Source organism: Streptomyces sp. NPDC001020 (assembly GCF_053599115.1).
The window spans coordinates 1-112,761 of record NZ_JBSFLQ010000014.1 but is presented as its reverse complement, the minus strand read 5'-3'; the positions used below and the strand labels follow the sequence as shown (position 1 = coordinate 112,761).

The 112,761-nt window shown below is 70.4% G+C and carries 105 protein-coding genes, 3 pseudogenes and 2 riboswitches (1 of these 110 only partly in view); of the genes and pseudogenes, 62 read left to right on the top strand and 46 right to left on the bottom strand.

What is annotated here, in order from left to right:
* Both ACWDEX_RS16060 and ACWDEX_RS16055 read left to right on the top strand, forming a co-directional pair.
* A protein-coding gene (locus tag ACWDEX_RS16060; protein ID WP_450463996.1) for an ATP-binding protein crosses the window boundary here: on the top strand, positions 1-767 show its 3' portion. Its footprint begins 526 nt before the window's first position; 767 of the gene's 1,293 nt are visible here — the last part of the coding sequence; its start codon lies off the left edge, out of view; its stop codon occupies positions 765-767.
* Entirely contained in the window at positions 764-1,495 is a 732-nt protein-coding gene (locus ACWDEX_RS16055; RefSeq protein ID WP_450463995.1) for a LuxR C-terminal-related transcriptional regulator, read from the top strand. Before ACWDEX_RS16060 ends, ACWDEX_RS16055 begins: the two co-directional genes overlap by 4 nt.
* A 32-nt stretch (positions 1,496-1,527) precedes the next feature.
* On the opposite strand, the gene ACWDEX_RS16050 is transcribed toward ACWDEX_RS16055, so the two are convergent.
* Entirely contained in the window at positions 1,528-1,965 is a 438-nt protein-coding gene (locus tag ACWDEX_RS16050) for an ATP-binding protein (RefSeq protein WP_450463994.1), read from the bottom strand.
* Positions 1,966-2,095: 130 nt separating this feature from the next.
* Here ACWDEX_RS16050 and ACWDEX_RS16045 point away from each other — a divergent pair, with 130 nt between their 5' ends.
* Positions 2,096-2,779, top strand: coding sequence for a helix-turn-helix domain-containing protein (locus tag ACWDEX_RS16045; protein WP_450463992.1), 684 nt, complete (start codon positions 2,096-2,098; stop codon positions 2,777-2,779).
* 135 nt (positions 2,780-2,914) lie between these two features.
* The gene (locus ACWDEX_RS16040; protein ID WP_450463991.1) at positions 2,915-3,157 is read left to right on the top strand and encodes a DUF397 domain-containing protein; all 243 of its coding nucleotides are present in this window, start codon (positions 2,915-2,917) and stop codon (positions 3,155-3,157) included.
* Positions 3,158-3,302: 145 nt separating this feature from the next.
* Here the strand turns inward: ACWDEX_RS16040 and ACWDEX_RS16035 are convergent, their stop codons facing one another.
* A complete protein-coding gene (locus tag ACWDEX_RS16035; protein ID WP_450463990.1) occupies positions 3,303-4,367 on the bottom strand; it encodes an NlpC/P60 family protein in 1,065 nt (354 codons plus the stop codon).
* Between the two features lie 431 nt (positions 4,368-4,798).
* Here ACWDEX_RS16035 and ACWDEX_RS16030 point away from each other — a divergent pair, with 431 nt between their 5' ends.
* Positions 4,799-5,152 (top strand): hypothetical protein, encoded by a 354-nt coding sequence (locus tag ACWDEX_RS16030; RefSeq protein WP_450463989.1) that lies wholly within the window; start codon positions 4,799-4,801, stop codon positions 5,150-5,152.
* Here ACWDEX_RS16030 and ACWDEX_RS16025 read toward each other — a convergent pair.
* Positions 5,130-6,104: a tellurite resistance/C4-dicarboxylate transporter family protein gene (locus tag ACWDEX_RS16025; RefSeq protein ID WP_450463988.1), complete on the bottom strand. Its 975-nt coding sequence runs from the start codon at positions 6,102-6,104 to the stop codon at positions 5,130-5,132. The genes ACWDEX_RS16030 and ACWDEX_RS16025 overlap by 23 nt on opposite strands.
* Positions 6,105-6,217: 113 nt before the next feature.
* Entirely contained in the window at positions 6,218-7,435 is a 1,218-nt protein-coding gene (locus ACWDEX_RS16020; RefSeq protein ID WP_450463987.1) for an NlpC/P60 family protein, read from the bottom strand.
* 9 nt (positions 7,436-7,444) lie between these two features.
* A riboswitch (cyclic di-AMP (ydaO/yuaA leader) is annotated at positions 7,445-7,611 on the bottom strand.
* Between the two features lie 420 nt (positions 7,612-8,031).
* On the opposite strand from ACWDEX_RS16020, the gene pcrA reads away from it, so the two are divergent.
* Positions 8,032-10,584 (top strand): DNA helicase PcrA, encoded by a 2,553-nt coding sequence (gene pcrA, locus ACWDEX_RS16015; RefSeq protein ID WP_450463986.1) that lies wholly within the window; start codon positions 8,032-8,034, stop codon positions 10,582-10,584.
* Positions 10,585-10,634: 50 nt separating this feature from the next.
* On the opposite strand, the gene ACWDEX_RS16010 is transcribed toward pcrA, so the two are convergent.
* Complete coding sequence (locus ACWDEX_RS16010) at positions 10,635-12,191, bottom strand: M23 family metallopeptidase (RefSeq protein ID WP_450463985.1); 1,557 nt, start codon at positions 12,189-12,191, stop codon at positions 10,635-10,637.
* A gap of 244 nt (positions 12,192-12,435) precedes the next feature.
* Entirely contained in the window at positions 12,436-13,296 is an 861-nt protein-coding gene (locus ACWDEX_RS16005; protein ID WP_450463984.1) for an esterase/lipase family protein, read from the bottom strand.
* A gap of 579 nt (positions 13,297-13,875) precedes the next feature.
* On the opposite strand from ACWDEX_RS16005, the gene ACWDEX_RS16000 reads away from it, so the two are divergent.
* Entirely contained in the window at positions 13,876-14,292 is a 417-nt protein-coding gene (locus ACWDEX_RS16000; RefSeq protein WP_450463983.1) for a cobalamin B12-binding domain-containing protein, read from the top strand.
* A 32-nt stretch (positions 14,293-14,324) separates the two neighbouring features.
* On the opposite strand, the gene ACWDEX_RS15995 is transcribed toward ACWDEX_RS16000, so the two are convergent.
* Positions 14,325-15,989 (bottom strand): DUF5691 domain-containing protein, encoded by a 1,665-nt coding sequence (locus ACWDEX_RS15995; RefSeq protein WP_450463982.1) that lies wholly within the window; start codon positions 15,987-15,989, stop codon positions 14,325-14,327.
* A 44-nt stretch (positions 15,990-16,033) separates the two neighbouring features.
* Positions 16,034-17,386, bottom strand: coding sequence for an SWIM zinc finger family protein (locus ACWDEX_RS15990; RefSeq protein ID WP_450463981.1), 1,353 nt, complete (start codon positions 17,384-17,386; stop codon positions 16,034-16,036).
* Positions 17,387-17,540: 154 nt separating this feature from the next.
* Here ACWDEX_RS15990 and ACWDEX_RS15985 point away from each other — a divergent pair, with 154 nt between their 5' ends.
* The 5 genes from ACWDEX_RS15985 (at position 17,541) to sucD (ending at position 25,146) form a co-directional block, all read left to right on the top strand.
* Entirely contained in the window at positions 17,541-18,755 is a 1,215-nt protein-coding gene (locus ACWDEX_RS15985; protein WP_450463980.1) for an ATP-binding protein, read from the top strand.
* A gap of 126 nt (positions 18,756-18,881) precedes the next feature.
* Entirely contained in the window at positions 18,882-21,284 is a 2,403-nt protein-coding gene (locus ACWDEX_RS15980) for a DUF5682 family protein (RefSeq protein ID WP_450463978.1), read from the top strand.
* Positions 21,281-22,480: a VWA domain-containing protein gene (locus ACWDEX_RS15975; protein WP_450463977.1), complete on the top strand. Its 1,200-nt coding sequence runs from the start codon at positions 21,281-21,283 to the stop codon at positions 22,478-22,480. Before ACWDEX_RS15980 ends, ACWDEX_RS15975 begins: the two co-directional genes overlap by 4 nt.
* A 579-nt stretch (positions 22,481-23,059) precedes the next feature.
* The gene (sucC, locus tag ACWDEX_RS15970; RefSeq protein ID WP_450463976.1) at positions 23,060-24,241 is read left to right on the top strand and encodes an ADP-forming succinate--CoA ligase subunit beta; all 1,182 of its coding nucleotides are present in this window, start codon (positions 23,060-23,062) and stop codon (positions 24,239-24,241) included.
* Positions 24,242-24,261: 20 nt separating this feature from the next.
* Positions 24,262-25,146, top strand: a complete 885-nt coding sequence (gene sucD, locus ACWDEX_RS15965) for a succinate--CoA ligase subunit alpha (RefSeq protein WP_450463975.1) — start codon at positions 24,262-24,264, stop codon at positions 25,144-25,146.
* A 91-nt stretch (positions 25,147-25,237) separates the two neighbouring features.
* On the opposite strand, the gene ACWDEX_RS15960 is transcribed toward sucD, so the two are convergent.
* On the bottom strand, positions 25,238-26,065 hold the full coding sequence (locus tag ACWDEX_RS15960) for an RNA polymerase subunit sigma-70 (RefSeq protein ID WP_450463973.1): 828 nt from the start codon (positions 26,063-26,065) through the stop codon (positions 25,238-25,240).
* Positions 26,066-26,161: 96 nt separating this feature from the next.
* Between ACWDEX_RS15960 and ACWDEX_RS15955 the strand changes: the two genes are divergently transcribed.
* A complete protein-coding gene (locus ACWDEX_RS15955; RefSeq protein WP_450463972.1) occupies positions 26,162-27,796 on the top strand; it encodes a cell division protein PerM in 1,635 nt (544 codons plus the stop codon).
* A gap of 117 nt (positions 27,797-27,913) precedes the next feature.
* Here ACWDEX_RS15955 and ACWDEX_RS15950 read toward each other — a convergent pair whose 3' ends face one another.
* On the bottom strand, positions 27,914-28,726 hold the full coding sequence (locus ACWDEX_RS15950) for a hypothetical protein (RefSeq protein ID WP_450463970.1): 813 nt from the start codon (positions 28,724-28,726) through the stop codon (positions 27,914-27,916).
* Between the two features lie 338 nt (positions 28,727-29,064).
* On the opposite strand from ACWDEX_RS15950, the gene purN reads away from it, so the two are divergent.
* On the top strand, positions 29,065-29,715 hold the full coding sequence (gene purN / locus ACWDEX_RS15945) for a phosphoribosylglycinamide formyltransferase (RefSeq protein ID WP_450463969.1): 651 nt from the start codon (positions 29,065-29,067) through the stop codon (positions 29,713-29,715).
* Positions 29,712-31,322, top strand: coding sequence for a bifunctional phosphoribosylaminoimidazolecarboxamide formyltransferase/IMP cyclohydrolase (purH, locus tag ACWDEX_RS15940; RefSeq protein WP_450463968.1), 1,611 nt, complete (start codon positions 29,712-29,714; stop codon positions 31,320-31,322). The genes purN and purH overlap by 4 nt, the downstream gene beginning before the upstream one ends.
* 76 nt (positions 31,323-31,398) lie before the next feature.
* Here the strand turns inward: purH and ACWDEX_RS15935 are convergent, their stop codons facing one another.
* A complete protein-coding gene (locus ACWDEX_RS15935; protein WP_450463966.1) occupies positions 31,399-31,995 on the bottom strand; it encodes a hypothetical protein in 597 nt (198 codons plus the stop codon).
* Between the two features lie 278 nt (positions 31,996-32,273).
* Here ACWDEX_RS15935 and ACWDEX_RS15930 point away from each other — a divergent pair, with 278 nt between their 5' ends.
* From ACWDEX_RS15930 to ACWDEX_RS15915, 4 genes are all read left to right on the top strand, one after another.
* Positions 32,274-33,128, top strand: a complete 855-nt coding sequence (locus ACWDEX_RS15930; RefSeq protein WP_450463965.1) for a bifunctional methylenetetrahydrofolate dehydrogenase/methenyltetrahydrofolate cyclohydrolase — start codon at positions 32,274-32,276, stop codon at positions 33,126-33,128.
* Positions 33,129-33,144: 16 nt separating this feature from the next.
* On the top strand, positions 33,145-33,618 hold the full coding sequence (locus tag ACWDEX_RS15925; protein WP_450464059.1) for a DUF3017 domain-containing protein: 474 nt from the start codon (positions 33,145-33,147) through the stop codon (positions 33,616-33,618).
* 765 nt (positions 33,619-34,383) lie between these two features.
* Entirely contained in the window at positions 34,384-35,535 is a 1,152-nt protein-coding gene (locus ACWDEX_RS15920; RefSeq protein WP_450463964.1) for a DUF2690 domain-containing protein, read from the top strand.
* A gap of 419 nt (positions 35,536-35,954) precedes the next feature.
* Positions 35,955-36,944: a malate dehydrogenase gene (locus ACWDEX_RS15915; protein ID WP_450463962.1), complete on the top strand. Its 990-nt coding sequence runs from the start codon at positions 35,955-35,957 to the stop codon at positions 36,942-36,944.
* A gap of 88 nt (positions 36,945-37,032) precedes the next feature.
* Here ACWDEX_RS15915 and ACWDEX_RS15910 read toward each other — a convergent pair whose 3' ends face one another.
* Complete coding sequence (locus ACWDEX_RS15910; protein WP_450463960.1) at positions 37,033-37,932, bottom strand: GNAT family N-acetyltransferase; 900 nt, start codon at positions 37,930-37,932, stop codon at positions 37,033-37,035.
* Positions 37,933-38,008: 76 nt separating this feature from the next.
* Positions 38,009-38,779: a hypothetical protein gene (locus ACWDEX_RS15905; RefSeq protein ID WP_450463959.1), complete on the bottom strand. Its 771-nt coding sequence runs from the start codon at positions 38,777-38,779 to the stop codon at positions 38,009-38,011.
* Positions 38,780-38,974: 195 nt separating this feature from the next.
* On the opposite strand from ACWDEX_RS15905, the gene ACWDEX_RS15900 reads away from it, so the two are divergent.
* The 7 genes and pseudogenes from ACWDEX_RS15900 (at position 38,975) to ACWDEX_RS15870 (ending at position 47,039) form a co-directional block, all read left to right on the top strand.
* Positions 38,975-40,495, top strand: coding sequence for an aldehyde dehydrogenase family protein (locus ACWDEX_RS15900; RefSeq protein ID WP_450463957.1), 1,521 nt, complete (start codon positions 38,975-38,977; stop codon positions 40,493-40,495).
* Between the two features lie 61 nt (positions 40,496-40,556).
* The gene (locus tag ACWDEX_RS15895) at positions 40,557-42,086 is read left to right on the top strand and encodes a GMC family oxidoreductase (protein ID WP_450463956.1); all 1,530 of its coding nucleotides are present in this window, start codon (positions 40,557-40,559) and stop codon (positions 42,084-42,086) included.
* Positions 42,086-43,165 (top strand): quaternary amine ABC transporter ATP-binding protein, encoded by a 1,080-nt coding sequence (locus ACWDEX_RS15890; protein WP_450463954.1) that lies wholly within the window; start codon positions 42,086-42,088, stop codon positions 43,163-43,165. The genes ACWDEX_RS15895 and ACWDEX_RS15890 overlap by 1 nt, the downstream gene beginning before the upstream one ends.
* Entirely contained in the window at positions 43,165-45,108 is a 1,944-nt protein-coding gene (locus ACWDEX_RS15885; protein WP_450463953.1) for an ABC transporter permease, read from the top strand. Before ACWDEX_RS15890 ends, ACWDEX_RS15885 begins: the two co-directional genes overlap by 1 nt.
* 1 nt (position 45,109) lies before the next feature.
* A complete protein-coding gene (locus tag ACWDEX_RS15880) occupies positions 45,110-46,084 on the top strand; it encodes an ABC transporter substrate-binding protein (RefSeq protein ID WP_450463952.1) in 975 nt (324 codons plus the stop codon).
* A gap of 47 nt (positions 46,085-46,131) precedes the next feature.
* Positions 46,132-46,260 (top strand): annotated as a pseudogene (locus ACWDEX_RS15875) (GNAT family N-acetyltransferase); the annotation flags it as partial.
* 269 nt (positions 46,261-46,529) lie between these two features.
* Positions 46,530-47,039, top strand: coding sequence for a DUF1062 domain-containing protein (locus tag ACWDEX_RS15870; RefSeq protein ID WP_450463951.1), 510 nt, complete (start codon positions 46,530-46,532; stop codon positions 47,037-47,039).
* A 98-nt stretch (positions 47,040-47,137) separates the two neighbouring features.
* On the opposite strand, the gene ACWDEX_RS15865 is transcribed toward ACWDEX_RS15870, so the two are convergent.
* Both ACWDEX_RS15865 and ACWDEX_RS15860 read right to left on the bottom strand, forming a co-directional pair.
* Complete coding sequence (locus ACWDEX_RS15865) at positions 47,138-48,349, bottom strand: MFS transporter (RefSeq protein ID WP_450463950.1); 1,212 nt, start codon at positions 48,347-48,349, stop codon at positions 47,138-47,140.
* A 105-nt stretch (positions 48,350-48,454) separates the two neighbouring features.
* A complete protein-coding gene (locus ACWDEX_RS15860) occupies positions 48,455-48,907 on the bottom strand; it encodes a carboxymuconolactone decarboxylase family protein (RefSeq protein WP_450463948.1) in 453 nt (150 codons plus the stop codon).
* A 46-nt stretch (positions 48,908-48,953) separates the two neighbouring features.
* Between ACWDEX_RS15860 and pdxR (ACWDEX_RS15855) the strand changes: the two genes are divergently transcribed.
* The gene (gene pdxR, locus ACWDEX_RS15855) at positions 48,954-50,462 is read left to right on the top strand and encodes a MocR-like pyridoxine biosynthesis transcription factor PdxR (RefSeq protein ID WP_450463947.1); all 1,509 of its coding nucleotides are present in this window, start codon (positions 48,954-48,956) and stop codon (positions 50,460-50,462) included.
* A 95-nt stretch (positions 50,463-50,557) separates the two neighbouring features.
* On the opposite strand, the gene ACWDEX_RS15850 is transcribed toward pdxR (ACWDEX_RS15855), so the two are convergent.
* From ACWDEX_RS15850 to ACWDEX_RS15840, 3 genes are read right to left on the bottom strand one after another with little or no spacing between them, the layout of a single operon-like run.
* Positions 50,558-51,292 (bottom strand): isocitrate lyase/PEP mutase family protein, encoded by a 735-nt coding sequence (locus ACWDEX_RS15850; protein ID WP_450463945.1) that lies wholly within the window; start codon positions 51,290-51,292, stop codon positions 50,558-50,560.
* Positions 51,289-51,795, bottom strand: coding sequence for a carboxymuconolactone decarboxylase family protein (locus ACWDEX_RS15845; protein ID WP_450463943.1), 507 nt, complete (start codon positions 51,793-51,795; stop codon positions 51,289-51,291). Before ACWDEX_RS15845 ends, ACWDEX_RS15850 begins: the two co-directional genes overlap by 4 nt.
* Complete coding sequence (locus tag ACWDEX_RS15840; RefSeq protein ID WP_450463941.1) at positions 51,729-52,226, bottom strand: carboxymuconolactone decarboxylase family protein; 498 nt, start codon at positions 52,224-52,226, stop codon at positions 51,729-51,731. The genes ACWDEX_RS15845 and ACWDEX_RS15840 overlap by 67 nt, the downstream gene beginning before the upstream one ends.
* A 46-nt stretch (positions 52,227-52,272) precedes the next feature.
* Here ACWDEX_RS15840 and pdxR (ACWDEX_RS15835) point away from each other — a divergent pair, with 46 nt between their 5' ends.
* Positions 52,273-53,664 (top strand): MocR-like pyridoxine biosynthesis transcription factor PdxR, encoded by a 1,392-nt coding sequence (pdxR, locus tag ACWDEX_RS15835; RefSeq protein WP_450463939.1) that lies wholly within the window; start codon positions 52,273-52,275, stop codon positions 53,662-53,664.
* A gap of 16 nt (positions 53,665-53,680) precedes the next feature.
* Here pdxR (ACWDEX_RS15835) and ACWDEX_RS15830 read toward each other — a convergent pair whose 3' ends face one another.
* On the bottom strand, positions 53,681-54,577 hold the full coding sequence (locus tag ACWDEX_RS15830; RefSeq protein WP_450464058.1) for a hypothetical protein: 897 nt from the start codon (positions 54,575-54,577) through the stop codon (positions 53,681-53,683).
* 141 nt (positions 54,578-54,718) lie between these two features.
* On the opposite strand from ACWDEX_RS15830, the gene ACWDEX_RS15825 reads away from it, so the two are divergent.
* On the top strand, positions 54,719-55,069 hold the full coding sequence (locus ACWDEX_RS15825; RefSeq protein WP_450463937.1) for a hypothetical protein: 351 nt from the start codon (positions 54,719-54,721) through the stop codon (positions 55,067-55,069).
* A gap of 7 nt (positions 55,070-55,076) precedes the next feature.
* The gene (locus tag ACWDEX_RS15820; RefSeq protein ID WP_450463935.1) at positions 55,077-56,261 is read left to right on the top strand and encodes a glutathionylspermidine synthase family protein; all 1,185 of its coding nucleotides are present in this window, start codon (positions 55,077-55,079) and stop codon (positions 56,259-56,261) included.
* Positions 56,262-56,285: 24 nt separating this feature from the next.
* Here ACWDEX_RS15820 and rocD read toward each other — a convergent pair whose 3' ends face one another.
* Positions 56,286-57,491 carry an ornithine--oxo-acid transaminase gene (gene rocD / locus ACWDEX_RS15815; RefSeq protein WP_450463933.1) on the bottom strand — a complete coding sequence of 402 codons (1,206 nt, stop codon included), beginning with the start codon at positions 57,489-57,491 and terminating at the stop codon, positions 56,286-56,288.
* 125 nt (positions 57,492-57,616) lie between these two features.
* Positions 57,617-57,719: riboswitch (ZMP/ZTP riboswitch) on the top strand.
* A gap of 35 nt (positions 57,720-57,754) precedes the next feature.
* Between rocD and ACWDEX_RS15810 the strand changes: the two genes are divergently transcribed.
* Entirely contained in the window at positions 57,755-59,206 is a 1,452-nt protein-coding gene (locus ACWDEX_RS15810) for a glycine hydroxymethyltransferase (protein ID WP_450463932.1), read from the top strand.
* Between the two features lie 68 nt (positions 59,207-59,274).
* Here ACWDEX_RS15810 and ACWDEX_RS15805 read toward each other — a convergent pair whose 3' ends face one another.
* Positions 59,275-59,946, bottom strand: a complete 672-nt coding sequence (locus ACWDEX_RS15805; protein WP_450463931.1) for a hypothetical protein — start codon at positions 59,944-59,946, stop codon at positions 59,275-59,277.
* Between the two features lie 91 nt (positions 59,947-60,037).
* Between ACWDEX_RS15805 and trpS the strand changes: the two genes are divergently transcribed.
* The 3 genes and pseudogenes from trpS to ACWDEX_RS15790 all read left to right on the top strand — a co-directional run.
* Positions 60,038-61,051, top strand: a complete 1,014-nt coding sequence (trpS, locus tag ACWDEX_RS15800) for a tryptophan--tRNA ligase (RefSeq protein ID WP_450463930.1) — start codon at positions 60,038-60,040, stop codon at positions 61,049-61,051.
* A 117-nt stretch (positions 61,052-61,168) separates the two neighbouring features.
* Positions 61,169-61,750, top strand: a complete 582-nt coding sequence (locus ACWDEX_RS15795; RefSeq protein WP_450463929.1) for a 2'-5' RNA ligase family protein — start codon at positions 61,169-61,171, stop codon at positions 61,748-61,750.
* Positions 61,751-61,762: 12 nt separating this feature from the next.
* Positions 61,763-61,822 (top strand): annotated as a pseudogene (locus ACWDEX_RS15790) (hypothetical protein); the annotation flags it as partial.
* A 55-nt stretch (positions 61,823-61,877) separates the two neighbouring features.
* On the opposite strand, the pseudogene ACWDEX_RS15785 reads toward ACWDEX_RS15790, so the two are convergent.
* From ACWDEX_RS15785 to ACWDEX_RS15770, 4 genes and pseudogenes are all read right to left on the bottom strand, one after another.
* A pseudogene (locus tag ACWDEX_RS15785) lies at positions 61,878-62,072 on the bottom strand (transposase family protein); the annotation flags it as partial.
* A gap of 145 nt (positions 62,073-62,217) precedes the next feature.
* Positions 62,218-62,751 carry a VOC family protein gene (locus ACWDEX_RS15780; RefSeq protein ID WP_450463927.1) on the bottom strand — a complete coding sequence of 178 codons (534 nt, stop codon included), beginning with the start codon at positions 62,749-62,751 and terminating at the stop codon, positions 62,218-62,220.
* 532 nt (positions 62,752-63,283) lie between these two features.
* Positions 63,284-63,778: a DUF3237 domain-containing protein gene (locus tag ACWDEX_RS15775; protein WP_450463926.1), complete on the bottom strand. Its 495-nt coding sequence runs from the start codon at positions 63,776-63,778 to the stop codon at positions 63,284-63,286.
* Complete coding sequence (locus tag ACWDEX_RS15770; protein WP_450463925.1) at positions 63,775-64,254, bottom strand: ester cyclase; 480 nt, start codon at positions 64,252-64,254, stop codon at positions 63,775-63,777. The genes ACWDEX_RS15775 and ACWDEX_RS15770 overlap by 4 nt, the downstream gene beginning before the upstream one ends.
* A gap of 92 nt (positions 64,255-64,346) precedes the next feature.
* Here ACWDEX_RS15770 and ACWDEX_RS15765 point away from each other — a divergent pair, with 92 nt between their 5' ends.
* Positions 64,347-64,982 carry a TetR family transcriptional regulator C-terminal domain-containing protein gene (locus tag ACWDEX_RS15765; protein WP_450463923.1) on the top strand — a complete coding sequence of 212 codons (636 nt, stop codon included), beginning with the start codon at positions 64,347-64,349 and terminating at the stop codon, positions 64,980-64,982.
* A 192-nt stretch (positions 64,983-65,174) separates the two neighbouring features.
* On the opposite strand, the gene ACWDEX_RS15760 is transcribed toward ACWDEX_RS15765, so the two are convergent.
* Positions 65,175-65,939, bottom strand: a complete 765-nt coding sequence (locus ACWDEX_RS15760) for an SDR family NAD(P)-dependent oxidoreductase (RefSeq protein WP_450463922.1) — start codon at positions 65,937-65,939, stop codon at positions 65,175-65,177.
* Positions 65,940-66,055: 116 nt separating this feature from the next.
* Here ACWDEX_RS15760 and ACWDEX_RS15755 point away from each other — a divergent pair, with 116 nt between their 5' ends.
* Positions 66,056-66,967: a YihY/virulence factor BrkB family protein gene (locus tag ACWDEX_RS15755; RefSeq protein ID WP_450463921.1), complete on the top strand. Its 912-nt coding sequence runs from the start codon at positions 66,056-66,058 to the stop codon at positions 66,965-66,967.
* Here the strand turns inward: ACWDEX_RS15755 and ACWDEX_RS15750 are convergent.
* Positions 66,915-68,168 (bottom strand): D-alanyl-D-alanine carboxypeptidase family protein, encoded by a 1,254-nt coding sequence (locus ACWDEX_RS15750; protein ID WP_450463920.1) that lies wholly within the window; start codon positions 68,166-68,168, stop codon positions 66,915-66,917. The genes ACWDEX_RS15755 and ACWDEX_RS15750 overlap by 53 nt on opposite strands.
* 112 nt (positions 68,169-68,280) lie before the next feature.
* Positions 68,281-69,177, bottom strand: a complete 897-nt coding sequence (locus ACWDEX_RS15745) for a LysR family transcriptional regulator (RefSeq protein WP_450463919.1) — start codon at positions 69,175-69,177, stop codon at positions 68,281-68,283.
* Positions 69,178-69,257: 80 nt separating this feature from the next.
* On the opposite strand from ACWDEX_RS15745, the gene ACWDEX_RS15740 reads away from it, so the two are divergent.
* On the top strand, positions 69,258-70,268 hold the full coding sequence (locus ACWDEX_RS15740; RefSeq protein WP_450463918.1) for an EamA family transporter: 1,011 nt from the start codon (positions 69,258-69,260) through the stop codon (positions 70,266-70,268).
* A gap of 56 nt (positions 70,269-70,324) precedes the next feature.
* Entirely contained in the window at positions 70,325-71,005 is a 681-nt protein-coding gene (locus ACWDEX_RS15735; protein ID WP_450463917.1) for an NAD(P)-dependent oxidoreductase, read from the top strand.
* Positions 71,006-71,064: 59 nt separating this feature from the next.
* On the opposite strand, the gene ACWDEX_RS15730 is transcribed toward ACWDEX_RS15735, so the two are convergent.
* From ACWDEX_RS15730 to ACWDEX_RS15690, 9 genes are all read right to left on the bottom strand, one after another.
* Entirely contained in the window at positions 71,065-71,301 is a 237-nt protein-coding gene (locus ACWDEX_RS15730; RefSeq protein WP_450463916.1) for an SCO4848 family membrane protein, read from the bottom strand.
* A 130-nt stretch (positions 71,302-71,431) separates the two neighbouring features.
* Positions 71,432-72,190, bottom strand: coding sequence for a TetR family transcriptional regulator (locus ACWDEX_RS15725; protein ID WP_450463915.1), 759 nt, complete (start codon positions 72,188-72,190; stop codon positions 71,432-71,434).
* A gap of 11 nt (positions 72,191-72,201) precedes the next feature.
* Positions 72,202-72,687 (bottom strand): thiol-disulfide oxidoreductase DCC family protein, encoded by a 486-nt coding sequence (locus tag ACWDEX_RS15720; RefSeq protein WP_450463914.1) that lies wholly within the window; start codon positions 72,685-72,687, stop codon positions 72,202-72,204.
* Between the two features lie 3 nt (positions 72,688-72,690).
* Complete coding sequence (locus ACWDEX_RS15715; RefSeq protein ID WP_450463913.1) at positions 72,691-73,098, bottom strand: hypothetical protein; 408 nt, start codon at positions 73,096-73,098, stop codon at positions 72,691-72,693.
* Between the two features lie 163 nt (positions 73,099-73,261).
* Positions 73,262-74,023 carry a succinate dehydrogenase iron-sulfur subunit gene (locus ACWDEX_RS15710; RefSeq protein WP_450463912.1) on the bottom strand — a complete coding sequence of 254 codons (762 nt, stop codon included), beginning with the start codon at positions 74,021-74,023 and terminating at the stop codon, positions 73,262-73,264.
* Entirely contained in the window at positions 74,023-75,777 is a 1,755-nt protein-coding gene (gene sdhA, locus ACWDEX_RS15705) for a succinate dehydrogenase flavoprotein subunit (protein WP_450463911.1), read from the bottom strand. Before sdhA ends, ACWDEX_RS15710 begins: the two co-directional genes overlap by 1 nt.
* 19 nt (positions 75,778-75,796) lie before the next feature.
* Positions 75,797-76,279 (bottom strand): succinate dehydrogenase hydrophobic membrane anchor subunit, encoded by a 483-nt coding sequence (locus ACWDEX_RS15700; protein WP_450463909.1) that lies wholly within the window; start codon positions 76,277-76,279, stop codon positions 75,797-75,799.
* A 5-nt stretch (positions 76,280-76,284) separates the two neighbouring features.
* Positions 76,285-76,665: a succinate dehydrogenase, cytochrome b556 subunit gene (gene sdhC, locus ACWDEX_RS15695; RefSeq protein WP_079168317.1), complete on the bottom strand. Its 381-nt coding sequence runs from the start codon at positions 76,663-76,665 to the stop codon at positions 76,285-76,287.
* A 240-nt stretch (positions 76,666-76,905) separates the two neighbouring features.
* Positions 76,906-77,526, bottom strand: a complete 621-nt coding sequence (locus ACWDEX_RS15690) for a 2-oxo-4-hydroxy-4-carboxy-5-ureidoimidazoline decarboxylase (RefSeq protein WP_450463908.1) — start codon at positions 77,524-77,526, stop codon at positions 76,906-76,908.
* Between the two features lie 233 nt (positions 77,527-77,759).
* Between ACWDEX_RS15690 and ACWDEX_RS15685 the strand changes: the two genes are divergently transcribed.
* From ACWDEX_RS15685 to ACWDEX_RS15670, 4 genes are all read left to right on the top strand, one after another.
* On the top strand, positions 77,760-79,370 hold the full coding sequence (locus ACWDEX_RS15685) for a beta-N-acetylhexosaminidase (RefSeq protein ID WP_450463907.1): 1,611 nt from the start codon (positions 77,760-77,762) through the stop codon (positions 79,368-79,370).
* Positions 79,371-79,487: 117 nt separating this feature from the next.
* A complete protein-coding gene (locus ACWDEX_RS15680) occupies positions 79,488-80,006 on the top strand; it encodes a hypothetical protein (protein WP_450463906.1) in 519 nt (172 codons plus the stop codon).
* A gap of 452 nt (positions 80,007-80,458) precedes the next feature.
* Positions 80,459-81,133, top strand: a complete 675-nt coding sequence (locus ACWDEX_RS15675; protein WP_450464057.1) for an RNA polymerase sigma factor — start codon at positions 80,459-80,461, stop codon at positions 81,131-81,133.
* Positions 81,133-82,206, top strand: a complete 1,074-nt coding sequence (locus ACWDEX_RS15670) for a hypothetical protein (RefSeq protein ID WP_450463905.1) — start codon at positions 81,133-81,135, stop codon at positions 82,204-82,206. The genes ACWDEX_RS15675 and ACWDEX_RS15670 overlap by 1 nt, the downstream gene beginning before the upstream one ends.
* 244 nt (positions 82,207-82,450) lie before the next feature.
* Here the strand turns inward: ACWDEX_RS15670 and ACWDEX_RS15665 are convergent, their stop codons facing one another.
* Complete coding sequence (locus ACWDEX_RS15665) at positions 82,451-83,281, bottom strand: L,D-transpeptidase family protein (protein ID WP_450463904.1); 831 nt, start codon at positions 83,279-83,281, stop codon at positions 82,451-82,453.
* 272 nt (positions 83,282-83,553) lie between these two features.
* Here ACWDEX_RS15665 and ACWDEX_RS15660 point away from each other — a divergent pair, with 272 nt between their 5' ends.
* The 3 genes from ACWDEX_RS15660 to leuE all read left to right on the top strand — a co-directional run bounded on the left by ACWDEX_RS15660 (position 83,554) and on the right by leuE (position 86,523).
* Positions 83,554-85,134, top strand: a complete 1,581-nt coding sequence (locus ACWDEX_RS15660) for an acyl-CoA mutase large subunit family protein (protein ID WP_450463903.1) — start codon at positions 83,554-83,556, stop codon at positions 85,132-85,134.
* 102 nt (positions 85,135-85,236) lie between these two features.
* Positions 85,237-85,803: a Uma2 family endonuclease gene (locus tag ACWDEX_RS15655; RefSeq protein ID WP_450464056.1), complete on the top strand. Its 567-nt coding sequence runs from the start codon at positions 85,237-85,239 to the stop codon at positions 85,801-85,803.
* 63 nt (positions 85,804-85,866) lie between these two features.
* Positions 85,867-86,523: a leucine efflux protein LeuE gene (leuE, locus tag ACWDEX_RS15650; protein ID WP_450463901.1), complete on the top strand. Its 657-nt coding sequence runs from the start codon at positions 85,867-85,869 to the stop codon at positions 86,521-86,523.
* A 115-nt stretch (positions 86,524-86,638) separates the two neighbouring features.
* On the opposite strand, the gene ACWDEX_RS15645 is transcribed toward leuE, so the two are convergent.
* Both ACWDEX_RS15645 and ACWDEX_RS15640 read right to left on the bottom strand, forming a co-directional pair.
* Positions 86,639-87,970, bottom strand: coding sequence for an alpha-2,8-polysialyltransferase family protein (locus tag ACWDEX_RS15645; RefSeq protein ID WP_450463899.1), 1,332 nt, complete (start codon positions 87,968-87,970; stop codon positions 86,639-86,641).
* On the bottom strand, positions 87,970-88,956 hold the full coding sequence (locus tag ACWDEX_RS15640) for a glycosyltransferase family 2 protein (RefSeq protein ID WP_450463898.1): 987 nt from the start codon (positions 88,954-88,956) through the stop codon (positions 87,970-87,972). The genes ACWDEX_RS15645 and ACWDEX_RS15640 overlap by 1 nt, the downstream gene beginning before the upstream one ends.
* A 198-nt stretch (positions 88,957-89,154) precedes the next feature.
* Between ACWDEX_RS15640 and ACWDEX_RS15635 the strand changes: the two genes are divergently transcribed.
* From ACWDEX_RS15635 to ACWDEX_RS15575, 13 genes are all read left to right on the top strand, one after another.
* A complete protein-coding gene (locus ACWDEX_RS15635) occupies positions 89,155-90,513 on the top strand; it encodes a DUF6716 putative glycosyltransferase (protein WP_450463896.1) in 1,359 nt (452 codons plus the stop codon).
* 41 nt (positions 90,514-90,554) lie between these two features.
* On the top strand, positions 90,555-91,826 hold the full coding sequence (locus tag ACWDEX_RS15630; RefSeq protein WP_450463894.1) for a cytidylyltransferase domain-containing protein: 1,272 nt from the start codon (positions 90,555-90,557) through the stop codon (positions 91,824-91,826).
* Between the two features lie 14 nt (positions 91,827-91,840).
* The gene (locus ACWDEX_RS15625) at positions 91,841-92,767 is read left to right on the top strand and encodes an N-acetylneuraminate synthase family protein (protein ID WP_450463893.1); all 927 of its coding nucleotides are present in this window, start codon (positions 91,841-91,843) and stop codon (positions 92,765-92,767) included.
* A 48-nt stretch (positions 92,768-92,815) separates the two neighbouring features.
* The gene (locus tag ACWDEX_RS15620; RefSeq protein WP_450463891.1) at positions 92,816-93,958 is read left to right on the top strand and encodes a hypothetical protein; all 1,143 of its coding nucleotides are present in this window, start codon (positions 92,816-92,818) and stop codon (positions 93,956-93,958) included.
* Positions 93,959-94,090: 132 nt separating this feature from the next.
* Entirely contained in the window at positions 94,091-94,723 is a 633-nt protein-coding gene (locus ACWDEX_RS15615) for a Uma2 family endonuclease (protein ID WP_450464055.1), read from the top strand.
* Positions 94,724-94,860: 137 nt separating this feature from the next.
* A complete protein-coding gene (locus ACWDEX_RS15610) occupies positions 94,861-96,117 on the top strand; it encodes a M20 family metallopeptidase (protein WP_450464054.1) in 1,257 nt (418 codons plus the stop codon).
* Between the two features lie 145 nt (positions 96,118-96,262).
* Positions 96,263-97,324, top strand: coding sequence for a BMP family lipoprotein (locus ACWDEX_RS15605; protein ID WP_450463890.1), 1,062 nt, complete (start codon positions 96,263-96,265; stop codon positions 97,322-97,324).
* A 243-nt stretch (positions 97,325-97,567) separates the two neighbouring features.
* Positions 97,568-99,094, top strand: coding sequence for an ABC transporter ATP-binding protein (locus tag ACWDEX_RS15600; RefSeq protein ID WP_450464053.1), 1,527 nt, complete (start codon positions 97,568-97,570; stop codon positions 99,092-99,094).
* Positions 99,091-100,221, top strand: a complete 1,131-nt coding sequence (locus ACWDEX_RS15595; RefSeq protein WP_450463888.1) for an ABC transporter permease — start codon at positions 99,091-99,093, stop codon at positions 100,219-100,221. Before ACWDEX_RS15600 ends, ACWDEX_RS15595 begins: the two co-directional genes overlap by 4 nt.
* A complete protein-coding gene (locus tag ACWDEX_RS15590) occupies positions 100,218-101,510 on the top strand; it encodes an ABC transporter permease (protein WP_450463886.1) in 1,293 nt (430 codons plus the stop codon). Before ACWDEX_RS15595 ends, ACWDEX_RS15590 begins: the two co-directional genes overlap by 4 nt.
* Positions 101,507-101,914: a cytidine deaminase gene (locus ACWDEX_RS15585; RefSeq protein ID WP_450463884.1), complete on the top strand. Its 408-nt coding sequence runs from the start codon at positions 101,507-101,509 to the stop codon at positions 101,912-101,914. Before ACWDEX_RS15590 ends, ACWDEX_RS15585 begins: the two co-directional genes overlap by 4 nt.
* Before the next feature lie 149 nt (positions 101,915-102,063).
* Positions 102,064-103,341 (top strand): thymidine phosphorylase, encoded by a 1,278-nt coding sequence (locus ACWDEX_RS15580; protein WP_450463883.1) that lies wholly within the window; start codon positions 102,064-102,066, stop codon positions 103,339-103,341.
* 95 nt (positions 103,342-103,436) lie between these two features.
* Positions 103,437-104,021, top strand: coding sequence for a Uma2 family endonuclease (locus tag ACWDEX_RS15575; protein ID WP_450463882.1), 585 nt, complete (start codon positions 103,437-103,439; stop codon positions 104,019-104,021).
* A gap of 6 nt (positions 104,022-104,027) precedes the next feature.
* Here ACWDEX_RS15575 and ACWDEX_RS15570 read toward each other — a convergent pair whose 3' ends face one another.
* Positions 104,028-104,948 carry an AEC family transporter gene (locus tag ACWDEX_RS15570; protein ID WP_450463881.1) on the bottom strand — a complete coding sequence of 307 codons (921 nt, stop codon included), beginning with the start codon at positions 104,946-104,948 and terminating at the stop codon, positions 104,028-104,030.
* A gap of 181 nt (positions 104,949-105,129) precedes the next feature.
* Here ACWDEX_RS15570 and ACWDEX_RS15565 point away from each other — a divergent pair, with 181 nt between their 5' ends.
* Positions 105,130-105,483, top strand: coding sequence for an STAS domain-containing protein (locus ACWDEX_RS15565; protein WP_450463879.1), 354 nt, complete (start codon positions 105,130-105,132; stop codon positions 105,481-105,483).
* Here the strand turns inward: ACWDEX_RS15565 and ACWDEX_RS15560 are convergent.
* Together ACWDEX_RS15560 and ACWDEX_RS15555 are read right to left on the bottom strand one after the other, a co-directional pair.
* Complete coding sequence (locus tag ACWDEX_RS15560; RefSeq protein WP_450463877.1) at positions 105,367-106,383, bottom strand: sigma-70 family RNA polymerase sigma factor; 1,017 nt, start codon at positions 106,381-106,383, stop codon at positions 105,367-105,369. The two genes, ACWDEX_RS15565 and ACWDEX_RS15560, sit on opposite strands and share 117 nt — an antisense overlap.
* Before the next feature lie 121 nt (positions 106,384-106,504).
* Positions 106,505-107,776, bottom strand: coding sequence for an MFS transporter (locus tag ACWDEX_RS15555; RefSeq protein WP_450463876.1), 1,272 nt, complete (start codon positions 107,774-107,776; stop codon positions 106,505-106,507).
* Positions 107,777-107,838: 62 nt separating this feature from the next.
* Between ACWDEX_RS15555 and ACWDEX_RS15550 the strand changes: the two genes are divergently transcribed.
* Positions 107,839-108,792: a LysR substrate-binding domain-containing protein gene (locus ACWDEX_RS15550; protein ID WP_450463875.1), complete on the top strand. Its 954-nt coding sequence runs from the start codon at positions 107,839-107,841 to the stop codon at positions 108,790-108,792.
* A gap of 69 nt (positions 108,793-108,861) precedes the next feature.
* Here the strand turns inward: ACWDEX_RS15550 and ACWDEX_RS15545 are convergent, their stop codons facing one another.
* The gene (locus tag ACWDEX_RS15545; protein WP_450463874.1) at positions 108,862-109,623 is read right to left on the bottom strand and encodes an alpha/beta hydrolase; all 762 of its coding nucleotides are present in this window, start codon (positions 109,621-109,623) and stop codon (positions 108,862-108,864) included.
* A 262-nt stretch (positions 109,624-109,885) separates the two neighbouring features.
* Here ACWDEX_RS15545 and ACWDEX_RS15540 point away from each other — a divergent pair, with 262 nt between their 5' ends.
* Positions 109,886-111,040, top strand: coding sequence for an adenosine deaminase (locus tag ACWDEX_RS15540; RefSeq protein WP_450463873.1), 1,155 nt, complete (start codon positions 109,886-109,888; stop codon positions 111,038-111,040).
* Positions 111,041-111,170: 130 nt separating this feature from the next.
* On the top strand, positions 111,171-111,521 hold the full coding sequence (locus ACWDEX_RS15535) for an ATP-binding protein (protein WP_450463872.1): 351 nt from the start codon (positions 111,171-111,173) through the stop codon (positions 111,519-111,521).
* Between the two features lie 81 nt (positions 111,522-111,602).
* On the opposite strand, the gene ACWDEX_RS15530 is transcribed toward ACWDEX_RS15535, so the two are convergent.
* The gene (locus tag ACWDEX_RS15530) at positions 111,603-111,809 is read right to left on the bottom strand and encodes a PspC domain-containing protein (protein ID WP_450463871.1); all 207 of its coding nucleotides are present in this window, start codon (positions 111,807-111,809) and stop codon (positions 111,603-111,605) included.
* 164 nt (positions 111,810-111,973) lie between these two features.
* On the bottom strand, positions 111,974-112,525 hold the full coding sequence (locus ACWDEX_RS15525; protein WP_450463870.1) for a VanZ family protein: 552 nt from the start codon (positions 112,523-112,525) through the stop codon (positions 111,974-111,976).
* Positions 112,526-112,761 lie beyond the last annotated feature (236 nt).

Below are 112,761 nucleotides of genomic sequence, written 5' to 3'. Positions count from 1 at the left end.
CCGCCGGTGTGTTGCTGGTCACCGCGGGCGTCTCCGGCATATTCGTGCTGCAGGGCTCCGCTGCCCACCTCGGCTCGGTCCTGCAGGCGGCGCTCGCGGTCCTCGTCGGCATAGCGCTGCTCGCCGGACCGTATCTCGTCCGCATGTCCCAGGACCTTTCCGAGGAACGCCTGATGCGCATCCGCGCCCAGGAGCGCGCGGAGGTCGCCGCCCACGTCCACGACTCGGTCCTGCACACCCTGACCCTGATCCAACGCAACGCGGAGAACGTCGGCGAGGTACGCCGCCTCGCCCGCGCCCAGGAACGCGACCTGCGGGCCTGGCTCTACAAGCCGGAGGGCACCGGCAAGGACGAGGACGAGGAGCCCGACACCCTCGCGGAGGCGGTCCGGCACAGCGCGGCCGAGGTGGAGGACAAGCACGGCGTCCCCATCGAGGTCGTCGTCGTCGGCGACTGCCCCCTCGACGAGCGGATCGGCGCACAGATGCAGGCCGCGCGCGAAGCGATGGTGAACGCCGCCAAGTACGGTGGCGAGGGCGGCGCCGTCCAGGTCTTCGCCGAGGTCGAGGGCACGACGGTCTTCGTGTCCGTCCGTGACCGCGGTCCCGGCTTCGACCTCGACGCGATACCCGCCGACCGTATGGGTGTCAGAGAATCAATCATCGGCCGCATGGAGCGCAACGGCGGCACGGCACGGCTGCGCGCGGTCCCGGACGGGGGCACGGAGGTCGAGCTGGAGATGGAGAGGGTGGAGAAGACGACATGAACGACGGGAACGGGACGACCGGGCAGGCCGGTACCGAGGAGTCGGCGGCGGGCGGGAGTGCGGGCGGCCGGCATGTGCGGGTCGTGCTCGTCGACGACCACCGTATGTTCCGCACGGGCGTGCAGGCCGAGATCGGCCGTACCGAAGAGACCGGAGTGGAGGTCGTCGGCGAGGCCCCGGACGTCGACCAGGCGGTCTCGGTGATCACGGCGACGCGTCCCGAGGTGGTCCTCCTCGACGTTCATCTGCCGGGTGGCGGCGGGGTCGAAGTGCTCCGTCGTTGCGCCCCGTTGATGTCCGACGCCGAGCAGCCGGTCCGGTTCCTGGCGCTGTCCGTGTCGGACGCCGCGGAGGACGTGATCGGTGTGATCCGTGGCGGCGCTCGTGGCTACGTCACCAAGACGATCACCGGCTCGGACCTCGTCGACTCCATCTTCCGCGTACAGGAAGGCGACGCGGTGTTCTCGCCCCGCCTGGCCGGCTTCGTCCTCGACGCCTTCGCCTCGACGGACGCCCCGCCCGTCGACGAGGACCTCGACCGCCTCACCCAGCGCGAACGCGAAGTCCTGCGCCTGATCGCCCGCGGCTACGCGTACAAGGAGATCGCCAAGCAACTGTTCATCTCGGTGAAGACGGTCGAGTCCCATGTCTCGGCGGTCCTGCGCAAGCTCCAGCTGTCGAACCGTCACGAGCTGACGCGGTGGGCTACGGCGCGGCGGCTGGTGTGACGGTCCGGTAGGCGAGGGCACGCCCCACACAGCTACAGGTCAGGGGTCATCGCGAGTTCGAACCACACCTCCTTGCCGATGCCGCACTCCCTTCTCTCCGCGCCCCAGTCGTCCGCGAGTGCCACGACCAGCGCGAGGCCCCGGCCCGAGTCGTCGTCAGGGGAAGCCGTGCCCGGCGTGGGGAGTATGTCGCTCGCGTCGGTCACAGTCACGCGGACTCGGTTCTCTGTGACCACGCAGCGGGCCCAGATCTCGCGGCCGGCCGGGACCTTCGCATGGCGGTACGCGTTCGTCATCAGCTCGCTGAGGAGGAGTTCCGTCGTGTCCGTCACCTCCAGCGACAGCCCCCAGGACTCGGCCTGTTCACGGAACAGCACCCGTGCCCTGCCCACGCTTCGCGCATGACGCGGCAGACGCCACTCGATGTCCTTCGGGGCCGTCGTGGGCAGCGGGAGCCGCGGGGTCTGCATGCGCTGTTCATCCCTTGCGTCGATGTTTTGACGTTTGATGGGATTACGGTCCCGGGTCGCGCGTAGCCTCACGAGAATCGGCGCGGGTACAGCGGTGGCCGTACCCGCCCTGGACTCGGGGGAGGTGTGCGTGTCGACCGAGGTGAACTCGCAGCCGCCGACCGCCTGGCGGTACTGCGGCAGCCAGATCAAGATGTGGCGCGCGGAGGCCGGTGTCGGTCGCGATGCGCTGGCCAAGGAGGCCGGTTACGACTACGAGTACGTCAAGTCGATGGAGAACGGCCGCCGTCGGCCCACGTTGCGGCTGTTGCAGGTCGCGGATCAGGTGTGCGGGGCGGGTGGGAAGCTTGTTGCTGCGCAGGAGTATCTGAAGCCGGAGCCGTTCCCGGCGCGGTCTCAGGAGTTCATGGCTATCGAGGCTGAGGCCATCAGCTTCTTCTGCTACGAGCCGCTGCTCATTCCAGGCTTGTTGCAGACGGAGGACTACGCGCGGGCGTTGATCGGGGGAAGTTGTCCACCTCTGGACGATGAGACAGTTGCCGAGCGCGTGGCTGCCAGGCTTCGCCGTCAGGAAGCGTTGACCCGACGGATCAGTGTGCTGTACGGCTTCCTGATCTACGAAGCCGCACTGCGGACGGAAGTCGGCGGCAGCGACGTGATGAGGGCCCAACTCATGCGTCTCTTGGAAGTTGGTCAACTGCGTAACGTGTCAGTTCAGGTACTGCCCATCGGCCGATGCAACGGCGTTGCTCTCGCGGGGCCGATTGTTCTCCTGGAGTCCCCCCCCCGAGCACGATGTCCTCGCCTACATTGAGGCGCCAGAAGTGAGCGTGTTGCACGCCAGTCCCGACAAGGTGAGTGCACTGAACCAAAGGCATGCCATGATCCGCACGCACGCCCTCAGTATTGAGGAGTCAGCTGAGTTCATCAGAAGGGTGGCGGAGAAGTCGTGAGCGAGAGCCTGGTGTGGTTCAAGTCCAGCTATAGCGACGACCAGGGTGGCAACTGCCTCGAAGTCGCCCTCGACTGGCACAAGTCCAGCGACAGCGAAGGCAGTAACTGCCTCGAAGTCGCCCCCTGCCCCTACGCCATCCACATCCGAGACTCGAAGCTCGGCTCCCACAGCCCCCGGTTCGCGGTCGCCGGGGCTGCCTGGACGGCGTTCGTTGCGCACGCCCGGACCGACGCTTGAGCTTCGAGGGTCAAGTGCCGGGCACCAAGCCCCGTTCGTAAGGAATGGGCGGTGGGCCTGAACCCACCGCCCACAGGCGAGAACAACGTCCCGGCCGGGTGCTGCCGGATAGTCGCCCGGACACGTGCCGTTCCTCCGCAAGCCCCTATGCCACCCGCGTCGCCCCCGCGAACGGCATCGTGTCGATCGGCGCCAGCCGCACCGGTGCCGACGGGTTCGGTGCGTGGATCATCTGGCCGTTGCCCACATAGATCCCGACATGGCTGACGCCGGAGTAGAAGAACACCAGGTCACCGGGGCGGAGTTCGGAGCGCGAGACGCGGCGGCCCGCGTCGATCTGGGCGTATGTCGTGCGTGGCAGGGAGAGGCCCGCGGAGCGGTAGGCGGCCTGCATCAGGCCCGAGCAGTCGAAGGCGGTGGGGCCGGTGGCGCCCCAGACGTAGGGGCTGCCCAGCTTGCCGTAGGCGTACGCCACCGCCGCCGCAGCCCGCCCGTTGGGCGCCTCCGCGGCCGCCGCGGCCGACATCGGCACCACGTCCCGTGGCGCGGATCGCGCCGCCCGCCGCCCGGCGTCCCCGTCGGCCGTGAGCTGAGCTCGTTGTCCCGCCGTCAGCCGGGACAGCAGGCGCCGGGCCTCGCCCAGCTTCTCGTCGACCGTCCGCTTCTGCCGACGCAGCTCCGTCTGACGTGACGTCAGGGAGGCCAGCTGCACGCGCGCCGCCCCCCGTAGCCGCTCGATCTCCCGCAGTTGCTTGCGCACGTCCGCCACAGCCGTGGCCTGCCGGCCGTCGACCCGCTCGGCGAAGGCGGCGTCATCGAGGTAGCGCCCGGGGTTCGAGGAGAGCAGGAGCTGCACCGAGGGATCGACGCCCCCGTTGCGGTACTGCGCCGCCGCGGCGGACCCCAGTGCCTGTCGCGCCGAGTCGAGGCGGTCCGTCCTGCGCGCCGCCTCGTCCCGCAGCGCGTTCAGTCGGCCTCTCGCCTGGTCCGCCTTCTCCTTCGCCCCGTCGTACTTCTGGGTCGCGACCTCCGCCTCCCGGTACAACCTGTCGACCTTGGCCTTGACCTGTTCCGGCGACGGCTTCGGCTCGGCGTGCGCCGTCGCGTCGAAGCCGGTCGCGGACGCCGCTCCCGCGAGGGCGATCGTGACGGCGGTCCAGGCCGTGCTGCCGCCGAACGAACGCTGCCTGGGCTTGCGGTGCGCTGCCACGTGGACGTCATGTCCTTTCGTACGACCGCTCGGCCACGGGCGGTGTGACGCGTCCGGCGGCGGCCCGCAACAGGGGAACGGGCCGCCGCCGGACCTTCTCGGCGGTGGTGTCCGGCGGCCGCCCCTGGCCCGGGCGGCGATGGGGAGCCGGTCACCTGGTGGAGGACGCTAAGCCTCACCGTGACGGCTCTGTGACGTGATGTACGGAAGTGACGTAACCAGACTGCCGGTGACCGTATGTGACCGTGATTCCTGCACGGGAGCGCCGACTTCACGCTGCGCGATGACCGATGCGACGGTTCCCGGAGACGCGACGGTGACAGAGTGCTATGCGGCGCGTATATGCGCGGCAAGGGACCCGGTGCGGCGGCCGTCACACAGGGAGGGCCGGTGTCAGGGGGCACCAGCGCCTCTGACTAGGCTCCGGCACCATGGACGTACTCCTCCATCTCTTCGTCGGCCTGCACATCATCGGCATCGCCGCGCTCCTCGGCGGCTTCCTCACCCAGATGAAGGCGATGGGCCAGGGCACGGCCCGATTCGTGCCCGGAATGCTGCACGGCGCGCTGACCATGCTGGTCACGGGCATCGCCCTCGTCGGCCTCAACCAGGCGCAGGACTACTCGGTCAACACGGTCAAGATCGGTGTCAAACTGGCGCTCCTGATCGTGATCCTCGGCCTTGTCTACGTGAAGCGAGACGAGGAGAGGGTCGAGAAGCCGTTCTTCGGACTCGTGGGCGCGCTGACCGCCACGAACATCTTCATCGCGGTCCTGTGGACCTGATGCCTTTCCCGGCGGATCGAGCGGCTCCCGCGAGGACCGCGCACCAGGCGGCCACCGCGATCCACAGCAGCACCAGGCCGACGCCGCGCAGCCACGGCACCCCGAGGCTGGTAGCGGCCGACAGAGCCGCCACCGCTGTTATCCCCAGCGGGAAGACGGTCGCCCAGCGCCGTACGTCATAGCGGGGCCGTGGCCACAGCACCTCGGCCGCCACCAGGACGCAGTAGCCGGCGAACTCGAGCGCGAGGAGGCCGACGGTGACGGACCGCAGGACGCCGTCGGCGTCGCTGTTCCAGAGGTAGGGGCCGCTCTGCGCGGCGGCGATGAGCCTCGTCCCGGCCAGCGCGGAGATGGCGAGCGCACCGCTCAGGACCCAGTGGTCGCCCGCGCCGGTCGCCACCTGCCGAGGGTCGAAGCGCCACAGCCCGGCGAGGTAGAGCACCAGCCCGAGCCAGAAGAACACCAGCGCCATGTGCGCGAACCACGCCACACCCACGGCAGCGGTGAGTACCGCTCCGAGCACCGCGATCCCCTCCGTCGCCACGCACCCGAGGAACACCGACCCTGGCATACGGTGCCCCCAGTTCCGTACGACCGGGAGGATCAGGCCCAGCCAGAGCACGACGGCCAGCGCGAGGAGCGCCTCGGCGAGCCCCTGCCGCCCCAGCTGGGAGATCCGCGTGGCCAGTACGGTCGTGGCCGCTACCGCGGTGAGCGCGGCGGGGGAGCGCGCCTCGGCCAGCCACCGGTCGCGCTCCCGCAGCAGCCGCAGGACGAAGTCGGTCGCGAGTCCCAGCCAGGCGGCGCACGCCAGGACCAGGACGATACGGGAGAGGACCTCGAACCCGGCCAGGTGCAGCCCGACCGACACGATGCCGGTCGCCATCACGGCGGCTCCGGCGGCGGGCGGATGCTGTGCCCACCAGGCGCGGAGCGCGGAGGTGCCTGACATGTGCCTGATGCTAGGGACGCGTACACCGGTTATGCGTGGGCCACGCGCGCGTGGCGGCAGGAAACCACCCCGCGCACGCGTACCGCATGCGTACCGCACGCGAGCCCAGCGGCTCAGGCCGGCCGCACCACGCTGTGGATGGCCGAGGCGCCGTCGTAGTAGACCGACTCCTCCCGTACGTACGCCCCCGGCTTCGGGGCGTGGATCATCATGCCGTTGCCGATGTAGAGGCCGACGTGGCTGATGTCGTCGTAGAAGAAGATCAGGTCACCGGGCTGGGCGTTGGCCAGCGAGACCGTCGTACCTTGCTTCACCTGATCCCATGTCGTGCGGTCGAGCTTCACCCCGGCGGCCCTCCAGGAGGCCTGGGTCAGGCCGGAGCAGTCGTACGAGTCCGGCCCGGTCGCACCCCACACATACGGCTTCCCGATCTGCGCGCGGGCGAACGCGAGGGCGTTTGCGGCCTTCGTCGCGTAGGAGGAGCTTGTGGAGTCGGAGCTCGTGGAGCCGGAACCCGCGGAGGAGGAGTCCGAAGAGCCCGTCGTGGTGGACGAGGACGCCTCCTTCTGAGCTGCTTCCTTCTGCGCCGCCTCGTTGCGGGCTGCCTCCTTGCGGGCCGCCTCCTCCTTGGCCGCCTGCTGTCGGGCCAGTTCCTCCGCCTTGCGCCGGGCCTCTTCCTGCTTCTTCTTCTCGATCTCGGCGAGCCGCGCCTTCTCCTCCACGGTCAGCTTCGACAGCAGCTGCCGCGCGGTGGAGAGCTTCTTCTGGACGTCCGCCTTGGTCGTCCTGAGCGTCTTCTGCGTCTCGGTGAGCGTCTGCAGGCTCTTGGTGGCCTCCCGCCGCTTCTTCATCGTCGCGGCCTGCTCGGTGACGTACTGGTCGACCGCTTCCTTCTGGCGGCCGGTCAGCCGGCTCATCAGCTGGGTCTGGTCGAAGTAGTCCTGGGGCGAGTCGGCCAGCAGGAACGTGGCGGTGTCGGGGGCCGCGGTTCCGGTGCGGTACTGCGCCGCGGCGAACGACCCCAGCTCGTCGCGCGCGTCGTTGAGCTTCTGCGTGCGGCGGGCGACGTCGTCGAGGAGGGTGTCGGCGTGCTTGCGCTGCGTGACCGTCTTCTCCTTGGCCGCGTTGTACTTCTCGGTACCCGTCTCGGCCTGGCGGTAGAGGTCGTCGACCTGCTTCTGCACCTCCTCCAGACTCGGCTTGCGGTCGGGGGAGGGCGCTGCGTCGGCTGTCTGGGAGAGCAGGGCCACGGAGGCGACGGCGGCCGTCGCGATGGCGGGGGTACGTATGGCTGCGATGCCGGAGGGACGCGGCTTGCGGTGCGACGCCATGGGGAGGCGACTCCTTCCGTGCTCCGCCTACCGAGTTAGCTGTCGGGTTCGGGCGGGGGTCCGGAAGGTGTGCCCTACGGCCGCATCCCGTAAGACGGTTGGCCGATTCACCCCAAGGTCGGTTGGGTCCCCGGCTCCGGCAGCGCGGGGCGCACCGGACTCGGCGGAGGCCGCGCGGCCCGGCGACGTTCGCCGGTGGGGGTCCTGCGGCCCGCCCGGCACGCTAGCCAACTGGTGTGGCCCGTGTGAAGGTTGATGTTCGATATGCCCGATACATTTTCGTGACCTTGATCATGGGCTCCGCTGCCCATGGCCAATAAGAGGGCATTTGCTGAGACATGCCGCCTCTCTTCGGTCGGCTGAAGAGGCCTGGTCCACCCTGGTCCGGGAAGGGAGTCGCAGGATCTCCGGCCGAAGCGGACGGGGCGGCGTGCATCCAGTCCGCCGCATGCTGAAGGTGACCGTGCGATATCGGAACGTGAAGAGGTGCTCGGCGGCCGACTTCGGAAGATCACCGAGCCCGGGATCCGATTCCGCGGGCGGAGTTTTCGGGGTGGCAGTCGGTTGTCGGTGGGGCGGCCTAGACTCGGAGAGCGATGAGCAGCCTCTTTGACGACAGCTTCCTGGCGGACCTCAAGGCCACCCCGGCACCTGAGGAGGAGCCCCCGCCGCCCGAGGACGATCACGCTCCGGAGCAGATTCCGGAGGACCTGTTCGGCGGGAAGTTCGACATGCCGCCGGACCGATGGCGGTCCCCCCGCTCGAGCGGGGCCGAGAGCGGGGAGGCTTACTACCGCGACGGCGCGCCCCGCCCCGTCATCGACCCGGCAGCGCTGCTGGAGGGGTTGAACGAGAACCAGCGCGCGGCCGTGGTGCACGCCGGCTCCCCCCTGCTCATCGTGGCCGGCGCCGGCTCCGGCAAGACGCGCGTGCTCACGCACCGCATCGCCCATCTGCTGGCCGAGCGGGGTGTGCACCCCGGCCAGATCCTCGCGATCACGTTCACCAACAAGGCCGCGGGCGAGATGAAGGAGCGCGTCGAGCAGCTCGTCGGCCCGCGGGCGAACGCGATGTGGGTGATGACCTTCCACAGTGCGTGCGTGCGCATCCTGCGGCGCGAGTCGAAGAAGCTCGGCTTCACGTCCTCGTTCTCGATCTACGACGCGGCCGACAGCAAGCGTCTGATGGCGCTCGTCTGCCGCGATCTGGACCTCGACCCCAAGCGGTTCCCGCCCAAGTCCTTCAGTGCCAAGATCTCCAACCTGAAGAACGAGCTGATCGACGAGGAGGACTTCGCCGCCCAGGCCGCCGACGGCTTCGAGAAGACCCTCGCCCAGGCCTACGCGCTCTACCAGTCCCGGCTCCGTGAGGCGAACGCCCTCGACTTCGACGATCTGATCATGACGACGGTCAACCTGCTGCGTGCCTTCCCGGACGTCGCCGAGCACTACCGTCGCCGCTTCCGCCACGTGCTGGTCGACGAGTACCAGGACACCAACCACGCCCAGTACGCCCTCGTCCGCGAGCTGGTCGGCCCGGCGGTCGGTGACCGGCCCGAGGGTGCGCCGTCCGGCGAGCCGGACCTCGGGCCGGCCGAGCTGTGCGTCGTGGGCGACGCCGATCAGTCGATCTACGCCTTCCGTGGCGCGACCATCCGCAACATCCTCCAGTTCGAGGAGGACTACCCGGACGCCGCGACGATCCTCCTTGAGCAGAACTACCGCTCCACCCAGACGATCCTGAGCGCCGCCAACGCGGTCATCGAACGCAACGAGTCGCGTCGGCCCAAGAACCTGTGGACCAACGCGGGCGCGGGCGCACGGATCGCTGGCTATGTCGCCGACACCGAGCACGACGAGGCGCAGTTCGTCGCCGACGAGATCGACCGCCTCACCGACCGGGACGAGGCGAAGGCGGGCGACGTCGCCGTCTTCTACCGCACGAACGCCCAGTCCCGTGTCTTCGAAGAGGTCTTCATCCGTGTCGGCCTGCCCTACAAGGTCGTCGGCGGCGTCCGCTTCTACGAGCGCAAGGAGGTCCGGGACGTCCTGGCATACCTGCGGGTGCTGGCGAACCCGGAGGACTCCGTGCCCCTGCGGCGGATCCTGAACGTGCCGAAGCGGGGGATCGGTGAGCGTGCCGAAGCGATGATCGACGCCCTCGCACAGCGGGAGAAGATCAGCTTCGCGCAGGCGCTGGGGCGGGTCGACGAGGCGTACGGGATGGCGGCCCGCTCGACCAACGCGGTCAAGCGGTTCAACGTGCTGATGGACGATCTGCGGACGATCGTTGAGTCGGGCGCCGGACCGGCCACAATCCTGGAGGCGGTCCTCGAACGCACCGGGTACCTGGCCGAGTTGCAGGCCTCGACCGACCCCCAGGACGAGACCCGCATCGAGAACCTTCAGGAACTCGCCGCCGTGGCCCTGGAATTCGAGCAGGAGCGTGGGGAAGACGCGGTACCGTCAGAGGCTGCCGCCCCGGCGGGCACGCTGTCCGACTTCCTGGAGAAGGTCGCCCTGGTCGCCGACTCCGACCAGATTCCCGACGAGGAGGAGGGCAGCGGCGTCATCACACTGATGACCCTCCACACCGCCAAGGGCCTGGAGTTCCCGGTGGTCTTCCTCACCGGCATGGAGGACGGCGTCTTCCCGCACATGCGCGCGCTCGGCCAGACCAAGGAACTGGAGGAGGAGCGGCGCCTGGCCTACGTCGGCATCACACGCGCACGAGAGCGGCTGTACCTCACCCGGTCGGCCATGCGCAGCGCCTGGGGCCAGCCGTCGTACAACCCGCCCTCGCGCTTCCTGGAGGAGATCCCGGACCAGCATGTGGAGTGGAAGCGGACGGGTGCGTCCTCCGCTCCCATGTCCTCGGGGCCGCTCTCGGGTGTGGCGGCCTCGCTGTCGTCGTCCCGGTCGCGCTCCTCGGCCATGGGTGCGTCCGGTTTCGCCACGCGCCGGGGCGGTGCGACGGAGAAGCCGGTGGTCTCCCTGGCGGTCGGCGACCGCGTCACGCACGACCAGTTCGGCCTGGGCACGGTCGTCGGCGTGAAGGGCACGGGCGCCAACGCGGAGGCGACCATCGACTTCGGGGACACCAAGCCGAAGCGGCTGCTGCTGCGGTACGCACCGGTGCAGAAGCTGTAGCCCACACAGCGGGGCCCCCGTCCAACGGCGGGGGCCTACTGGGGAGTTGACTACGTCGGGTCCAGCCCGTGGCTGCGGAGCCAGGAGAGCGGGTCGACCGGGGCGCCCCCACCGGGCCGTACCTCGAAGTGCAGGTGGGGGCCGGTCGAGTTCCCCGAATCGCCGGAGCGCGCGATCGGGTCGCCGGCCTTCACGTACGTACCGGACGCGACCTGATAGCTGGAGAGGTGGCAGTACCACGTCTCCGTGCCGTCCTTCGCGGTCAGAATTATCATGTTCCCGTACGCGCTGTTCCACTGCGTACGGACGGTGCCATCGGTCGCGGCCAGCACCGTCGCGTACGTGACGGGGAAGTCGATGCCGGTGTGGACGGACATCCAGTTGATGCCCGCCTGGCCGAAGTAGGCGCTGAGACCGTGCCGCGCGACCGGAACCGCGAACTTCGGACGCAGCCGCTCCCTGAGCGCCGCCTCCGCCGCCGCCTTCTTCTGCTCGGCCACCTGCTGGGCCTTGAGGTCGATACGTTGCTGCGTCCGGCTCGCCCGGTCCATGAAGTCGTTCGCGCCCGCGGAGAGGCCGGCGAGCTGGGAGTCCAGCTTCTTGTTGGCGGTGGACGGCTTCACCGGAGCCGCCGTGGGCGCCTTGGCCGTCGTGTCCTTGCCGTCGTCCCCGCCCATGCCGACGGTCGCGGCGGCGATCCCGGCCACCCCCATGACGCACATCGACGGCACGGCGACCGTCAGCAGCGCCGAACGCTTGGCTGTCGGGCGGCGCCGGGACCGGTTCGCGGCCCGTGGGGAAGGAGCGATCTCCTCCTGGTCCTCGAGCAGCGGTGCGTCACCGGACTTCTCCGGCAGGTAATCCGAGTCGTCGTCGGCCTCGGACTCCTCGTACGGGAGTCGCTCGAAGTCGGCGGCCTGCTGGGCGAAGGACTCGGCCGTGTCAAAGGTGGCGGTCGCCTGGTGGGCGTAGGGCTCGGCCGGGTTGAACGCGGCGGTCGCCGTGGTCGGCCGGTCGTGCGTCTCATGCTCGGCGGTGCCACTGGAGTTCCACTGAGTGGCGTCGTACGTGCCCGTGTCGAAGGTCTGCGTGCCCCAATCCCACTGCTGGGTCCGGGCCGCCGACTGGCCGGCCTCGAGCCAGGCGTGTGCGTCCCACTGACCGGTGGCATCGGGGGCCGTGGCCTGCGCGGGGATACCCGCGAGCTGCTGATAACCGATCGCCCAGGCGGCCGTGTCGTAGGCGCCGGTGTCGAAAGCTGCATGGTGCTGGGCCGCGTACGGGTCCTGGGACGGCATCCGGTGCGTGCCGGTGTCGAGCGTTTGATGGCTGCCCGTGCCGAGCGTCGGGTGGCTGTCGGTGGACCACTGTGCGGTGTCGTACGCACCTGTCGAGCCGTCGCCCGGGAAGCCACCGAAGAGGGGGTCGGCCAAAAAGCCCGCGGTCACCTGGCTGTCGGTACCGAAAGCGGCCGTGGCGGGATCGGCGTACGGGGTGAACTCACCGTACTGGCCTCCCTGGTGGCCGTACGGCGCGTAGTACGCCGAGGCGGCATCGGAAGCCGGAGTCGGAGGAACAGCGGTCCCCGACGGGTGACGGTCGTTCACCAACTTCTCTTTCGCCTCGACAACAGGGGCTGGCAGAGCAGTGCGGCGACTGTACCCGGCGGTATGCGGGCGCGACAATCTTCGGCAGGTTTCACGCAATCGGGAAACGGGCATTCGGCCGTGTTTCGACGCGCCCCGGCATGACTTTGGCTCTGTGTTCGATGAGTGTTCGAGGATGTGTGAGTGCTCGGGGGCGGCCGAGGGCCCTGTCGAGGACTGCGTCGGACCGCTTGTGCCGCGGATGTCACGCAACCGTCAGTCCGCCGTTCCGGGCAGGAACGGGGGCTCCTGCCGCTTGGAGATCGAGCGCCTCCCGTATCCCGGCCGCGATCGCGGGGTGCACCGGCAGGGCGAGGTGGCCGATGCCGCTCACCCGAATGTTCTGTGCCAGCAGGTCGGGGTGGTCGACGCAGGCCGCCTCCAGCGGGTCCATCAGGGGGTCCAGATCACTCCAGAAGCTCACGAAGCGTGTACGGCAGCCCAGGGCGGGGCCGCGTAGTTCCTCGATCAGTCCGGAACCAGGTCGCATCTGGCGGACGATCGGGTGGGCGTTCGCGAGCGGGGCGACACGGGTGCCGCAGTGGGGGGTACCCAGCGTGACGAGCGTACGGATGCGGACGTCACCGCCGAGGCACTGTGTGTAGTAGCGCGCGATCAGTCCGCCCAGGCTGTGTCCGACGACGTCCACCTGTGACTGTCCAGTGCGCGCACAGATCTCCTCGATGTGCTGGCCCAGCAGTTGCGCCGCGGTGCGGATGTCGCATGTGAGCGGAGAGTAATTGAGCGACTCGATGTGCTGCCGCCCGTGCTGTGCGAGGTTGCGGCGCAGCAGGACGAAGACCGAGCGGTTGTCGATGAACCCGTGGACGAGGATGACCGGGGGTTTCGCCTCGACGGGCAGCGGCGCGGCGTCCGCCGGGGGAGTGGGCAGGGCGGAGTGGCGCTCGGCGGTGATCCCCGAAGGGTAGAGAAGCAGATGCCCGGCAAGAACCGCGATGTCCAGGGCGGTCGCCTTCAGGAGTGTTATGGAGAGTCCGGCCAGCCTGCTGGGGAACAGGCGCTGGCAGAGCGGAAGCAAGGGCTGCACTGGCCCGGTGACCTTCATGGCCGACCTCCCGTCGGCGCACTGGGGGCGTCCCTGTCCCCTGTGTGCCCTCATGGAAAGCCGTGGGGCTTGGCCTGCGGAGCGGATGCCTCGGATGCGGTGTGTGAGGCGCCGGTGACGCGATAGGGGCCATCTCGTCGGATTGACGTGACCCTGCTCGCGCTCTGACGCGGTTCCCGTCCTCCTCCTACGGGTCTGGCTCTCGCTTGCATGCCATCGCCGACGTGCCTCCACCGTCCCGGCGCCCCGCCGACGGGCTTTGGTGCGGCCGCCTTGCTGCGGCTCTCCGTGCGCACGATCCGCTCAGTCCGTGGCGCTCGAACCGCGGAGATCCACGGCCCGTGCGCCGCCGAAATGAAGGGACCTGCGCGGCGAACGTTGTCCCACTGTGTGATTTCCCCCTCGGTCGGCACCGTGAAACTGCCGGTTGCGGGATCCTGGCGATAACGTTCGTTCACTTCCCGGGTCGGTGCGGCGCGGGGCGCCCCCGTCCGCAGTCCGCGCGTCCGCCGGAGCGGTGGTATGGCGGCAGGGCGGTACGGCGGTACAGGGTGGAGTAGTCGCTTCATGGAGGCAGTGATGGGTGTGGCAGCCGGTCCGATCCGCGTGGTGGTGGCCAAGCCGGGGCTCGACGGCCACGATCGCGGGGCAAAGGTGATCGCGCGGGCGCTGCGTGACGCGGGTATGGAGGTCATCTACACGGGCCTCCACCAGACGCCCGAACAGATCGTCGACACGGCGATCCAGGAGGACGCCGACGCGATCGGGCTGTCGATCCTGTCCGGTGCGCACAACACGCTGTTCGCCGCGGTGATCGATCTGTTGAAGGACCGCGACGCGGAGGACATCCTCGTCTTCGGCGGCGGGATCATCCCCGAGGCGGACATTCCGCCGCTGAAGGAGAAGGGCGTCGCGGCGATCTTCACCCCCGGGGCGACGACCGCGTCGATCGTGGACTGGGTGCGGGCGAACGTGCGCCAGCCGGCCCAGGCGTAGCGCTCCGCTCGCCCAGCACCGCCACGAAGGCCTCACGCCACCGGAAGGGTGGGACGGGACCGTTCAGGCAGGGCGGGAGCTGGGGGTACGGCCCCCAGCTCCTCCCGCATCGCCGCGCGCAGGCGCAACGTCGTCGTGAGGCGTTGGAACGCCTCTGCCCAGTAGCTTCCGGCGCCCGGCGAGGTGTCCTCCGTCTCGTCGGGAATCGCCGTCAACGTGTCGAGGCGGGCCGACTCCACGGGGTCGAGGCAGCGCTCCGCCAAGCCCATCACCCCGCTGAAGCTCCAGGGGTAACTTCCCGCGTCACGAGCGATGTTGAGGGCATCCACGACCGCCCTGCCCAGTGCGGCGGCCCATGGTGTCGCGCATACCCCGAGGAGCTGGAACGCCTCCGACAGGCCGTGCGCGGCGATGAACCCCGCGACCCAGTCGGCCCGTTCCGCCGCGTCCAGCGTCGACAGCAGCTTGGCCCGCTCGGCCAGGGACACCGCCCCCGGACCTCCGGCTTCCGGTGCCGAGGGCGGTCCGAGCAGAGCCCGGGACCAGCCGGTGTCCCGCTGCCGCACCGCCGCCCGGCACCATGCCGCGTGCAGTTCGCCCCGCCAGTCGTCCGCTACTGGTAGCGCGACGATCTCCTCCGGCGTGCGCCCCCCGAGCCGTGCCGTCCACGAGCCGAGCGGCGCCGCCTCCACCAACTGGCCCAGCCACCAGGACCGTGCACCGCGTCCGGCGGGCGGCTTCGGCACCACACCGTCGCGCTCCATGGCCGCGTCGCACTGGTGCGGCGCCTCGACGACGATCGTCGGCTCCCCCTGGGTACGGTCGACCGCGACACAGGCCACCGCCCGCGCCGCCATCCGCCCGGCCAGAGCCGAATCCGGCAGCGACGAGAGCAACTCCGCCGCCGTCGCCCGCACATTACGGCTCCGGTCGGAGAGCGCCTGCTCCAGGAACGGCTCGTCCGCGGACCCCAGTCCCGTGCGGAGCGAGTCCAGGAACATCAGACGGTCCTCGGCCCGCTCCGTCGCCCAGGTGGTGGCCAGCAGTTCACGGGCGGCGGCAGGCTGCCGGGCGCGGAGCGAGGTGAGCAGGGCCACCCGTTCCGCGAACAGGCCTTCCTGCCACAGCCGCCGGATGCGGTCCGTCTCGTCCGGCGGCGGCTCGGATCCGCCGCCGGACGCGGAGCGCAGCGCGAAGCGCCAGTCCGGATTCAGCCGCGCCAGCCACAGGGCGCGCGGGCCGGCGAAGGCGAGCGCCGCGGGCCGCAGGTCCGTACGGCCGCGTGCCGCGTCCAAGAGCGCCGGCAGCGCTTCCGGAGGTGCGGCGAAGCCGCGCTCGTTGGCAAGGGACAGCCACTGGGGCAACAACTCCATGAGGTCGGGCGCCGTTCCCCGGCGCCCGCTGCCGCCGGTACCGGGACGGTTCGACAGCAGCATGGTCAGTCTGCGGGCCGCCGCGGGCGGCAGCGGCGGACGCGGATCCGTCGCCGCCGGCTCCAACAGGGCCCCCGCCGGTGCGGGGCGCAGCCCGGCTCTGCGGCGCACGGTTTCCACAGCGGCCAGGTCCAGCAGCGCCCTCGGCGCCTCGCGGCCGGGCGGCAGCCATGGCGGCGTACGCCGGTCCGTGCCCAGCAGCGCGACGGTCATGACCTCCTCCCAGGGTGCGGCGGAGGGGGTGTTCGGCGCAGTGGCACTCATGTCAGTCCCTTCCAGGTCGCTTCCGGGGTCGCTCGGATGTGTCGTCAGCACAACGGGACCGCCTCTCCCGTGTCCTGGGGCCAGGCCGTCAGCGGAGTGAAGCCCCGGTGGCCGCACTCGCCGAAGACCGTGACCGGGGCGCCGCCCGACAGGGCGACCAGGCGCCACAGGCCAGGCCGGGCGCCCGCCGAGGGGGTGAGCGGCAGGGCCATGTCGCCGTCCGCGTCCGCCAGTTGCCAGGAGTCCTCGACCGGCGTCGGTATGACCCGGCTCAACGTCACCGGGAACGAGTCCAGCCAGGGGTCGTCCCGTAGCGCCTCCCCGTAGCGCGCCGCCGCATGGTCCGTGCTCACGCCCGGCGGCCGCACCGGCGCCGGGCCCGGGGCCGTGAACCGCTCGCCCAGGGCGGCCCGCAGTTGCCCCGCCCCTGGATACGCCGACAGTTCCGCCTCGAAGCTCAGGCCCACCGGCAGGGTCAGCTCTGGTGCACGCCCTGCCGCGCCGTAGGAGAGGAGCAGCGCGGTGCGGTGGGACTCCGCCCCGTACAGCCAGATCCGGCGCGTGGTGAGTCGGCTGTCCGAGGTGTCGTACTGCGCCAGGACGAGCCAGCGGTCGCGGACGGGTGGGCCGTCCGGCGAGCCAGGCAGGCCGACCCGCGAGCGGACCGTCGCCGCCGTGCCGTCCGGCAGCCGCTCGCGGCGCAACCAACCCTGGTCCAGCAGGTGCAGCAGCGCGCACTCCTCCAGCAGCCGCACCGGCCAGCCGGGCCCCGACGACGGAATCGCCCCCAACTCCCGCACTCGCGCGGCCAGTCCCGGAGCCTGCGCGTCGACCATCCGGGCCGCCGTCTCCTCCCACAGCCCGTACCCCGCCTGCTCGGCCGTGGCCAGACCGCCGCGCAGCAGGTCGGTCAGCCGCTGTTCCAGCTCCGTCGCCCCCGCCGTGATCCGCTCGGCCCGCCGCTCCGCCCTGCGCCGGGCCGCCTCCGGATCAGCGGACGCGCCGGAGTTCGAGCCGTCCGCCGACCGCTTCTCCCGCGAGCGCTGCCTGCGTCCCTCGATCCACTGCTCCGCCCAGTCCGGCGCCTGCCCCCGCGACACCGTTTCGTCCCCGCCCGCCCAGAGCAGCAGCAGTCCCAGAGCGTGCTTGCACGGGAACTTGCGGCTTGGACAACTGCACTTGTACGCGGGCCCGGCCGCGTCCGCGAGGTCGACGACCGTCTGATACGGCTTGCTGCCACTGCCCTTGCACAGCCCCCACGCGGTCCCCTCGTCAGAACTGCCCGCCTCCGACCACGGTCCGGCCGCGCCGAGTTTGCTTCCCGCTTTGCGTGATGCGGCGTCAGGCGCCAGTGCCAGCACCTGATCCGCAGTCCAGCGCACCCCCTGCTGAGTCATGCCCTCGAAGGTAGGCGCCGGCACTGACAATCGACCGTCGTGGCCGTATTTGCGCAGGTCACAACGCATTGTCAGTGGTGTGGTGCACGGTTGTTGCAGATCCGAACCGGCCCAGCTGGAGGGGGAATCGGCCATGCGTGTGTCCGTTGATCCGATGTCCGTCGAACCGAGTCCGAGTCAGTCCGCGCTCGCGAACGAAGGGCTCGTTAACGAGGGCGGGGACGCCGCCCCGGACAGGCGGCTGTCCGTGCCCGTGCATACGCCCGTGGAAGACGGGGTGCAAGAGGCACCCGAGGCGCTGCGGCCGCACGCCGAGGACGCCTTCGCGGCCGAACTCGCCGCGCTCGCCGCACAGGACGACCGTCCCCGCCCGACCCGCTGGAAGATGTCGCCGTGGGCCGTGGCCACGTATCTGCTGGGCGGCACGCTGCCGGACGGCACCGTGATCACACCGAAGTACGTGGGCCCGCGCCGCATCGTCGAGGTCGCCGTCACCACGCTCGCCACCGACCGTGCCCTGCTCCTGCTCGGTGTGCCCGGCACGGCGAAGACCTGGGTGTCCGAGCACTTGGCGGCCGCCATTAGCGGTGACTCGACCCTGCTCGTGCAGGGCACGGCAGGCACACCGGAAGAGGCGATCCGCTACGGCTGGAACTACGCGCGGCTGCTCGCCCACGGCCCCAGTCGCGACGCGCTCGTGCCCAGCCCCGTCATGCGGGCCATGGCCGAGGGTATGACCGCCCGGGTCGAGGAGTTGACCCGCATCCCGGCCGACGTGCAGGACACGCTGATCACGATCCTGTCGGAGAAGACCCTGCCGATACCGGAGCTGGGGCAGGAGGTACAGGCCGTCCGTGGCTTCAACCTGATCGCGACGGCCAACGACCGCGACCGCGGGGTCAACGACCTGTCGAGCGCGCTGCGCCGCCGCTTCAACACGGTGGTGCTGCCGCTGCCGGAGAGCGCCGAGGCCGAGGTCGACATCGTCTCCCGCCGGGTCGACCAGATCGGCCGCTCGCTCGACCTGCCGGCCGCGCCCGACGGCATCGACGAGATCCGCCGGGTCGTCACCGTCTTCCGCGAGTTGCGAGGCGGCGTCACGGTCGACGGCCGTACGAAGCTGAAGTCGCCCAGCGGCACGCTGTCCACCGCGGAGGCGATCTCCGTCGTCACCAACGGACTCGCGCTGGCAGCCCACTTCGGCGACGGGGTGCTGCGTGCGAGCGACGTCGCCGCGGGCATCCTCGGTGCCGTCGTCCGCGATCCGGCGGCCGACCGTGTCGTCTGGCAGGAGTACCTGGAGGCGGTGGTCCGCGAGCGGGACGGATGGGCGGACTTCTATCGCGCGTGCCGGGAAGTGACCGCATGAACGACTCCGACCCCGCATGGACCTTCCCGGGCCGGTCGAGTGGTGCGACGGCCGCGGGGAACCACGCGGTCAAAGGAGTGATCGGAGACGACGATCCGGGGTGGTCCGGGCCGCGAGGGGGATCAGGTGACAAGCGTTGACAGGCCGCCGGGCGGTGCGGCGCACGAGGGGCCGCTGCTCCTTGGGGTACGGCATCACGGGCCCGGATCAGCGCAGGCGGTGCGGGCCGCGCTGGAGGCGGCACGACCACGGGCCGTACTGATCGAGGGGCCACCGGAAGCGGACGCCCTGATCCCACTCGCGGCCGACGAGGAAATGCGGCCGCCGGTGGCGCTGCTCGCACACGCCGTGGACGAGCCCGGGCGGTCGGCGTTCTGGCCGCTGGCCGAGTTCTCCCCGGAATGGGTGGCGCTCCGCTGGGCTCTGGAACACGGCGCCGCAGCCACGTTCATCGACCTGCCGGCCTCGCACACGCTGGCGTGGGAGAAGGAGGAACAGGAGCCGACGGAGGGCGAGCCCGAAGACACCGGGCCGGCGCTGGAGGCCGAGGCTTCCGCCCCGCCCCGGGGCCCCGCCGACACCGTCCGCGTGGACCCCCTCGCGGTGCTCGCCGAGGCCGCCGGGTACGACGATCCGGAGCGGTGGTGGGAGGACGTCGTCGAGCACCGGGGCCCGGAGCAGGGCGATGCACTCGTGCCGTTCGCCGTGCTGGGAGAGGCCATGGCGGCCCTGCGGGAGGAGTACGGCACGGGGGGACACGAGCGCGACCTCGTGCGGGAGGCGCACATGAGGCTCCAAGTGCGTGCCGCCCAGCGACAGTTCGGGCGGGACGTGGCCGTGGTGTGCGGGGCCTGGCATGTGCCCGCGCTGCGGCGGAGGACCACCGTCGCCGCCGACCGCGCCCTGCTGAAGGGGCTGCCCAAGGTGAAGACGGACATGACCTGGGTGCCCTGGACCTACCGGAGGCTGTCCCGGGCCAGCGGTTACGGCGCGGGCATCGACTCGCCGGGTTGGTACGGGCATCTGTTCAAGTCCCCCGACCGGCCGGTCGAGCGGTGGCTGACCAGGGTTGCCGGGCTGCTCCGCGAGGAGGACCGGATCGTGTCGTCCGCGCACGTCATCGAGGCGGTCCGGCTCGCCGGGACGCTCGCGGCGCTGCGGGGACGTCCACTGCCGGGGCTGTCCGAGACGACCGACGCGGTGCGGGCGGTGATGTGCGAGGGCTCGGACGTGCCGCTGGCACTGGTGCACGACCGGCTCGTGGTCGGCGACGTCCTGGGGGAGGTGCCCGAGGCGGCCCCCGCCGTGCCGTTGCAGCGGGACCTCGTGCGTCTCCAGAAGCGGCTGCGGTTCAAACCGGAGCCGCTGGAGCGGGAGTTGGAGCTGGACCTGCGCAAGGAGACGGACGCCGCCCGTAGCAGGCTGCTGCATCGACTGCGTCTTCTAGGCGTCGGCTGGGGTGAGCCCGTCGCCTCGCGTGGCAGCACGGGGACGTTCCGGGAGACCTGGCGGCTGCGCTGGGAACCGGAGCTGGCGGTGCGGGTCGCCGAGGCCGGGGTCTGGGGGACGACCGTACTCGCCGCCACCACCGCCAAGGCCGAGGCGGACGCGGTCGGTGCGCAGGCGCTCGCCGACGTCACGGCGCTCGCCGAGCGGTGCCTGCTGGCGGAGCTGCCGGACGCACTCCCCGTGGTGATGCGGGTCCTCGCCGACCGCGCGGCCCTCGACACCGACGTCGGTCATCTCGCCCAGGCGCTGCCCGCCCTGGTTCGCTCCCTGCGATACGGGGACGTGCGCGGTACGGACACCCGGGCGCTGGCGGGTATCGCGGCGGGCCTCGCCGAGCGCGTGTTCGTCGGGCTGCCACCGGCGTGCGCCGCGATCGACGCGGAGGCGGCCGAGAAGATGCGGCGCCATGTGGACGCGGTGCACGGGGCGGTGGGGCTACTCGAAGAGGCGACCGCCACGGCTCACGGCGACATACGCGGACGGTGGCGCTCCGTCCTGCGGGTGCTCTCCGTACGGGACACCGTTCCGGGCGTCATCCGCGGGCGGGCGATGCGACTGCTCCTGGACGACGGGGAGGTGTCGCAGGAGGAGGCCGCCCGTCTCATGGGGCTCGTGCTGTCGCCGGGGACGGCACCGGCGGACGCGGCCGCGTGGATCGAGGGGTTCGTCGGGGGCGGCTCCGGCGGCGGGATGCTGCTCGTGCACGACGAGCGGCTGCTCGGGCTGGTGGACGCATGGCTGACCGGGGTGCCGACGGAGGCGTTCACCGATGTGCTGCCCCTGCTGCGGCGCACGTTCTCGGCGTACGAGCCGGGGGTGCGGCGCACGCTCGGTGACCTGGTGCGACGCGGGCCGGGCGCACGCGGGGGCGCAACGGCCACCGGCGCCGGCGTCCCCGGATTCGCGGTCGATCTCGACAACGGACGGGCAGACGCGGTGGTGCCGCTGCTGCGGCTGCTGCTCGGCCTGGACGAGTCCCCCGGAAGTGAAGTCGACGACCTTGTGGGAGCGGCCGGATGAGCACACAGAGGACGGATCACGAAAAGGCCGCCCGCACGGACGGCCGGGACTCCGAGGCAGGCGAGCGGCTGCGGCGATGGCGGCTCGTGCTCGGGGGAGACGCGGCGGACGGCACCGGATACGGGCTGACCGGGCAGGACGCGGCGATGGACGGGGCGCTGACCGCGCTGTACGGCAAGGGGGACAAGCCGCAGCGGGGGCGGGACCGTTCGGCGGGGCTCGGGGCGTCCGCGCCGTCCGTGGCGCGCTGGCTGGGGGACATCCGGACGTACTTCCCCTCGTCCGTCGTTCAGGTCATGCAGCGGGACGCCATCGACCGGCTGGGACTGTCCACGCTCCTCCTGGAGCCGGAGATGCTGGAGGCCGTCGAGGCGGACGTTCATCTGGTCGGCACGCTGCTCTCGTTGAACAAGGCGATGCCGGAGACCACCAAGGAGACAGCGCGGGCCGTGGTGCGCAAGGTCGTCGAGGACCTGGAGAAGCGGCTTGCCACCCGCACCCGGGCCACGCTCACCGGTGCCCTCGACCGCAGCGCCCGGATCACCCGGCCCCGCCACCACGACATCGACTGGAACCGCACGATCGCGGCCAACCTCAAGCACTATCTGCCCGAATACCGCACGGTGGTGCCGGAGCGGCTGATCGGGTACGGGCGGGCGTCCCAGTCCGTGAAGAAGGAGGTCGTCCTCTGCATCGACCAGTCGGGCTCGATGGCGGCGTCGGTGGTGTACGCGTCCGTGTTCGGAGCGGTCCTCGCGTCGATGCGGTCCCTCGACACCCGGCTCGTCGTCTTCGACACGGCCGTCGTCGACCTCACCGACCAGCTCGACGACCCTGTCGACGTTCTCTTCGGCACCCAACTCGGCGGCGGCACGGACATCAACCGGGCACTGGCGTACTGCCAGTCGCAGATCACACGGCCCGCGGAGACCGTCGTGGTCCTCATCAGCGATCTGTACGAAGGCGGGATCCGCGACGAGATGCTCAAACGGGTGGCGGCGATGAAGGCGTCGGGGGTGCAGTTCGTCACGTTGCTCGCGCTCTCGGACGAGGGGGCGCCCGCGTACGACCGCGAGCACGCGGCGGCGCTCGCGGCGCTGGGCGCGCCCGCGTTCGCGTGCACACCCGACCTGTTCCCGGAGGTGATGGCGGCGGCGATCGAGAAGCGGCCCCTGCCGATACCGGAGGCGGCGTGAGAGAGCGAGGCGGATGACAGGGGCCGTGCGGGGGCGAGGCCGGGAGAAGGGGCGTCGTGCGCGAGGTCGTCCGGCTCACGTGGGGGCCACCGGAGGTCTGACCGGAACCGGCAGGCGGCTCTTCCGCCGCCCACACGGTGACTGTCATCTGCCGGGGACGTCGCCGGGCCCGCCGCCTCGGACCACCTGCGGCAGGGCGGTCTACGGCACGTAAAGCGTCCGAGGTGCGGAGCCGTAGACCGCCCGGCCGAAACCCCGCGGGCAGGGGCAATCGGCCCCATGAGGTGAGGGCCCCGCTCAGTGCCCCACCGCGGCGGCACAAGGGCTCACCGGGTCAATCCCGACCCCGGTGGGACCCTGCCGTGTAGGCCGCGCGTGTGACAGGTATCACCGCTCAGGGGCGACCTCCGATTTAGAGCCCCACCTCAAGCGGCGATAACCTGCGAGACGGACATGCCGCGCGCTCGGACACCGTGTGCGCCTCCCTAGTGACACTGCGGACGTCACGTTGCCCTTCGCGGCACGCCCACGCATCCAACGAACCACGAACCGCGAGATCACTGATAGGGACGGAAGCGCGTGGACCTGTTCGAGTACCAGGCGAGGGACCTCTTCGCCAAGCACGGTGTACCGGTGCTGGCCGGTGAAGTCATCGACACGCCTGAGGCGGCGCGCGAGATCACCGAGCGGCTGGGCGGCAAGTCGGTCGTCAAGGCCCAGGTGAAGGTCGGTGGTCGCGGCAAGGCCGGTGGCGTCAAGCTGGCCGCCACCCCGGACGAGGCCGTCGCCCGCGCGACGGACATCCTCGGCATGGACATCAAGGGCCACACGGTCCACAAGGTGATGATCGCCGAGACCGCTCCGGAGATCCTCGAGGAGTACTACGTCTCCTTCCTCCTCGACCGCGCCAACCGCACCTTCCTCTCCATCGCCTCCGTCGAGGGCGGCATGGAGATCGAGGAGGTCGCGGCCACCCGCCCCGAGGCCGTCGCCAAGATCGCGATCGACGCCATCGACGGTGTCGACAAGGCGAAGGCCCAGGAGATCGCCGCCGCGGCGAAGTTCCCGGCCGAGGTCGCCGACAAGGTCGCCGACGTCCTGGTGAAGCTGTGGGAGGTGTTCATCAAGGAGGACGCCCTCCTGGTCGAGGTCAACCCGCTGGCCAAGGTCGCCTCCGGTGACGTCATCGCCCTCGACGGCAAGGTGTCTCTGGACGAGAACGCCGAGTTCCGTCACCCCGAGTTCGAGGAGCTCCACGACAAGGCCGCCGCCAACCCCCTCGAGGCGGCTGCCAAGGAGAAGAACCTCAACTACGTCAAGCTCGACGGCGAGGTCGGCATCATCGGTAACGGTGCCGGTCTGGTCATGTCCACCCTGGACGTCGTCGCCTACGCCGGTGAGAACCACAAGGGCGTCAAGCCGGCCAACTTCCTCGACATCGGTGGCGGCGCCTCCGCCGAGGTCATGGCGAACGGCCTGGAGATCATCCTCGGCGACCCGGACGTCAAGTCCGTGTTCGTCAACGTCTTCGGTGGCATCACCGCCTGCGACGCGGTCGCCAACGGCATCGTGCAGGCCCTGGAGCTCCTGGAGTCCAAGGGCGAAGAGGTCACCAAGCCGCTGGTCGTGCGTCTGGACGGCAACAACGCCGAGCTGGGTCGCCAGATCCTGGACGACCGCAACCACCCGCTCGTTCAGCGCGTGGACACCATGGACGGCGCGGCCGACAAGGCCGCCGAGCTGGCTGCTGCCGCGAAGTAAGGGACGAGGTCACACACACCATGGCTATCTTCCTCACCAAGGAATCCAAGGTCATCGTCCAGGGCATGACCGGCTCCGAGGGCCAGAAGCACACCCGTCGCATGCTGGCCTCCGGCACGAACATCGTCGGTGGCGTCAACCCGCGCAAGGCGGGCCAGGTCGTCGACTTCGACGGCACGGAGATCCCGGTGTTCGGGTCCGTCGCCGAGGCGATGGAGAAGACCGGCGCCGACGCCACGGTCATCTTCGTCCCGGAGAAGTTCACCAAGGACGCCGTGATCGAGGCCATCGACGCCGAGATCCCGCTCGCGGTCGTCATCACCGAGGGCATCGCGGTCCACGACACGGCCGCCTTCTGGGCCTACGCCGGTAAGAAGGGCAACAAGACCCGGATCATCGGCCCGAACTGCCCCGGTCTGATCACCCCGGGCCAGTCGAACGCCGGCATCATCCCGGCCGACATCACCAAGCCGGGCCGCATCGGCCTGGTCTCGAAGTCCGGCACGCTGACGTACCAGATGATGTACGAGCTGCGTGACATCGGCTTCACGACCTGTGTCGGTATCGGTGGTGACCCGATCATCGGCACCACGCACATCGACGCGCTCAAGGCGTTCCAGGACGACCCCGAGACCGACCTGATCGTCATGATCGGCGAGATCGGCGGCGACGCCGAGGAGCGGGCCGCGGCCTTCATCAAGGAGAACGTGACCAAGCCGGTCGTCGGCTACGTCGCGGGCTTCACCGCGCCCGAGGGCAAGACCATGGGTCACGCGGGCGCCATCGTCTCCGGTTCGTCGGGCACCGCCCAGGCGAAGAAGGAGGCGCTGGAGGCGGCCGGCGTCAAGGTCGGCAAGACGCCCACCGAGACGGCGAAGCTCGCCCGGGCCATTCTCGGCGGCTGATCGCAGTCCGGGTCGGCCGACGCCGACCGGGCCGCACGCACATGCGCGGACGGGCCCGCACCCTCACCGGGGTGCGGGCCCGTCCGTGTGCTCAGTGTGGCGCCGGAACCAGCCGTCCCGGCCCCTTGTGGATTTCCGCACCGAGTTTCGTCCGGAGCGCCAGTTCCTCGGGAGAGGAGGGGCCCATGACCGGGCGCGGGGGCAGTCCCCGGACGGCCGTTCCCCGGCCCACCGGTCGTTCGTAGTGGTCCGGGGCCACACACACGTTCAGGGCCGTCGCGCCGATGAGCGCGACCGTGGAGGCGATCGTGGCGCGCGTCCAGTGCCGTGCGCGGCCTTCGCCACGGGCCCGGACCTGGAGCGGCCCGGCCACGGGAAGGAGTTCGGCTGCGGCCGGTTCGGCCAGTCCGAGGCGGAGCACCTCCGGGATCGCCGGTTCCGGAACCAGCGCGGCCACCGTCGCCCGGGCGTACAGCAGACGGCTCGCCGTGGCCGGGGTGCTCGCCTCCGTCTCGGCCGCGGTCTCCGGCAGGCCGAGTCCGATGCCGTCGTGGAGCAGGAGCGTGCGCCGGTGGACCGGCGGCAGCGTCAGGAGCGCCTGCAGCAGTGCGCGGTGCGAGGGATCCGCAGGCGGCGGACCGGCGTGCCGGTAGCGCGGGTGCAGGCGGTTCCATGGCGAGAGGGCGCAGTCGTGTGACGCCGCGCGTATCCACCCCGCCGGATCCCGGTCCACGGCCACCTCGGGCCAGCGGTGCCAGGCCAGTTGGAAGGCGCGTTCGACCGCATCGCGGGCCAGTTCGCGCTTACCGGTGAGCAGATAGGCCTGCCGCACGAGGGACGGGGCGCAGAACTCGTACAGGGCGTCGAAGGCCTGATGAGGCGCCAGTGGTGCCGCGGCCGTGTCTTTCTGCTGCGTCACAGGGCGAGCCTCCGTGCAAAAAAGTACATAACCGTATATTGAGCGACACATCCGAGCTTCGCTCGTTGCGAGGAGAACGCCCGGGTCATTGGGAGCATGGCGATCGTGACCCAATGGACCGACCGTCGAACGCCCTCACCCCCGCGCACCCGGTTGCGTGACCGGTCGCCCGGACTGGGCGCCTGCCTCCTGGGCGGCGCCGTCGCCGCGACACTGGGGATCGGTGTGCTCGCCCTGCTCGTGACGGTGCTGTGGATCAGCTTCCCGTACCCCGACAGCGGGCCCGACGGCGCCCTGCACATGGCCGCGGCACTGTGGCTGCTGGCGCACGGCGTCGTCCTCGTCCGCACCGAGACGCTCTCCGGCGTGCCCGCGCCCGTCGGAGTCACCCCGCTGCTGACGACTCTGCTGCCGGTGTGGCTGCTGCACCGGGCGGCACGCGACGCGACGGACAGGGAGGGCGCGGATGCCGCGGATGCCGCGGGGGGCGACGCGCCGCTCGTGGCCGCGCGCACGGCCTGGTGCGGAGTGGTGGCGGGTTATCTCGGAGTGGGCGCGGGAGTGGCGCTGTACGCCTCGAGCGGGGCGCTGCGGCCGTCGTGGACGTGGACCGTCGGGTGCCTGCCCCTGGTCGCCGTCGTGTCGGCGGGGGCGGGGGTGTGGACGGCGTACGGGCGCCCGTGCAGGCCACCGGGGCGGCTGGTGCGCGGGGGGCTCGAGCGGCTGCCCGCGGGCATGCGGGGGCTGGTTGCCACCGGGGCACTCGAGGGTGACGGGCGGCTGTGGCTGAAAGGTTCCGTACGGGCCGCCGTGGCCGGAGCGGTGGTGCTGGTGGGCGGGGGCGCGGCGCTCGTGGGCGCGTCGCTGGTGTGGCACGGCGGGGCGGCGCGGGCCTCGTTCCTCCAGCTGGCGGCGGGCTGGTCGGGGCGGTGTGCGGTGCTGCTGCTGGCGGTGGCGCTGGTGCCGAACGCGGCGGTGTGGGGGGCGGCTTACGGGCTCGGACCCGGGTTCGTGCTGGGCGTCGGGCGGGCGGCCGGGCCGTTGTCCACGGTGGGGCACCCTACGGCGCTGCCGCCGTTTCCGCTGCTGGCGGCGGTACCCGAAGGCGGAGGCGGGCCGCTGCGCTGGGCGGTGGGGGTGGTGCCGGTCGCGGCGGGGGTGACGGTCGGGTGGTTCGTGGCGAGAACGGCGTGCCGGGAGCGGGGGCAGGACGACGCGTGGTCGGCCGGGCGGACGGCGTGCGCGGTCGGGGTGGCGGGGGCGGTGTGCGGGGTGCTGCTCGGCGGGCTCGCCCAGGCGGCGGGAGGGCCGCTCGGGGTGGCCGCGCTGTCCCGGTTCGGGCCGGTGGGGTGGCAGGTGGGTGGCGCCGCGCTCGGCTGGACAGTCGGGGTGGGGATGCCGGTGGGGCTGGCGGTACGGGCGTGGCGGCTGCGGAGGTGTGCGAAGGGGGAGCGCCAGGGGATGACGGAGCGTGACGGGGAGCTGCGCGCGCCGGGGCGGGGGCGGGAGCCCCGGGTGACAACTTCCATGAGTCCGGTTCCCTCGCCGACGGTCCCGGAGCCCGCCGGAATCCCGGCGCCCGCCGCGCGCGCCGACGACGCCCGACCGGATACGGCGTGGGAGGACCCGGACCTCAAGCCGTACGAGGTGCTGCCGTCCGAGGAGAACCCGTTCCCGCCGGCCCCGCCGACCCCGCCGAAGCCGCGGGAGGAGCCTGGGCCGGGCGCTTGAGGGCCCCGGTACCGCATCCGGCACGCAGAGAGCGCGGCCACGCGGGACGCGCGGTTCCGGTGAGGCGAGGCCCCGGCTGCGAAGGCCGCGCCTGCCGGGGCCCGCGCCACCGGCAGCTCAGTCCTGAGTCCCCAGTACGCCCTGCAGTTCCTTCGGCAGCAGGCTGTCGCAGGACTGAGTTGCCGCGGTCGTCAGGGCGTCGTCCACGCACGTGTAGTAGTCGCGGTAGACCAGGTGAGCCGTGAACATGGCCGCCACCACCGTGATCGCCAGTGACGCCGTGACCAGGCCGCTGATCGCCGCCGTCGTCTGGGGGCGGGCCGCTGGGGCGGGGTTCTCCGGGTCGGGAGTGCGGGGCTTGGCGCGCAGGGCGCTCACGCTCCAGTACAGCGCCAGCGCGCCCAGCAGCAGGGCCACGTACGGCCAGCTGAAGAGGGCGAAGAAGAACGCCCACATGCCGCCAAGGAGTGCGTAGCGTGCGCGGCGCTGGGCCGGGTCCGTGGGGTCCCAGCGCAGGCCTCCGCCGGAGCCGCCGGACCCCTCAGGGCCGCCCTGTCCGCCCTGACCCCCCGGACGTTCGCCGAAGTGGCCGCCGGCCGCGGGCCCCGGCTGCCGGTCGCTCCACTGGCCGCCCCATCCGGAACGGCCATCGTCGGAGCCGTCCTGTTCCTGGCCGGTTGCCGGGTGCCGCGGCTGCCAGGGCCGGTCCGGTGCCCCCTCCGGCGGCGGCGCGAAGGGGTTGTCGTCCAGAGGCTTCTCCGGGCTCTGCCCACCGTCGGCGGAATCACCGCCCGACCCGGTCGGCGCGGCGCCGCCACTCGTGGAGTCGTCCCCGTTCCGGAGCGCCTCCTCGTTCTTCCGTGGCGGCACGGACGAAGGCCGCCGCTCACGCAGCAGCAGCGAAGGGAGTCGGAGACTGCGGTCCGGCATCAGGTGTGCGTCTTCCCCTTGGTGGTTCTGGCGTGCGGCGGGTCCACGGAGTCGCCATGAGGCAGGTGCGCCTCGGGCGGGTGCGCCTGTTCCGGATCAACGTCCCGCACAGGCGCGGCGTTCCCCACGGCGAACCGCTTTTCCCAGGCTTCTCCTCCCCAGACGCTACCTTCCGGCCACGTCCCCGTCCGGTGGGGGCCGTCTTGTGTGCCGGTATCGTTGCTGGCGGTCGGCCGTTTCGTAGACTTCCCCGTATCCCGGGGTGCGAAGCATTTGTACGACCGCACAAACGCTCTCCCGAGCGACCGCACGACACCTCCCCGAGAAAGGGCCCCGCCGTGGCCGAGTCCGTGGCCGAGACCGTCACCGAGTCCCCGGCCAAGCGCCTGGTCGTCCTGGTCTCCGGATCCGGCACCAATCTGCAGGCGCTCCTCGACGCCATCGCGGAAACATCCGCCGCCGCTTACGGAGCGGAGGTCGTCGCGGTCGGCGCCGACCGCGACGGCATCGAGGGTCTCGCCCGCGCCGAGCGCGCCGGGCTGCCCACCTTCGTGTGCCGCGTCAAGGACTACGAGAGCCGGGACGCGTGGGACGCGGCCCTCACCGAGGCCGTCGGCGCGTACGAGCCCGACCTCGTCGTCTCCGCCGGGTTCATGAAGATCGTGGGGAAGGCGTTCCTCGCGCGGTTCGGCGGGCGGTTCGTCAACACCCATCCCACCCTGCTCCCGAGCTTTTCCGGAGCCCACGGTGTCCGCGACGCGCTCGCGTACGGCGCCAAGGTCACAGGTTGCACCGTCCACTTCGTCGACGACGGCGTCGACACCGGACCGATCATCGCTCAGGGAGTGGTGGAGGTCCGGGACGAGGACGACGAGAGCGCTCTGCACGAGCGCATCAAGGAAGTCGAGCGAAGGCTGCTCGTCGAGGTCGTGGGGCGGATCGCCCGCAACGGCTACCGCATTGAGGGACGAAAGGTAGTAATTCAGTGACCGCCGAGAGCACCAAGCGGCCCATCCGGCGCGCGCTCGTCAGCGTCTACGACAAGACCGGGCTGGAGGATCTCGCCCGCGGGCTCCACGAGGCCGGCGTCGAGCTCGTCTCCACCGGGTCCACCGCCGCGAAGATCGCTGCCGCAGGCGTTCCCGTCACCAAGGTCGAGGAACTGACGGGCTTCCCCGAGTGCCTGGACGGCCGGGTCAAGACCCTGCACCCCAAGGTGCACGCGGGCATCCTCGCCGACCTGCGCCTGGACAGTCACCGCCGGCAGCTTGCCGAGTTGGGCGTCGAGCCGTTCGACCTCGTCGTCGTCAACCTCTACCCCTTCCGTGAGACCGTCGCCTCGGGGGCGTCCCCCGACGAGTGCGTCGAGCAGATCGACATCGGCGGGCCCTCCATGGTCCGCGCCGCCGCCAAGAACCACCCGTCCGTTTCCGTGGTGACCAGCCCGGCCCGGTATGCCGACGTCCTGGCCGCGGTCCGTGACGGCGGCTTCGACCTCTCCGCCCGCAAGCGGCTCGCCGCGGAGGCCTTCCAGCACACCGCCGCGTACGACGTGGCCGTCGCCTCCTGGTTCGCGTCCTCGTACGCGCCCGTCGACGAGGCCGCCGACAACGGCTCCGCCGCGGGTGTCCTCCCGGACTTCCTGGGCGCCGCCTACGAGCGCAAGAACACCCTGCGCTACGGCGAGAACCCGCACCAGCCCGCAGCCCTCTACGTCGACACCGCGTCCATCAGCGGTTCGGCCGCGGGCGGTGGCCTCGCCGGGGCCGAGCAGCTGCACGGCAAGGAGATGTCGTACAACAACTACACGGACACGGACGCCGCGCGCCGTGCCGCGTACGACCACGACGAGCCCTGCGTCGCGATCATCAAGCACGCCAACCCCTGCGGTATCGCGATCGGCGCGGACGTCGCCGAGGCGCACCGCAAGGCGCATGCCTGCGACCCGCTGTCCGCGTTCGGCGGTGTCATCGCCGTCAACCGGCCGGTGAGCCGGGAGATGGCCGAGCAGGTCGCCGAGATCTTCACCGAGGTCATCGTCGCGCCGGACTACGAGGAGGGCGCGCTGGAGACCCTCACCAAGAAGAAGAACATCCGGGTGCTGAAGGCCCCGAACGGTCCGTCGAACCCGGTCGAGATCAAGCAGATCGACGGCGGCGCGCTCCTCCAGATCGCCGACCGGCTCCAGGCCGAGGGCGACGATCCCGCCCACTGGACCCTCGCGACGGGCGAGGCGCTCTCCGCCGCCGAACTGCGCGAACTCGCCTTCGCGTGGAAGGCCTGCCGGGCCGTCAAGTCCAACGCGATCCTGCTCGCCAAGGACGGTGCCTCGGTCGGCGTGGGCATGGGTCAGGTCAACCGCGTGGACTCCTGCAAGCTCGCCGTCGAGCGGGCGGGCGAGGAGCGGGCCCGTGGTTCGTTCGCCGCCTCGGACGCCTTCTTCCCGTTCCCCGACGGACCGGAGATCCTGATCGCCGCGGGCGTCAAGGCCATTGTCCAGCCCGGCGGTTCGATCCGTGACGAACTGGTCGTTCAGGCCGCGCAGAAGGCCGGCGTGACCATGTACTTCACGGGCGCACGCCACTTCTTCCACTGACCAGCGCGCACGACAAGGGCCGTGTCCTTCCCACTCGTCGGGGAGGACACGGCCCTTTGCGTGGGGAGTGTTCGGTTCAGTAGCGCGGGCGGTTGAACCAGGTGCCGGCCGCACCGTTGACCATCGAGGCGAGGATGATGCCCGCGATGGCGAGGGAGATGAGACCGCCGAAGGTGGCGGAGCCGTTAGCCCCGTTCACCAGGTTGCCGATGCCGCCGAGGATCATCAGTGACGCGTACACGATCGTGGTGATACGGATGCCGCTACCACCGGTCTTGAACTTGACGCCCAGGAAGATGGACAGGGCGCCCAGCGCCAGCAGGAGCACCGCGACGAGGATGCCGATGCCGGCGAGGGCGCCGGTGTCGTCGCCCGAACCGATGCCGCTGGACACGTCCTGGGCGGCGCCGACGATGATGCCGAAGATGAGGCCGAACAGGAGCTGGAAGCCGGAGAGGATGAAGAGCAGCACGCGCGCGGTCTTCATCAGGCCGGGCATCTCCATGGGAGCGCCATAGCCGTACTGGGGAACCGGCGGGGCGGCGGGGTAGCCGTAACCGGGCTGGCCCTGGGGCGGGGCCGGCTGACCCTGGGGAGGGGTCTGGTAGCCGTATCCGGGCTGCTGCTGGCCCTGTGGGGCGCCGTAGGGGTTGTTCGGGTCGCCAAAGCTCATGGCGATCTTCCTCCGTAGTTCAAGTGCGGGGACGACGCGCGGCACCGTTCGGAGGAGAGTTCAACAGTGCGGTCCGTCCCCCCGGCACTGCCCGCGACACTGTGTGCTCATCGTTCTTTAATGGGGCATTACTTGTCCAGCCGCATTCACCAGGTGTTGTGCAAGAGCAACATTGGCGATCACTGCTGGACGAAGGCCGGGTCGCCCGGAGGTACCCGGATCGGAGCAGGCGTTACCCGGATTGGAACCGGGGGCGGGTCATCCGGGAGGATGGGTCCATGACCGCCCAGATTCTCGATGGCAAGGCCACCGCAGCCGAGATCAAGTCCGATCTGACCGCCCGCGTCGCGGCGCTCAAGGAGAGGGGCGTCACGCCCGGCCTCGGCACGATCCTGGTCGGGGACGACCCCGGCAGCCGGAAGTACGTCGCGGGCAAGCACCGCGACTGCGCGGAGGTCGGCATCGCGTCGATCCAGCGCGAACTGCCCGCGACCGCCACGCAGGAGGAGATCGAGGCGGTCGTCCGCGAGCTCAACGAGGACCCGGCCTGCACGGGTTACATCGTGCAGCTCCCGCTGCCCAAGGGCATCGATGAGAACCGGATCCTGGAGCTGATGGACCCGGACAAGGACGCGGACGGTCTGCACCCGATGAACCTCGGCCGCCTGGTCCTGAACGAGCCGGCACCGCTGCCCTGCACCCCGAACGGCGTGCTCACCCTGCTGCGCCGCTACGGCGTGGAGATCAAGGGCGCCGAGGTCGTGGTCGTCGGCCGGGGTGTGACCATCGGGCGTCCGATGCCGCTGCTGCTGACGCGACGCAGCGAGAACGCCACGGTCACCCAGTGCCACACCGGCACCCGTGACCTCTCGGCGCACCTGAAGCGGGCCGACATCATCGTCGCCGCGGCGGGCTCCGCGCATCTGATCCGGGCCGAGGACGTCAAGCCGGGCGCGGCCGTCCTCGACGTCGGCGTCTCGCGCAACGCCGAGGGCAGGATCGTCGGCGATGTCCACCCCGACGTCGCCGAGGTGGCCGGCTGGATCTCCCCGAACCCGGGCGGCGTGGGCCCGATGACCCGCGCCCAGCTCCTCGTCAACGTGGTCGAGGCGGCGGAGCGCAGTGTCGGCTGAGAGCAGGCCCGAGGGGATCCGGAAGAAGGGGACCGCACAGCCGCGGGGAACCGGCTCCGAGTCCGCCGCGCCGGGCGCCGCCGGCGCTCCCGGTGCGCGGCGTGCCAACCGGCGGTTTCCGCGGTTCACACGGGACACCGCGCGGCCCGAGGGCGGCGGCCGGGCGGCGGCCGGTGACGCTCCCGCGCCCGCCCGGCAGTGGCCGATCCTCGCCGTGCTGGGCGCCGTCGGTCTCGGGCTCCTGCTGACCGCGCTGGGCACGTTCCGTTTCGGAACGATCCTGATCGGTGCCGCACTGCTGGGCGGTGCCGTGATGCGCTGGGTGCTGCCGGACGTCGGCATGTTGGCGGTGCGTTCCCGCTTCACGGACATGGTCACGTACGCCCTTCTGGGCGTCGTCATCGTGCTGCTCGCGATGATGGCCCAGCCGAACCCCTGGCTGGTGATCCCGTTCCTGGACGACACGCTGCACTTCACGATCCGCACCTGAGCCCCGTGCGTCCGGGTCCGCGGGCGCGCACCACGGCGGGCCGTTGCTTCCTCGGAAGGAACGGCCCGCCGCCCTATGAGCGGCGGCTCGGCCGTGTCCGTTCGGCCGGGAGGCAGTTGACGCCCCATTGCGGACGCCCCTGCCGGGGAAACGCGACGTGACGGCGCCCGGCCTCTCCCCCGTGGGAGGCCGGGCGCCTCGGGCGGTGGAGCCGCCCGAGGACCACCCTCATGGACCTGCGGGGGCCGTTCAACACCTGACGGTTCGCTGTGGCATGGAAGTGACCGTTCCGCTACGGTGTCCGGGCTCCGCAACCGGATGGTGAAGACCGAACGCCGCGGTGTGATCCGCGAGTTGCCCCGGCCGCCGGGGCGTCGACACCGCTCGGCGTTCCACGGGCGGTCTGATCCTCCCGTGCCTGCCGAGGTCTCCACTGTGACCCCATTGTGTCGATACGTTGACAAGTTCGAGGATGTGCGCCGAATCATCCGTGCGGCGGAGTTAACGTGTCAGCCGGGACGGTCCGGGGCGTCCCGTGGGGTGACCCGAGGGGTCGCGTCCGGGGGGTACGAGAGGGACTGGGCGCGCGACCCGCGGGCATACGAGGACGCATGGCGCTGCCGGAATGCTTCCGTGCGCCCCCCGCCCAGGGAGCTGAGTTCCTGCCCGGACGCATCCCTGTGGGTAGCCAGAACGGGGACTCGGCGGCGGGCGCCACGCACGGGGAAAAGACCGCACGAAACCGGGGGGAAAGAGGGGGAAGCGATGCCGCGTTGGAAGGCCTTACCCGATGAACTCGACCCGCAACTCAGGGAGTTCGCAAGCCAGTTGCGCAGGCTCGTTGACCGTAGCGGGCTGAACGTCTCCGCAGTGGCCGACCGCACCGGCTACAGCAAGACGTCCTGGGAGCGTTATCTCAACGGCCGGCTGCTCGCACCCAAGGGCGCGGTCGTCGCACTGGCCGAGGTGACCGGAACCAATCCCATTCACCTGACAACGATGTGGGAGCTGGCCGAGCGCGCCTGGAGCCGCTCGGAGATGCGCCACGACATGACCATGGAGGCCATCCGGATATCCCAGGCGCGTGCCGCGCTAGGGGAGTTCGGCGCGGCTCCCGAGATGAACGGGCGCGGTGGCAGGACGGCCCGTGGCGTCACGGCGACCGCGGGACCGGCCGGGGTGGTGCCGACCGTGCCGCTGCAGCCGACGGCCGCGGAGGCCCGGGACGCCGAGGGCGACGCACGGGCCTCGCAGGGTGGTTCCGCGGGCGGTGACTCGCAGGGACTCGCCGGGCGTCAAGGGGCGCCGCAGACCGGTGGGCGGCCCGCCCGGACACCGGGGGCGTACGGACCGGTGACGGCCGGCGATCCCCCTCGCGACAGGGGCCCGGACACCGGCGGTTCGTCGGAGGGGGCGCGCCGCAAGCGGCGGCCGGTGATGTTCGTCGCGGGCGTCGTCGGGGCCCTCGTGGTGATCGCGGCGGCCTACTTCTTCTTCTTCGCCGAGGGTGACGGCAAGAAGGGCGGGGGTGCGGCGGATCCCTCCCCCACCTCGACGAGCCCGGCCCGCGCCCTGCCGGCCGGCGTCAAGTGCAGCGGCGCGGACTGTACCGGCAAGGACCCGGAGGACATGGGCTGCGGCGGCACTCTGGCGCGGACCACCACCAGCGTCACCGTCGGCGCGGCCCTCGTCGAGGTCCGCTACAGCAAGACGTGCGGTGCGGCGTGGGCCCGGATCACCCGGGCGGCGCAGGGTGACACCGTCAAGGTGTCCGCGGGCAGGGCGGCCGGGCAGACCGGCTCGGTCGGCGCCGCCGGGGACACGGACGCGTACACCCCGATGGTGGCCGTGAAGGACGCGGCGGAGGCGAAGGCCTGCGTGTCGCTGCGGTCGGGGAAGCAGGGGTGTACGACCTGACCAGGGGGACAGGTGTGCGGAAGGGGCTCGTGCGTCCCTCGGCGAAAACAATCGCCGTACGAGACGCATGAGCGTCCCGACACGGGGCATGCGGACCGTACCCCCCCACGGGAGTCCAGCAGTGCCGGGAGGCCGACAGCCTCCCGGCCGGACACCGCACGGCGGTCGCCCGGCACCCCTTCTCCCGGACAGGCGGCTGTCGTCCCGCGCGGGGTGTGGGCTGGGCCACAGGGACCCGGCCGTCCGGGATTCCGGATGCGCGATAGCCTGACCGCTGGATCTCTCTTGACGCCAAGTGATCGATCATTCGCATCAGTGATCGATCATCGCGGCCGGCGCCGGTCACAAGCCGGAGCGGGGATCCCGCACCCTCCGGGGCGACCAAGCCCCCCACCGCCAGCTGTCATACGGAGAACGCCATGACCCGCACTCCCGTGAATGTCACCGTCACCGGCGCGGCCGGCCAGATCGGCTACGCGCTGCTGTTCCGCATCGCCTCCGGCCAGCTGCTCGGCGCGGACGTGCCGGTCAAGCTGCGCCTCCTGGAGATCACCCCGGCGCTGAAGGCCGCCGAGGGCACGGCGATGGAGCTGGACGACTGCGCGTTCCCGCTCCTGCAGGGCATCGAGATCAGCGACGACCCGAACGTCGCCTTCGACGGCGCCAACGTCGCCCTCCTCGTGGGCGCCCGCCCGCGTACGAAGGGCATGGAGCGCGGTGACCTGCTCGAGGCCAACGGCGGCATCTTCAAGCCGCAGGGCAAGGCCATCAACGACCACGCCGCGGACGACATCAAGGTCCTCGTCGTCGGCAACCCGGCCAACACGAACGCGCTGATCGCCCAGGCCGCCGCCCCGGACGTACCGGCCGAGCGCTTCACCGCGATGACCCGCCTGGACCACAACCGCGCGCTGACCCAGCTCGCGAAGAAGACGGGCACCACGGTCGCCGACATCAAGCGTCTGACGATCTGGGGCAACCACTCCGCCACCCAGTACCCGGACATCTTCCACGCCACGGTCGCCGGCAAGAACGCCGCCGAGGTCGTGAACGACGAGAAGTGGCTGGCCGAGGACTTCATCCCGACCGTCGCCAAGCGCGGCGCGGCCATCATCGAGGCCCGCGGCGCCTCGTCGGCCGCCTCCGCCGCCAACGCCGCCATCGACCACGTCCACACCTGGGTCAACGGCACCGCCGAGGGCAACTGGACTTCCATGGGCATCCCCTCGGACGGCTCCTACGGCGTCCCGGAGGGCCTGATCTCCTCCTTCCCGGTCACCTGCAAGGACGGCAAGTACGAGATCGTCCAGGGCCTGGACATCAACGAGTTCTCCCGCGCCCGCATCGACGCGTCGGTGAAGGAGCTGCAGGAGGAGCGCGAGGCCGTTCGCGCCCTCGGCCTCGTCTGAGCCTTCGCGGTTCTGCCGCGACCCACCGCAGGCGTCGTTCCGCCCGGAACGGGGCCTGCGGCCGTTTCCGCCGCCGCGCCGCTGCCGGTCAGCGAACGCCCGGGTCCGCCAGCCGCTTCTCGAACCAGTGGGCGGCGTAGACGTTGTCGTCGTACCGGGGAATCTCGATGTATCCGCAGGCCCGGTACATCGCCTGCGCCTCGGTGAGCACCGCGTGCGTGTCGAGGCGTACGACGTGACAGTCGCGCCGGAGGGCTTCCTGTTCCAGTCCGCCGAGCAGCCGCCGTGCGAGCCCCAGCCGCCGCGCGGCGGGGTGCACCCACACATGCCGGATCTCGCCCACGCCGGGTTCGAGTCGCCGTACCGCCCCGCAGCCCACCGGCCACCCCTCCTCGTACGCGACGAGGAAGGCGCCGGCGTCCCCGGACACCTCCTCGGGCCGTACCAGGGCGGCTTTGTCGAAGCCTTCGGGGAACCGCTCACCGATGTCGGCGGCGTACGCGTCCAGACAGGCGCGGGCGACCGCGGAGGCCCCGTCGACGACCTCGACGCGGATGCCCGCCAGCCGCAGCAGCCGCTGCGCGGTGGCCATCGCCCCGGTCAGCTCGGCACGCTGTCGCGGGGCGAGGCCGTCGAGCAGTCCGGCCACCAGCGCGTCGGCCCGCCGGTTCTGCTCCCCTACCTCGACGAGCCCGGCCGGGGTCAACTCCACGATCCGCAGCCGGTTGTCGTCGGGATGGACGCTCAACCGCACCATCCCCTGCGCCTGAAGCGCCTTCGTCATCCGGCTCAGATACCCGGCGTCGAGACCGAGCCGGCTCCTGAGCTCCCGCAGGGACACCCCGTCACCGATCTCGAACAGCAGGCGTGCCTCGCCGAGCGGTCGGCCCTGACCCAGGTAGTGGTCGTCGAGCGCACCGATCCTGCGGGTGAGGTACCGGTTGAACCGGCGGAAGGCCGCCACGTGTTCCGTCGCCGATGGCTCCATAAATCTTTGACCCTAGTCAAAGGAATTTCGGGTGTCCATGCCGGACGGGGCGAGGAGCCGGCGGTGCCGGGCGGGCTCAGGTCTGCCGCAGCTCGCTCCTGAACTTCGAGACGTCCAGGGTCTGGCTCGTGGGCGGGGTCTGTGACGGGACCGGCTTGCCGTACTCCGTGAAGGTCAGGCTGAAGTCCATGCCGGGTCCCTTCTGGGCCGCGCGGTAGAGGCGGTGCGGCGTGTTCGCCGTGACGTACAGCGTCGATGTCGTGGAGCCCGTCCGGGAGATCAGCGGGATCACCTTCGTGCCGTTCAGGGTCGTCTGCGCGCCCTGCTCCAGGGATCGTGGCTGGGACGCCGTGGCGCCCCGCTGGAGGGACTTGAGGTTGCATACCGCCGCCACGCCTCGAAGGAGGGTGTCGGACGCCGGGCCATGGATGTAGCGGTTCTTGAACGCCTGGGCCGCGTGAGTGCCCTGCTGGCCGGGCAACTCCACCTTCCAGAACGTCTCGTCCGGTTTCAGCCAGACGTCGTCGCCGTGCTTGACGATCTTCACGGTGCCCCCGTGCGCACCCATCGTCATGACGCCGGTGCAGTTGCCGTACCGGTCGAGCGAGATGCTCAGCGCCGCCGGACGGGTGAAGTTGGTCGACGTTTCCGGGCTCCGGTCCACGTAGTTGAGCCGTACCGAGTCCGCCTTCCGCAGCCCCTCCCGCGCCTGCTCGGCCAGTTGCTGTGGGCTCGGGTTTCCGCCGGTCTCGGCCCAGGCGGTGGCCCCCGAGGAGAGGAAGAGCGCCGCGGTCGCGGCCGTCGCCGTACATGTCGTCGCTATCGCGAGGCCATGGTTCACGGTCATTGCGTCACCTCCGTGGGTGCACCCATCGCCCACCGTACGTTTGTCCCCTTTCGCCCGCATGTTCAGTGACGCAGCGCACTTTCGGCCATGGAATGCGCATGTATCCCCGACCTGGGGGCAGGCGCAGCCGGTGCCCGAGCGTGACCCACTGGTGACGCAGGGGAATCGAACAGGAACGGAAGGCAAGCACCGATCATGGCCCGACAGCAGGCGCGGCAGGCGCAGCAGACGATCCACGTCGACGGCGAATGGCGCGAAGCCGTCTCCGGCGCCGCCCGCGAGATCCTGGATCCCGCGGATGCCACGCCGTTCGCCCTGGTGGCGGAGGGTGACGAGCGGGACGCCGACGCGGCCGTCGCCGCGGCCCGCCGCGCCTTCGACGAGGGCCCCTGGCCGCGTACGTCCACCGCCGAGCGCGCCGCACTCCTGCATCGCGTCGCCGGCCTCCTCATGCGTGACCGCGAGGAGTTGGCACTCCTGGAGAGCCGGGACGCGGGCAAGACCGTGGAAGAGGGCCGGGTCGACATCGACTGCGTCGCCGACGCCTTCGGCTACTTCGCCGACCTGGTCGTCGCCGAGAGCACGGGCCGTGTCGTCGACGCGGGCTCACCCGACATCCACAGCGTCGTCGTGCATGAGCCCGTCGGCGTCTGCGCCCTGATCACGCCCTGGAACTACCCGCTGTTGCAGGCGAGTTGGAAGATCGCACCCGCGCTCGCAGCCGGCAACACCTTCGTGATCAAGCCGAGCGAGATCACCCCGCTGACCACCGTCGCCCTGATCGAGCTGCTCGTCGAGGCCGGGCTGCCCGCCGGAGTCGCGGGCATCGTCACCGGCCCCGGGCCCTCGGTCGGCGCCCGGCTCGCCGAGCACCCCGGCGTCGACCTCGTCTCCTTCACCGGCGGCCTCACGAGCGGTACCAAGGTCGCGCAGGCCGCCGCCGCGGGCGTCAAGAAGGTCGCCCTCGAACTCGGCGGCAAGAACCCCAACGTCGTCTTCGCCGACGCCTGCGCCACCGACGACGGCTTCGACACCGCCGTCGACCAGGCCCTCAACGCCGCCTTCATCCACAGCGGGCAGGTCTGCTCGGCGGGCGCCCGCCTCATCGTCGAGGAGTCCGTGCGCGAGCGCTTCGTCGCCGAACTGGCCCGCCGCGCAGGCCGGATCCGCCTCGGCCGCGGCACCGAGAAGGGCGTCGAGTGCGGCCCGCTGGTCTCCGCGCGGCAGCGCGAGCGGACCGAGGAGTACGTCGCCTCCGCACTCGCCGAGGGTGCGGTGCTGCGTTGCGGCGGCAGGCGGCCGGAGTCGAGCGAGACCAGGCCGGCCACCGGTTACTTCTACGAGCCGACCGTCCTCGACCAGTGCCACCGGGAGATGAAGGTCGTACGGGAAGAGGTCTTCGGGCCCGTCCTGACCGTGGAGACCTTCTCCACGGAGGACGAGGCGGTGGCGCTCGCCAACGACACCGAGTACGGGCTCGCCGGCGCCGTCTGGACCGCCGACGCCGGCCGCGCCCGCCGGGTCGCCGGCCGGATGCGCCACGGCACCGTCTGGATCAACGACTTCCACCCCTACCTCCCGCAGGCGGAGTGGGGCGGTTTCGGCAAGAGCGGCGTCGGCCGCGAACTGGGACCCGCGGGCCTCGCCGAGTACCGCGAGGCCAAGCACGTCTACCAGAACCTGGCGCCGAAGCCGGTCCGCTGGTTCGCGGGCTGAACCCGGCCGCTCACCCCTCGACCGCCCACCTCCCCACCTCGGCACCTTGGAGCAACCTCCCATGCACCAGACCACGCACACCTACGACTACGTCGTCATCGGCGGCGGCACGGCGGGCTCCGTCATCGCCTCCCGCCTCACCGAGAACCCGGACGTCACCGTGGCCGTCATCGAGGGCGGCCCCAGCGACGTCGGCCGCGACGACGTTCTCACCCTGCGCCGCTGGCTGGGCCTGCTGGGCGGCGAACTCGACTACGACTACCCGACCACCGAGCAGCCGCGCGGCAACTCGCACATCCGGCACAGCCGCGCCCGGGTGCTCGGCGGCTGCTCCTCGCACAACACGCTGATCTCGTTCAAGCCGCTGCCGTCCGACTGGGACGAGTGGGAGGCCGCCGGCGCCAAGGGCTGGGGTGCCGTCCCGATGGAGGCGTACTACGCCCGCCTCCTCAACAACATCGTCCCGGTCGACGAGAAGGACCGGAACGCCATAGCCCGCGACTTCGTGGACGCGGCCCAGGCGACGCTCGGCGTCCCGCGCGTCGAGGGCTTCAACAAGAAGCCGTTCACCGAGGGCGTCGGCTTCTTCGACCTCGCCTACCACCCCGAGGACAACAAGCGCTCCAGCGCGTCGGTGGCGTATCTGCACCCGGTGATGGACGAACGCCCCAACCTGACACTCTTCCTGGAGACCTGGGCGTACCGGCTGGAGATGGACGGCACCCGGGCCGAGGGCGTGCACGTGCGCACCAAGGACGGCGAGGAGATCCTCGTGCGGGCCGGACGCGAGGTCGTGCTGTGCGCGGGTGCCGTCGACTCCCCGCGGCTGCTGCTGCACTCCGGTATCGGCCCGAAGGAAGACCTGGAGAAGCTCGGCATACCCGTCGTCCACGACCTGCCGGGCGTCGGCGAGAACCTGCTCGACCACCCCGAGTCGGTGATCGTGTGGGAGACGCACGGCCCGATCCCGGAGAACTCCGCGATGGACAGCGACGCCGGGCTCTTCGTGCGCCGCGACCCCGAACACGCGGGCCCCGACCTGATGTTCCACTTCTACCAGATCCCGTTCACGGACAACCCGGAGCGTCTCGGCTACGAGCGGCCGGAGTTCGGCGTCTCCATGACCCCGAACATCCCCAAGCCCAAGAGCCGCGGCCGCCTCTATCTGACGAGCGCCGACCCGGAGGAGAAGCCGGCGCTCGACTTCCGCTACTTCACCGACGAGGACGACTACGACGGCCGCACCCTGGTGGACGGGATCAGGATCGCCCGCGAGATCGCGAAGACAGAGCCGCTGGCCGGCTGGCTCAAGCGGGAGGTGTGCCCCGGCCCGGAGATCACCGGCGACGAGGAACTGAGCGCCTACGCCCGCCAGGTCGCCCACACCGTCTACCACCCGGCGGGGACCTGCCGCATGGGCGCGGAAGGTGATCAACTGGCTGTGGTCGACCCCGAGTTGAAGGTCATCGGGCTTGACGGCATTCGCGTCGCCGACGCGTCGGTCTTCCCGACCATGACCGCGGTGAACCCCATGATCGGGGTACTGATGCTGGGGGAGAAGGCCGTTGACCTGATCGGGGGCGATGCGTGATGAGTACGACCGTCCATGACTCCACGGGCACGGCCGTGTTCTCGGTGGAGGGTCTGTGGAAGGTGTTCGGCTCCAACGCGGAGCGCGTGCCGGCCGACCCGGAACTCACCTCGCTGAGCCCAGCCGAACTACGCGAACGCACCGGCTGCACGGCCGCCATCCGTGATGTGGGCTTCGACGTCCGCAAGGGCGAGGTCTTCGTCATCATGGGGCTGTCCGGCTCCGGCAAGTCCACACTCGTGCGCTGCCTGACCCGGCTCATCGAGCCGACCGCGGGCACCATCGCCATCGACGGCGAGGACGTCCGGGCCATGGACAAGGCCCGGCTGCGCGAACTGCGCCGTCATCGGGCCGCGATGGTCTTCCAGCACTTCGGCCTGCTGCCGCACCGCACGGTCCTCGACAACGTGGCCTACGGCCTGGAGATCCAAGGTGTGGGCAGGGCCGAGCGCCGGGAGAGGGCCGCCGCCTTCGTCGCCAAGGTCGGCCTGGAGGGCATGGAACAGCGACGCCCCGCCCAGCTTTCGGGCGGCCAGCGGCAGCGGGTCGGGCTCGCCCGCGCACTCGCCGTCGACCCCGAAGTGCTCCTGTTCGACGAGCCGTTCAGCGCGCTCGACCCACTGATCCGGCGTGACATGCAGGAGGAGGTGGTCCGGCTGCACCGCGAGGAGGGCCGCACGATGGTCTTCGTCACGCACGACCTGAGCGAGGCCCTCAAACTCGGCGACCGCATCGCCCTGATGCGCGACGGCCGCCTGGTGCAACTGGGCACCCCTGAGGAGATCGTGGGCTCCCCGGCCGACGACTACGTCCGCGAGTTCGTCCGGGACGTGCCGCGTGAGCAGGTGCTGACCGTCCGTACCGCCATGCGCCCCGCCTCCGCCCAGGAGGCGGCGGGCGGCCCGGCGCTGTCGCCGGACGCGACTGTGTCCGAGGCCATCGAGGCGGTCGCCCGCACTGGATCACCGGCCCGGGTCATGGACGACGGACGCTGTCTGGGAGTCGTCGACCACGACCGGCTGCTCCGCGTCGTGGCGGGGGCCGAACAGCGTCCGGAACCCGTCGAGAAGGCGGCTTGATGGCCACTCTCACCACCACCGCCCCCCGCACCGCCCTTCCCGCCCTCCTCAAGAACCGGGCCGTCGGCAAGCTGCTGGTGCTCGCCCTCGCCGCGGCGGTCCTCGTGCCCCTGGCGAACGCCCGATGGGCGAGCGGCAGTTGGCCGCACGCACTGACCGTGGACCTGTCCGGGCCGCTCGCCCGGACCAGCGACTGGATCATCGACAACCGAGACAGCCACCCCCTCTTCCTCTACTTCTTCGGCCACCTCAGCAACGCCGTCGTCCTCTCCGTACGCGCCGTCTACCTCACGCTGCTCGCGGCCGGCTGGGCGGGCGTGACGGCCGCCGCCGGGCTGCTGGCATGGCGGGTCGCGGGCGTGCGACTGGCCCTCGGGACGGCGGCCGGGTTCCTCGCCTGCGGTCTGCTCGGCATGTGGGTGCCCACCATGCAGACGCTGGCACTCATGGTGGTCGCGGTACTCGCCTCGGTCGTGCTCGGCGCGCTGCTCGGGCTCGCCGCCGGCCTGTCGGACCGTACCTTCCGGGCCCTGCGGCCCGTCCTCGACACCATGCAGGTGTTCCCGGCGTTCGCCTACCTCCTGCCTGTCGTCCTGGTCTTCGGCATCGGCGTCCCCGCGGCCGTCCTCGCCACGGTCGTCTACGCGGCCCCGCCGATGGCCCGGCTCACCGCGCTCGGGTTGCGCGACGCCGACAAGGAGGTCCTGGAAGCGGTCGAGTCGCTCGGCACCACCGCGCGCCAGCGCCTGCTGACCGCCCGCCTCCCGCTGGCCCGCAGGGAACTGCTCCTCGGCCTCAACCAGGCGATCATGATGGCGCTGTCCATGGCGGTCATCGCCTCCGTGATCGGCGGCGGCGGCCTCGGCGACCGCGTCTACCAGGCGCTCGCCTCCGTGGACGTGGGCGCCGCGCTCGCCGCCGGCATCCCGATCGTGCTGCTCGCGGTCGTCCTGGACCGGGTCACGGGCGCGGCGGGCGAGGCAGCGGGCCCTCGCCCCGGCGGCCGGGCCGGCTGGGCGTACGCCGCCGGGGCCACCGTCGCCGTCGCCCTGATCGCACGTCTGACCGGCCGCCTGGACTGGCCCGGGTCCTGGACCGTGCGCATCGCCGAGCCGGTGAACCGCGTCGTCGACTGGATGACCGCTCACCTCTACTCGGGCCTCCCGTACGTGGGCGGCACCGCCGACTGGGCGGGCCACTTCACCACCTGGATCCTGGACCCCGTCCGAGCAGGCCTGCAGTGGCTGCCCTGGTGGTCGGTCCTGCTCCTCGTCGCCGCGATCGCCTGGCTGATCGGCACCTGGCGCACCGCGCTCACCGCCGTCCTCGCGATGGCCGCGACCGGTGTGCTCGGCGTGTGGAAGCCGTCGCTCGACACGCTGTCCCAGGTACTGGCGGCCGTCGCCGTCACCCTCGTCCTCGGCTTCGCGACCGGGATCGCCGCCGCCCGCAGCGACCGTTTCGAGCGGCTGCTGCGTCCGGTCCTGGACGTCTTCCAGACGCTTCCGCAGTTCGTGTATCTGATCCCGGTCGTCGCGCTCTTCGGCGTCGGCCGCGCACCCGCCGTCGCGGCGGCGATCGTGTACGCGCTCCCCGCCGTCGTCCGCATCACGGCCCAGGGCCTGCGCCAGGTAGACCCGGCAGCCCTGGAGTCGGCCCGCTCGCTCGGCGCGACCAGCGGCCAGCAGTTGCGCCAGGTCCAGCTTCCGCTGGCCCGCTCCGCCCTGCTGCTCGCCGTCAACCAGGGCGTGGTGCTGGTCCTCGCCGTCGTCATCATCGGCGGCCTGGTCGGCGGCGGCGCGCTCGGCTACGACGTCGTCTTCGGCCTCGCCCAGGGCGATCTGGCGACCGGTCTGGTGGCCGGCGCGGCGATCGTCTGCCTCGGCCTCATGCTCGACCGGGTGACCCAACCCACCGGGCGGCGCGCGAAGAAGGGAGCGTGACATGACCCCTCGTACCTTCGGCGTCTCTCGCCGTACGGCGCTCACGGCGGCCGTGGCCGCCCTGGCGCTGACCACCGGTTGCGGCGCCGCGGACATGACCAAGCAGGCCTCGCCCTTCGCGGGCGCGCAGGGCGCGAAGACCGTGACCCTGTCCGTGCAGTCATGGGTGGGCGCGCAGGCCAACGTGGCCGTGGCCCAGTACATCCTGGAGCACAAGCTCGGCTACCGCGTCGACACCGTCCAGGTCGACGAGGTGCCGGCCTGGGACGCCCTCAGTCAGGGCCGGGTCGACGCGATCCTGGAGGACTGGGGCCACCCCGACCAGGTGAAGCGGTACGTCGACGACAAGAGGACGATCACGCGCGGCGGCGACCTCGGGGTCACCGGTCACATCGGCTGGTACGTGCCGACGTACTTCGCCCGGCAGCACCCCGACGTCACCGACTGGAAGAACCTCGACAAGTACGCGTCGCAACTGCGGACCGCGGAGAGCGGAGGCAAGGGTCAGTTGCTTGACGGCTCGCCCTCCTATGTCACCAACGACAAGGCGCTGGTGAAGAACCTGAAGCTGAACTACCAGGTGGTGTTCTCGGGTTCGGAGGCGGCACAGATCACCCAGATCAAGCAGTTCGCGAAGGAGCGCAAGCCCTTCCTCACGTACTGGTACACACCGCAGTGGCTGCTCAAGAAGGTCCCGATGACCGAGGTGAAGCTGCCGCCGTACAAGGAGGGCTGCGACGCGGACGCGGCGAAGGTCGCCTGCGCCTACCCGCGCACCCCGCTGCAGAAGTACCTGAACGCCGACTTCGGGAAGAACGGCGGCAAGGCCGCGGCCTTCCTGAAGAAGTTCACCTGGACCACCCAGGACCAGAACGAGGTCGCGCTGATGATCGCCGACCAGAAGCTGACCCCGGAACAGGCCGCGAAGAAGTGGGTGGACAGCCATCCCTCGACGTGGCGGGCTTGGCTGTCCTGATAGTCCGGGCACGTCCACGGGCTCGGTGTACGACGGCTGTCCGTCGGCGTGCATCCGCCCACGGCATCGGCCTGACCATCGACGTACCGGACGAGGCCCTGATGGCTCTCACCCTCGACGCCGACCACCCGCTGCCCAGCGGAACCGTCCACTACGCGGCGCCGTTCGGCATCTGATCACCCGCCGGGCGGGGCATCTCAGGATCCCTGCCCGTCTTTTCTCCTGTCCCTGGGGCAGCGGCGGAAAAATTCGTTGCACCCCCAACTCCCGCACCGTTAACGTGCGTGCGCCCCAACCGCCCAAGGAAGGCGAGCCGTTGTCCATCCGGTAGTTCCCACCAGCGCTCAACCCGTCGCGCCCGCGCAGCTTCTGCGCGCCGCGCGCCTTTTTGCTGTGGATTTCTCACCGGAATTGGTGCACCTCTGTGTCAGAACTCTGGCTTGTCATGCCCACTCGCCTTCCGCTCATCCGCCGCCGCTGCTACGGCTGCGCGTCCGAGCGCTTCCGTACGAGCGGCAAGTTCCGCGTCAACGCCCACCACAAGCTCCTCGACGCCTGGCTCCTCGCCCTGTGCACCGGCTGCGGTGCGACCGCGAAGTTCCCTGTGCTGGAGCGGATGGGCGTTCGTTCCATACGCCGTGACCTGCTCGACCGCCTTCACGGCAACGACCCTCAGCTCGCCGCCGAGTTGCTCCTGAAGCACCAGAGCCGGATCCCGCTCAACTGGGACGGCGCGTGGCGGCTGGACACGGGCACGCCCGACCGGGGCGACGTGCTGGACGTCGCCGTGCACTTCGAGGCCCCGATTCCCGTGCGACCGGTGCGGCTGATCGCGGCCGGTCTCGGTCTGCCCCGCGCCGAGGCCGAACGGCTGGTCGTCGACGGGAAGTTGGTCTCCGTCATCCGTCTCACCGGAAAGACGGCCGCCGACTTCGGCTTCACCCTCAAGCGCTGAGCGGCCTCGGGGATGTGAGGCGGGTGCGTGCCTCACATCCCCGGGCCGACGGTCCGAAGCGCCCTGCCCGGGCCGAGGTCGGACCCGGGCCCGTCGCCTCAGGAGTTCGGGACGCCGGTGGAACGCCGTACTCCGCCCACCGTGAGCAGGGCCAGGACGGCGAGGGCCGCACCGATCCACAGGACACTCGCGGTGGCGATGCTGTCGACCGCGAAACCACCGAAGAGGGCGCCGAGGGCGATGGACAGGTTGAACGTGGAGACGTACAGCGAGGAGGCGGCCTCCGTGGCGTTCGGCGCCGCGTCCAGGATCCAGGTCTGGAAGGTGACCGGCACCGCGCCGTAGCCCAGGCCCCACAGGACCAGGACGGCGCCGGCCGTCAGAGCGCTGTGGCCGACCAGGGCGAGCAGCACCATGGCGACGGTGAGAACCACGCCGATGCCCACGACGGTCTGCCGCAGCCGCTCGGCCACGAGGGCGCCGGCGATGAAGTTGCCGCAGATGCCCGCGACACCGAAGGTCAGCAGCAGCGCGCCGACCATGCCGTCGGCGACGCCGTCGCCCTGGAGGATGGGGCGGACGAACGTGTAGGCCAGGAAGTGGCCGGTGATGACCAGGAAGGTGAGGGCGACACCGGTCCGGACACCGGCGTTGCCCTTGAAGACCTTGGGCAGGTCGCCGAAGGTGATGGTCCGCTCGGCGGGCACCCTCGGCATCAGGAAGACCATGCAGACCAGGGAGACCAGGCCGAGGGTGCCCACGGCGGCGAAGGCGGTACGCCAGCCGCTGAGGGCACCGATGAAGGTGCCGGTCGGGACGCCCAGGACGGACGCGGTCTCGACGCCGCCGAAGATGACGGCGGTGGCGCGGGCGACGTGCTTCTCCGGTACGAGCCGCAGGGCGATGCCGCCCGCGATGGACCAGAAGCCGCCGACGCTGATGCCGATCAGGAACCGGGCGATCAGGACCACGGCGAAGCTGGTGGCGAAGGCGGAGGCGAGGTTCGCGGCGCCGACCAGGCCGATCAGGACGGCCAGGGCGATCCGGCGGTCGACGCGGCCGGTGGCCACGGTGACCAGCGGCGCCGAGACGGCGGCGACCAGTCCGGGGACGGTGACCATCAGGGCCGCGGTGCCCTCGGAGACGTCGAGCGCGGAGCCGACGGGCGTGAGGAGACCGACGGGGAGGAGTTCCGAGGTCATCAGGGAGAAGATGCCCAGGGTCACCGCCAGGACCGCGAGCCAGCCCTTGACGGGGGACCGCCCGGATGTGGTGGCAGGGGTGGGGAGCGGGGTTTCGAGCGTTGGCACGGCTGTGTCAGCCCTTCGTGGGAAGCGGGCCCGAGGAATGGTCCGGACATGCCACGGGCGGTGGCGCCGGGGCGGCCACCGCCCGTGGAGGGAGGAACGGGACTCTTACTCGGTGCCGGGGGTCTTGCGCGTGGTCACGTTCATGCGGTTCCACGCGTTGGTCGTGAAGATCAGTGCGATGAGCTGGGCGAGTTCGGACTCTTCGAAGTGCTTGGCTGCGGTGTCGTAGACCTCGTCCGAGACGCCTTCGGGCAGAAGGGTGACGGCCTCGGTCAGGGCGAGCGCGGCCCGTTCCTTCTCGGTGAAGAGACTCGACTCCTCCCAGGCGGTGAGCTGATAGATCCGCTCCTCCGACTCACCGGCCTTGCGGGCGTCCGAGGTGTGGTAGTCGATGCAGTACGCGCACCGGTTGATCTGCGAGGCGCGGATCTGCACCAGCTCCACGAGGACCGGGTCGAGTCCCGCGCGGGCGGCGGCGTCGAGAGCGAGAACGGCCTTGAAAACCTTGGGGGCCACGGTCGAGAAGTTCATGCGCTGCGGCACGTTGAACGTTGTCATGCAACGACCGTAAGCGCGGAAACGACCCACGCTAGGGTGCATTCTCATGGCAGGAACACGGGTCAATTTCCCAGAGTCCGCGGCCGACGACGAGGAACCGACGGAAGCCGCCGGAACCGACCTCCACCTGGAGTTGTCGGGTGAGGGAAGCCGCCGCGCACAGCTCACGCACGCACTGCGGGACGCCATTCGCTCCGGTCGGCTCGTCCCCGGCACCCGCCTCCCCCCGTACCGCGGACTCGCCCGCGACCTGGGCATCGCCCGCAACACCGTCGCCGACGCCTACGCCGAACTCGTCGAGGAGGGCTGGCTCTCCGCCCGCCAGGGTTCCGGCACCCGGGTCGCCCCACGCGCGGTGCCCCATCCCGACCAGGAACGCCGCCCCCAGCGCCGGACCCGCCGGCGCATCCTGCACGACCTCATGCCCAGTTCCCCCGACGCCGCCGCCTTCCCCCGCGCGGCCTGGCTGACCTCGGCCCGGCGGGCCGTCTCCGCCGCCCCCAACGACGCCTTCGGCGTGGCCGATCCGCGCGGGCGGCCCGAACTGCGTGAGGCGCTCGCCGAATACCTGGCGCGCGCCCGCGGGGTCCGCGCCGATCCGGAACGGATCATGATCTGCTCGGGCTTCGCCCACGGGCTGCGGCTGCTCGGCAACGTCCGCGGCGGCACCGTAGCGGTCGAGTCCTACGGCCTGGACTTCCACCGCGCCACCGCGGAGGAGTCCGGGATGCGAACGGTGCCGCTGACCGTCGACGCGTACGGGGCCCGGATCGACGAACTACCGGGCACCGGCGCGCAGACCGTCCTGCTCACCGCCGCCCACCAGTTCCCCACCGGCGGGCCGCTGCACGCCGAGCGGCGGTCCGCGGTCGTCGACTGGGCGGGCTCCAGCGGCGGGCTGATCGTGGAGGACGACTACGACGGCGAGTTCCGCTACGACCGGCAGCCGGTCGGCGCGGTGCAGGGCCTCGACCCGGACCGCGTCGTCTACATCGGTTCGGTCAGCAAGAGTCTGTCACCGGCGCTGCGTCTGGGCTGGATGGTGCTGCCGGGCTGGCTGGTCGACGACGTCATCGCCGCCAAGGGGCCCCGGGAGATGTGGTCGGGCGTCGTCGACCAGCTCACACTGGCGGATTTCATCGCCTGCGGCGCGTACGACCGCCATTTGCGGCAGATGCGGCGTCACTACCGGCGGCGTCGCGACACGTTGGTGAAGACACTCGCCGAACGAGCACCGCACATCAGCGTCAGCGGCATCTCGGCCGGACTGCACGCCGTACTCGAACTGTCCGAGGGCACCGAGGAAGCGGCGCTGCGGGCCGCCCGCCGGCAGGGCCTCGCCATGGACGGGCTGCGCCCCTACCGGCACCCGGACAGCTCGATGCCGCCCCGGGACGGTCTCGTCATCGGTTACGGGACACCGATGGACCACGCCTTCGGGGCGGCCCTGGACGCGCTCTGCCTGTCGCTGCCCGACCCGGAACTCGACGAGGAACCTGGCGAGGCGCCGGTCCGGGGCCGCGCGGGCCGCCGCCTGGGGCAGGGGGCCGGCTGAGCGGGCCGAGCCGACCCGGCCCAGGCCGCGAAGAAGTGGGTGGACAGCCACACAGCCACAGCCGCCCCTCGACCTGCCCGGCGCGGCTGTCCTGATCAGCCCTGCCGCAGCCGCGCCGCGATCTCGGCCAGTGCCGCCGCCGCCCGGCGCTGCAGCCCGGGACCGAAGGTGATGCGTGTGGCCCCTAGTTCTCCGAGTTCACCGAGTTCGCTGGGCGAAGGGCCCGAGCCGTCGATCCGGACGAACACGTTGAGCGGCCCCTTGATCCCGGCCCGCAGCAGAGGGAGCACCTTCGCCGGGACGCCGAGCGGGTAGACGCAGTCGGCGCCGGCGGCGACGTACAACCCGGCCCGTTCGATGGCCTGTTCGGGGTTTCCGTCACCGTGCAGGAACGTGTCGACACGCGCGTTGAGGAAGAGCCGGTCGCCCGCCGCGGCCCGCACCTCGGCGAGCCAGTCGGCTTGCTCACGCGGGTCCTTGAGGACGCCCCGGTTCGAGTCCTCCAGGTTGCAGCCCACGACGCCCGCCTCCAGCAGACGTTCCACCAACTCCTTCGGCGCGAGCCCGTACCCGTCCTCCACATCGGCCGACACGGGCACGTCCACCGCGCGGGCGATCCGCGCGACCGCCGCGAACATCTCGTCGGCGGGCGTGCCCCCGTCCTCGTACCCGAGCGCGGCGGCGATCCCGGCGCTGGGCGTCGCGAGCGCCGGGAATCCGGCGTCCGCGCACACCCGTGCGGCGGCGGCGTCCCACGGTCCGGGCAGGACCAGGGGATCGCCCGGCAGCCGGCCGTGGTGCAGCGCGCGGAAGGTGTCGGTCTTGTTCACGGTGTGTAACCTCCGGGCGGGATTCGGCGGCTGACCATCAGCCGGTTCCAACCGTTGGTGACGGTGATCAGCCCGATGAGATGCGCGAGTTCGGCCTCGTCGAAGTGCTTGGCGGCCTTCTCGTACACCTCGTCCGGCACAAAGCCCTCGGTGAGGACGGTGACGGCCTCCGTCAGGGCGAGCGCGGCCCGCTCCCGCTCGTCGTAGAGGTCCTTCGTCTCCTCCCAGGCGTTGAGGAACTGGATGCGATCCTCCGACTCGCCGCCCTCGCGGGCTTGCCGGAGGTGCATGTCGAGGCAGAAGGCGCAGTGGTTGATCTGAGAGGCCCGGATCACCACCAGCTCGGCGAGCGTCGGGTCGCCGAGTCCCTTCTTCGCGGCCGCGCTCAGTGCGACCATCGCCCGGCCGACCTCGCGGTCCAGCAGCGTCGTACGGGTCACTTGTGCTGTCCCGGCTCGTAATGGCCCGGCGTCATGCGAGTCGTCACGCCGAACCGGTTCCATGCGTTGATCACCGTGATCACGGCGATAAGCTGCGCGAGTTCGGCCTCGTCGAAGTGCTTGGCGGTCTTCTCGTACACCTCGTCCGGCACGAACCCGTCGGTGAGGACGGTGACGGCCTCGGTCAGCTCGAGCGCCGCGAGCTCCTTCTCGGTGTAGAAGTGCCTCGACTCCTCCCACGCGCTGAGCTGCACGATCCGCTCGACGGTCTCACCGGCGGCGAGCGCGTCCTTGGTGTGCATGTCGAGGCAGAGCGCGCAGTGGTTGATCTGCGAGGCGCGGATCTTGACCAGCTCGTACAGCTTCGGGTCGAGGCCCTGCCGGGCGGCCGCGTCCAGCCGGACCATGGCCTTGAAGACCTCGGGGGCGTGCTTCGCCCACTGCAGCCGGGCGGGTTCTTCGGGGGCGTACCGGGCGTTGTCGTCTGTGCTCACGGCTCGACACTACGAACCAGGCAGCCCAGCGGTATGGTCCATTTCCATGGCGAATTCGTGGGCCGCTTTCGGGGTCGACCTCCATCTCGAACCGACCGGACGGGGCGTGCGCAAGGGCCTGACGGACGCCCTGCGGGAGGCGGTCCGCAGCGGCCGGCTGACCCCGGGAACACGACTGCCCTCCTCCCGCTCGCTCGCCGCCGACCTGGGCATCGCGCGCAACACGGTCGCCGACGCCTACGGGGACCTCGTCGCCGAGGGCTGGCTCACGGCACGCCAGGGTTCGGGAACCCGGGTGGCCGACAGCGCCTGGTCAAGGCCGCCGGCCGGGCCCGCCGCGCACCGGCCCCGCGAGCGCCGGGGCCCGGCCCACGACCTGGCGCCCGGCACCCCCGACCTGTCCTTCTTCCCCCGCACCGAGTGGCTCAGGGCCGCCCGCCGTGCCCTCGCGGCGGCGCCGAACGACGCCTTCGGCTACGGCGACCCGCGCGGCCGCGTCGAGCTGCGCACCGCGCTCGCGCGGTATCTGTCCCGGGCGCGCGGGGTGCGCGCCGACCCGGAACGGATCCTGGTGTGCGCGGGCTTCTCACACGGGCTGAAGATCCTCGGCGCGGTGCTGCGGGCACGCGACGTGCGGAGGGTCGCCGTGGAGTCGTTCGGGCTCGATGTCCACTGGAACCTGCTGGAGGCGTCCGGCTTGCGTACCGAGCCGCTGTCGTTCGACGAACGGGGAACCCGTACCGACGAGTTGGTGGACACGGTTGCCGTCCTGCTCACTCCCGCCCACCAGTTCCCGCTGGGCGTGCCCCTGCACCCCGACCGGCGGGCGGCCGTCGTCGACTGGGCACGGCGCACCGGCGCACTGGTGCTGGAGGACGACTACGACGGAGAGTTCCGCTACGACCGCCAGCCGGTCGGGGCGTTGCAGGGCTTGGACCCGGACCACGTGGTCTACCTGGGCACCGCCAGCAAGTCCCTGGCGCCCGCGCTGCGCCTGGGCTGGATGGTGCTGCCGCCGGCACTGGCGGAGGAGGTGGCGGCGGGGGAGATCGTGACGGACAGGTGCGGGGTGATGGACCAGCTGACGCTGGCGGAGTTCATCACCTCGGGCGCGTACGACCGCCATGTGCGCGCCGCCCGGCTGCGCTACCGGCGGCGCCGCGACGCCCTGGCCGAGGCGCTGGCCACCCGCGCCCCCGACGTCCGCGTCACGGGTATAGCGGCAGGACTGCACGCGGTGCTGCGCCTGCCACCCGGCACCGAGCGGACGGTGCTCCAGGCGGCGGCCTGGCAGGGCCTGGCGGTGCACGGTCTGCGGCGCTATCGCCACGCGCACGCCGTCGTCGAACCGCAGGACGCCCTGGTCGTGGGGTACGCCAGGCCGCCGGACCACGCGTGGGCGGGCGCGCTGGAGGCGCTGTGCAGGGTGTTGCCGTGACCGACGGGGAACGACGTCACATCCCCTCGGCCCGCACCTCTTCGACCGGCGACTCCTCTGCCCGCGCTTCCTCGGCCGGCGCTTCCTCGGCCGGCGCTTCCTCGGCCGGTGCCTCCCCGAACCGTGCCAGGAGCAGCGCACCAGCCACCGCCACCATGAACCCCAGCACCGCCAGCCAGGCCATCCCCTCCCGTGTGCGGTCACCCAGCCACATCACCCCCACCGCCGCGGGCCCCACCGTTTCGCCCACGACGATGCCCGCGGTGGCCACCGTCACCGACCCCCGCTCCAGGGCCGTGGTCAGCAGCAGGAAGGCCGCCGAGCCGCCGATCAGCAGCGCGTACGTCGCCGGATTGGCGAGCAGACCGGACGGCGTGAGCCCGTCGATCAGCCGTACCGCCACCTCGACCACCCCGAACCCGAACCCGGCACCCAGACCCAGCGCCAGGGACCGACCCCGCCCCGGCAGCCGTCCCCCGGCCAGCCCGAGCAGCAGTACGGCCACCGCCGTCGCCAGCATCACGTACTTCAGCGCCGTCGACCCGCCCTGGTCGCCCTCCGCGCCGGACGCCAGCCCCAGCATCGCCAGCCCCGCGCACACCACGGCCACCGCGGTCCATTCGCTCCGGGTCAGCCGCACCCGCAGCAGCCGGGCCGCGACCACCGCCGTCACCGCGAGGCTGGACGCGAGCGCCGCGCCCACCGCGTAGATCGGGATCGAGCGCAGCGCCGCGATCTGGAACAGGAACCCGAGCCCGTCCAGCGCGAGCCCCGCCAGATACCGCCACTGCCGCAGCGCCCGCAGCAGCAGCGCCGCATCCCCGCCGCCGCCTCGGCCGGCCGTACGTGTCGCGACGGCCTGCAACACCGTCGCCGTACCGAAACAGACCGCCGCGCACAACGCGCACACCATTCCAAAGAGCACGAAGCGACTGTAGGCGACGGCACGGGGACAGGGGTGGAATCGAACGGCAGATTCACTGTCTCTAGTCTGATGCGCGCCACACGTCCTACCGACGTCTCACCAGGCTCACAGCACGGGGGAATCACGAACATGGCGGACACACGCCGGCAACTGCGCTCGGGCACGGTCGTCCTCGGCGGCATGGGACTGCTCGCCGCAGCCCTCACCGCTTGCTCCTCGGATCCGGACAAGCGCTGCGTCGACAGCGACAGTTACACCATGGGCAAGGGCTACCGAATCGTCGCGGACAAGAACTGCTCCAACAGGACGTCCGTCAACGGGAACTACTACTACGGCGGCAAGAAGAAGAACGGCTACGTCAGCGGCGGCTCCTTCACCAAGCCCGGCAAGGGATCCGGATCAGGTGGTTCGGGCAGCGGCGACCACAGCGGAGTCCACCGCGGCGGCTTCGGCGGCGGCCACGGCTCGTCCGGCGGCTGAGCGGCCCATGGAACGCCACAGGACCGACCCCCGCCCCGGCTGGCAGCGGACGGTCGAGGCCCAGGGTCTCATCTACCCGCTCACCCGCTACCCCGACGACTCCCTCCGCCCCTACTGGGACGAGAGCGCGTACTACGTCTTCACGCTGCCCGAGGTGGAGGCGCTGGAGGAGGTCGTCGAGGAACTGCACGGCATGTGCCTGGCCGCGGCCGCGCACATCGTCGCCGAGGACCGTTTCGCCGACCTCGGCATCACCGATCCGCGCCTGGTGCGGGCGGTCGCCGAGGCCTGGCACCGGCGCGCCGAACTCCCGTCCGTCTACGGCCGTTTCGACCTGCGCTACGACGGCACGGGCCCGGCCAAGCTCCTGGAGTACAACGCCGACACGCCCACCTCCCTGGTCGAGGCCGCCTCGCCCCAGTGGTTCTGGATGGAGGAGCGCTTCCCCGGAGCCGACCAGTGGAACTCCCTCCACGAACGCCTCGTCGCCGCCTGGAAGAGGCAGGCCGCCCTGCTGCCGCCAGGAAGCCCGCTCCACTTCGCGCACTCAGCGGTCGACGAACTCGGTGAGGACCTGATGACGGTCGCCTACCTGAAGGAGACCGCGGAGCAGGCAGGGCTGGACACCGACTGGATCTCCATGGAGGAGATCGGCTGGGATCCGCTCTCCGAGCGCTTCGTCGACAACCGGCTCCGTTTCATCCGCAGTTGCTTCAAGCTCTATCCGTGGGAGTGGCTCACCACGGACCGGTTCGCCGACCATGTCCTCGACACCCTCGACAACGGCGGTGGCACGGGCAGCACCCTGTGGATCGAGCCGGCCTGGAAGATGCTGCTCAGCAACAAGGCGCTCCTCGCCATCCTCTGGGAGCTGTACCCGGGCCACCCGAACCTGCTCCCCGCCCACCTCGACGGACCGAGGGAACTGGCGCACACCACGGGCTATGTGGCCAAGCCGCTTCTCGGCCGTGAGGGCGAGGGGGTGACGGTCCACGAGCCGGGCGCCGAGCCGGCCCTGCGGGAAAAGGGCTTCTGCTACCAGGAGTTGGCGCCGCTGCCGTCCTTCGACGGCAACCACGTCGTCCTCGGCGCCTGGGTCGTCGACGGCGAGCCGGCAGGGCTCGGCATCCGCGAGTCGTCCGGCCTGGTCACCGACGAGTACGCCCGCTTCCTGCCGCATGTGATCCTCTAGCGACCTCTCCTGTAGTGCTGGGGGCTACGCACCGAGGACCGAGTGCAGCCGGGCCAGCCCCCAGTCCAGATCCTCCTTGCTGATCACCAGGGGCGGGGCGATCCGGATCGTGGCGTCGTGGGTGTCCTTGACCAGGACGCCCCGGTCCAGCAGCTTCTCGCTGACATCCCGCCCCGTCCCGTACCGCGGATGGATGTCGACGCCCGCCCACAGCCCGCGACCGCGCACCTGGGTCACCCGACCCGTGTCCGTCAGCAGTGCCAGCTCGCGGTGCAGATGCTCGCCCAGCTCCGCCGCCCGCGCCTGGTACTCGCCGGATCGCAGCATCGCGATCACCTCCAGCGCCACCGCGCAGGCCAGCGGGTTCCCGCCGAACGTCGAGCCGTGCTCACCCGGCCGGAACACCCCGAGTACCTCGCTGCTCGACACCACCGCCGACACCGGCACGATCCCGCCGCCGAGCGCCTTCCCGAGCACGTACACATCCGGTACGACCCCCTCGTGCTCGCACGCGAAGGTGCGCCCCGTCCGCCCGAGACCCGACTGGATCTCGTCGGCGACGAACAGCACGTTCCGCTCACGGGTCAGCTCCCGCACCGCCGGCAGATAACCGGCCGGCGGCACCAGCACCCCCGCCTCGCCCTGGATCGGCTCCAGCAGCACCGCCACCGTGTTCTCCGTCAGCGCGGCGCGCATCGCGGTCAGGTCCCCGTACGGCACGATCTCGAAGCCCGGCGTGTACGGGCCGAAGTCCGCGCGCGCCTCGTGGTCGGTGGAGAAGCTGATGATCGTCGTGGTACGGCCGTGGAAGTTGCCCGTCGCGACCACGATCTTCGCCATCTCGGCGGGCACGCCCTTGATCCGGTAGCCCCACTTGCGGGCCGTCTTCACCGCGGTCTCCACGGCCTCGGCACCCGTGTTCATCGGCAGCACCATCTCCATGCCGCACAGCTCGGCCAACTGTGTGCAGAAGTCGGCGTACCGGTCGTGGTGGAAGGCCCGGGACGTCAGCGTCACCCGCTCCAGTTGCGCCTTCGCCGCATCGATCAGCCGCCGGTTGCGGTGGCCGAAGTTCAGCGCCGAGTACGCGGCCAGCAGGTCGAGGTAGCGCCGCCCCTCGACATCCGTCACCCAGGCGCCCTCCGCCGTGGCCACGACGACCGGGAGGGGGTGGTAGTTGTGCGCGCTGTGGGCCTCGACCGCGGCGATGAGCGTGTCTGTCGTATTCACGGAGGCTCCCTTTTCTGCCTACGAGGACGTGCCACGAGGACGTACCCCCTTCCCATCGTCGCCTTCCTGCCGTCGCTCGCATGGTGGACGAGGACGCAAGGCCCACCGATGTGCCCGGTAGGCTGACGGCGGGCCGTGACTGGCGCGCTGGGATGGGATCGACCATCGGGGAGCGGCCCAGGCCCTTGACGGCCTGACGAGCGAGTGCCGTGCGCCTGGGCCAACCGTGAACCGTGATCGCTTGCCACGCCCCGGAGGCCGATATGCCCGAGCCGCAGTCCCTCTCCACCGAGTCCACCGCCTTCCGCGCCGCTCTCGACGTGATCCGTGCCGTCGAGCCGCGTGTCGCCGACGCCATCGGCCAGGAGGTCGCCGACCAGCGCGAGATGCTCAAGCTGATCGCCTCCGAGAACTACGCCTCCCCGGCGACGCTGCTGGCGATGGGCAACTGGTTCAGCGACAAGTACGCCGAGGGCACCATCGGCCGCCGCTTCTACGCCGGCTGCCGCAACGTCGACACCGTCGAGGCCCTCGCCGCCGAGCACGCCAGGGAACTGTTCGGCGCCCGGCACGCCTACGTCCAGCCGCACTCGGGCATCGACGCCAACCTCGTCGCCTTCTGGGCCGTCCTCGCCCAGCGCGTCGAGGGCCCCGCCCTGGAGAAGGCGGGCGTCCGCCAGGTCAACGACCTCTCCGAGGAGGACTGGGCGGAACTGCGTCGCGCCTTCGGCAACCAGCGCATGCTCGGCATGTCCCTGGACGCGGGCGGCCACCTCACCCACGGCTTCCGCCCGAACATCTCCGGCAAGATGTTCGACCAGCGCTCCTACGGCACCGACCCGGCCACCGGGCTGATCGACTACGAGGCGCTGCGCGCGTCGGCCCGCGAATTCAAGCCGCTGATCATCGTCGCGGGCTACTCGGCGTACCCCCGGCTGGTGAACTTCCGGATCATGCGCGAGATCGCCGACGAGGTCGGCGCCACACTCATGGTCGACATGGCGCACTTCGCCGGCCTGGTCGCGGGCAAGGTGCTGACCGGCGACTTCGACCCGATCCCGCACGCCCAGATCGTGACGACCACCACCCACAAGTCGCTGCGCGGCCCGCGCGGCGGCATGGTCCTGTGCGACGACTCCCTGAAGGACCAGGTCGACCGCGGCTGCCCGATGGTGCTGGGCGGCCCGCTCCCGCATGTGATGGCGGCGAAGGCGGTGGCGCTCGCGGAGGCCCGGCAGGACTCCTTCCGTGACTACGCCCAGCGGATCGTGGACAACTCCCGCGCGCTGGCCGAGGGCCTGCTGCGCCGCGGCGCCACGCTCGTCACCGGCGGCACCGACAACCACCTGAACCTGATCGACGTGGCCTCCTCCTACGGCCTCACCGGCCGCCAGGCGGAAGCCGCCCTGCTGGAGTCGGGCATCGTCACCAACCGCAACTCCATCCCGGCCGACCCGAACGGCGCCTGGTACACCTCCGGTATCCGCATCGGCACACCGGCGCTCACCACGCGTGGCCTGGGCACGGCGGAGATGGACGAGATCGCGGCCCTGATCGACCGCGTCCTGACGACCGCCGTTCCCGGCACTACGAGCAAGGGCGCCCCGTCCAAGGCCCAGCACGTCCTGGAGCCGAAGATCGCGGACGAGATCGCCCACCGGGCGTCCGACCTGGTGGCCGGTTTCCCGCTGTACCCGGAGATCGACCTGGGCTGATCAGCCGCGGGAGTGCGGGGCCGGCACCGTCGTGCGGCCCCGCCGCGTGGCGCACGGCGCCCGAGCGGTCAGAGATCGATGAGCTCTTGGCGCGGCTCGGGCCGCAGCCCATCGCGCCGGGCCGCCGCGCGCCGTACGGCGTAGGTGCCGCCGACTCCCAGGACGAGCCCCGCCCCGAGCCCCATGACCCCCCAGCGCAGGTGGTCCGAGGGGCCGCCCGCGTCGGCGGCGGGCGGCCCGATCAGCCCGCGCTTGTCCAACCGGTCGAAAACATCCCGCGGTGCCCGACGCCACCGGATGTCGTCGTCGTCGACGTCCGGCGCCGGATCGGACCGGACCCAGGGCGTTCCGTCCTCCGCCAGGAACACCTGGTCCTGGCGCTCGATGGCCACATCACCGCCCGGCGCGCGCTGCGTGTAAGGCCACCCGCCGACCCCGGTCAGCGCCCACATCACCGTGGCCCGCACCCGCGGGTACCGCCCTTCGTGCCATGCGTCCGGCACCGGCTCGCTCTTCGTCTCCGTCGGCCCCAGCAGCCGCCGCAGCAGTGTGAAGTCCCGGTCCTCGGGTCGCAGCGTCGTCGTACGGCCCGTGCCGTTCGCCACGACGATCGCGAGATCGGGTGAGCGCTCGCCCGCGGCCCGCGCCGGAACGGCCGCCCCTGCCAGCGCCACCACCGTCACCACTGACGCCGCCACCAGCCCGCCCAGTCGGCGCCCGCGGCCCCCTCTGTTTGTCATGTCCCCTTGTTACACCGTCGGGGGCACTTCGGGCCGGTCCTGTTGCGGACCAGTCCCGGAGGTGCCTCGCGGACCTGAGAGAATGGTGAACATGGCTTCAGACCGTCCTCGCGTGCTCTCCGGAATCCAGCCCACGGCCGGCTCGTTCCACCTCGGAAACTACCTCGGCGCTGTCCGCCAGTGGGTGGACCTGCAGGAGACCCACGACGCGTTCTACATGGTCGTCGACCTGCACGCGATCACCGTCCCGCAGGACCCGAAGGAGCTGCGCGCCAACACCCGCCTGGCCGCGGCCCAGCTCCTCGCGGCCGGTCTCGACCCGGAGCGGTGCACGCTCTTCGTCCAGAGTCATGTTCCCGAGCACGCCCAGCTCGCCTGGGTCATGAACTGCCTCACCGGCTTCGGCGAGGCGAGCCGCATGACCCAGTTCAAGGACAAGTCCGCCAAGCAGGGCGCCGACCGCGCGAGCGTCGGCCTGTTCACGTACCCGGTCCTCCAGGTCGCCGACATCCTGCTGTACCAGGCCCACGAGGTACCGGTCGGTGAGGACCAGCGCCAGCACATCGAGCTGACCCGGGATCTCGCCGAGCGCTTCAACGGCCGCTTCGGCGAGACCTTCACGGTCCCGCGGCCGTACATCCTCAAGGAGACGGCGAAGATCTACGACCTCCAGGACCCGTCGGTCAAGATGAGCAAGTCGGCGGCCACGCCGAAGGGCGTCATCAGCCTGCTCGACGACCCGAAGACCACCGCCAAGAAGGTCAAGAGCGCCGTCACGGACACGGACACCGTCATCCGGTACGACGTGGAGCACAAGCCGGGCATCAGCAATCTGCTGACCATCTACTCCACCCTCACCGGAACCGGTGTCGCGGAGCTGGAGCAGAAGTACACCGGCAAGGGCTATGGTGCGCTCAAGACGGACCTCGCCGAGGTCATGGTCGAATTCGTGACGCCGTTCAGGGAGCGCACCCAGCAGTACCTGGACGACCCCGAGACGCTCGACTCGATCCTGGCCAAGGGCGCGGAGAAGGCGCGTGCCGTCGCCGCGGAGACCCTCTCCCGGACGTACGACCGGATGGGCTTCCTGCCCGCCAAGCACTGACCCCCGCAGCGACCTCCCGATATGGGGAGGTATCGCCGTACAGTCGAGAACCGAGCCGGCAGCCGTCCCTGCCCGCGCGGAGCACCGAAGAACACCAGCACGACGACAGGAGACGACGTGGGGACCGTAACGATCGGTGTGTCGATCGCGGTCCCGGAGCCTCACGGCAGCCTGCTCCAGGAGCTGCGCGCGGGCTTCGGCGACGCCGCCGCTCACGGCATCCCCACGCATGTCACCCTGCTCCCGCCGACGGAGGTCGACGCCTCCGGGCTGCCCGCGATCGAGGCGCACCTCGCCGAGGTCGCGGCGGCCGGGCGCCCCTTCCCGATGCGGTTGTCCGGCACGGACACGTTCCGGCCGGTGTCGCCCGTGGTGTTCGTCAAGGTCGTCGAGGGTGCCGAGGCATGCGCGTGGCTGCAGAAGCAGGTCCGTGACGCTTCCGGGCCGATGGCGTGCGAGCTGGTCTTCCCGTACCACCCGCACGTCACGGTGGCGCACGCCATCGACGAGGCGGCGATGGACCGGGCGTACGAGGAACTCGCCGGCTACGAGGCCGCGTGGTCCTGCACCGGCTTCGCGCTCTACGAGCAGGGCGCGGACGGCGTCTGGCGCAAGCTGAGGGAGTTCGCCTTCGGCAGCACGGTGGTGCCGACCCAGGCCGGCGCGCCCGAGAACGCCACCGGCCTTCCCGCCACCTAAGAGGAGCTTGTCCTGCGAGATGACACGCTCGACGGCGCTCCGCCACAGATGGGTATCGACCTGGACGCAGGAACAGCGGTTGTCCGGAAGCCCGCCGGCGCCCTGGTAGCCCTTGTCGGCGAAGCACGCCGATCCCGAAGGAGGCGGCGAGCCGGGCGTAGGTGTCACCGCAGCGCAAGTGAGCCAGGACGAGCAGGGCCTGACGAGACGCGGGCAGGCGCCGCCAGCGGGTGCCAACCTGTCGGCGGCGTGCCGCGAGCCGCCGGGTCAGGAGGCGCAGGTGCGCGCTGGACAGGTCGATCGCGGACGGGTAGACAAGCACGGCGAAGCTCCTGGTCGAGCGAGTGATCTTGGTCGTGAACTCGTCTACCAGGAGCTTCACTTCTGTGCATGACCCGAGATCCAGCGTCACTCGGGACTTCGCATCGCCAACCGGTCTGACACAGGGGAGCCCGGACCGGCATTGATCAGCTGGTCGTCGTGACGGGCGCGCTGCTGCGTCCGTGACGTCGACCGCTGAGCTCAGCGTCGAGCGTCTCCTGGGCCACGCGCATGGCCTCGGCGTAGACGGGGTTCTGCAGCCGCTTCCACATCTCGTCCTCAGCGACGTCCTCCACGTGGCTGACCACCCACCAGATGTTGCCGAAGGGGTCCTTGACGCGCCCGCCGCGCTGTCCGAAGGCGTTGTCCGCCAGCGCGGTGACGACCTGCCCGCCGGCCGCGACGGCCCGTGCGAACGCCTGGTCCGCGTCGGTGACGAACACGCGGAGCAGGCTCGGCATGGTGGGCCAGTCCGCGCGCCGGTCGAAGGCCAATACGACGGTGTCGCCCACGCGGATCTCACCGTGACCGATCAAGCCGTCCTCGGTCGCCACCCGCCCGAGCTCCTCCCCGTCGAACGCCTGGGTGACGAAGTCGAGGAAGGCCCCCGTGTCGTCGGTCACGACCCAGGGTGCAACCGTGGTGTAGCCCTCGGGCGCGGCGTTGCTCTGCTCCGGCATGGCGTTCCTCTCGCTGATGATTCCTACCGGCGGCGAGGATAGGTAAGGAATAGGTCTGATCCCGTCCTAGATCGCCAGCATGTCAGGGCGCGGCCGGTCTCACTGCACGGCTCCAGGACGTGGCCTGACCACATCAGCCCCAGGTTGGAAAAGGCTCACGGTCTCCGGCTGGAGTATTAACGACCTGGGGGGGGCAATAGGGAGCGGCGTCGCGACGCCCGGCACGGCCTCCCCCAAGCTCTTCGAGCAGGGGGGACCCCCAGCGGCGTTGCCGAAATGTCCTAGTAGCTCCGCTATGAGGACCTTCCGGCGCCTTGCGATCGACCGCACCGGACGCCGCTCCTTCACCCACTCCCTATTGCCCCCCAGGGCGTAAGGGAATCTGGGCCTGCAGGATGCGGTGGACCTGGGCCGGCAGCTGGCTACCGCCGTCGCCGACCGCCGTGGCCTCGGGGGCCGGCGGCCGACGAGGTCGTCGATGTAGTTCGCCGACCAAGTTCGCTTGAGGTCCCTACCACCGTATGAACGCCCGTTACAGGACCTGAGAGACCTTGTAAGCAATGCCGCCCTCGACCAGGTATCCCGACCCGATACAGACCGTGCCATTGAGCCACGCGTAGGGCTCGGCACCGGTCTCGAAGAGCGGGTTGGTACGGAAGTAGTAGTCGGCAGGGTCGATCCGGTACCGCTCGGCGGGGTCGGCCAGCGCGCCGCGTAGCTCGAGCGGGGTGACCCAGCGGCCCCCATAGGTCATGTGCAGGAGGGCATCGTCGTGGGTGCGCAGCGTCAGGCGTACGTCCAGGCTCATCGTTCCATCAGGGGCGAACAGGGCCCAGTCGCCGCCCCCCGGAAGGACATCGCCGTGCAGCCCAGGGCCATGGAATGTGCCGCCTGCGGCACCGAAGAGGATGCGTCGGCCGAACGGGCCACTACCGATGGGCAGCCGGCGGTTCAAGTCGACAACCATGTCAAAGAGGTGCGTTGTCCGGATGTCGCCGACGTCTTTCACACGCGGATCCGTCGTCATGCGGCATCACCTCCTGTGAGGGCGGGAAAGAGAGTGCGCCGGACCACGTCCGTCGAGACTCCCGACTGGGCGCACAGCGTCGCCAGGTCGAAGAAGAACCGCTCGCCTGCAATGAGTTCGTCTTTGAAGGAGAACTGGATGAATACCGGCATCTCGGCACGTTTACCGTTGGGGTTCACGCCGAACCGGGTGCCCGTCATGGTCATCCGTGCTGTACCCCAGCATACGAGCGTGTCGCCGTCACTCGCGTGGCCTTGTAAGTCGACGTCGTAGTCGGGGAACGAGGCGAAGAACCGGCGCAGCGCCTGCTCGTTGTCGGCCAGACCCCGCGCGGTGGTGCCGAATGCCGGGGTCTCCAGCACCATGTCCGGATGGAACAGCCGTAGGGCGGCGGGAATGTCCTGTCGGCTCTTGGCGATGGCGAGGTCGCACGCCAGGTCAAACATGTGTGGTTGGTCCACGACGTCCTCCTTCAACTTCCCTAAAACGTACGACCGGTCGTATGTTTTAGGCAAGCGGATGACAGGATGGAACGATGCACGAGCAGAGCAGGCACAGGAGTTCACAAGTGGCGGTGCCCACGCCTGAAGCCGCGGCCGAGACCACGGTGGATCAGCGCCTCGTCCGGGGATCTCGCGCCCGGCGCAAGATCGCCCGGCACGGCGTCGACGTCGCCTCGCTGGAGGGGCTCAACGGGCTCAGCATCGGCCGCCTGGCCGCTGATCTGCAGTTGAGCAAGAGCGGGATCCAGACGCTCTTCAAGACCAAGGAGAACTTGCAGCTCGCGGTCGCGGAGTCGGCGCGCGAGGAGTTCAATGAAGCTGTCATCCGCCCTGCGCTGGCCGCAGAAGCAGGGCGAGCGCGGCTCCATGCACTGACGGAGCGTTGGATCTCCTACGCCGAGACACCGCTGTTCGCCGGAGGGTGCTTCTGGGCTGCCAGCCTTCCCGATTTCGACAGCAGGCCCGGGAAAGTTCTTGACACCCTGCTGCTCCACCGGCGCGGCTGGCTGGCTCTGCTCGCCGACGAGCTACGTCACGCTGTGGACACGGGAGAGATAGCCGAACTGGACCCGGATCTCGCTGCGTTCCAAATCGACGCGGTACTCAGCGCCGCCAACACGGCATTGCGCCTGGGTGAACCCGACGGGGCCTCGAAGGTTCGCCGCGTTGTCGGTAAGTTCCTCTCGCCACCACGCCGGTAGGACTCCAGCTGCGAGTGGTGATCTTGTTCACCGAGGGGGTTCATTCAAGCAGCGGCTGGTGCTGAGCGTGCCGGGCCTGTTGGGCCAGACGCGGCTGCGAGGCACAGCGCAGACCCCGCCCGCCGGAAGGGAATACCGCCGGTCCGCTCCCGGCGAGGCCCCCGCCGGCGCAAGCCCGGCAAACTCCGCCGGCTAGACCGTCAGCCGCCGGTACATCTGTCGCGGCAGGTGCCGCACCGCCGACATCACCAGCCGCAGGGTCCCGGGCACCCACACCACCTCCGAGCGTCGGCGCAGCCCCAGTTCGATGGCGGTGGCGACCTCCTCCGGCGTGGTGGACAACGGTCCCACCTCCTGTCCGGACATCCCGCGGGTACGGACGAATCCGGGCCGTACCACCATGACGTGCACCCCGGTGCCGTGCAGCGCGTCACCCAGCCCCTGCGCGAACGCGTCCAGGCCCGCCTTGCTGGAGCCGTAGATGAAGCCGGCGCGCCGAGCGCGTTCCCCGGCGGCCGACGACAGCACCACGAGTGAGCCGTGGCCCTGCGCCTGGAGCGCGCCGGCGCATACCAGGCCCGCCGAGACCGCGCCCGTGTAGTTGGTCTGCGCGACGCGGGCCGCGGACACCGGGTCGCGCTCGTCGGTCGACTGGTTGCCGAGCACACCGAACGCGAGCAGCACCAGGTCGACGGCGCCCTCCGCGAACACCTTGCCGAGCGCGCTCTCGTGGGCCTCGGGCTCGAGCGCGTCGAAGGCGACCGTACGGGTGTCGACGCCGAGCCGGCGCAGATGCTCGGCGGCTCTCTCCAACGAGGGAGAGGGGCGCCCGGCCAGCCATGCCGTACGGGCGCCGCGGGTGACGAGGCGGCGCGCGGTGGCCAGCGCGATCTCGGACGTCCCGCCGAGAATCAGCAGGGACCGAGGGGTGCCGAAAGTGTCCTTGTGGGCAGGCATGACCGTGACCGTAGCGCCGGAAAACGGGCGTAACGTAGCAAGCTCGACGCTCTGCATGGCTCCTCACCGGAATGGGCGATGCATCACATCGAGCGCTCCGAGATGAGAATCAGATCATGGACTGGCTGAAGAAGCTCCCTGTCATCGGGCCGTTGGTCACACGCCTCATGGCCACGCACGCGTGGTGCGCGTACGAGCGCCTGGACCGGGTGAAGTGGTCCCGGCTCGCCGCCGCGATGACGTTCATCAGCTTCGTGGCGCTCTTCCCGCTGCTGACCGTCGCCGTGGCGATCGGCGCCGCGACGCTCAGCACGGCCCAGCAGAACAACCTGCAGAAAAGGATCGCCGATCAGTTCCCCGGCATCTCCGGCCAGCTCGACATCCACAACCTGGCCCAGAACGCCGGCACCGTCGGCGTCATCGCTGGTGCCGTGCTGCTGTTCGCCGGCATCAACTGGGTGGGGCAGGTCCGGGACTGTCTGCGTGCGGTGTGGGAGCTGCCGGACGGCGACGAGAACCCCCTGATGCGCAAGGTCAAGGACGCCGGGGTGCTCCTGGGGCTCGGCGGCGCGGTCGTCGTCACCCTCGCCACGTCCACCGTCGCCTCCGCGCTGGTCGGATGGTTGGCCGGGCCGCTCGGCCTCGTCAGTGGCGACTGGGGCAGCGTCCTGCTGCGCGTCGCCGCGTTCGCCGTCTCCGTCCTCGCCGACTTCCTGGTCCTGCTGTACGCCCTCACGCTGCTGCCCGGCGTGGAGCCGCCGCGACGCAGGCTGCTGACCGCCGCTCTGATCGGCGCGATCGGTTTCGAACTGCTCAAGGTGTCGCTCAGCGGCTACCTCCAGGGAGTCGCCGCAAAGAGCATGTACGGTGCCTTCGGGCTGCCGGTCGCGCTGCTGCTGTGGATCAACCTCACCGCCAAACTCGTCCTGTTCTGCGCCGCCTGGACGGCGACGCAGAACGTCGGTGCGGACACGGTCAGGGACGGGTCCGACGGCGCATCAGGTCAGGCAGCGGCCAACGGCGGGTGACCAGGAACCCACCCGCGGCGAGCAGTACGAGGACTCCGCCGACGATGCCGAGGGCCACCCCCATCCCACTGGAGCCGCCGCCCTTCGCGGAGGCAACCGGCTCCACGGATTCCTTGCCCGCGCCCGCGGCGGACGGGCGCGCGCCGGGCGTGGCACCGGTGCTCGCGCTCCTCGGGGCGACGAGCTCACCCACCGGTGTCACCTTGCCGACCGCGCGGAACCCCCAGTCGAACAGTCGGGAGGTCTCCTTGTAGACCTCGTTGTGTTCCTTCTTCTCCGGGTTCATGACGGTGACGAGCAGCACCCTGCCGTCCCGTTCGGCGACGCCCGTGAAGGTGTTGCCCGCGTTGGTGGTGTAGCCGTTCTTCACACCTGCGATGCCCTTGTACGGCGTGACGTCGCCGTCCCCGGCCAGCAGCCGGTTGGTGTTCTGTATCTCGAAGGACGAGCGGGTCTTCTTGCCCTTCTTCTTCGTGGTCTCGCCGGGGAACTGTGCCCGCACCGTCGAGCAGTACTCCCGGAAGTCCTTCTTCTGCATCCCGGAGCGGGCGATCAGGGTGAGGTCGTAGGCCGAGGAGACCTGCCGCTTGGCGTCGTAGCCGTCGGGGCTGACGACATGCGTGTCGAGGGCCTGGAGTTCCTCGGCGTGCGCCTGCATGTCCTTGACGGTCTGCTCGACGCCCTGGTTCATCGCGGACAGCACGTGCACCGCGTCGTTGCCGGAGCGCAGGAAGACCCCGAGCCACAGGTCGTGGACCGTGTAGGTCTCGCCCTCCTTTATCCCGACCATGCTGGAGCCGGCGCCTATGCCGGCCAGATCGGAGGAAACCACCTTGTGCTCCGTGTCCTTCGGGAACTTGGGCAGCACGGTGTCCGCGAACAGCATCTTCAGCGTGCTCGCCGGGGCGAGTCGCCAGTGCGCGTTGTGGGCGGCCAGGACGTCACCGGACTCGGCGTCGGCGACGATCCAGGAGCGCGCGGTGAGGTCCTTGGGCAGCACCGGGGCCCCGCCGCCGAGGTTCACCTGGGTACCCGGTCTGCCGAGTTGCTCGCCGCCGACGGTCGACATCGACGTCGGCGGCGAGGCTGTGGGGCTCCGGGTGTCCGCGAACGCGGTCGCGGACATGGTGAGCGAAAGGGACAACACGGCAGCGGAGGTGACCGGCAGACGACGCCGGACAATCTTCTTGAAGGCAGGCACGGTGGGGAAAGTAACAGGGTGTCGGGCGGCGAGTCCCGCCGCACCCCTGTTGCCTCGCGGCCGGTGTACGGGTTTGCGCCACGCGATCGCAATCCGTGCAACCGCTGAGCCTTTACGGCTGTGCCTGTGGGCCGACCCCGAGGACGTCGAGCATCGCCCGGGTGGCCGGGCTGGGGTTGAACCGGTTCCAGACCAGGTACTCGATGCGACGCGGTCCGTCGACCACCGGGACCAGCGCCAGATCGGGGTTTTCGGCGGCCCGCGGCCGGATGAACGCCGACGGCAGCAGCGCGATGCCGAGCCCCCGCGCGATCAGCCGGGTCATCAGATCGATGACGCCGGCCTCGTACGCGACGTTGCGGACCAGGCCCGCGGCGGCGAACGCCTCATCGGACTGGGCCCGGCCGGGTGACCCGTTCTCGAAGTCCACGAACGTCTCCTCGGCGATCTCCCGCAGCGTGACCTGAGAAGCGGCCGCGAGGCGGTGCCCGGTCGGCACCACCAGAACATGCTTGTCGTGATCGAGGACAACGGATTCCACACCGGAGAGCCTTTCGCTCTCCGGCAGGCCGAGGAAGGCGATGTCCAGGTCGCCGTCCCGGATCGCCGCCACCAGTTTGTTGCTGTGTCCGTAACGGAGGCTGACACGGACATCCGGGTGCCGGGCGCGGTACCGCTGCAGCAGCTCGGGTACGTCGACGGCGGCCGTGGTCACGATCACGCCGACGGCGAGCCGGCCGCGGATCACACCGGTCGCGGCGGCAGCGGCCGCAACCGCGCGGTCGGCAGCGGCCAGGCACTCGCGCGCGTCGACCAGAAACGCCTCTCCGGCTCGGGTCAGCTCGACGCGGCGGCTGGATCGGGCGAACAGCTTGACCCCGAGCTCCCGCTCCAGGTTGGCAATCCGGTGACTGAGCGACGACTGCACGACGAAGCAGCGCTCTGCCGCGCGGGTGAAGTTGCGAGTTTCGGCGACGGCGACGACGTATCGCATCTGCTGGAGATCCACCTAATCATCGTCCTGGTTCATAGTTGGTATGGCAACCATGTCTTGGACTCATGATGGGGGCGCGGCTGAGACTTCTTCACATGAATTCGCTGACCTCGCGCACGCTGCCGGTGGCAACCGTCGCACTGACCGCACTGGCTCCCGCGTCCTGGGGCACCACCTACGCCGTGACCACGCAGCTACTGCCGCCCGGGCATCCGCTGTTCGCCGGACTGATGCGGGCCCTGCCCGCGGGGCTGCTCGCGCTGCTGATCACCCGGGTGCTCCCGCGCGGAGACTGGTGGTGGAAGGCCGCCGTGCTCGGCGTGCTCAACATCGGCGCCTTCTTCCCGCTGCTGTTCCTGTCGGCCGAGCGGCTGCCCGGCGGCGTTGCCGCCACACTGGGCGCCGCCCAGCCGCTGCTGGTCGCCGGGTTGGGCGTCGCCGTGCTCCGTGACCGACCGACCCTGTGGCGACTGGCCTGGGGTGTGATCGGTGTCCTCGGCGTCGGACTCGTCGTGCTCGGCCCCACGGCCCGGCTGGATGCCGTCGGTGTCCTCGCCGGCCTCGGCGGTACCGCCGTCATGGGCACCGGACTCGTCCTCACCAAGCGGTGGGGCCGCCCCCAGGGCGTCGGTCCGCTGACCCTGGCCGGCTGGCAACTGACGGCCGGTGGCCTGCTGCTGCTCCCGATCACCCTCGCCGTCGAGGGGGTCCCGCAGCAGATCGACGCCGGAGCGGTGGGCGGCTACCTGTGGCTCGGCAGCATGGGCGGGCTCATCGCCTACACGCTGTGGTTCCGCGGGATCGGCAAGCTGCCGGTCGGCGCGTCCGCACCGCTGGTGCTGGTCTCTCCGCTGGTGGCGACCATCGTCGGCACCGTGCTGGGCGAGTCGCTGAGCCTGCCGCAGATCCTGGGATTCGCCCTCGCCCTGGCCGCCATGCTCGCCGCACAGCTCAATTCCCCCCAACTGCTCCGCCGCACCCCGCGCACCACGAGCACGGCGCCCACCAGGCCGACGGCAGGTCACATCCGAGAAGGCCAGGCGCGAGAAGACCAGGCGCACGGTGACCAGGTACGCGAAGCACACCTGCAAGGGAGCCGGATATGACGACCGGTCCGACGACAACAGGCTCGGCAACGACAGATTCGATGGAGGAGGGTTCGATGCGGGCAGGTATGACGATCGCGGTGCTGGGTGCCAGCGGGATGGTGGGCAGCCGGCTGACCAGTGAGGCCGGTGCACGCGGACACCGGGTGCTCGCCCTGTCCCGGACGCCTGTGCACGAGGGACCGAACGTGGCGCCGGTCGCGGTCGACGTGAACGACTCACACGCCGTGCGCGAGGCGCTCGCAGGCTCCGCCGCGAGCGGCGCCGCGGACGCCGTCGTGGTGAGCGTTCGGACCAACCCGGTCGACCAGGAGTTCCTGGTCGGCGCTACCCGTACGGTGCTGGACGTCGCCGCACAGCTCGGGATCCGCGTGCTAGTGGTCGGCGGTGCCGGAGTGCTGCGCAGCCCCGACGACCCTGATCTGCTGGTCGCCGACAATCCCGCGTATGTGCCTGCCGAGTGGAAGAGCGTCGCCGCCGCCGGGATCGCTCAACTGCGGACCTGCCAGGCCCATGCCGGTGGGGACTGGGTCTACCTGAGCCCGCCGGCCCTGCTCGAGCCCGGCGAACGGACCGGCCGCTACCGGCGGGGCACCGACACCCTGCTCACCGGCGCCGACGGTCAGTCGTGGATCAGCGCCGAGGACCTGGCCGTCGCCGTGGTCGACGAACTCGAGAGCCCTGGCACCGACCACCACATCACGGTCGCCCACCATGACGGACGTCCCTCGGCGTGAGCCGACCGACAGGCAGGCCGTCGAACGCGACCTGCCCGTGAGAGCGGGCCCGGCATGGGTCATCCGCGCCGGAGCGCCCGCAGTCCACGGAGACCGATCACGCCGATGGCCGTGCCCAGGAGGAACGACACGATGGCAAGCGCCAAGTGCACCCACAGGTACGCCGTCGGGCTGCCGTCCTCGAAGGCAAGCCCGCTGGCGTCCTTGAACAAGTTCTTCGTGAAGGTGGTCCAGATCACCCACGACCAGGCGCCGAAGACGGTGAGGAACCAGGAGACGGGGCGGCTGAGCTTCATCGGGCGGTGTCCTTCATGGTGGGGCTGCCGTGCTCTTGCCAGTATCCGACCTGTCCCCGTGAGTTCTGTCGCCGGGGCTCGCCCGCAGGGCGATCGCGAGGTTCGGGGGCGGCTGACCGGGCACAGCCGTTCAGGGCTGGTCGTCCGAGGCGGCTGCTCCCCGTCGCGCGGCCGGGTCCGGGAGCGCCTTCGTCATCCCCGGCAGGAAGTCCGTGAACAACTCGTGCACATCGCGGACGAGGGGCCGCAGTACTCGGAAGCGGGCCAGGAGGACGCCCCGCGCGGTGAGGCGGGCGCCGCGCCCGGCCAGCCGGTAGCTGCGCTCACGCCCCTCGGTCCGGTCGAAGATCCAGTACAGCACGAGGCCCATCTGAGAGAGCCACATCAACTCGGGCAGCACCTCCCGCAGTTCCTCCGGCACCTTCGTCTTCGCCCCCGCCAGCACCTCCTTGTGGATGCCGATGGCCTCCACGCGCGCGTGCTCCGACTCCGGGGAGAAGGGACTGAGCGGGCTGTCCGGATCGGCGGCGTTCTTGAAGAACTGCACCGCGAACTCGTGGTACGGGGTCGCGATGTCCAGCCAGGCCTTCAGTACACCCGCGAGACGTGCCTCCAGATCGGTCTCGCGCGCCAGGACCTCCCGCACCGCCACCCGGTGCTCGGCGGCGATCCGGTCGTAGAAGCCCTGGATCAGATGTTCCTTGCCGCCGAAGTAGTAGTAGGCGTTCCCTACGGAGACACCGGCCTCCTTGGCGATCGCCCGCATCGTCGTCTTGTCGTAGCCGCGCTCCTGGAACAGCCGCATCGCGGTCTCCAGGATGAGCGCACGGGTCTGCTCGGACTTGGTGGGCGTACCGCCCTCGTCGGCGCGGTGGTTCTTCGAAGGCACGAACACAGAGCCTAACGAGTGGCGCAGTTGCCGCCGTCACACCCCGGTCCGGTGTACGTCCACCCTCTCGCGGGGTCGTAGGTCCAGCCGTCAGCCATCCGGTAGGCCCCTCCGCCCCACTGCCCCCCGCGCCACTTGGCGGCCGCCAGCGCCGCGCCCTTGGCCAGCTTGGCGCCCGTCGGGGTGCTCAGCCGGTGGGCGAGGGCCCGGTGTCCCCGCAGCGCCCACAGCGTCACGACCCAGGCGGCGGAGCCGCGGTAGACCTGACCGGCGTCACCGACGACGGTGATCTCGTCGAGGGTGGCGCGGTGGTCGAGCCCGGGGAAGCGCCGGCGGGCCTCCTGTGAACCGGCCGGAACCAGTTCCAGCGGCACCAACTTCGGCTGCCCTTTCAGCCAGTCGCACACAAAGGTGCAAAGGGCGCACCCGGCGTCGTACAGGACGGTGAGTCCCCGGACCGGGACGCGCGAGGCGTCCCGGACCTTGGTGGCCGTCACGGCTCAGACCCCCGTCGAGGGCGCGACCCAGCCCTGCGGCTCCACCGGCGGGACCTGCTCTCGCTCCATCACCCCGCGCCGCCTGATCTTGTTGAGCACGTACACGTTGCCCAGGTGCATCACGCCGAGGACCAGCAGGACCACGCCGAGCTTGGTGGACAGGGCCTCGAAGATGCCGCGTGCGTTGTCGATGCTGTCGTGGCTGTTCAGGTACAGCGCGACGAAACCGAGGTTGACGAGGTAGAAGCCCACCACCAGAAGGTGGTTGACGGCGTCGGCGAGCTTCTCGTTCCCGTGCAGGACGTCCTCGAGGAAGATCCGCCCGTTGCGGCTGAGCGTGCGCGCGACCCATACCGTCAGGGCGATGCTGACCAGCAGATAGATGACGTAAGCGATGACCGTGAGGTCCATTGCCCCACCCCTCCTTGAACGCGTTCAAAACGCTGTCGAGAATGACTGTAGCCCTCCTTTTGAACATGTTCAACTCACTCGAACTCGCGCCTGGGGCAACGCAAATGGGCCCCGCTCCGGTTCGAACCGGAGCGGGGCCCATGTCACGCTGGGGCTGCGAGGATCAGAGGCGGCGCGTGATCAGCGCGCGCTTCACTTCCTGGATCGCCTTCGTCACTTCGATGCCGCGAGGGCAGGCCTCGGTGCAGTTGAACGTCGTGCGGCAGCGCCACACGCCGTCCTTGTCGTTCAGGATCTCCAGCCGCTGCTCGCCGGCCTGGTCACGCGAGTCGAAGATGAAGCGATGCGCGTTGACGATGGCCGCCGGGCCGAAGTACTGGCCGTCGTTCCAGAACACCGGGCACGACGAGGTGCAGGCGGCGCACAGGATGCACTTCGTCGTGTCGTCGAAGCGCTCCCGGTCCTCCGCCGACTGCAGACGCTCGCGCGTCGGCTCGTTCGTGTCCTTCGTGATGAGGAAGGGCATGACGTCCCGGTACGCCTGGAAGAACGGCTCCATGTCCACGACCAGGTCCTTGAGGACCGTGAGGCCCTTGATGGGCTCGATCGTGATCGGCTTCTCGGGGTTGATGTCCTTGATCAGCGTCTTGCAGGCCAGACGGTTCCTGCCGTTGATCCGCATGGCGTCCGAGCCGCAGATGCCGTGGGCGCAGGAGCGGCGGAACGTCAGCGTGCCGTCCAGGTCCCACTTGATCTTGTGGAGGCCGTCGAGGACGCGTTCCTTCGGGTCGATCTCCAGCTGGAAGTCTTCCCAGGTCGCCTCCGCCGAGACCTCCGGGTTGAAGCGGCGGACGCGGAAGGTGACCGTGATGTAGGCGGCCGCCTTGGCCTCCGCCTCCACCTTGTCCATAACTGGGGTTGCCATCAGTACTTACGCTCCATCGGCTGGTAGCGGGTCTGGACGACCGGCTTGTAGTCGAGACGGATGGACTCGGTGCCGTCGTCGCCCACCTCGCGGTACGCCATGGTGTGGCGCATGAAGTTGACGTCGTCGCGGTTCGGGTAGTCCTCGCGGTAGTGGCCGCCGCGGGACTCCTTGCGGGCCAGGGCCGACACCGCCATGACCTCGGCCAGGTCCAGCAGGTTGCCCAGCTCGACGGCCTCCAGCAGGTCCGTGTTGAACCGCTTGCCCTTGTCCTGGATCGCCACGTTCTTGTAGCGCTCCCGCAGCTCGGCGATCTTCTCGACCGCCGTCTTGATCGTCTGCTCGGTGCGGAACACCATGACGTTCGCGTCCATGGTCTCCTGCAGCTCGCGGCGCAGCTCCGCCACGCGCTCGGTGCCCGTCGACGACCGCAGCCGCTCGATCTGGTCGACCACCAACTGCGCCGGGTTCTCCGGCAGCTCGACGTAGTTCGCCTTCTGCGAGTACTCGGCGGCCGCGATGCCCGCGCGACGCCCGAAGACGTTGATGTCCAGCAGGGAGTTCGTGCCGAGGCGGTTCGCACCGTGGACGGACACACAGGCGACCTCGCCGGCCGCGTACAGGCCCGGGACCACCGTGGTGTTGTCCGCCAGGACCTCACCCTCGACGTTCGTCGGGATGCCGCCCATCGCGTAGTGCGCGGTGGGCTGGATCGGGATCGGGTCCGTGTACGGCTCGATGCCCAGGTAGGTGCGGGCGAACTCGGTGATGTCGGGCAGCTTGGCGTCCAACTGCTCCGGCGGCAGGTGGGTGAGGTCCAGGTAGACGTGGTCGCCCTCGGGACCGCAGCCCCGACCCTCGCGGATCTCCGTGTAGATGGACCGGGACACGACGTCACGCGACGCCAGGTCCTTCATCACCGGCGCGTACTTCTCCATGAAGCGCTCGCCGTCCTTGTTGCGGAGGATGCCGCCCTCACCGCGCGCACCCTCGGTCAGGAGGATGCCCATGCGCCAGATGCCGGTCGGGTGGAACTGGAAGAACTCCATGTCCTCCAGCGGCAGACCACGGCGGTAGACCGCCGCCTGGCCGTCACCGGTCAGCGTGTGCGCGTTGGAGGTCACCTTGAAGAACTTGCCGCAGCCACCGGAGGCGTAGATCACGGCCTTCGCCTGGAAGACGTGGATCTCGCCGGTGGCCAGCTCGTACGCGACCACACCGGCGGACCGCTTGACGCCGTCCACCTCGGTGATCAGCTGGTCGAGGACGTAGAACTCGTTGAAGAACTCCACGCCCTCCTTGACGCAGTTCTGGTACAGCGTCTGGAGGATCATGTGGCCGGTGCGGTCGGCCGCGTAGCAGGAGCGGCGGACCGGGGCCTCGCCGTGGTTGCGGGAGTGACCGCCGAAACGGCGCTGGTCGATCGTCCCGCCCGGCGTCCGGTTGAACGGCAGGCCCATCTTCTCCAGGTCGAGGACGGAGTCGATGGCCTCCTTCGCCAGGATCTCGGCGGCGTCCTGGTCGACCAGGTAGTCACCACCCTTGACCGTGTCGAAGGTGTGCCACTCCCAGTTGTCCTCCTCCACGTTGGCCAGCGCGGCGGCCATGCCACCCTGCGCGGCGCCCGTGTGGGAGCGGGTCGGGTAGAGCTTCGTCAGCACGGCGGTGCGGCTGCGCTTCGTCGATTCGATCGCGGCGCGCATGCCCGCGCCACCGGCGCCGACGATTACGGTGTCGTACTTGTGGATCTTCATGATTCTCGCAACCCCGTGCCTAGCGGATGTTCGGGTCGAAGGTGAAGATCACCAGCGTGCCCAGCAGGATGGTCCACACCGTGGCGGTGTACAGCAGGCCCTTGAGCCACAGGCGCGTGTTGGTCCGCTCCGCGTAGTCGTTGATGACGGTACGCAGGCCGTTGGCGCCGTGCAGCATCGCGAGCCACAGCATGGCGAGGTCCCAGATCTGCCACCACGGGGACGCCCAGCGGCCGGCCACGAAGGCGAAGCCGACCTTGGACACGCCGCCGTCGAGGACGAGCTGGATGAGCAGGTGGCCGAGGACCAGGACGACCAGGACGATGCCGGACAGGCGCATGAACAGCCAGCCGTACATCTCGAAGTTGCCACGGGTGGACTTCGGGGTCTTCTTGGTCCGCTTGCGCGGCGGCTCGATGACCGGCGCCGGGTTGTCGACGTCGTAGAGCGCGGCGCCCTCCACGGGGCCGATGCCGGAGGCGGTGGTCTCAGTCGTGGACATGCGCGTCAGCTCCCGAACAGTTCACGAGCGGCGTGGCCGAGAACGGGGTAGATGGCCCCGAGCATCAGCACGACCCAGACGCCGACGACGGTCCAGAGCATCTGCTTCTGGTAGCGCGGGCCCTTCGACCAGAAGTCGACGGCGATGACACGCAGACCGTTGAGGGCGTGGAAGAGGATGGCGGCGACCAGACCGTACTCGAGCACGGCGACGATCGGCGTCTTGTACGTGGCCACGACCTTGTCGTAGGCCTCGGGGGAGACACGCACGAGAGCGGTGTCAAGCACGTGTACGAACAGGAAGAAGAAGATGAGGACGCCGGTGACTCGGTGAGCCACCCAGGACCACATTCCTTCCCGGCCGCGGTACAGCGTTCCAGCCGGCACGGAAGAACCCTCCGGGAGCGGGGACTAGGGCCGCGCCGGCTTCTGTGTCGGTCGGGCCCGGCCGGGTACGGTCCACCGGCCCCCAGCATCCTAGCGACGGCTGACCATGGTGCTTACGGCGGGTCTGCCTGTGTGATCAAACTGGCACGCAAAGGGGCACGGACGGGCTACTCGCGGGCCTTGGGGGCAGGGGATTCGCCTATGTGTCGGGTGTCCGGCGGAGGCGGTCGGTCGCACGCCCTAGTGGGAGCCCCGTATCAGGCGCGTCAGCCTTCCCCGGGCCAGGCGGCGGAGTTCCTCGGCCGCCAGCAGGCGCTCTTCCTCCCGGTCGTTGGCCAGTCGTGACCGGATGGCGGCCAGGACCTGGTCGGCTTCCTCCTCGGGCGCGACGTCGTCCAGACAGATGACGAACATGTGCCCGAAGCGACTCTCGTAGGCCGCGTGCGCGGCGCTGAGGGCCGTACGAGCGGCGGAGTACGTGTCGTCGGGCAACAGGGTGGGCGGCTCGGCGGCCAGGGCCTCGACGACGTCGGCGGGCGCGAGGTCGTACACCGCCTCGTCGGCGGCGGCCAGCAGGGAGCTGACGTCCGGGTAGGGGCGGTGCTCGGCGATGCGGTGGGCCCAGCGCGGACTGCCGCAGCAGCTCAGCAGGGCGCGCCGGGTCTCGTCGGCGGCCGCGGAGTTGAACTGCTGCAGGCCCGTGAGGGGCTGTGGGCGCTGCCGCGTCGGCGGGACGGTGCGGCCGGGGAGGGGCGGAAGACGGTGCGAAGGCAGCGTGAATCCTCGGCGGAGGGCAGGCGTGACGTCCTGGGGACGGCACGTGCGGGTCGGCAGGGGAAGGCGCGGGGGATGTGGCGTCACGTTATCGACGGTGGTCGGCCGACTGTCCATCGACTGAAAGGATTTCACCCGGACGGAAGAGTTCCGGAACGGTTGGTGGACGGCCCGAGTGGTCAAGGGCCTTAGTTTCGGAAAAGGGGGTCATGTACGGAGGTGAGTGATATGCGGGACACAGTCGGACGAATGCATATACGTACGGGTGTGGTGGGTGAGGCGCGACGGAGATGCAGGGGCGTGACGAGAGGTGGGACGCGGTGACCGGCCGCAGGCGGCGGGTTCCGGACAGGAAGACGTCCCGGAAGCGCGACGGGTTGCTGCTGGGTGCCACGGTCGTCGTCGCGGGCGCCGTCGCGGCGACCGTGGCGCTCTGGCCGTCCGGAGGTGGCTCGCCGACCGGCACCGGGGCCTCGGTGGGCACCGCTGCCGCCCCGTCACCGACCAGGTCGTACCCCCTGTCGCAGAGCCCCCGCACGATTCCCGCCGTCCGTGAGCACGTCCCCGCGCGCGGGCCGGGCTGGCGGCCCGCCTCCGGCGCCCGTGTGGTCGTCGACGGCGATTCCCTCGCCGACACGGGGAAGCTGCTGGCCGGCGAACTGGGGATGGCGTACGCGGGGCGTACCGGTGCCCGTGACGGCGATGTCGAGCTGGGCGTGGCCGGGAGCGGCGACCGCGAGTCGTACACGATGACCGTCCAGGGCGGCCGGGTGAAGATCACCGGTCCGGGCGAGGCGGGCGTCTTCTACGGCACCCGCACCCTCAAGCAGGAGGTGCGCCAGGGCGGCACGGCCCCCGAAGGTGTCGTCCGCGACGCGCCGGCCAAGCCCCGGCGCGGGTTCATGGTGGACATCGCGCGCAAGCCCTACTCGGCCGGCTGGATCGAGGACCGCGTACGGGAACTGGGCGACCTGAAGTACAACGAACTCGGTCTGCACTTCTCCGACGACCAGGCCTTCCGCATCGAGTCCTCCTCGCACCCGGAGATCGTCTCCGGGCAGCACCTCAGCAAGGCGGAGGTCAAGAAGATCGTCGACCTCGCCGCGAGCCGGCACATCACCGTGGTGCCCGAGATCGACTCGCCGGGCCACCTCGGCGCGGTGATCGCCGCACACCCCGACCTCCAACTGCGTAAGGCTTCCGGTACGGCCGTGCGCGGGGCGGTCGACATCTCCAAGCCCGCGGCCGCGAAGATCGTGGACGACCTGCTGAACGAGTACGCGGGCCTGTTCCCCGGCTCCTACTGGCACCTCGGCGGCGACGAGTACCAGGCGCTGATGGTGTCGAACCCGGCCGCGTCCTTCCCGCAACTCGCCGCCGCGGCGAGGGCCAGGTTCGGGCCTCAGGCCGGCGTCGCGGACCTCGCGACCGGCTGGATGAACGACCGCGCGGACGTGATGCGCGGGCACGGCCGGACGATGCGTGCCTGGAACGACGGCTTCTACCGGTCGAGCGGGGTGTCGCCGGCCAAGGACCTCGAAGTCGCCTACTGGACCGGCAAGGAGATCGGCGCCCGGCAGCCGGCGGAGTATCTGGGCTCCGGCCGCAAGCTGATCAACTACAACGACGAGTACCTCTACTACGTGCTCGGCCAGCCGCAGACCTTCGTCTATCCCACGGGGCAGCGGATCTACGAGCAGTGGACCCCGCGCGTGCTGCGGGGTACCACGGCGGTGCCGGAGCGCTACGACGCGCAGATTCTCGGCGGCGTGTTCGCGGTCTGGTCCGACCTCGCCAACTCGCAGACCCAGGACCAGGTGGCGGCCGGGGTCCGGATGCCGCTGCGGGCGACGGCCCAGAAGCTGTGGGATTCAAGGACCCCGTCGCTGTCCTGGGCCCAGTTCAAGGCGCTGGCGGACCGGTTGGGCTGAGGCGCACGGCCGGTGCGGGACACCCGGCCTCCGGATTGTCCGATTCCGGGGGCGGGGTCCCGTACGTCTGTGATGTATTCGCTCGCAGGCCGGACAGCCAGACCAGGGGGAACGAGCATGGACTACTGGGGGTACTACATCGTCGGCCGAAGCGAGCGGCCCCTCGCGGAACTGGGCGCGCTGGCCGGGGCGCAGGACATGACGCTGCTGCGGAGGGCGCCCGGCGGCTGGCAGGTGTGGCGGTATCCGAGCGGCGACGGCTCCATCGGCAGCATGAACGCGCTCGCCGAGGAGACCGGCGCGCCCGCCCTGTTCGGGTACGTCATGAACGGCGACTGCGTGGCCGTCGAGGCCGCCGCGCCGCGGAGCGGGGCGTGGACGGCGTGTCTGGTGCGCGGCGCCATGGCCGGGTACGTCGCGGGCGGCAGCGGGGACGAAGGACTCGGCCTCGACGACTACTTCCTCCCGCCGCGTGACGCCGCGGAGCGGGCGGTCGGCTGGGCCGCGGAGGCGGGGCACGAGGTTGCCGCCGGGCAGGTGGCCGAGGTACTGGAGGCCGGCCCGGGACCGGACGGCGAGGGGGCCGAGAGTCTTTTCTTCGACCTTCTCGACCGGCTCGGCGTGGTCCCCCTGTGACACTCCCGCTCCGTCGCGGACCGTGGGCCGCGACGTCCGCGCGGGGGAGTGGAGAAGGAGGAGCGGAACGCGAGGCGTTCGCGCCTCTTCGCGGTGCCGCTTCGGTCCGCCGGTGGCAACGGCCGGGGCCGCCACCCCCCACAGGAGAGGCCCCGGCCGTCGCGCGGTACGGGTCGCGTGGCGGCCCGTACTCTCTACAGCGCCACGGGTGCGTTTTCTGTCACACCTCACGGCGTCACGGGTCGGTCGTACGGTGTTCGGACATGGACGTACAGCGGTTTCAACCCGTAACGTGCCGTTCGCGCCGACCGCGGACGACCAGCAAACGGGTGATAGCAACCGCCGCACACCACGAGCGGCCTCAGAGCGAGACCAACGATGTGGGATCACGACAGCGATGACCGGGACCGCGGGCGCGGTACCGGCACAGGCGCACAGAGGGGCTGTTCGGGCTGGTGGGGGACGACGCGGAGTTGACGGCCGCGGTGCTTGCGGCGCGGGACGGGGACGAGACCGCGTTCCGGACCGTGTACCGGGCTGTGCATCCGCGGCTGTTCGGATACGTGCGCACGCTCGTCGGTGAGCCGGACGCGGAGGACGTCACCTCCGAGGCATGGCTGCAGATCGCCCGTGACCTGGAGCGGTTCAGCGGTGACGCCGACCGGTTCCGCGGCTGGGCCGCCCGGATCGCCCGCAATCGCGCGCTCGACCACATACGGATGCGGGGGCGCCGTCCCGCGGTAGGCGGCGACGAGACAGAACTGACCGGGAAGCCCGCCGAGTCGGACACGGCCGGTGAGGCCATCGAGGCTCTCGACACCAGACGTACGCTCTCCCTCATCGCCCAACTCCCGCAGGACCAGGCCGAGGCCGTGGTACTCCGCGTGGTCGTGGGACTGGACGCCAAGACCGCCGCCGAGACGCTCGGCAAGCGACCCGGCGCCGTCCGTACGGCCGCGCACCGCGGTCTGAAGCGGCTCGCGGAGCTGCTCGGCGCGGGGCCCGAGACGGATCCGGAATCGACGGGCGCGCTCGGCGCGATGCCTCCCCAGCGGGATGCGTATCGACGCGCGGTGTCGTCCGCCGGTGTGACGCATTTGCGTTCGCGGACGCAGAAGGACATGTGATGGCCGACGAGCAGTACGGGTGGCTGGATAGTGACGCGGCAGAGCGTCTGCTGCGCGGAGAGCCGCTGGACGCCGTTGACGCCGACACGCGCGCACACGCCGCCAGGATCGCCGAGGCCCTGGCCGCACTCGCCGACACGCCGCCGCTCGGCACCGAACTACCAGGTGAGGACGCCGCGTTGGCCGCGTTCCGGGCCGTACGGGCGAACGGGAAAGAGGAAGGGGCGGCGCTCGGCCGGCCCACCCGTCGGCATGCCGCCGTCCCGTCCGCCGACGCCGGGCTCGTCCGCCTCGGGCGTCCTGTCGAGAGCGGGTGCCGGATTCGCTGGGGACGCCCGGTGCGGCTCGGGCTGGCCGCCGCGCTCGCCGCCGGAATGATCGGCGGGGTCGCGGTGGCCGCCGGAACCGGAGTCCTGCCGACGCCGTTCGACGAAAAGCCGGGACCCGCCACGTCCGTGTCGGCCGCCGCGACACCGCGGCAGCCCCTGCACACCCCGACGTCCGGCGGACCGGAGACCGGTGGATCCCCGACGCCGACGCCCGGCGCCACGACCGGCGTGCCCGAGCGGAGCGGCTCCTCCGACGACGAGGCGAGCGACGGCTCGGACGTGACCGGGCGGCCGGACTCCGCCGATGACCGCGCCGAGGGCCGGTCCCGCGCGTGGCCGACCGCGGTGCGGTCGTCCTGCCGTGACATGGCCGACGGCCGGGAACTCGGCGCGGAGCGGTTGCGCAACCTGGAGGACGCCGCCGGCAGCAGCGGCCGGGTCAAGTTGTTCTGCAGGGCAGTCCTGGGCGCCGGCCGTTCGGGCGCCGACAGTGACACGGGCCAGAACAAGAACGGCCAGGACGGTAACCATCAGGGCCACGACGGCCAGGGCAACGGCGAGGGCGACCAGGGCGGCGACCAGGGTGGCAACGACGGTGACGGTGAGAGCCACATACGGCCGGGGAGCGACGAGGTGACCGCCACCCCGTCCGCCACACGCCACGCCCTGACCCCGGTCCCGCCGAGGGCGACGGAGTCCCCGCGCCCCACGTACAGCGGGCTGAGTAGCCCCGAGGTGCCGTGACCTCCTGGGCGGGCGACCCCACCTCACCCCGCTGACCTGCGGCTTCTTGGTCCTCTCCCTGCTCTTCGGCCCGGGTGTGACGTTTTCGGTCGCGGTGGCGCAGTACTGAGTGAGCCGACTGGTCATCGGCCGTCGCACAGAGCCGGGGGTTCCCCCCGTACCCACGGCTCGGTGCACCCTGGCGCGGGCGGGACACGTTCCCCCGGTCCCGCCCGCGCCCACCTCGCCCGAGACTCGTCGGGCCTCACCAGTAGACGACGACCTTGTCGCCGTTCCGCACCTCGGAGAACAGCGCCGCGATCGCGACCTCGTCCCGTACGTTCACACACCCGTGTGAGCCTCCGGCGTAGCCGCGTGCCGCGAAGTCGTACGAGAAGTGCACCGCCTGACCGCCGCTGAAGAACATCGCGTACGGCATGGGCGCGTCATAGAGGGTGGACACGTGGTGGCGTGACTTCCAGTAGATGGTGAACACGCCCTCGCGCGTGGGCGTGTACCGCGCGCCGAACCGGACCGCCATCGTCGAGACCGTCTGCCCGTCGATCATCCAGCGCAGTGTCCGGGTCGTCTTGTTGATGCACAGCACCCTGCCTGTCATACAGCGAGGGTCCGGCGCGGCGGCCGGCTGCCCGCCCATCAGATACAGCTCCCACTTGCCCGGTCGGTGCGTCATCTTCAGCAGCCGCTGCCAGGTGACGGAGTCGACCTCGCCCGTCCGCGGCAGCCCGCGCCTGCCCTGGAAGCCCTTGACGGCGTTCTCGGTCAGGTCGTCGTACGTCCCCGTCGGCCCGTCGAACAGCCAGGCGACCTGCCGCAGCCGGGCCTGCAGCTCACGGACGCCCGGCCCCGAGTCCCCGCGCGCCCACAGCACGGCGGCCGAGGTCCCCGGGGTGGGCGCGGTGCTCGGCGTGCCGCTGCGGGACGGGGCGTGCGGTACCTCGATGTGCACCGGTGAACGGTGCTTCCCGTCCCCGCCCCCGGCGTCCACCGCCGGTGCCGTGCAGCCCGCCGTCGCGGCGAGCACGGCGACTGCGCCAAGTGCGACCAGTGATCTTCCCGTGCCCTCGGTACGCATACAGACCCCGTCGTCTCACCGGTCACCGGATGTCCCGTCCTTGCCGCCGGACACGGTGCCGGTGACACATTGCCGGAGATTTTCCACCGAGAGGCTTCCCACCCGTGACCGTCGGCGAACTACGGGGCATGGTTGTGAGCAAGGTCCCAGCCTGCGACTCTCCACCGGGGCGCACGGCCACCGCTACAGTCCGTCGCGAGGGTCGTCTGTACTGGCGGGTAACGAAGCCAGGGCACCAAGCCGAGTATCGAAGCAACGCGGAGGCACACACCATGGCGCGCGAGTCGGAGTCCGGACTGCCCATCGAGCCGGTGTACGGGCCGGGGGCCCTGGACGGCTGGGACCCGGCCGAGAAGCTGGGTGAGCCGGGCGCGTACCCGTTCACCCGGGGGGTGTACCCCTCGATGTACACGGGGCGTCCGTGGACGATGCGCCAGTACGCCGGGTTCGGTACGGCGACGGAGTCGAACGCACGGTACCGGCAGTTGATCGCGAACGGCACGATGGGTCTGTCGGTGGCGTTCGACCTGCCCACCCAGATGGGCCACGACTCGGATGCGCCGATCGCGCACGGTGAGGTCGGCAAGGTCGGGGTGGCGATCGACTCGGTCGAGGACATGCGGGTGCTGTTCGACGGGATTCCGCTGGACAAGGTGTCCACCTCGATGACGATCAACGCGCCGGCCGCTGTGCTGCTCCTGCTGTACCAACTGGTGGCCGAGGAGAAGGGGATCGCGGCCGACCAGCTGACCGGCACGATCCAGAACGACGTGCTGAAGGAGTACATCGCCCGAGGCACCTACATCTTCCCGCCGAAGCCGTCGCTGCGTCTGATCGCGGACATCTTCAAGTACTGCAAGGCCGAGATCCCGAAGTGGAACACGATCTCGATCTCCGGCTACCACATGGCCGAGGCGGGGGCGTCGCCCGCGCAGGAGATCGCGTTCACGCTGGCGGACGGCATCGAGTACGTGCGCACGGCGGTCGCGGCCGGCATGGACGTGGATGACTTCGCGCCGCGTCTGTCGTTCTTCTTCGTGGCGCGGACGACGATCCTGGAGGAGGTTGCCAAGTTCCGTGCGGCGCGCCGGATCTGGGCGCGGGTGATGCGGGAGGAGTTCGGGGCGAAGAACCCCAAGTCGATGATGCTGCGTTTCCACACGCAGACGGCGGGGGTACAGCTGACGGCGCAGCAGCCGGAGGTGAACCTGGTCCGGGTGGCGGTGCAGGGCCTGGCGGCGGTGCTGGGCGGTACGCAGTCGCTGCACACGAACTCTTTCGACGAGGCGATCGCGCTGCCGACGGACAAGTCCGCACGGCTGGCCCTGCGTACGCAGCAGGTGCTCGCGTACGAGACGGATGTGACGGCGACGGTGGACCCCTTCGCGGGCAGTTACGTCATCGAGAAGATGACGGACGAGGTCGAGGCCGCGACGCTGGAACTGATGGGGAAGGTCGAGGAGCTGGGCGGCGCGGAGGCCGCGATCGAACGCGGCTTCCAGAAGAGCGAGATCGAGCGCAACGCGTACCGGATCGCGCAGGAGACGGACGCGGGCGAGCGGGTGGTCGTCGGGGTCAACCGTTTCCAGCTCGACGAGGAGGAGCCCTACGAGCCGCTGCGCGTCGACCCGGCGATCGAGGCCCAGCAGGCGGAACGCCTCGCGAAGCTGCGCGCGGAGCGGGACCAGCCGGCAGTGGACACGGCGCTGGCCGACCTGAAGAAGGCCGCGGAGGGCACGGACAACGTGCTCTACCCCATGAAGGAAGCGCTGAAGGCCCGGGCGACCGTGGGCGAGGTGTGCAACGCGCTGCGCGAGGTGTGGGGGACGTACGTGCCGGCGGACGCCTTCTGAGCTGGGCGATTCCTTCGTACGGGTGATCGGGGGCGGAATCCGCCCGCCCCCGGTTACGCTCGTGAAGAGTGAGCCCCCGAAAGGGAGGATGCCGTGCCTGTAATGCAAGACGAGCTGACGTTGGGCGAGGCCGCCGACCTGCTCTCCCGTGCACTGCCTGGGCACCGCGTGGAGATTCTCCAGGGGAGGCTCACTGTGACACCGCCGCCGGACGGCTCGCATGCGCTGTCGTTGACCAAGGCGTGCCGCGCGCTCGAACGCGCCGGTATCGACGGAAGCGGGGCTGACTGGGCTCAAGGCGTCGGCCTCTGGCTGCCCACGCTGCCCGAGGACTTCGCGATCCCGGACCTGTCAGTGCTTGACGAGGACTTCCGTGACGCCCACGTCAGGAAGAACTACTACGCCCCGAACGTCTTCCGTCTGGTCGTGGAAGTGACGTCTTCGAATTGGGCGGACGATCTGGGGCCCAAGGTCGAGTGCTACGCCGAGGCGGGTATCCCCGCCTATCTCATCGTCGACCGCAAACATGACGAGGTATTGCTCTACATCGACCCGGCTGACGGCAAGTATCCCGATCCGCAGCGTTTCGAGCGAGGCCAGAGCGTACCCCTGCCGGAGATCATCGGGGTCCGCGTCGAACTGTCCGTGGACACGCTCCTCGACGGCTGACCCCTCGTCTCACCTCGCGAAACGTGGAGAGGAGTGTCGTACCCCCGTGCGACACTCCTCTCCATGTTCGGTGTCATCGATCTCCCCACCTACCTGGCGGGTCTCGTCCTCATCATCCTGCTTCCCGGGCCCAACTCCCTGTACGTCCTTTCCGTTGCCGCGCGGCGCGGTGTGCGAGCCGGGTACACGGCCGCGGCCGGGGTCTGGTGCGGGGACACGGTGCTGATGACACTGTCCGCGGCGGGAGTCGCCTCGCTGCTCAAGACGAACGACGTGCTGTTCGGGATCGTGAAGTACGCGGGGGCCGGTTACCTGACCTGGCTGGCCATCGGCATGTTGCGGGCCGCGTGGGGGACGTGGCGGGCGCGGCGGGAGAAGGCCGTGGAGGAGACCCCGGCTGCCGCAACCGCCACCGCCGCGGAGCGGCCCTACCGCCGCGCCCTCGTCGTCAGCCTGTTCAATCCCAAGGCGATCCTCTTCTTCATCGCCTTCTTCGTGCAGTTCGTCGACCCGGGCTACGCCTACCCGGCGCTCTCCTTCGTCGTCCTCGGCACCTTCGCCCAGTTGGCCAGCTTCCTCTACCTCAGCGCCCTCATATTCAGCGGTACGCGCCTTGCGGCGGCCTTCCGCCGGCGCAAGCGGCTGTCGGCGGGGGCCACTTCGGCCGCGGGCGCCCTGTTCCTGGGCTTCGCGGTGAAGCTGTCGCTGGCCAGCGCGTAGGTGCCGGCTCGGGTCGGCGGAGGCGTTCGCCCACCGGCCCGCCTCAAGACCGTGGTCGCCGCCGGGCAGCGGCGGCCAGCGCTCATCGGCCGGTGCGTCGCTGCCCTGCCCGTACTCAACGGCGCACCGCTGTGCGCAGGGCACGGGCCCGCCGTACGACCCGGCGTGCGGTGGAGTTGCGGGGGAGGAACGCCAGCCGGTCGGGGATGCCGCCGGGCAGCCCGAGCGCGGTGAGCCGACGGCGTTTGAAATAGCGCTGGGTGTGCGGGCCGAAGTGCTGGGAGAGGAAGCGTTGCGCTGCCGGACGCAAGTCCGGGTGGATCTGCGGCTGCATGGTGAAGCCGACGGCGGTGACGAGACCGGTGAGCGTGTCGGCCGCCATGGTGTCGCTCCCGGGCTTGCCCTCCAGGTCGGGCAGCAGCGCGTCACACAGGGTGACGGGGACGCGGTTGCTGTTCTGGTAGGGCGTCAGACGGTCCAGCAAGGGCTCGGTCCCGATACGGGCGACCGGCAGTCCGTAGCATGCGGAAGCGGTGAACAGCGCGGTCGAGAAACAGCCGACCACCAACGCGGGCCGTGCCCTCTCGAACAGCACCTCGGCGAGAACGGGCAGGTCCAGCACGATGAGGTCCACGCCGAGCCGGTCGGCTTCGGCTTCCAACGTGCGGCTGTAGCGGGCCGGCGCGGTCGGGTGCGGCTTGAAGACGATCGAGCGGTGCCCGCGGGTGACCGCGCCCCACAACATCCGCACGTGCAGGTCTTCCTCCTCCTCGGGGGTGAGGATGTCCAGCGCGGACAGGTACTGGCCGAGCAGGACAGCGGCCTGGTCGGGCAGGGGCGGAAGCTGCGGCACGGCGTCGCCGAGCCGGCTCAGCACCTTCACGAAGGCGTCGGTCGGCACGGTCCGCGCGGGCACGCCGAACTCGGTCAGCAGCAGCGGGGTCAGGCCGGGGACCAGGTCCAGGTGGAGCAGTTGCCGCACACGCGTACCGACCAGCGGGTCGATCTTGTTGCGGGTGGGGCCGTAGCTCATCAGCCCGTCGGCATAGACGTCGATGGGCGCCTCGGTGAACGAGCGGGCGATGGCCAGGGCCGGGTTGACCTGGATGGATTCCATCACCAGGGCCACGCGGTCGTCACCCAGGTCCCACAGCAGCCGCAGATAGCGTTCGACCAGCGGGATGTCGTCGTGGCGCGGTGACCAGGCTCCGGGGTGGAAGGGGCGGATGGCGTCGTTCCAGGACAGTACGGCGTCGAAATGGTCGCGCAGCGAAGCGAAGCCCGGCATCTCGTCGACCGCGGGGGTGGTCTCCGGTGTCGCGGCGTTGTTGCACACCAGCAGCAGACGGCGGTCCGTCCCCGGGAAGCAGCCGGACTCGATCGCGGCGGCCAGGGTGGCGGCGCCGTACAGCGTCGAGGCGCAGAAGATCCGGGTGGTTCGGGACATCAGGCGGCCGCCTTCGCTGTGGTGGCCCGGCGGCGCAGCCGTCGCAGCCTGGAGGCACGGGTCAGGTCCATGGTGTCGAGGACGTCGGTGAGCACTTTCTGGGGCATACGTGTGATCGCCGCGGCACTCATCGTGCGCAACTGCTTGGCCACGCCCGGCTCGAACTTGTCGATCTCCGCCAGATGATGGGCGATGATCGCGCAGTATGTGCGGACCGCCTTCGGCAGCAGCCGGTCGGCCTCGGGGTCGGCCGCGGTCTCCTCGATCACCTGGTCGAAGGCGCGGATGAAGTCGAGCTGGCGCACGTCACCGATCTGCGTGAGGGAACCCGCCACTCCGCGTCGGTAGAAGACGCCCAGCAGGCTCAACACGGCGAACGACTCCGCCTCCCGGTGCAGTTTCCAGATCCACGGCCGGTCCTCGGCCGTGCGCAGACCGTCGGTGAAGTGCAGCAGGCCCTTGTCGAGCAGCCGCCGGTGGTATGCGCCGGCCCAGGCGTAGGGGTAGTCCACCGAGGTCGACCGTTCGACGGGAAGTATCGCCTCGCGCGGGTCCATCACCTCCCGGCGCCGCCCGTGCGGCGCCCGGCGCACGGTTCGGGCACGTGCCGTGGCCTGCACATGATCGGTACGGACGAAGTCGCAGCCCAGCTCCTCGATGGCCGTCACGAGCTCACCGAGGTAGCCAGGAGCGAGCCAGTCGTCGCCGTCCAGGAACGTCAGGTATTCGCCCTGCGCCGCGTCCAGGCCGGTGTTGCGCGCGGTGGCGAGTCCGCCGTTCTCCGCACGGCGGATGTAACGCACCGTGGCGACGTCCGAAAGCCCCTCGGCGGCCCGTTCGAGAATGACCGGCGTGTCGTCTCTCGAATGGTCGTCGACCAGGATGAATTCGAATTCGGGCCGGGCGTTGAGGCGAAGGCTTCTCAGCGTGTCAGGCGCGTATTGCTGCACGTTGTAGAAGGGCACGATCACAGAAAGCTTGGGCACCCGGGAAAGCGTAGGAGGTCGCCCGGCTCGCTAACTTGCCGGTGAACCTACGGGCGATGAACTCGACGTGTCGAATCGGTGCACCGCTCGCGCTCTCCGGGCTTCATCGGGCCGGTTCGCTTTTCGGTGAGACGCTGTTAACTGTTTGTTGAGTCGAGGTTGGCTCATACCTAGGAATTGCTTCCTAGCGTCTCGGACGTGCCAGCCAGTCATACGAAGCCCTTGCGGATCGCCGTACTCGCGGACTCCGACACCCGGTGGAAATGGGGTGCGCTGACCGCGCGCCGTCTCACCGCGGAGCCGTCCACGGGAGCCGGGCCGCACGGTGGCGCGCGAGGTGCCCCCCGCCTGACCGGCTTCCTCCTGCGAGGCCGTGCCACCCCCACCGCCCGTCAGCTCCAAGAGGTCGGCGTCCGCGCGGACCTCCTCCGTGAGGTCACCACCGTCGAGTTCCTGCGCGAGATGGCCAAGGAGTCGTACGACGTCCTCGTGCTCGCCCTCGTCGGCGGCACGGTCCAGGCGATGCTGCACGGACTGGCCCACGTCTGGCAGGGGCGCACCGAGCGGCCCGTGGTCGTCACCGGCTATGTCGGCGTCGTCTATGAGAAGCTCGCCGACGGCCTGCTGCTGCGGCACGGCGCGGACCTCGTCCTCGCCAACTCCCGCCAGGACGCCGAGCGCTTCCGGAGCGTGTACGAAGGAGTGGGTGCCGACGCCTCCTCGGTGACCGAGGTGGCGCTGCCCTTCCTCGGCGGTGCGCCCTACGAGAAGAGGGACCCCCGTACGGTCGTCTTCGCCGCACAGCCCTCCGTTCCGGTGACCCGCGAGGACCGTTCATACCTGCTGGACCGGCTGATCCAGCACGCGCGCCGGTACCCCGAGCGCGAGGTGCTGCTCAAACTGCGGTCCAAGCCGGGCGAACACACCACGCACATCGAGGAACTGCCCTACCAGAAGCTGGCCCGGAGACAGGACCCGCCGGCCAACTTCCGCCTGGTGTACGGGAACATGGGCCAGATCCTGGACCGCACCGACCTGCTGGTCACGGTCAGTTCGACGGCCGCGCTGGAGTCACTGCACCGACGCATCCCCACCGCCGTCCTGACCGACCTCGGAGTGCGGGAGGCACTCGGCAACCACCACTTCGTGGGCTCCGGCTGCCTGGCCTCCTGGGACCAGCTCGACGCCGGGCACGAGCCCGTACCGGACCCGCGGTGGGTGGCCCGCCAGGGCGTGGCCGCCGGGAGTCCCCCCACTGAGCCAGGGGCGTACACCGTCGCCTTCGACGCGGCACGCCGACGCGTCACCGAACTGCTCACCACAGGTGAACTCCCGCCGCTCGAGCCCTACTACACCCCCGTCACCGCGCCCGGCTATCTGCCCGGCGTCCTCGCCCGCCACCACCTCGCCCCGGACGGCAGCCCGCTGCCGGGCGCACCGGCCGCCGGCAAGGCGCCCGGCCCGGTACGCCAGATCGTCCGCCGCGCCGCCCGCGGCGCCTACCGCCACGGAGTGCAGCGCGTGGCGCCAGTGATCCGGCGGATGGGGGAGCTGTGAGCGAGCGGATACCCCGCCAAGGACCTCAAGGAGTCGAGCCCATGTCCAACCCGGAGACGGGACAGGCGTCGTCGGTGCGCCGCGTGCTCGCGGTGATCCCCGCCCGCGGTGGCTCCAAGGGCGTGCCCGCGAAGAACCTCGCCCCGGTCGGCGGCGTCCCTTTGGTCGCCCGTGCGGTGCGCGAGTGCCGGGCCGCCCGGCTGGTCACCGACGTCGTGGTCTCCACCGACGACCCGGCGATCGCCGCCGCCGCCCGCGAGGCCGGTGCCGAGGTCGTGCTCCGCCCCGCCGCCATCGCCGGCGACACCGCCGCCTCCGAGGACGCGGTCCTGCACGCCGTGGACGCCCATGAGGCACTGCACGGCTCGCTGGTCGACGTGGTGCTGCTGGTTCAGTGCACCAGCGCGTTCCTCGTCCGTGCGGACATCGACGGGGTGGCCGCGGCCGTCGTCGAGAACGGCGCGGACACCGCGCTGACCGTGGCCCCCTTCCACGGCTTCGTCTGGCGAGACACGGCGGACGAGCCCACACCGGTCACCGGGCCGCGGCGCACCGATGCCCGGCCGGAGGCCGGCGGGTACGGCGTCAACCACGACAAGTCCTTCCGGCCGCGCCGCCAGGACCGCCCCCAGGACCTGCTGGAGACCGGCGCCGCGTACGCCATGGACGCGGCCGGGCTGCGCAAGCACCGACACCGCTTCTTCGGCCGTACGGACCTCGTGCGCACCGACCCTGCCCGGGTGCTGGAGATCGACGACCCGCACGACCTGGCCCGCGCCCGGGCGCTGGCTCCCCTGTTCGACACGAGCCGGCCGGGCCCGCTCCCGAGCCGCGCCGACATCGACGCGGTCGTACTCGACTTCGACGGCACCCAGACCGACGACAGGGTGCTGATCGACTCCGACGGACGCGAGTTCGTCTCCGTGCACCGCGGGGACGGCCTCGGCATCGCCGCGCTGCGCAGGAGCGGCCTGGCGATGCTGATCCTGTCCACGGAGCAGAACCCGGTCGTCGCCGCCAGGGCCCGGAAGCTGCGGATTCCGGTCCTGTACGGCATCGACCGGAAGGACCTCGCCCTGAAGCAGTGGTGCGAGGAGCAGGGCATCGCGCCGGAGCGCGTGCTCTACGTCGGCAACGACGTCAACGACCTGCCGTGCTTCGGCCTCGTCGGCTGGCCCGTGGCGGTCGCGAACGCCCACGACGTCGTGCGCGGCGCCGCACGCGCGGTCACCACCGCCCCGGGCGGTGACGGCGCGATCCGAGAGATCGCCAGCTGGATCCTCGGCCCCTCTCTCGACCCCCTCGACAGTTAAGGAACCTCCCTGCCATGAGCACCAATTCCCGTCTCCGCAACCTCGGTTCGCGCACGGCCGGCCCCGGTACCCCGGTGTACGTCTGCGGCGAGATCGGCATCAACCACAACGGTGAGCTGGAGAACGCCTTCAAGCTGATCGACGTGGCCGCCGAGGCCGGTTGCGACGCCGTCAAGTTCCAGAAGCGCACGCCCGAGATCTGCACCCCGCGCGACCAGTGGGACATCGAGCGCGACACCCCCTGGGGCCGGATGACCTACATCGACTACCGCCACCGCGTGGAGTTCGGTGAGGACGAGTACCGTCGGATCGACGCGTACTGCAAGGAGAAGGGCATCGCCTGGTTCGCGTCCCCGTGGGACACCGAGGCCGTCGCCTTCCTGGAGAAGTTCGACGTCCCGGCACACAAGGTGGCCTCCGCCTCCCTGACGGACGACGAGCTGCTGCACGCACTGCGTGCCACCGGCCGCACGATCATCCTGTCCACCGGCATGTCGACCCCGAAGCAGATCCGCCACGCGGTCGAGGTCCTCGGTTCGGACAACATCCTGCTGTGCCACGCCACCTCGACGTACCCGGCGAAGGCCGAGGAGCTGAACCTACGCGTGATCAACACGCTGGAGAAGGAGTACCCGAACGTCCCGATCGGCTACTCCGGACATGAGACCGGCCTGCAGACCACGCTGGCCGCGGTCGCCCTCGGCGCCTGCTTCGTCGAGCGCCACATCACCCTCGACCGCGCGATGTGGGGCTCCGACCAGGCCGCGTCGGTGGAGCCGCAGGGCCTGCAGCGCATGGTCCGCGACATCCGCGCCATCGAGGCCTCGCTGGGTGACGGCGTGAAGAAGGTCTACGCCTCCGAGCTGGGCCCGATGAAGAAGCTGCGCCGCGTAGCCGGCGTGGTCGCCGAGTCGGACAACCGTGAACTCGCCGCAGTCTGACGGCCCACCCGGTCCCCGCACCGTCCGAAAGGCAACGGTCGTACGACCATGAGTCCCCGCGTCGGGCCGACCGGCCCCACCTCCACGCTCGCCTTCGTCGAGAGCCCCGCCCAGCTCCTCAACGTGCTGGAGTGGGCGTACACCCGAGCGCCCCGGCCTCCGCGCGGGCAGCTCACCGATGCCGTGCCGACCCGGACACGGCATGTGATGGCCACCGGCCCGGCCGGGGACCCCCTGACCCTTGTGGTGCTGTCGCCCACCGACCCCATGACGAGAGGTCAGCTGCGCCGCATGGCCGAGCTCGCCCGTGACGAGGGCCACCAGGTGCGCTGGGAGGAGGCGCGCGGCGGCCTCACGGCCCCGTTCCGGACGATCGGCGGCCTGGCTCCCCTGCTGCGCAAGGCCTCGCGGATCGTCATCGGCGACCCCTTCTCCCGCTACGTACAGCTCCTGCTGACCATCACCCGGGCCCCCGACCTCGTCGTCGTCGACGACGGCACCGCGACCATGGAGTTCGTCGCGCAGCTCGCGCAGGGCGAGCGGCTGGTGCGCTGGCACCGGCGCGGCGGCCGCCCCGGGCCCCGCGATCTGGTCTTCAGCCCGGTCTCCGCTGCGGCCCGTCGTCGCCTCATGCCGTCCGACCGGCGCGGTGTCGAGGTCTTCTCCGCCATGCCGATCGAGGCGGCCCCCGAAGGCGTCCGCCTCACCACCAACGACTTCTCCTGGACCCGTTCCCGCTTCGGCCCGCCCCGCCTGACGCGAGGAGCCGATCTGGTGGGCACCTCACTCGTGGAGACCGGTGTCGTCGACGCGGACCGCTACCTCGAAGCGGTCCGCTCGCTGGCCCGCTCCCACGGCGCCACCCGCTACTTCGCGCACCGCCGCGAGAGCTCCGAGAAGTTGCACCGCCTGGCCGTCGAGACCGGCCTGGAGGTGGTCCGCCCGGACCTGCCCCTGGAGCTGATCGCGCGTCGGGGCCCCATCGGCCGTACGATCCTGAGCTTTCCGTCCACGGTCGTCCACACCCTGCCCCTGGCCCTGGTGGGCACCGAGGTGCGGGTCGCGGTCTGCGACATCGACCCGGCCTGGCTCACGGAGACGGCGTCCCCGCGGGCCCAGGGCTTCCTGGCGGGGGTGACGGGAACGGCGCGGGACGCACACCGGCTGTCGGTGACTCCGGGGACGGCGTAAGGGAGGGGCGACGGCGTCGCGGGCTACCCCGTCCGGGTGTACGGACGCTTACCTCGGGCAGAGAACCTCTCCCGACGCTACCGTGGAGCCAACGCCATGCCCTGCAGTCTGTGGAGGACCGCGGTGACCACCATGATCGAGCGGCCGAAGCCCATAGAGAGCTCTTCGTCCGGAGACTTCGAGGACATGCTCCGGACCGTCGAGGAACTGGACACACCTGACGGCTACAAGGCCGAGCTCGTCCGGGGGAAGATCGTTGTGTCGCCGTGGTCGAAGCTGCGCTGCAAGAGGCCGATGAAGTCGCTGAGGCGGCAGCTCGAACCCCACGCCCCAGAAGGGCACGACGTGGACACAGCACCCTTCCTCTTCAGCTTTCCTGGCTCTGACCGCGCTTTCGGCCCTGACCTGCACGTCGCGGACGAAGCCGCCTTCGAAGCCGCCGGCCGTCACGCCGACGGCACCGCGCTCTCCCTCGTCGCCGAGCTGACCTCCGAGTCGACCAAGGACGCCGACTGGCTCGACAAGCTGGACACCTACGGGCGTGTGGTGCCGGTGTATCTCCTGCTGGACATGCAGGCCCAGGAGATCAGCGCCTTCTGGGAACCTTCCCCGAGGGGCTACCGCTCCCGGACGAACGTGCCCTTCGGGCGGCCCCTGCGTGTTCCCGCACCCTTCGACTTCGATCTGGACACGTCGGAGTTCGCCCTGCCCGCCGACGATGCGGACGGTGAGGGGAGGCCCGGCAAGATGGCCGAACAGGAGTAAAAGGGGTGACCTACCCGCTCATGAGTCTCACTATGCGGGCGCGTACCAGATTTCTTACATCAATACGGCTGAACTTTTCTTGATCGCCCGTCAGTTGACCCCTGTCACGGCCTACCCTTCAAAGGGTGAACCAACTGATGTCCCGCGAGTCCGAAGCCGACCTGCCCGGGGAATCCGGGGACACCGTGCTGCCCGGCGTGCTGCCCGAGGAGCTCCGGGCCGAGCTCGTCACCTTCCGGCGCGACCTGCACATGCACCCCGAACTCGGCAACCAGGAGTTCCGCACCACCGCCGCCCTCAAGGCACGGCTGGAGCGGGCCGGACTCAAGCCCCGCGTGCTCGACATCGGCACCGGGCTCGTGTGTGACATCGGCACAAAAGCGCAGGGCAGGGCCGACACGGCGAGCGGTGTACCGCCCATGCTCGCGCTGCGCGCCGACATCGACGCGCTGCCCATCCCGGACACCAAGACCGAGTGCACCTACCAGTCCACCGTCCCGGGCCGCGCCCACGCCTGCGGACACGACATCCACACCACTGTCGTCCTCGGTGCCGGACTCGTCCTCGCCGAACTGGCACGGCGGGGCGCCCTGCCGCGGCCCGTGCGACTGATCTTCCAGCCCGCCGAAGAGGTGCTGCCGGGTGGTGCGCCCGACGCCATCGAGTCCGGGGTGCTCGACGGTGTCGGGAGGATCATCGGCGTGCACTGCGACCCGAGGGTCGACGCCGGGCGGATCGGACTGCGCACCGGCCCCATCACCTCCGCCTGCGACCGGCTGGAGGTCGCGCTGAACGGTCCCGGTGGGCACACCGCGCGCCCGCATCTGACCACCGACCTGGTCACCGCCGCCGCCAGGGTCGTCTCCGAGGTCCCCACCCTCGTCGCCCGCCGCATCGACGCCCGCTCCGGTCTCGCGGTGACCTGGGGACGTATCGAATCGGGACATGCCTGCAACGTCATTCCGCAGCGCGCCGAGCTGTCCGGGACCGTTCGATGCCTGGACCTGGAGGCCTGGCGGCAGGCACCCGACCTGGTGCACGCCGCCATCGACGAGATCGCGGGCGTGTACCGGGCCAAGTCCGAGATCAATTACGTGCGAGGGGTGCCGCCCGTCGTCAACGACCCCGCGGTCACCGAACTGCTGCGGGACGCCATGACGGCACGGCGCGGCCTGCACTCCGTCGAGGACACCCAGCAGAGCCTCGGCGGCGAGGACTTCTCCTGGTACCTGGAGCACGTCCCCGGCGCCATGGCCAGGCTCGGTGTCCGCAGGCCCGGCGAGCGCACCGTGCGCGATCTCCACCAGGGGGATTTCGACGCGGACGAGTCGGCGATCACGGTCGGTGTCGAACTGTTCACGGCGGCCGCGCTACTGGACGCAGCGCGTTCGTAACCCAGGGCGACACCTACGTTCAAGACCTGTTCGCGTCAATCCGATAACGGCTTCCGAAGAGGGCTTTATCTGGCATCTACGCGCGTTACGATGCGGCGAAACCAGCGCCGGAAGTGGCGCTTCGGTCAGGTTGAAGGAGCCTCCCTTGCGCCGGGTAGCCAAGATCTCTGCCGCGTGTCTCGCGACCGCGGCCCTCGCGCTTTCCGTCACCGCGTGTGGCAGCACGTCGAACGAGAAGGATTCCGGGTCGAGTGGTTCGACCGACTCGGGCAAGAACGGTGTCAAGATCGGTCTCGCCTTTGACGTCGGCGGCCGTGGGGACCACTCCTTCAACGACTCTGCCGCGCGCGGTGCCGACAAGGCCAAGTCCGAGTTCGGCGGTTCGCTCAAGGAGCTGACCGCGAAGAACACGGACACCGAGGCCGACCGCGAGCAGCGCCTCTCGGACCTCGCCTCCGCGGGCTACAACCCGATCATCGGTGTCGGCTACGCCTACTCCAACTCCATGACCAAGGTTGCCGCGAAGTTCCCGAAGACCACCTTCGGCATCGTCGACTCCGTGGTGAACACGAAGAACACCGACAGCATCGTCTTCACCGAGGAGCAGGGCTCCTACCTGGCCGGCGTCGCGGCCGCCCTGAAGACGAAGAGCGACCACGTCGGCTTCATCGGAGGTGTGGACGTCCCGCTCATCAAGAAGTTCGAGGCGGGCTTCGTCCAGGGTGTCCAGGACACCAACAAGAAGATCAAGATCGATACCCAGTACCTGAGCCACGGCTCGGACACCTCCGGCTTCAACTCCCCCGACAAGGCCAAGGAAGCCGCGCAGGGCATGCTCGACAAGGGCGCCGACGTCATCTACTCCGCGGCCGGCTCCTCCGGCAACGGCTCGATCGAGGCCGTCAGCGGCAAGTCGGGCGCCTGGGGTATCGGCGTCGACTCGGACCAGTACAACATCCCGGGTCTGGCCAAGTACAAGAAGTCGATCCTGACCTCGGTCGTCAAGAACGTCGACGTCGGCGTCTACGAGCTGATCAAGTCCGTCAAGGACGGCAAGCCGATGACCGGCACCCACAGCTACTCCCTCGCCGAGAAGGGTGTCTCGCTCTCCACCAGCGGTGGCTTCATCGACGACATCAAGGCCAAGCTGGACGCCGCTCAGCAGAACATCATCGACGGCAAGATCAAGGTCAAGACGACCCCGTGACCCGGCGGTCGCGGGACGGAGCACGGGATCGTGCGGACCTTCCCGTGACCTGACGGTCCCGGCGGACCACGGCTCGGCGCGGGGTGCACACCGCCCCCGCGCCGAGCCATAACAATGTGTCAACTCTACGCGTGTAGCTCTGAGTTGTCGCGCTAGCGTCGCCGACGCCCGCCCTCCCCCGAAGTCCCTTTCCCTTGAGGAGAGTGCGCCATCAACGCGTCCAGCCCTCCCGCTGCCGTCGAACTGCGCGGCATCACCAAGCGCTTCCCCGGTGTCGTCGCCAACCGCGACATCGACATCACCGTCCGCAAGGGCACCGTCCATGCCCTCTGCGGTGAGAACGGTGCCGGCAAGTCCACGCTGATGAAGATCCTCTACGGCATGCAGAAGCCGGACGAGGGCACCATCACCGTCGACGGCGAACAGGTCTCGTTCCACAACCCCGCCGACGCCATCGCGCGCGGCATCGGCATGGTGCACCAGCACTTCATGCTCGCCGACAACCTCACCGTCCTCGAGAACGTCGTCCTCGGCGCGGAGAAGCTGCACGGCATCGGGGCCAAGGCTCGCAAGAAGATCAACGAGATCTCGGACGCGTACGGGTTGAACGTGCGACCCGACGTCCTGGTCGAGCAGCTGGGCGTCGCCGACCGCCAGCGCGTGGAGATCCTCAAGGTCCTCTACCGCGGCGCCCGCACCCTCATCCTCGACGAGCCCACCGCGGTCCTCGTGCCGCAGGAAGTCGACGCGCTCTTCGACAACCTGCGCGAGCTGAAGGCCGAAGGCCTCACGGTCATCTTCATCTCGCACAAGCTGGGCGAGGTGCTGAACGTCGCCGACGAGATCACCGTCATCCGGCGCGGCACCACCGTCGGCACCGCCGACCCCAAGACCACCACCTCCAAGCAGCTCGCCGAGATGATGGTCGGCAGCGAGCTGCCCTCGCCGGAGACCGAGGAGTCCACCGTCACGGACGTCCCGATGCTGAAGGTGGACGGACTGCACCTGACGCAGACCGACCTCGACGGCATCGAGCGCGTCATCCTCGACGAGATCTCCTTCACCATCCACAAGGGCGAGGTCCTCGGCATCGCCGGTGTGGAGGGCAACGGCCAGTCCGAGCTGGTCGAGGCGATCATGGGCATCCGCCGTCCGGACGCCGGTGTCATCGCGCTCGATGGGGACGAGATCTCCCAGGCCCCCACCCGCCGCCGCCGCGAGGCCGGCATCGGCTACATCCCCGAGGACCGCCACCGCCACGGCCTGCTCCTCGAAGCACCGCTGTGGGAGAACCGCATCCTCGGCCATGTCACCGAGAAGCCGAACTCGCACAGCGGACTGCTCGACCTCAAGGCCGCCCGTACCGACACCGAGCGCATCGTCGAGGCCTACGACGTCCGCACGCCCGGCATCGACGTGACCGCCGCCTCGCTGTCCGGCGGCAACCAGCAGAAGCTCATCGTCGGCCGCGAGATGAGCCACAACCCCAGGTTCCTCATCGCCGCCCACCCCACCCGCGGCGTGGACGTCGGCGCGCAGGCCGCGATCTGGGACCACATCCGTGAGGCTCGTCGCGAGGGCCTGGCCGTGCTGCTGATATCCGCCGACCTGGACGAGCTGATCGGGCTCTCCGACACCCTGCGGGTGATGTACCGCGGCCGTCTGGTTGCCGACGCCGACCCCGCCACGATCACCCCCGAGGAGCTGGGCTCCGCCATGACGGGAGCCGCCACCGGCCGCCTGGAGCACACAGAGGACGACGCGCGATGAACAAGCTGACCTCACGGATCGACAAGGAGCGGCTGCTCCTCGGGATCGCCGCACCGCTGCTGGCCATCGTGGCCGCGCTCGTCGTCACCACCCTGGTGATCCTCGCCACCGGCAAGAACCCCGGCGACGCCTTCAGCGACATGACGACCTACGGCTTCGCCAGCGACAGCCAGGTCTTCATCCTGAACAAGGCGACGACCTACTACCTGGCCGGTGTCGCGGTGGCCATCGGCTTCCGCATGAACCTGTTCAACATCGGTGTCGACGGCCAGTACCGGCTCGCCGCGTTCATCGCCGCCGTCCTCGGCGGAGCGCTCACCGCGCCCGGCTGGATCGCCGTCCCGCTGATCATCGTGTGCGCCATGGCGACCGGTGCCCTGTGGGCGGCCATCTCCGGCATCCTCAAGGTGACCCGCGGCGTCAGCGAGGTCATCTCGACGATCATGCTGAACTCGATCGCCACCGCGATCATCGGTTATCTGCTCCAGCCCGGAAAGCTGGGCGAGCTCGACAAGGCCGGCACCCTCGTCTCCACCAAGCCGCTGCCGTCGTCCTCGTTCTTCTTCACCATCGACACGGGCGCGGCCGGCATCCTGAACGGCTTCATCGTCGTCGCCGTGGTTGTCGGCATCGCGTACTGGTTCGTGCTCGGCCGTACCCGGTTCGGCTTCGACCTGCGCACCGTCGGCCAGTCCGAGACCGCCGCCGCGGCGAGCGGTGTGTCGGTGAAGAAGATGGTCGCCACCAGCATGATCATCTCGGGTGCGGTGGCCGGCCTGGTCGGTCTGCCCACGCTGCTGAACGAGACCCACCAGTACGACAACAGCTTCCCCAACGGGATCGGCTTCACCGGCATCGCCATCGCGCTGCTCGGCCGCAACAACCCGGTCGGTATCGCGCTCGGCGCCCTGCTCTGGGGCTTCCTGGAGCGCACCACGAACCACCTGGAGTTCCAGGGCTACGACAAGGAGATCCTGGGCGTCATCCAGGGCGTCATCGTCCTCTGCGTCGTCATCGCCTACGAGGTCGTGCGCCGCTACGGCCTCAAGCGTCAGCAGCATCGCGTCGGCGCGGAGCTCGCCGCCCAGGCCGCCGCCCCGACCGAGAACCTGGAGGTGGCGAAGTGACTGCCACGATGACCGACACGCCGCCCCCCGCGGCGGCCAAGGCGAGCGGCTCCCAGCAGCCCAAGGGCTCCCGCTTCTCGCTCGCGCAGATCCTGCTGATCATCATGGGCGCGCTGATCCTGGTCGCCGCCGTGCGCGTCATCACGGGTGCCGACCAGATCGATTCCGCCGGACAGGTCAGCGCTGCGCTCGGCCTCGCCGTGCCGATCGGCCTCGCCGGTCTCGCGGGTCTGTGGTCCGAGCGGGCCGGTGTGGTCAACATCGGCCTCGAGGGCATGATGATCCTCGGCACCTTCGGTGCGGGCTGGCTCGGCTGGCAGTCCAGCCCCTGGCTCGGCCTGCTCTGCGGTATCGGCTTCGGCGTCATCGGCGGCCTCGTGCACGCCGTCGCCACCATAACCTTCGGCGTCGACCACATCGTCTCCGGTGTCGCCGTCAACCTGCTCGCGCTCGGCGCGACCCAGTACCTCGCCAAGGTCTTCTTCGCGGACGGCACCCCGGCGGCCAAGGGCGGCAACCCCAAGCAGTCCCCGCCCGTCGACAGCCTGCCCCGCATCACCGTCCCGGGGCTGTCCGACGCACTCTCCTCGATCGAGAAGCACCACTGGTTCCTCGTCTCCGACCTCGCCGGCATCCTCGGCGGACTGGTCACCGACGTCTCCGTGGTGACCGTCCTCGCCGTGGTCCTGTTCGTCGGCAGCTGGTGGCTCCTGTGGCGCACGGCCTTCGGCCTGCGGCTGCGCTCCTGCGGCGAGAACCCGATCGCCGCCGAGTCGCTCGGCGTCAACGTCTACTCGTACAAGTACGCGGCCGTCGCCGTCTCCGGCGGCCTCGCCGGACTCGGCGGTGCCTTCCTCGCGCTGGTCACCTCGCACACCTATCTGGAAGGCCAGACGGGCGGGCGCGGCTACATCGGTCTCGCGGCGATGATCTTCGGTAACTGGCGGCCCGGCGGAGTCGCCATGGGCGCGGGCCTGTTCGGCTTCTCCGACGCGCTCCAGCTGCGCAACGGCGGCGAGACCGTGCACGCGCTGCTGCTCCTGCTCTTCGTGTTGCTGGTGCTGCTCGCCCTGTGGAAGCTGTACCGCAAGGCGATGTGGCAGGCCGCCGTCACCGCGGGCATCGCCGTGGTGATCCTGGTGTGGTACCTGCTGACGAAGGAGGTGCCCAGCGACTTCGTGGGTGCGACCCCCTACGTCGTCACGCTGCTGGTGCTGTCGCTGTCGGCGCAGCGCCTGCGGATGCCCAAGGCGGACGGTATGCGCTACCGGAAGGGGCAAGGCAAGTGAGTTCCCCCGAGGCAACGGTCTGGGAGGGCTGGGTGACGCTGCGCGAGGCGGCCCGGGAAGCGATGTCCCGGGCGTACGTCCCGTACTCCGGCTATCCGGTCGGCGCGGCGGCGCTCGTCGAGGACGGCCGCACGGTCACCGGCTGCAACGTCGAGAACGCCTCGTACGGCCTCGGGTTGTGCGCCGAATGCGGCCTGGTCTCGGCGCTGCAGCTCAGCGGCGGCGGCCGGCTGACGCACTTCACCTGCGTCGACGGCCAGGGCGCGGTGCTGGTGCCCTGCGGTCGCTGCCGCCAGTTGCTGTACGAATTCGGCGGCCCGGAGCTGCTGTTGGAGACCCCGGCGGGGATCGTGCCCCTGTCGGAGATGCTTCCGCAGGCCTTCGGCCCCGACCATCTGAAGTAGCCTCGCGGCCCCTCCACTTGGCGTGGAGGGGCCGCTTTGCTCCCTGCCTCTATGCGCGTAGAGTCCATGGGGGGTCCCCTGCTCGAAGAGCTTGGGGGAGTACAGAGTTGTACGGGCGCCAGTGATGTGAATTTGCCGGAAGGAATGCCATGGACGTCATCTCCGTCATCCGCACCAAGCGGGACCGCGGTGAGCTGAGCGACGAGCAGATCGACTGGGTGATCGACGCCTACACCCGGGGCGAGGTCGCCGACGAGCAGATGTCCGCGCTGGCCATGGCGATCCTGCTGAACGGCATGAACCGGCGCGAGATCGCCCGCTGGACCGCCGCCATGATCGCCTCCGGCGAGCGCATGGACTTCTCGTCGCTGTCGCGCCCGACGGCCGACAAGCACTCCACGGGCGGCGTCGGCGACAAGATCACCCTTCCGCTCGCCCCGCTGGTCGCCGCCTGTGGCGCGGCCGTTCCGCAGTTGTCGGGCCGCGGTCTCGGCCACACCGGCGGCACGCTGGACAAGCTGGAGTCGATCCCCGGCTGGCGTGCCCTGCTGTCGAACGAGGAGATGCTGAACGTCCTCGACACCACCGGCGCGGTGGTGTGCGCGGCGGGCGACGGCCTGGCGCCCGCGGACAAGAAGCTCTACGCGCTGCGCGATGTCACGGGCACGGTGGAGGCGATCCCGCTGATCGCCTCGTCCATCATGTCCAAGAAGATCGCGGAGGGAACCGGCTCGCTGGTCCTCGATGTCAAGGTGGGCAGCGGCGCCTTCATGAAGACGATCGAGGATGCGCGCGAACTGGCCTCCACCATGGTCGGCCTGGGCACGGACCACGGCGTGCGGACGGTGGCGCTCCTGACGGACATGTCGACCCCGCTGGGGCTGACCGCGGGCAACGCGCTGGAGGTCCGCGAGTCGGTGGAGGTCCTCGCGGGCGGCGGCCCGGCCGACGTGGTCGAACTGACCCTGGCCCTCGCGCGCGAGATGCTGGACGCGGCCGGGCTGAAGGACGCGGACCCGGCGAAGGCCCTGGCCGACGGTTCCGCCATGGACGTCTGGCGCCGCATGATCGCCGCCCAGGGCGGTGACCCGGACGCGGCGCTGCCCACCTCCCGCGAACAGCACGTGATCACGGCGCCGTCGTCGGGTGTCCTGACCCGCCTGGACGCGTACGACATCGGCGTCGCCGCCTGGCGCCTCGGTGCCGGCCGTGCCCGCAAGGAGGACCCGGTGCAGGCGGCCGCGGGCGTCGAGATGCACGCCAAGCCGGGCGACAGGGTGACGGAGGGCCAGCCGCTGCTCACCCTGCACACGGACACCCCCGAGCGCTTCGCGTACGCGCTTGAGGCGGTCGAGGGTTCGTACGACATCGCGGCGCCGGGCACGGAGTACGCGGCTTCCCCCGTGGTGCTGGAACGTATCGCCTGACCAGGTGTTTTCCCATTCGGGTGAACGGGATCGGTGGACCGCCGCCGGTCCCGTTCGGCATGCTGGGATCGGTGATGACCGATAGGAGAACCGCCATGGGCGCAGTCACCGTGAGCCAGGAGCCCGACCAGAGCTGGGACGACCTCGTCCGGTTCTGGGAGGAGATGGAGTGGCCCGAGGGCAGCAAGGTGGAGATCATCGAGGGGATCATCACCGTGTCACCTGCTCCCGCGTACCGGCACAACCTGATTGCAGAACGCATCCAGCGTCGCCTCTACTCCGTCATTCCCGACGACTGGGGGGTCTTCCAAACGCTCGCGATCGCTGTGCCATCGCGTCTGGGCATGTTGATCCCGGACCTCGTGGTGACCCCGGTACGGGACCACGTAGAGGCGGACAGCCACATCCCGGCAGCCCTCGCCGAACTCGTCGTCGAGGTGACCTCGCGTTCCAATGCCCGCCACGACCGCGTCAGCAAGCCCGCCGCCTACGCGACCGCCGGCATCCCCCTCTACCTCCTCGTCGACCGCTGGGCCCCCGGCGGCCCCACGGCGACGCTGTACGGCGAGCCGAAGGGTGACGTCTACCGGGTTCTGAGCGCCGTCAAGTTCGGCGACACCCTCAAGCTCCCCGCCCCCTTCGACCTGGTGATCGACACCGGAGAGTTCCCGGTCGACTGACTCTCGTCAGCCCAACAAGGCCGCAACACCCACCAGCACCGGCACTGACAGCAGCGTCGACAGCAGGATCGACTGCTGGGCCAGGGACTCGCCCACCCGGTAGCGGCTGGCGTAGGTGAACAGGTTCTGGGCCGCGGGCAGGGCCGAAGTGACCACCACGTCGAGCAGTCGGTCGCCGTGCAGCCCGAAGACGCCCGTCGCGAGCGCCCACGCGGCGAGTGGCTGGCCCACCGACTTCAGGGCGACCGAGAGCAGCACCAGAGGGCGGTCGCGGCCACGGCCGGGGGCAGCGCTGCCGTGCAGGGCGATACCGAAGGCCAGCAGGACGGCCGGGACGGACATGTTGCTGATCAGCGTCAGCGGCTCCATGATCGGGCCGGGGACGTGCAGCCCGGTCGCCGCGACCAGGACCCCGGTCAGCGCGCCCACCGCGATCGGATTGCGCAGCGGTGTCAGCAGGCGTTGCCCCAGTGGGCCCTTCTCACCCGCGCCGGAGAGGTCGAGGACCGTCAGGGCGACGGGCGTGACCACGATCTGCTGGAACAGCAGGACGGGGGCCACCAGCGAGGCATCGCCCAGGACGTAGGCGGCGATCGGGATGCCGAGATTGCCGGAGTTGACGTAGCTGGAGCACAGCGCGCCGATCGTGGTGCGGCCCACGCCCCAGTGGCGTACGACACCGACCGCCAGGAAGACGCCCCCGGCCACCGCCGTGCTCATCGCCGTCACCAGGAGCCGGCTGGAGAAGACCACCGACAGGTCGGACCGGGCCAGCGTGGTGAACAACAGGGCCGGGGTCGCCACGTGGAAGGCCAGCCTGGTCAACACCTCGCCGCCCTGGGCACCGAGAGAGCCGCGCCGCCCGATCACACAGCCGACACCGATCACGACCGCGATGACCGCGAACCCCGTCAACACCCCCCGCACACGGCCTCCTTGGCGGACAGGATGTCGTCGCGCAAGCAGGCCGGTGCTGAACCGTGGGGCATACGATCACTCTCCGGGGCGGGGCGGGAGCCCGTCAATGTGATCTCCGTCGAGTCACACCGCTCCTGCCGGCCTCCGCCGGCTTCCGATGAGTTACGTCTGACGGGACGGTCTAGAGATCATGGAGGCCATAACACCCGCCGTACTCATGCTCGTCGGCCCCGTCACCCGGGAGGAGGTGAGGGGGCTGTGCGACGACGTGCGCGGGCTGCTGAAGACGACCCGAGCCGGGGTCGTGGTGTGCGACGTGGCCAGGCTGAGACCACCGGATCTGGGTGCCGTCGACCTGCTGGCGCGGCTTCAGCTCGCCGCGCGGCGAGCCGGTGGCCGCATCCTGCTGCGCGCCCCTGACCCAGCGCTAGGCCTCCTGCTGAACCTGGTCGGCATCCCCTTCGAGCTGGAGGGGCAGGTCGAACAGGGGGAACCAGCGCTCGGTGTCGAGGAAGAAGTGGAACCCGGTGAGCTGACCGTCTGATATCTCCAGGACCTGAATCGCCCAGGCCGTGAAGCCGCCCGTGTCCGGGTCCGGCTTGTACTGGGCGAAGCCCGGCAGGCCGTTGACCGAGACCGGTACCAGGCGCGAGCGTGCGCAGGCGGAGCCGAGCGTGGTCATGAAGCCGGTGATGTCCGGCGTGCCGCGCAGCCACAGGTCGAACGGCGGCATCGTCATCACCGCGTCCTCGTGCAGCAGGGCGGTCAACGCCCTCATGTCGTACCCCTCGAAGGCCGCCACATAGCGCTTCAGGAGCTTTTGCTGCGCCTCGTCGAGGGGGTCGGAGACGGCGGCGTCGGCCCCCTCCGCGTTCTTCTCCGCCAGCGTCGCGCGGGCCCGCTGCAGCGCGCTGTTGACCGAGGCGACCGAGGTGCCGAGGAGTTCGGCGACCTCGCTCGCCTTCCAGGCCAGCACCTCGCGCAGGATCAGTACCGCACGCTGCTTGGGCGGCAGTTGCTGCAGGGCGGCCATGAATGCGAGTCGCACCGATTCCTTCGCCATCGCGGCCTCTGCCGGGTCGGTCACCGAAGGCAGTACGCGGGCGTCCGGCATCGGCTCCAGCCAGGTGTTGTCGGGGCGAGGGGAGAGGGCGGCCTGGGCCAGCGGTGTGGAGTCGGTCAGGTCCACGGGGCGGGCGCGCTTGTTGCCTGCGTTCAGCATGTCCAGGCAGACGTTGGTCGCGATCCGGTACAGCCACGAGCGGAGGGAGGAGCGGCCCTCGAACTTCTCGTAGCTCCGCCAGGCGCGGACCATCGTGTCCTGCACCGCGTCCTCGGCCTCGAAGGAGGAACCGAGCATGCGGTAGCAGTACCCGGTCAGTTCGATCCTGTGCTTCTCCAGCCGGACATCGAGGTCGTCCAACGTCGCCGTGCCGTCACCCATGGTCTACCCACCTTGCGGCCGTTCTCGCTCGCGCTCAGTCGCGCCCCAGCACTGCGGAACCTACAACAGGCCACTGACAACGCCCTTTGAGCGCGGGAAAGCCCAGCTCAGACCGGTGTTGTCAGGCGGTCGCGAGCCACCGCTCGGCTCGCGCCGCCCTCGACCCCAGCACCGTGATCATCACGACGCCGAGCACCGCCAGCAGGCCCATGCCCACCGTTCCGGCCCAGCCGGCCGTGTGGAAGGCGACCGCGCCGAGCGTGCTGCCTGCGCTGGAGCCGATGTAATACGACGACTGGTAGAGGGCGGAGGCCTGGGCGCGGCCCCGCTTCGCCGTGTGACTGACCGCCGACGACGCGACCGCGTGGCCCGCGAAGAAGCCCGCCGTGATCAGGACCAGGCCCAGCAGCACCAACGGCAGCGAGGGTGCGAGCGACACCAGCAGGCCCGCCGTCGTCGTGCCGCCCGCCAGGTAGAGGGCACCGCGGCGACCCAGGCGACCCACCAGCCTGCCCGCCGCCGACGCGGACACCGTGCCCACCAAATACACCAGGAAGATCGAGCCGATGATGCCCTGCGGCAGGGAGAACGGCGCACCGGTGAGGCGGAACCCGATCACCGTGTAGACACCGCCGAACACCGTCATGAACAGCGCGCCGATCGCGTACAGCCGACGCAGCAGCGGGTTGGCGAGGTGGTCACGGACCGAGCGGGCCAGGACGCGCGGGCGCAGCGAGCCCGGCTCGAAGTGCCTCGGCGCCGGCAGCAGGAGGCGGAAGGCCACCGCGCAGGCGACCGCGATCACGCCGATGGCACCCACGGCCACCCGCCAGCCCCACTCCTGCGCGACCCAGCCGGTGATGATCCGGCCGCTCATCCCGCCGACGCTGTTGCCGGCCACGAACAGGCCGATCGCCGTGATCAGCGCCTTCGGGCTGACCTCCTCCGCCAGATACGCCGTCGCCGAGGCCGGCAGGCCCGCCAGGGCCGCGCCCTGGACGGCCCGCAGCACGATCAGCGAGCCCAGTGACGGGGCGAAGGGGACCAGCAGGCCGACCGTCACCGCGATCGCCAGCGACGCCGTCATGACCGTACGACGCCCGAAGCGCTCCGACAGCGCGCTCATGGGGAGGACGAACAGCGCCAGCGCGCCCGTCGCGCCCGACACCGTCCAGCTCGCCGCGCTCGCCGTCGCCCCGAAGTCGTGGGAGACGAGCGGCAGCAAAGCCTGCGTGGAGTAGAGGAGGGCGAAGGTCGCGACCCCCGCCAGGAACAGGGCGAGGCTCATCCGGCGGAAACCAGGGTCGCCCGGAGTCATACGGGAGTCGGAGACGGGGCGGGTGACGGCGTCGGCGTCCACGACGGTGGACGCCCCGGTATCGGCGGCAGGCATGCTTCGAACGTACGGACCCTCCGTTCATGCGTCCAATGCATGAAATCCGCATAATCGTTCACATGGTGCATCAGCAAAGGTCAGCAGCTCGCCTGTCACCGTTCGGTGACACAGAAGACATCGTCGCGCTGCTCGCGCCGCGCCTGGCGTACTTCGCCGGAGTCGCCCGTACCGAGCACGTCACGCGTGCCGCGCAGGAGATGCAGGTCCCGCAGTCCACCCTGTCCCGTGCGCTCGTCCGGCTCGAGGAGGACCTGGGCGTCGAGTTGTTCGCCCGTCGTGGCCGGACGGTGTCGCTCACGCCGGTCGGCCGTACGTTCCTCGCCTCCGTCGAGCGAGCCCTCGGGGAGATCGAGCGGGCCGCCGAGGAGGTACGCGCGGACGCCGACCCGGCCGCCGGCAAGGTCGCCTTCGGCTTCCTGCACACGATGGGGGCAGAGACCGTGCCCGCACTGATCCACGCCTTCCGCGCCGACCACCCGCGAGTCCGCTTCAGCCTCGTGCAGAACTACGGGGAGGCGATGCTCGAAAGGCTGCGGGCCGGGGAGTTGGACCTGTGCCTGACCTCCCCGGTGCCGGATGCCCCCGACCTGGTCGCCCGGCGCCTCGACGAGCAGAAGCTGCGGCTCGTCGTCCCCGCCGACCACCGGCTCGCGGGCCGCAGGCGCATCCGCCTCGCCGAGGCCGCCGACGAGGCCTTCGTGACCCTCGAACCCGGCTACGGACTGCGGCGCATCACCGACGACCTGTGCCGGAAGGCCGGGTTCGTCCCGCGCACCGCCTTCGAGGGCGAGGAGGCGGAGACGTTGCGCGGCCTGGTCGCGGCGGGACTGGGCGTGGCGCTGCTGCCGCCGCCCGCTGTACCGCGCCCCGGTGTCGTGGAACTGACGGTCACCTCGCCACGGGCGGTGCGGGAGATCGGGGTGGCGTGGTTGGAGGGCCACGTCGATACGCAGCCGGTGGCGGCGTTCAAGAGGTTCCTGCTGTCGAGGCGGGGTCGGCTTCTGCCCGATTGACGGTACGGGCGGTGGGTGGTCGAGCGCGCCCATGTGCAATGCCGCAGCCCCCCGGCAGGGGCATCCCCCTCACCGCTTGAGCGTCCGCCCGAACCCCGCCGCCAACGGCATCCGCAACCCCAGTGGGGGCGGGGCCGCCAATGCGTCCTGCACCGGCCGGGAGAAGGCCCGCCCGAACAGTGTGCCCATCACGAAGTTCTCGGCCAGCGCGTGCACTTCGGACCGGTATTGGCGTAACCCATGCCCGTCGGAGTGCACTTCGAAGCGGCAGATGTCGCGGTTCGCCTTCTTCACGCGCGCTGCCAGCCGGAACGACAGCTCCGGGTCCGCGGACCCGTCGTGCGTACCGTGCACGATCATCACCTGCCGGCCCGTGAGCTGCTTCACCGGTTCGGGCGACGACGCCCTGTCGTCCTCGGGCAGCCAGGGCGCGAGCGCCAGAACCGAGGTGACGGCCGTGTGCCCGGCCGCGTGCAGCGCGGCCCGGCCGCCCATGTCCCGGCCGAGCAGACAGACCGGCACGTCCCCGTAGCGTCGTACGACCTCGTCGGCGGCCCATGTGGCGTCCTGCGCCATGTGCGCCTCGCTGTCGTTCCAGCCCCGGTACCGGTAGTGCACCACATGGCCGACCAGGCCGTCGCCGTGCCCCGCGCGTGCCAGGTGGCGGCCGAGCGCCCGGACGGAGACGGTCGCCGTCAAGGGGGACGGTCTGCGGGTGGACACCTGATCGCCGCCCGGGAGCAGCAGCACCGCGCCGCTCACCGCCGCCGGCTCCGGGCCGAGCGCTCTCCCCAGCCGGGCCCTGCGAACCGGCGTCGCCTGGTGTGCCATCGGTCTCCTAGTGAGGGGACCACCGGCTTCGGCCGGTGGGGGAATCGGTTCCCTGGCGTGTGGTACTTCCTTCGCGCCCCGCGAGGGGCCGGTTCTGGCTGGCTCGCGACTCTCGCTTCGGCCCGCCTTCCGGCGGGGGAGCGGAGTCACAACAGAACAGTGTCAGAAGCGGCCGTGTACGAAACCCGTACGGTGGATCACCTTTGGATATCGACACTTCGCCATACTGAACATCTACACGCGTAGGCGCTAGGGTGCGAAAATGACGAGCCAGCACCAGAACACCCCGAACCGGGATCAGATCCGCCGGGCGCCCAAGGTCCTGCTGCACGACCATCTCGACGGGGGCCTGCGTCCCGGCACGATCGTCGAACTCGCCCGTCAGACCGGCTATGCGAACCTTCCCGAGACCGATCCGGTCAAGCTGGGCGACTGGTTCCGCGAGGCAGCCGACTCCGGTTCCCTGGAGCGGTACCTGGAGACCTTCTCGCACACCGTCGGCGTGATGCAGACCCGCGAGGCGCTCGTGCGTGTGGCGGCCGAGTGCGCGGAGGACCTCGCCGAGGACGGGGTCGTCTATGCCGAGGTGCGGTACGCGCCCGAGCAGCACCTGGAGGGCGGGCTCACCCTCGAAGAGGTCGTCGAGGCGGTCGACGAGGGCTTCAGGGAAGGTGAGCGGCGGGCGAGCGCGAACGGCCACCGCATCCGCGTGGGCGCGCTGCTCACCGCCATGCGGCACGCGGCGCGCGCCCTGGAGATCGCCGAACTCGCCAACCGGTACCGGGATCTGGGGGTGGTCGGCTTCGACATCGCCGGTGCCGAGGCCGGTTACCCGCCCACCCGGCACCTCGACGCCTTCGAGTACCTCAAGCGGGAGAACAACCACTTCACCATCCACGCCGGCGAGGCCTTCGGGCTGCCCTCGATCTGGCAGGCCCTGCAATGGTGCGGCGCCGACCGGCTCGGACACGGGGTGCGCATCATCGACGACATCCGGATCCTCGACGACGGCTCGGTCAAACTCGGGCGCCTGGCCTCGTACGTACGTGACAAGCGCGTCCCACTGGAGCTGTGCCCCAGCTCCAACCTGCAGACCGGCGCCGCCGCGTCGTACGCCGACCACCCCATCGGGCTGCTGCGGCGGCTGCACTTCCGTGTCACGGTGAACACCGACAACCGTCTGATGTCGGGAACCAGCATGAGCCGGGAATTCGACCATCTGGTCGAGGCGTTCGGTTACACGCTCGACGACCTCCAGTGGTTCACCGTCAATGCTATGAAGTCAGCATTCATTCCTTTCGATGAACGGCTGGCGATGATCAATGACGTCATCAAGCCCGGTTACGCCGAGCTGAAATCCGAATGGCTGTTTAGGCAGACCACCTCGACCAGCAGTTCTGTGGAATCCGAGGGCTGACGGGTCCTCATTCCCGAGCAGCCGGGAACAGGGTGTCCGGCCGCTGCGGGATGTTTGCGGTGCCTGCCACGCCGTGTTTACGGTTCTGGACCGCTCACCTCCCCGTCATCGGATCCAAGGAAGCATTCGCATGAAGCAGTCTGCTGCCAAGACCCTCGGTGTCGCCGCTCTCGGTGCCGCCTTCGCAGCCGCGGGCGCGGGCGTCGCGAGCGCTGCCCCGGCCGTGCCGCACGCCGCCGGGCAGAACTCCGCCACCCAGGCGCTGCCGGCGGGAAACGTCGTCAAGGCGCTGCCCGGCGCGGGTGAGGCGCTCGGCCGGGGTCAGGACGCGCTCGGCGCGGCGGTGACCGCTGCTCGGCCCGCCGCCGAGAGGGCCGTCGCCGGAGGCCCGGCCGCACCGGTCGCCAGGCTGCTCGGTGGGCTGCCGCTCAAGGGGCTGCCCACCCACGGCCTGCCGGTGAACGGGGTTCCGCTGGGCTGAGGCCACCCGTACGACGCCGATGGGCGCCCCGACCCGGGGCGCCCATCGGCACGTCTGTGTCCGGGGACCGGAGCGCGAGGGTCACCAGCGTGCGTCGGCCATCGTCTGCTCCTCCGACGGGAACAGGATCCACAGCGCTATGTAGAGCAGGAACTGCGGGCCGGGGAGCAGACACGACAGCACGAAGATCACGCGCATCGTCGTCGCGGAGGTGCCGAAGCGCCGTGCCAGCGCTGCGCACACTCCGCCGAGCATCCGTCCGTGGGTGGGGCGGGCAAGGGCGGTCATGGTGGCTCCTTCGCGAACCGTGGGCGGGACTCCGGCCCCGGCGGATACCGGGACCTCAGGTCGGCGTCAGGTTCGCGACGATGTCGATGTCCTCGACGGTGTCGGTGTCCTTGACGCTCTCGACGTGTTCCACGCTACGGGGACGAAGGGGATGAAGCGTCCCTCTACGGAGCTATCCCGACCCTTGGAATCGTCGGGGTCCGCCCCTGAGACGGCTCCTCCCGGGGAAGGGTGGCCCGCCGCCTGTACATGGCCCGGCGGCGGAGCCAGGACCGGGTCGCGGGCACGAGCGCAAGGTGAGCCAGTGCCACCCCGACCGTGTTGAGCAGCACCGCGTCGATGTCAGCGACCTGTCCGGGCACGCCGGTCTGCAGCAACTCGATGCCCAGCGAGAGCAGGGTGCCCGCGGCGACCGTACGGGCCAGCGAGGCGAGCGGTGAGACGTCGGTCCGGCCACCGGTCAGCGGCAGCAGCACCCCGAGCGGTGCGAGCAGCGCGAGTCCCTTTCCGATACGGCTGGCGGCCTCCGGCCAGCCCAGCGCGAGATCGGCCCTGATACCGGCGAGCGGATGCAGATTGGCGGGCCTGACCCAGGGCACGTCCAGCGGGCGCAGCGTGATCCAGGCGACGAGGGCGAGGTATGCGACGAGGAGGACACCCCCTGTCACACGGACGCGGATCGCGGCGCTGCCGCCGTTTGAGCCTTGACGCTGCACGCCCCCCAAGACGCGCCTTTACACGGGATCGGTTCCGAGATGCACCGCGATGGGTGAGTGGTACGGCACATGTACGAGTCAGGAGCGCCCCGGCGGACGGCTGGGATCTCTCGTTCGGAGCAGTCCGGTCACAGCACTAGGTGTACTGACCCGTGAGGTTGTGGACGCGGCTGGCGGGTGGTTGGCCCTTGAGCGCGGTGTGTCCGCGGTGGTGATTGTAGGTGTGCAGCCAGGCC

What these genes read in the sequence shown, in the direction of transcription:
- ACWDEX_RS15700 (WP_450463909.1), bottom strand. Translation starts at nt 76,279, where the DNA reads ATGTCCACGACTGAGACCACCGCCTCCGGCATCGGCCCCGTGGAGGGC.
- ACWDEX_RS16020 (WP_450463987.1), bottom strand. Translation starts at nt 7,435, where the DNA reads ATGGCGTCGCACCGCAAGCCGCGTCCCTCCGGCATCGCAGCCATACGT.
- ACWDEX_RS15805 (WP_450463931.1), bottom strand. Translation starts at nt 59,946, where the DNA reads ATGACAAACAGAGGGGGCCGCGGGCGCCGACTGGGCGGGCTGGTGGCG.
- ACWDEX_RS15920 (WP_450463964.1), top strand. Translation starts at nt 34,384, where the DNA reads ATGCCGCGTTGGAAGGCCTTACCCGATGAACTCGACCCGCAACTCAGG.
- ACWDEX_RS15895 (WP_450463956.1), top strand. Translation starts at nt 40,557, where the DNA reads ATGCACCAGACCACGCACACCTACGACTACGTCGTCATCGGCGGCGGC.
- ACWDEX_RS15830 (WP_450464058.1), bottom strand. Translation starts at nt 54,577, where the DNA reads ATGGTGTGCGCGTTGTGCGCGGCGGTCTGTTTCGGTACGGCGACGGTG.
- ACWDEX_RS15670 (WP_450463905.1), top strand. Translation starts at nt 81,133, where the DNA reads ATGGCCGACGAGCAGTACGGGTGGCTGGATAGTGACGCGGCAGAGCGT.
- ACWDEX_RS15660 (WP_450463903.1), top strand. Translation starts at nt 83,554, where the DNA reads ATGGCGCGCGAGTCGGAGTCCGGACTGCCCATCGAGCCGGTGTACGGG.
- ACWDEX_RS15885 (WP_450463953.1), top strand. Translation starts at nt 43,165, where the DNA reads ATGGCCACTCTCACCACCACCGCCCCCCGCACCGCCCTTCCCGCCCTC.
- ACWDEX_RS15565 (WP_450463879.1), top strand. Translation starts at nt 105,130, where the DNA reads ATGGAGGCCATAACACCCGCCGTACTCATGCTCGTCGGCCCCGTCACC.
- ACWDEX_RS15710 (WP_450463912.1), bottom strand. Translation starts at nt 74,023, where the DNA reads ATGGCAACCCCAGTTATGGACAAGGTGGAGGCGGAGGCCAAGGCGGCC.
- ACWDEX_RS15930 (WP_450463965.1), top strand. Translation starts at nt 32,274, where the DNA reads ATGACCGCCCAGATTCTCGATGGCAAGGCCACCGCAGCCGAGATCAAG.
- ACWDEX_RS15935 (WP_450463966.1), bottom strand. Translation starts at nt 31,995, where the DNA reads ATGAGCTTTGGCGACCCGAACAACCCCTACGGCGCCCCACAGGGCCAG.
- ACWDEX_RS15755 (WP_450463921.1), top strand. Translation starts at nt 66,056, where the DNA reads ATGGACTGGCTGAAGAAGCTCCCTGTCATCGGGCCGTTGGTCACACGC.
- ACWDEX_RS16050 (WP_450463994.1), bottom strand. Translation starts at nt 1,965, where the DNA reads ATGCAGACCCCGCGGCTCCCGCTGCCCACGACGGCCCCGAAGGACATC.
- ACWDEX_RS15955 (WP_450463972.1), top strand. Translation starts at nt 26,162, where the DNA reads ATGGCGATCGTGACCCAATGGACCGACCGTCGAACGCCCTCACCCCCG.
- ACWDEX_RS15870 (WP_450463951.1), top strand. Translation starts at nt 46,530, where the DNA reads ATGCCCACTCGCCTTCCGCTCATCCGCCGCCGCTGCTACGGCTGCGCG.
- ACWDEX_RS15740 (WP_450463918.1), top strand. Translation starts at nt 69,258, where the DNA reads ATGAATTCGCTGACCTCGCGCACGCTGCCGGTGGCAACCGTCGCACTG.
- ACWDEX_RS15825 (WP_450463937.1), top strand. Translation starts at nt 54,719, where the DNA reads ATGGCGGACACACGCCGGCAACTGCGCTCGGGCACGGTCGTCCTCGGC.
- ACWDEX_RS15620 (WP_450463891.1), top strand. Translation starts at nt 92,816, where the DNA reads ATGAGTCCCCGCGTCGGGCCGACCGGCCCCACCTCCACGCTCGCCTTC.
- ACWDEX_RS16005 (WP_450463984.1), bottom strand. Translation starts at nt 13,296, where the DNA reads ATGAAGGTCACCGGGCCAGTGCAGCCCTTGCTTCCGCTCTGCCAGCGC.
- pdxR (WP_450463939.1), top strand. Translation starts at nt 52,273, where the DNA reads ATGGCGAATTCGTGGGCCGCTTTCGGGGTCGACCTCCATCTCGAACCG.
- ACWDEX_RS15555 (WP_450463876.1), bottom strand. Translation starts at nt 107,776, where the DNA reads ATGCCTGCCGCCGATACCGGGGCGTCCACCGTCGTGGACGCCGACGCC.
- sucD (WP_450463975.1), top strand. Translation starts at nt 24,262, where the DNA reads ATGGCTATCTTCCTCACCAAGGAATCCAAGGTCATCGTCCAGGGCATG.
- ACWDEX_RS15950 (WP_450463970.1), bottom strand. Translation starts at nt 28,726, where the DNA reads ATGCCGGACCGCAGTCTCCGACTCCCTTCGCTGCTGCTGCGTGAGCGG.
- ACWDEX_RS15535 (WP_450463872.1), top strand. Translation starts at nt 111,171, where the DNA reads ATGAAGCAGTCTGCTGCCAAGACCCTCGGTGTCGCCGCTCTCGGTGCC.
- ACWDEX_RS15540 (WP_450463873.1), top strand. Translation starts at nt 109,886, where the DNA reads ATGACGAGCCAGCACCAGAACACCCCGAACCGGGATCAGATCCGCCGG.
- ACWDEX_RS15985 (WP_450463980.1), top strand. Translation starts at nt 17,541, where the DNA reads ATGTCCGTCGAACCGAGTCCGAGTCAGTCCGCGCTCGCGAACGAAGGG.
- ACWDEX_RS15575 (WP_450463882.1), top strand. Translation starts at nt 103,437, where the DNA reads ATGGGCGCAGTCACCGTGAGCCAGGAGCCCGACCAGAGCTGGGACGAC.
- ACWDEX_RS15860 (WP_450463948.1), bottom strand. Translation starts at nt 48,907, where the DNA reads ATGACAACGTTCAACGTGCCGCAGCGCATGAACTTCTCGACCGTGGCC.
- ACWDEX_RS15760 (WP_450463922.1), bottom strand. Translation starts at nt 65,939, where the DNA reads ATGCCTGCCCACAAGGACACTTTCGGCACCCCTCGGTCCCTGCTGATT.
- sdhA (WP_450463911.1), bottom strand. Translation starts at nt 75,777, where the DNA reads ATGAAGATCCACAAGTACGACACCGTAATCGTCGGCGCCGGTGGCGCG.
- ACWDEX_RS15580 (WP_450463883.1), top strand. Translation starts at nt 102,064, where the DNA reads ATGGACGTCATCTCCGTCATCCGCACCAAGCGGGACCGCGGTGAGCTG.
- ACWDEX_RS15995 (WP_450463982.1), bottom strand. Translation starts at nt 15,989, where the DNA reads ATGAGTGCCACTGCGCCGAACACCCCCTCCGCCGCACCCTGGGAGGAG.
- leuE (WP_450463901.1), top strand. Translation starts at nt 85,867, where the DNA reads ATGTTCGGTGTCATCGATCTCCCCACCTACCTGGCGGGTCTCGTCCTC.
- ACWDEX_RS15780 (WP_450463927.1), bottom strand. Translation starts at nt 62,751, where the DNA reads ATGCCGGAGCAGAGCAACGCCGCGCCCGAGGGCTACACCACGGTTGCA.
- ACWDEX_RS16025 (WP_450463988.1), bottom strand. Translation starts at nt 6,104, where the DNA reads ATGTCAGGCACCTCCGCGCTCCGCGCCTGGTGGGCACAGCATCCGCCC.
- ACWDEX_RS15910 (WP_450463960.1), bottom strand. Translation starts at nt 37,932, where the DNA reads ATGGAGCCATCGGCGACGGAACACGTGGCGGCCTTCCGCCGGTTCAAC.
- ACWDEX_RS15730 (WP_450463916.1), bottom strand. Translation starts at nt 71,301, where the DNA reads ATGAAGCTCAGCCGCCCCGTCTCCTGGTTCCTCACCGTCTTCGGCGCC.
- ACWDEX_RS15645 (WP_450463899.1), bottom strand. Translation starts at nt 87,970, where the DNA reads ATGTCCCGAACCACCCGGATCTTCTGCGCCTCGACGCTGTACGGCGCC.
- ACWDEX_RS15625 (WP_450463893.1), top strand. Translation starts at nt 91,841, where the DNA reads ATGAGCACCAATTCCCGTCTCCGCAACCTCGGTTCGCGCACGGCCGGC.
- ACWDEX_RS15560 (WP_450463877.1), bottom strand. Translation starts at nt 106,383, where the DNA reads ATGGGTGACGGCACGGCGACGTTGGACGACCTCGATGTCCGGCTGGAG.
- ACWDEX_RS15845 (WP_450463943.1), bottom strand. Translation starts at nt 51,795, where the DNA reads ATGGAACCGGTTCGGCGTGACGACTCGCATGACGCCGGGCCATTACGA.
- ACWDEX_RS16030 (WP_450463989.1), top strand. Translation starts at nt 4,799, where the DNA reads ATGGACGTACTCCTCCATCTCTTCGTCGGCCTGCACATCATCGGCATC.
- ACWDEX_RS15630 (WP_450463894.1), top strand. Translation starts at nt 90,555, where the DNA reads ATGTCCAACCCGGAGACGGGACAGGCGTCGTCGGTGCGCCGCGTGCTC.
- ACWDEX_RS15735 (WP_450463917.1), top strand. Translation starts at nt 70,325, where the DNA reads ATGCGGGCAGGTATGACGATCGCGGTGCTGGGTGCCAGCGGGATGGTG.
- ACWDEX_RS15890 (WP_450463954.1), top strand. Translation starts at nt 42,086, where the DNA reads ATGAGTACGACCGTCCATGACTCCACGGGCACGGCCGTGTTCTCGGTG.
- ACWDEX_RS15990 (WP_450463981.1), bottom strand. Translation starts at nt 17,386, where the DNA reads ATGACTCAGCAGGGGGTGCGCTGGACTGCGGATCAGGTGCTGGCACTG.
- ACWDEX_RS15810 (WP_450463932.1), top strand. Translation starts at nt 57,755, where the DNA reads ATGCCCGAGCCGCAGTCCCTCTCCACCGAGTCCACCGCCTTCCGCGCC.
- ACWDEX_RS15615 (WP_450464055.1), top strand. Translation starts at nt 94,091, where the DNA reads ATGATCGAGCGGCCGAAGCCCATAGAGAGCTCTTCGTCCGGAGACTTC.
- ACWDEX_RS15915 (WP_450463962.1), top strand. Translation starts at nt 35,955, where the DNA reads ATGACCCGCACTCCCGTGAATGTCACCGTCACCGGCGCGGCCGGCCAG.
- ACWDEX_RS15680 (WP_450463906.1), top strand. Translation starts at nt 79,488, where the DNA reads ATGGACTACTGGGGGTACTACATCGTCGGCCGAAGCGAGCGGCCCCTC.
- ACWDEX_RS15530 (WP_450463871.1), bottom strand. Translation starts at nt 111,809, where the DNA reads ATGACCGCCCTTGCCCGCCCCACCCACGGACGGATGCTCGGCGGAGTG.
- ACWDEX_RS15900 (WP_450463957.1), top strand. Translation starts at nt 38,975, where the DNA reads ATGGCCCGACAGCAGGCGCGGCAGGCGCAGCAGACGATCCACGTCGAC.
- ACWDEX_RS15715 (WP_450463913.1), bottom strand. Translation starts at nt 73,098, where the DNA reads ATGGACCTCACGGTCATCGCTTACGTCATCTATCTGCTGGTCAGCATC.
- ACWDEX_RS15595 (WP_450463888.1), top strand. Translation starts at nt 99,091, where the DNA reads ATGAACAAGCTGACCTCACGGATCGACAAGGAGCGGCTGCTCCTCGGG.
- ACWDEX_RS15665 (WP_450463904.1), bottom strand. Translation starts at nt 83,281, where the DNA reads ATGCGTACCGAGGGCACGGGAAGATCACTGGTCGCACTTGGCGCAGTC.
- trpS (WP_450463930.1), top strand. Translation starts at nt 60,038, where the DNA reads ATGGCTTCAGACCGTCCTCGCGTGCTCTCCGGAATCCAGCCCACGGCC.
- pdxR (WP_450463947.1), top strand. Translation starts at nt 48,954, where the DNA reads ATGGCAGGAACACGGGTCAATTTCCCAGAGTCCGCGGCCGACGACGAG.
- ACWDEX_RS16000 (WP_450463983.1), top strand. Translation starts at nt 13,876, where the DNA reads ATGGGTGTGGCAGCCGGTCCGATCCGCGTGGTGGTGGCCAAGCCGGGG.
- ACWDEX_RS15550 (WP_450463875.1), top strand. Translation starts at nt 107,839, where the DNA reads ATGGTGCATCAGCAAAGGTCAGCAGCTCGCCTGTCACCGTTCGGTGAC.
- ACWDEX_RS16055 (WP_450463995.1), top strand. Translation starts at nt 764, where the DNA reads ATGAACGACGGGAACGGGACGACCGGGCAGGCCGGTACCGAGGAGTCG.
- ACWDEX_RS15820 (WP_450463935.1), top strand. Translation starts at nt 55,077, where the DNA reads ATGGAACGCCACAGGACCGACCCCCGCCCCGGCTGGCAGCGGACGGTC.
- ACWDEX_RS15545 (WP_450463874.1), bottom strand. Translation starts at nt 109,623, where the DNA reads ATGGCACACCAGGCGACGCCGGTTCGCAGGGCCCGGCTGGGGAGAGCG.
- ACWDEX_RS15655 (WP_450464056.1), top strand. Translation starts at nt 85,237, where the DNA reads ATGCAAGACGAGCTGACGTTGGGCGAGGCCGCCGACCTGCTCTCCCGT.
- pcrA (WP_450463986.1), top strand. Translation starts at nt 8,032, where the DNA reads ATGAGCAGCCTCTTTGACGACAGCTTCCTGGCGGACCTCAAGGCCACC.
- ACWDEX_RS15610 (WP_450464054.1), top strand. Translation starts at nt 94,861, where the DNA reads ATGTCCCGCGAGTCCGAAGCCGACCTGCCCGGGGAATCCGGGGACACC.
- ACWDEX_RS15905 (WP_450463959.1), bottom strand. Translation starts at nt 38,779, where the DNA reads ATGACCGTGAACCATGGCCTCGCGATAGCGACGACATGTACGGCGACG.
- ACWDEX_RS15775 (WP_450463926.1), bottom strand. Translation starts at nt 63,778, where the DNA reads ATGACGACGGATCCGCGTGTGAAAGACGTCGGCGACATCCGGACAACG.
- ACWDEX_RS15880 (WP_450463952.1), top strand. Translation starts at nt 45,110, where the DNA reads ATGACCCCTCGTACCTTCGGCGTCTCTCGCCGTACGGCGCTCACGGCG.
- ACWDEX_RS15975 (WP_450463977.1), top strand. Translation starts at nt 21,281, where the DNA reads ATGAGCACACAGAGGACGGATCACGAAAAGGCCGCCCGCACGGACGGC.